The organism is Nocardia sp. CDC153 (assembly GCF_035818515.1).
Taxonomy (GTDB): domain Bacteria; phylum Actinomycetota; class Actinomycetes; order Mycobacteriales; family Mycobacteriaceae; genus Nocardia.
Genome location: NZ_JAYKYU010000003.1, coordinates 285,620 through 400,962, shown reverse-complemented (window position 1 = coordinate 400,962; position 115,343 = coordinate 285,620). Strand labels below are relative to the sequence as shown.

At 67.3% G+C, this 115,343-nt stretch carries 90 protein-coding genes and 1 pseudogene (2 of these 91 running past the window's edge); 62 read left to right on the top strand and 29 right to left on the bottom strand.

Annotated features, from left to right (window positions below):
* From VMT65_RS18575 to VMT65_RS18510, 14 genes are all read left to right on the top strand, one after another.
* A protein-coding gene (locus tag VMT65_RS18575; RefSeq protein WP_326309543.1) for a WXG100-like domain-containing protein crosses the window boundary here: on the top strand, window positions 1-3,298 show its 3' end. The gene continues 15,311 nt to the left of window position 1, outside the view; the window shows 3,298 of its 18,609 coding nt (coding positions 15,312-18,609); its start codon lies off the left edge, out of view; the stop codon is at window positions 3,296-3,298.
* A 38-nt stretch (window positions 3,299-3,336) separates the two neighbouring features.
* Window positions 3,337-3,642 carry a hypothetical protein gene (locus VMT65_RS18570; RefSeq protein ID WP_326309542.1) on the top strand — a complete coding sequence of 102 codons (306 nt, stop codon included), beginning with the start codon at window positions 3,337-3,339 and terminating at the stop codon, window positions 3,640-3,642.
* Window positions 3,643-3,754: 112 nt separating this feature from the next.
* A complete protein-coding gene (locus VMT65_RS18565; RefSeq protein WP_326309541.1) occupies window positions 3,755-4,105 on the top strand; it encodes a toxin-antitoxin system YwqK family antitoxin in 351 nt (116 codons plus the stop codon).
* Window positions 4,106-4,202: 97 nt separating this feature from the next.
* Window positions 4,203-4,526, top strand: a complete 324-nt coding sequence (locus VMT65_RS18560) for a hypothetical protein (RefSeq protein ID WP_326309540.1) — start codon at window positions 4,203-4,205, stop codon at window positions 4,524-4,526.
* Window positions 4,526-5,026, top strand: coding sequence for a YbaB/EbfC family nucleoid-associated protein (locus VMT65_RS18555; RefSeq protein WP_326309539.1), 501 nt, complete (start codon window positions 4,526-4,528; stop codon window positions 5,024-5,026). Before VMT65_RS18560 ends, VMT65_RS18555 begins: the two co-directional genes overlap by 1 nt.
* A gap of 35 nt (window positions 5,027-5,061) precedes the next feature.
* On the top strand, window positions 5,062-23,136 hold the full coding sequence (locus VMT65_RS18550) for a WXG100-like domain-containing protein (RefSeq protein WP_326309537.1): 18,075 nt from the start codon (window positions 5,062-5,064) through the stop codon (window positions 23,134-23,136).
* A gap of 118 nt (window positions 23,137-23,254) precedes the next feature.
* Window positions 23,255-23,533 carry a hypothetical protein gene (locus VMT65_RS18545; RefSeq protein WP_326309536.1) on the top strand — a complete coding sequence of 93 codons (279 nt, stop codon included), beginning with the start codon at window positions 23,255-23,257 and terminating at the stop codon, window positions 23,531-23,533.
* 31 nt (window positions 23,534-23,564) lie between these two features.
* The gene (locus VMT65_RS18540; RefSeq protein ID WP_326309535.1) at window positions 23,565-25,091 is read left to right on the top strand and encodes a hypothetical protein; all 1,527 of its coding nucleotides are present in this window, start codon (window positions 23,565-23,567) and stop codon (window positions 25,089-25,091) included.
* A 45-nt stretch (window positions 25,092-25,136) separates the two neighbouring features.
* Window positions 25,137-26,993, top strand: coding sequence for a hypothetical protein (locus tag VMT65_RS18535; protein ID WP_326309534.1), 1,857 nt, complete (start codon window positions 25,137-25,139; stop codon window positions 26,991-26,993).
* A 4-nt stretch (window positions 26,994-26,997) separates the two neighbouring features.
* Window positions 26,998-27,795, top strand: a complete 798-nt coding sequence (locus tag VMT65_RS18530) for an ESX secretion-associated protein EspG (protein WP_326309532.1) — start codon at window positions 26,998-27,000, stop codon at window positions 27,793-27,795.
* A complete protein-coding gene (locus VMT65_RS18525) occupies window positions 27,788-28,150 on the top strand; it encodes a hypothetical protein (RefSeq protein WP_326309531.1) in 363 nt (120 codons plus the stop codon). The genes VMT65_RS18530 and VMT65_RS18525 overlap by 8 nt, the downstream gene beginning before the upstream one ends.
* A gap of 191 nt (window positions 28,151-28,341) precedes the next feature.
* A complete protein-coding gene (locus VMT65_RS18520; protein WP_326309530.1) occupies window positions 28,342-28,659 on the top strand; it encodes a type VII secretion target in 318 nt (105 codons plus the stop codon).
* Window positions 28,656-29,906 carry a hypothetical protein gene (locus VMT65_RS18515; RefSeq protein ID WP_326309529.1) on the top strand — a complete coding sequence of 417 codons (1,251 nt, stop codon included), beginning with the start codon at window positions 28,656-28,658 and terminating at the stop codon, window positions 29,904-29,906. The genes VMT65_RS18520 and VMT65_RS18515 overlap by 4 nt, the downstream gene beginning before the upstream one ends.
* Window positions 29,907-29,966: 60 nt before the next feature.
* Window positions 29,967-30,284, top strand: coding sequence for a PE family protein (locus tag VMT65_RS18510; protein WP_326309528.1), 318 nt, complete (start codon window positions 29,967-29,969; stop codon window positions 30,282-30,284).
* Window positions 30,285-30,357: 73 nt separating this feature from the next.
* On the opposite strand, the gene VMT65_RS18505 is transcribed toward VMT65_RS18510, so the two are convergent.
* Entirely contained in the window at window positions 30,358-31,734 is a 1,377-nt protein-coding gene (locus VMT65_RS18505; protein ID WP_326309527.1) for a hypothetical protein, read from the bottom strand.
* Between the two features lie 214 nt (window positions 31,735-31,948).
* On the opposite strand from VMT65_RS18505, the gene VMT65_RS18500 reads away from it, so the two are divergent.
* Entirely contained in the window at window positions 31,949-32,308 is a 360-nt protein-coding gene (locus VMT65_RS18500; RefSeq protein ID WP_326309525.1) for a hypothetical protein, read from the top strand.
* Window positions 32,309-32,371: 63 nt separating this feature from the next.
* Here VMT65_RS18500 and VMT65_RS18495 read toward each other — a convergent pair whose 3' ends face one another.
* The 6 genes from VMT65_RS18495 to VMT65_RS18470 form a co-directional block, all read right to left on the bottom strand.
* Window positions 32,372-32,800 (bottom strand): hypothetical protein, encoded by a 429-nt coding sequence (locus VMT65_RS18495; protein WP_326309523.1) that lies wholly within the window; start codon window positions 32,798-32,800, stop codon window positions 32,372-32,374.
* A 361-nt stretch (window positions 32,801-33,161) separates the two neighbouring features.
* Window positions 33,162-33,695 (bottom strand): hypothetical protein, encoded by a 534-nt coding sequence (locus VMT65_RS18490; protein WP_326309522.1) that lies wholly within the window; start codon window positions 33,693-33,695, stop codon window positions 33,162-33,164.
* A gap of 39 nt (window positions 33,696-33,734) precedes the next feature.
* A complete protein-coding gene (locus VMT65_RS18485) occupies window positions 33,735-34,238 on the bottom strand; it encodes a YbaB/EbfC family nucleoid-associated protein (protein WP_326309521.1) in 504 nt (167 codons plus the stop codon).
* Between the two features lie 4 nt (window positions 34,239-34,242).
* Entirely contained in the window at window positions 34,243-34,566 is a 324-nt protein-coding gene (locus tag VMT65_RS18480; RefSeq protein ID WP_326309520.1) for a WXG100 family type VII secretion target, read from the bottom strand.
* 74 nt (window positions 34,567-34,640) lie between these two features.
* Complete coding sequence (locus VMT65_RS18475; protein WP_326309518.1) at window positions 34,641-36,179, bottom strand: hypothetical protein; 1,539 nt, start codon at window positions 36,177-36,179, stop codon at window positions 34,641-34,643.
* Between the two features lie 111 nt (window positions 36,180-36,290).
* A complete protein-coding gene (locus tag VMT65_RS18470; RefSeq protein WP_326309517.1) occupies window positions 36,291-37,148 on the bottom strand; it encodes a hypothetical protein in 858 nt (285 codons plus the stop codon).
* Between the two features lie 235 nt (window positions 37,149-37,383).
* On the opposite strand from VMT65_RS18470, the gene VMT65_RS18465 reads away from it, so the two are divergent.
* The 7 genes from VMT65_RS18465 to VMT65_RS18435 all read left to right on the top strand — a co-directional run bounded on the left by VMT65_RS18465 (window position 37,384) and on the right by VMT65_RS18435 (window position 48,560).
* Window positions 37,384-45,612, top strand: coding sequence for an alpha/beta hydrolase (locus VMT65_RS18465; RefSeq protein ID WP_326309516.1), 8,229 nt, complete (start codon window positions 37,384-37,386; stop codon window positions 45,610-45,612).
* On the top strand, window positions 45,581-46,039 hold the full coding sequence (locus VMT65_RS18460) for a hypothetical protein (protein ID WP_326309515.1): 459 nt from the start codon (window positions 45,581-45,583) through the stop codon (window positions 46,037-46,039). The genes VMT65_RS18465 and VMT65_RS18460 overlap by 32 nt, the downstream gene beginning before the upstream one ends.
* A gap of 40 nt (window positions 46,040-46,079) precedes the next feature.
* The gene (locus VMT65_RS18455) at window positions 46,080-46,529 is read left to right on the top strand and encodes a hypothetical protein (RefSeq protein WP_326309514.1); all 450 of its coding nucleotides are present in this window, start codon (window positions 46,080-46,082) and stop codon (window positions 46,527-46,529) included.
* Between the two features lie 49 nt (window positions 46,530-46,578).
* A complete protein-coding gene (locus VMT65_RS18450; RefSeq protein ID WP_326309513.1) occupies window positions 46,579-47,367 on the top strand; it encodes a hypothetical protein in 789 nt (262 codons plus the stop codon).
* Window positions 47,368-47,394: 27 nt separating this feature from the next.
* A complete protein-coding gene (locus VMT65_RS18445) occupies window positions 47,395-47,778 on the top strand; it encodes a hypothetical protein (RefSeq protein WP_326309512.1) in 384 nt (127 codons plus the stop codon).
* Window positions 47,779-47,789: 11 nt separating this feature from the next.
* Window positions 47,790-48,074 (top strand): hypothetical protein, encoded by a 285-nt coding sequence (locus VMT65_RS18440; protein WP_326309511.1) that lies wholly within the window; start codon window positions 47,790-47,792, stop codon window positions 48,072-48,074.
* A 108-nt stretch (window positions 48,075-48,182) separates the two neighbouring features.
* Complete coding sequence (locus VMT65_RS18435; protein ID WP_326309510.1) at window positions 48,183-48,560, top strand: hypothetical protein; 378 nt, start codon at window positions 48,183-48,185, stop codon at window positions 48,558-48,560.
* Between the two features lie 70 nt (window positions 48,561-48,630).
* On the opposite strand, the gene VMT65_RS18430 is transcribed toward VMT65_RS18435, so the two are convergent.
* Window positions 48,631-48,801 (bottom strand): hypothetical protein, encoded by a 171-nt coding sequence (locus tag VMT65_RS18430; protein WP_326309509.1) that lies wholly within the window; start codon window positions 48,799-48,801, stop codon window positions 48,631-48,633.
* Window positions 48,791-49,045: a hypothetical protein gene (locus VMT65_RS18425; protein WP_326309508.1), complete on the bottom strand. Its 255-nt coding sequence runs from the start codon at window positions 49,043-49,045 to the stop codon at window positions 48,791-48,793. The genes VMT65_RS18430 and VMT65_RS18425 overlap by 11 nt, the downstream gene beginning before the upstream one ends.
* A gap of 172 nt (window positions 49,046-49,217) precedes the next feature.
* On the opposite strand from VMT65_RS18425, the gene VMT65_RS18420 reads away from it, so the two are divergent.
* The 3 genes and pseudogenes from VMT65_RS18420 (at window position 49,218) to VMT65_RS18410 (ending at window position 50,432) form a co-directional block, all read left to right on the top strand.
* Window positions 49,218-50,066 (top strand): helix-turn-helix domain-containing protein, encoded by an 849-nt coding sequence (locus tag VMT65_RS18420; protein ID WP_326309507.1) that lies wholly within the window; start codon window positions 49,218-49,220, stop codon window positions 50,064-50,066.
* A 12-nt stretch (window positions 50,067-50,078) separates the two neighbouring features.
* Window positions 50,079-50,249, top strand: a pseudogene (locus tag VMT65_RS18415) (DUF397 domain-containing protein); the annotation flags it as partial.
* The gene (locus tag VMT65_RS18410) at window positions 50,250-50,432 is read left to right on the top strand and encodes a DUF397 domain-containing protein (RefSeq protein ID WP_326310342.1); all 183 of its coding nucleotides are present in this window, start codon (window positions 50,250-50,252) and stop codon (window positions 50,430-50,432) included.
* Between the two features lie 129 nt (window positions 50,433-50,561).
* Here VMT65_RS18410 and VMT65_RS18405 read toward each other — a convergent pair whose 3' ends face one another.
* Window positions 50,562-51,419, bottom strand: coding sequence for a DUF6585 family protein (locus VMT65_RS18405; RefSeq protein ID WP_326309506.1), 858 nt, complete (start codon window positions 51,417-51,419; stop codon window positions 50,562-50,564).
* Between the two features lie 253 nt (window positions 51,420-51,672).
* Between VMT65_RS18405 and VMT65_RS18400 the strand changes: the two genes are divergently transcribed.
* The 12 genes from VMT65_RS18400 (at window position 51,673) to eccB (VMT65_RS18345) (ending at window position 61,461) form a co-directional block, all read left to right on the top strand.
* Window positions 51,673-53,586, top strand: a complete 1,914-nt coding sequence (locus tag VMT65_RS18400) for a hypothetical protein (protein ID WP_326309505.1) — start codon at window positions 51,673-51,675, stop codon at window positions 53,584-53,586.
* On the top strand, window positions 53,583-54,356 hold the full coding sequence (locus tag VMT65_RS18395) for an ESX secretion-associated protein EspG (protein WP_326309504.1): 774 nt from the start codon (window positions 53,583-53,585) through the stop codon (window positions 54,354-54,356). The genes VMT65_RS18400 and VMT65_RS18395 overlap by 4 nt, the downstream gene beginning before the upstream one ends.
* Before the next feature lie 84 nt (window positions 54,357-54,440).
* Complete coding sequence (locus VMT65_RS18390; protein WP_326309503.1) at window positions 54,441-54,806, top strand: hypothetical protein; 366 nt, start codon at window positions 54,441-54,443, stop codon at window positions 54,804-54,806.
* A gap of 24 nt (window positions 54,807-54,830) precedes the next feature.
* Window positions 54,831-55,118 (top strand): YbaB/EbfC family nucleoid-associated protein, encoded by a 288-nt coding sequence (locus tag VMT65_RS18385; protein ID WP_326309502.1) that lies wholly within the window; start codon window positions 54,831-54,833, stop codon window positions 55,116-55,118.
* Between the two features lie 111 nt (window positions 55,119-55,229).
* The gene (locus tag VMT65_RS18380; protein WP_326309501.1) at window positions 55,230-55,544 is read left to right on the top strand and encodes a hypothetical protein; all 315 of its coding nucleotides are present in this window, start codon (window positions 55,230-55,232) and stop codon (window positions 55,542-55,544) included.
* On the top strand, window positions 55,541-56,875 hold the full coding sequence (locus VMT65_RS18375; protein WP_326309500.1) for a hypothetical protein: 1,335 nt from the start codon (window positions 55,541-55,543) through the stop codon (window positions 56,873-56,875). Before VMT65_RS18380 ends, VMT65_RS18375 begins: the two co-directional genes overlap by 4 nt.
* Window positions 56,876-56,909: 34 nt before the next feature.
* Complete coding sequence (locus tag VMT65_RS18370) at window positions 56,910-57,224, top strand: PE family protein (RefSeq protein ID WP_326309499.1); 315 nt, start codon at window positions 56,910-56,912, stop codon at window positions 57,222-57,224.
* A 16-nt stretch (window positions 57,225-57,240) separates the two neighbouring features.
* Entirely contained in the window at window positions 57,241-58,269 is a 1,029-nt protein-coding gene (locus VMT65_RS18365; protein ID WP_326309498.1) for a PPE domain-containing protein, read from the top strand.
* Window positions 58,266-59,054 carry an ESX secretion-associated protein EspG gene (locus VMT65_RS18360; RefSeq protein WP_326309497.1) on the top strand — a complete coding sequence of 263 codons (789 nt, stop codon included), beginning with the start codon at window positions 58,266-58,268 and terminating at the stop codon, window positions 59,052-59,054. The genes VMT65_RS18365 and VMT65_RS18360 overlap by 4 nt, the downstream gene beginning before the upstream one ends.
* A gap of 89 nt (window positions 59,055-59,143) precedes the next feature.
* A complete protein-coding gene (locus VMT65_RS18355; RefSeq protein WP_326309496.1) occupies window positions 59,144-59,446 on the top strand; it encodes a WXG100 family type VII secretion target in 303 nt (100 codons plus the stop codon).
* A gap of 49 nt (window positions 59,447-59,495) precedes the next feature.
* Entirely contained in the window at window positions 59,496-59,831 is a 336-nt protein-coding gene (locus VMT65_RS18350; RefSeq protein ID WP_326309495.1) for a hypothetical protein, read from the top strand.
* 118 nt (window positions 59,832-59,949) lie between these two features.
* Entirely contained in the window at window positions 59,950-61,461 is a 1,512-nt protein-coding gene (gene eccB / locus VMT65_RS18345) for a type VII secretion protein EccB (protein ID WP_326309494.1), read from the top strand.
* A gap of 23 nt (window positions 61,462-61,484) precedes the next feature.
* Here eccB (VMT65_RS18345) and VMT65_RS18340 read toward each other — a convergent pair whose 3' ends face one another.
* From VMT65_RS18340 to VMT65_RS18310, 7 genes are all read right to left on the bottom strand, one after another.
* The gene (locus VMT65_RS18340; RefSeq protein ID WP_326309493.1) at window positions 61,485-62,993 is read right to left on the bottom strand and encodes a serine/threonine-protein kinase; all 1,509 of its coding nucleotides are present in this window, start codon (window positions 62,991-62,993) and stop codon (window positions 61,485-61,487) included.
* 9 nt (window positions 62,994-63,002) lie between these two features.
* Window positions 63,003-64,088, bottom strand: a complete 1,086-nt coding sequence (locus VMT65_RS18335) for a DUF7373 family lipoprotein (protein ID WP_442790264.1) — start codon at window positions 64,086-64,088, stop codon at window positions 63,003-63,005.
* A gap of 233 nt (window positions 64,089-64,321) precedes the next feature.
* Window positions 64,322-65,566, bottom strand: a complete 1,245-nt coding sequence (locus VMT65_RS18330) for a DUF7373 family lipoprotein (protein WP_326309491.1) — start codon at window positions 65,564-65,566, stop codon at window positions 64,322-64,324.
* A gap of 105 nt (window positions 65,567-65,671) precedes the next feature.
* Window positions 65,672-66,976 carry a DUF7373 family lipoprotein gene (locus VMT65_RS18325; RefSeq protein WP_326309490.1) on the bottom strand — a complete coding sequence of 435 codons (1,305 nt, stop codon included), beginning with the start codon at window positions 66,974-66,976 and terminating at the stop codon, window positions 65,672-65,674.
* Window positions 66,977-66,983: 7 nt separating this feature from the next.
* On the bottom strand, window positions 66,984-68,201 hold the full coding sequence (locus VMT65_RS18320) for a DUF7373 family lipoprotein (RefSeq protein WP_326309489.1): 1,218 nt from the start codon (window positions 68,199-68,201) through the stop codon (window positions 66,984-66,986).
* Between the two features lie 93 nt (window positions 68,202-68,294).
* The gene (locus VMT65_RS18315) at window positions 68,295-68,483 is read right to left on the bottom strand and encodes a DUF397 domain-containing protein (RefSeq protein ID WP_326309488.1); all 189 of its coding nucleotides are present in this window, start codon (window positions 68,481-68,483) and stop codon (window positions 68,295-68,297) included.
* Complete coding sequence (locus tag VMT65_RS18310) at window positions 68,480-69,379, bottom strand: helix-turn-helix domain-containing protein (protein ID WP_326309487.1); 900 nt, start codon at window positions 69,377-69,379, stop codon at window positions 68,480-68,482. Before VMT65_RS18310 ends, VMT65_RS18315 begins: the two co-directional genes overlap by 4 nt.
* A 416-nt stretch (window positions 69,380-69,795) precedes the next feature.
* Here VMT65_RS18310 and VMT65_RS18305 point away from each other — a divergent pair, with 416 nt between their 5' ends.
* The gene (locus tag VMT65_RS18305; protein ID WP_326309486.1) at window positions 69,796-70,020 is read left to right on the top strand and encodes a hypothetical protein; all 225 of its coding nucleotides are present in this window, start codon (window positions 69,796-69,798) and stop codon (window positions 70,018-70,020) included.
* Window positions 70,021-70,052: 32 nt separating this feature from the next.
* Here VMT65_RS18305 and VMT65_RS18300 read toward each other — a convergent pair whose 3' ends face one another.
* Window positions 70,053-70,394: a S26 family signal peptidase gene (locus VMT65_RS18300; protein ID WP_326309485.1), complete on the bottom strand. Its 342-nt coding sequence runs from the start codon at window positions 70,392-70,394 to the stop codon at window positions 70,053-70,055.
* Between the two features lie 209 nt (window positions 70,395-70,603).
* Between VMT65_RS18300 and VMT65_RS18295 the strand changes: the two genes are divergently transcribed.
* Complete coding sequence (locus tag VMT65_RS18295; protein WP_326309484.1) at window positions 70,604-70,990, top strand: hypothetical protein; 387 nt, start codon at window positions 70,604-70,606, stop codon at window positions 70,988-70,990.
* A 7-nt stretch (window positions 70,991-70,997) separates the two neighbouring features.
* Here the strand turns inward: VMT65_RS18295 and eccE (VMT65_RS18290) are convergent, their stop codons facing one another.
* Together eccE (VMT65_RS18290) and eccA are read right to left on the bottom strand one after the other, a co-directional pair.
* Window positions 70,998-73,034: a type VII secretion protein EccE gene (eccE, locus tag VMT65_RS18290; RefSeq protein WP_326309483.1), complete on the bottom strand. Its 2,037-nt coding sequence runs from the start codon at window positions 73,032-73,034 to the stop codon at window positions 70,998-71,000.
* Window positions 73,035-73,625: 591 nt separating this feature from the next.
* On the bottom strand, window positions 73,626-75,461 hold the full coding sequence (eccA, locus tag VMT65_RS18285) for a type VII secretion AAA-ATPase EccA (protein ID WP_326309482.1): 1,836 nt from the start codon (window positions 75,459-75,461) through the stop codon (window positions 73,626-73,628).
* Window positions 75,462-75,617: 156 nt separating this feature from the next.
* Between eccA and eccD (VMT65_RS18280) the strand changes: the two genes are divergently transcribed.
* The 3 genes from eccD (VMT65_RS18280) to eccCa (VMT65_RS18270) are packed head-to-tail and all read left to right on the top strand — an operon-like array spanning window position 75,618 to window position 82,603.
* Window positions 75,618-77,093 (top strand): type VII secretion integral membrane protein EccD, encoded by a 1,476-nt coding sequence (gene eccD / locus VMT65_RS18280; protein ID WP_326309481.1) that lies wholly within the window; start codon window positions 75,618-75,620, stop codon window positions 77,091-77,093.
* Window positions 77,090-78,562 (top strand): type VII secretion-associated serine protease mycosin, encoded by a 1,473-nt coding sequence (gene mycP / locus VMT65_RS18275; protein WP_326309480.1) that lies wholly within the window; start codon window positions 77,090-77,092, stop codon window positions 78,560-78,562. The genes eccD (VMT65_RS18280) and mycP (VMT65_RS18275) overlap by 4 nt, the downstream gene beginning before the upstream one ends.
* An 18-nt stretch (window positions 78,563-78,580) precedes the next feature.
* Window positions 78,581-82,603 carry a type VII secretion protein EccCa gene (gene eccCa / locus VMT65_RS18270; protein WP_326309479.1) on the top strand — a complete coding sequence of 1,341 codons (4,023 nt, stop codon included), beginning with the start codon at window positions 78,581-78,583 and terminating at the stop codon, window positions 82,601-82,603.
* 33 nt (window positions 82,604-82,636) lie between these two features.
* On the opposite strand, the gene VMT65_RS18265 is transcribed toward eccCa (VMT65_RS18270), so the two are convergent.
* Together VMT65_RS18265 and VMT65_RS18260 are read right to left on the bottom strand one after the other, a co-directional pair.
* Entirely contained in the window at window positions 82,637-83,308 is a 672-nt protein-coding gene (locus VMT65_RS18265; protein ID WP_326309478.1) for a GNAT family N-acetyltransferase, read from the bottom strand.
* A complete protein-coding gene (locus tag VMT65_RS18260; RefSeq protein ID WP_326309477.1) occupies window positions 83,305-84,144 on the bottom strand; it encodes a GntR family transcriptional regulator in 840 nt (279 codons plus the stop codon). The genes VMT65_RS18265 and VMT65_RS18260 overlap by 4 nt, the downstream gene beginning before the upstream one ends.
* A 331-nt stretch (window positions 84,145-84,475) precedes the next feature.
* On the opposite strand from VMT65_RS18260, the gene VMT65_RS18255 reads away from it, so the two are divergent.
* The gene (locus VMT65_RS18255) at window positions 84,476-84,829 is read left to right on the top strand and encodes a DUF4254 domain-containing protein (protein ID WP_326309476.1); all 354 of its coding nucleotides are present in this window, start codon (window positions 84,476-84,478) and stop codon (window positions 84,827-84,829) included.
* A 97-nt stretch (window positions 84,830-84,926) separates the two neighbouring features.
* Here VMT65_RS18255 and VMT65_RS18250 read toward each other — a convergent pair whose 3' ends face one another.
* From VMT65_RS18250 to VMT65_RS18240, 3 genes are all read right to left on the bottom strand, one after another.
* A complete protein-coding gene (locus VMT65_RS18250; RefSeq protein ID WP_326309475.1) occupies window positions 84,927-86,753 on the bottom strand; it encodes a serine/threonine-protein kinase in 1,827 nt (608 codons plus the stop codon).
* Complete coding sequence (locus tag VMT65_RS18245; protein ID WP_326309474.1) at window positions 86,750-86,971, bottom strand: hypothetical protein; 222 nt, start codon at window positions 86,969-86,971, stop codon at window positions 86,750-86,752. The genes VMT65_RS18250 and VMT65_RS18245 overlap by 4 nt, the downstream gene beginning before the upstream one ends.
* A 159-nt stretch (window positions 86,972-87,130) precedes the next feature.
* Window positions 87,131-90,724: a nucleotide-binding protein gene (locus VMT65_RS18240; protein WP_326309473.1), complete on the bottom strand. Its 3,594-nt coding sequence runs from the start codon at window positions 90,722-90,724 to the stop codon at window positions 87,131-87,133.
* A 385-nt stretch (window positions 90,725-91,109) separates the two neighbouring features.
* Between VMT65_RS18240 and infA the strand changes: the two genes are divergently transcribed.
* The 14 genes from infA to VMT65_RS18170 all read left to right on the top strand — a co-directional run bounded on the left by infA (window position 91,110) and on the right by VMT65_RS18170 (window position 102,445).
* Complete coding sequence (infA, locus tag VMT65_RS18235) at window positions 91,110-91,331, top strand: translation initiation factor IF-1 (protein WP_040804562.1); 222 nt, start codon at window positions 91,110-91,112, stop codon at window positions 91,329-91,331.
* A gap of 119 nt (window positions 91,332-91,450) precedes the next feature.
* Window positions 91,451-91,564: a 50S ribosomal protein L36 gene (gene rpmJ / locus VMT65_RS18230; protein WP_033085975.1), complete on the top strand. Its 114-nt coding sequence runs from the start codon at window positions 91,451-91,453 to the stop codon at window positions 91,562-91,564.
* Between the two features lie 179 nt (window positions 91,565-91,743).
* On the top strand, window positions 91,744-92,115 hold the full coding sequence (rpsM, locus tag VMT65_RS18225) for a 30S ribosomal protein S13 (protein WP_326309472.1): 372 nt from the start codon (window positions 91,744-91,746) through the stop codon (window positions 92,113-92,115).
* Between the two features lie 9 nt (window positions 92,116-92,124).
* Window positions 92,125-92,538: a 30S ribosomal protein S11 gene (rpsK, locus tag VMT65_RS18220; RefSeq protein ID WP_029923717.1), complete on the top strand. Its 414-nt coding sequence runs from the start codon at window positions 92,125-92,127 to the stop codon at window positions 92,536-92,538.
* Window positions 92,539-92,559: 21 nt separating this feature from the next.
* The gene (rpsD, locus tag VMT65_RS18215) at window positions 92,560-93,165 is read left to right on the top strand and encodes a 30S ribosomal protein S4 (protein ID WP_326309471.1); all 606 of its coding nucleotides are present in this window, start codon (window positions 92,560-92,562) and stop codon (window positions 93,163-93,165) included.
* 109 nt (window positions 93,166-93,274) lie between these two features.
* Window positions 93,275-94,333, top strand: coding sequence for a DNA-directed RNA polymerase subunit alpha (locus VMT65_RS18210; RefSeq protein ID WP_029923719.1), 1,059 nt, complete (start codon window positions 93,275-93,277; stop codon window positions 94,331-94,333).
* Between the two features lie 53 nt (window positions 94,334-94,386).
* Window positions 94,387-94,884: a 50S ribosomal protein L17 gene (rplQ, locus tag VMT65_RS18205; RefSeq protein WP_326309470.1), complete on the top strand. Its 498-nt coding sequence runs from the start codon at window positions 94,387-94,389 to the stop codon at window positions 94,882-94,884.
* A gap of 85 nt (window positions 94,885-94,969) precedes the next feature.
* Window positions 94,970-95,884, top strand: a complete 915-nt coding sequence (gene truA, locus VMT65_RS18200) for a tRNA pseudouridine(38-40) synthase TruA (protein ID WP_326309469.1) — start codon at window positions 94,970-94,972, stop codon at window positions 95,882-95,884.
* A 308-nt stretch (window positions 95,885-96,192) separates the two neighbouring features.
* Window positions 96,193-96,930 carry a hypothetical protein gene (locus VMT65_RS18195; protein ID WP_326309468.1) on the top strand — a complete coding sequence of 246 codons (738 nt, stop codon included), beginning with the start codon at window positions 96,193-96,195 and terminating at the stop codon, window positions 96,928-96,930.
* A gap of 262 nt (window positions 96,931-97,192) precedes the next feature.
* Window positions 97,193-98,116 (top strand): helix-turn-helix domain-containing protein, encoded by a 924-nt coding sequence (locus VMT65_RS18190; RefSeq protein ID WP_326309467.1) that lies wholly within the window; start codon window positions 97,193-97,195, stop codon window positions 98,114-98,116.
* Between the two features lie 274 nt (window positions 98,117-98,390).
* Complete coding sequence (locus VMT65_RS18185; protein ID WP_326309466.1) at window positions 98,391-99,371, top strand: AraC family transcriptional regulator; 981 nt, start codon at window positions 98,391-98,393, stop codon at window positions 99,369-99,371.
* Between the two features lie 83 nt (window positions 99,372-99,454).
* Window positions 99,455-100,309: a nitrilase-related carbon-nitrogen hydrolase gene (locus VMT65_RS18180; protein ID WP_326309465.1), complete on the top strand. Its 855-nt coding sequence runs from the start codon at window positions 99,455-99,457 to the stop codon at window positions 100,307-100,309.
* 110 nt (window positions 100,310-100,419) lie between these two features.
* Complete coding sequence (locus tag VMT65_RS18175; protein WP_326309464.1) at window positions 100,420-101,382, top strand: helix-turn-helix domain-containing protein; 963 nt, start codon at window positions 100,420-100,422, stop codon at window positions 101,380-101,382.
* Window positions 101,383-101,461: 79 nt separating this feature from the next.
* Window positions 101,462-102,445, top strand: a complete 984-nt coding sequence (locus VMT65_RS18170) for a nitrilase-related carbon-nitrogen hydrolase (protein WP_326309463.1) — start codon at window positions 101,462-101,464, stop codon at window positions 102,443-102,445.
* Between the two features lie 275 nt (window positions 102,446-102,720).
* On the opposite strand, the gene VMT65_RS18165 is transcribed toward VMT65_RS18170, so the two are convergent.
* Window positions 102,721-103,065 carry a metal-sensitive transcriptional regulator gene (locus VMT65_RS18165; protein ID WP_326309462.1) on the bottom strand — a complete coding sequence of 115 codons (345 nt, stop codon included), beginning with the start codon at window positions 103,063-103,065 and terminating at the stop codon, window positions 102,721-102,723.
* A gap of 96 nt (window positions 103,066-103,161) precedes the next feature.
* Between VMT65_RS18165 and VMT65_RS18160 the strand changes: the two genes are divergently transcribed.
* The 3 genes from VMT65_RS18160 (at window position 103,162) to VMT65_RS18150 (ending at window position 106,103) form a co-directional block, all read left to right on the top strand.
* Window positions 103,162-103,977 (top strand): S-methyl-5'-thioadenosine phosphorylase, encoded by an 816-nt coding sequence (locus VMT65_RS18160; RefSeq protein WP_326309461.1) that lies wholly within the window; start codon window positions 103,162-103,164, stop codon window positions 103,975-103,977.
* Between the two features lie 218 nt (window positions 103,978-104,195).
* Entirely contained in the window at window positions 104,196-105,494 is a 1,299-nt protein-coding gene (locus VMT65_RS18155; RefSeq protein ID WP_326310293.1) for an NAD-dependent epimerase/dehydratase family protein, read from the top strand.
* A gap of 24 nt (window positions 105,495-105,518) precedes the next feature.
* Window positions 105,519-106,103: an NADPH-dependent FMN reductase gene (locus VMT65_RS18150; RefSeq protein WP_326309460.1), complete on the top strand. Its 585-nt coding sequence runs from the start codon at window positions 105,519-105,521 to the stop codon at window positions 106,101-106,103.
* 11 nt (window positions 106,104-106,114) lie between these two features.
* Here the strand turns inward: VMT65_RS18150 and eccE (VMT65_RS18145) are convergent, their stop codons facing one another.
* On the bottom strand, window positions 106,115-107,758 hold the full coding sequence (gene eccE / locus VMT65_RS18145) for a type VII secretion protein EccE (protein WP_326309459.1): 1,644 nt from the start codon (window positions 107,756-107,758) through the stop codon (window positions 106,115-106,117).
* A gap of 107 nt (window positions 107,759-107,865) precedes the next feature.
* Between eccE (VMT65_RS18145) and eccB (VMT65_RS18140) the strand changes: the two genes are divergently transcribed.
* Window positions 107,866-109,353, top strand: a complete 1,488-nt coding sequence (gene eccB, locus VMT65_RS18140) for a type VII secretion protein EccB (RefSeq protein ID WP_326309458.1) — start codon at window positions 107,866-107,868, stop codon at window positions 109,351-109,353.
* A gap of 3 nt (window positions 109,354-109,356) precedes the next feature.
* On the opposite strand, the gene mycP (VMT65_RS18135) is transcribed toward eccB (VMT65_RS18140), so the two are convergent.
* Both mycP (VMT65_RS18135) and eccD (VMT65_RS18130) read right to left on the bottom strand, forming a co-directional pair.
* Window positions 109,357-110,733 (bottom strand): type VII secretion-associated serine protease mycosin, encoded by a 1,377-nt coding sequence (gene mycP, locus VMT65_RS18135; RefSeq protein ID WP_326310292.1) that lies wholly within the window; start codon window positions 110,731-110,733, stop codon window positions 109,357-109,359.
* Between the two features lie 47 nt (window positions 110,734-110,780).
* A complete protein-coding gene (gene eccD, locus VMT65_RS18130; RefSeq protein WP_326309457.1) occupies window positions 110,781-112,253 on the bottom strand; it encodes a type VII secretion integral membrane protein EccD in 1,473 nt (490 codons plus the stop codon).
* An 80-nt stretch (window positions 112,254-112,333) separates the two neighbouring features.
* Between eccD (VMT65_RS18130) and eccCa (VMT65_RS18125) the strand changes: the two genes are divergently transcribed.
* Window positions 112,334-115,343, top strand: the 5' portion of a protein-coding gene (eccCa, locus tag VMT65_RS18125) for a type VII secretion protein EccCa (protein WP_326309456.1). The gene runs 1,019 nt beyond the window's last position; 3,010 of the gene's 4,029 nt are visible here — the first part of the coding sequence; the start codon lies at window positions 112,334-112,336; the stop codon falls past the right edge of the window.

The window sequence follows — 115,343 nt, the reverse complement described above, 5'->3', positions numbered from 1 at the left end:
GACGTACGACAAGAAGGCCGATCGCTGGCACCCGGCCGCCGACAGTGTCGAGCCGAAGGCCGTGCTGCGCGCGGTCAACGACCTGCTGCACCGCTCCGCCGAGCGGCCCGAACTGCTGGCCGCGCTGGCCGAATACGCCGACAGTCTGGCCGCGCTGGACCCGTTCCACACCGATCTGCACTTCGATCCGAGCCGGGATCCCCGCGTCGCCGAGGGCGAACTGCCGATCCACGATCCGCACGGACCCGGGTATCTGCGCGACCATCTGCACGAAGACCTCGGCGAGGCATTGCCTTTGGACGAGGTCACCCACGCCGAATCGGTCTGGGCGCGACTGCAGGGCCTGGAGTTGGACGGCGATCCCGCGCATGTGGCGGAGCTGTACGAGCGCTATCGGGACGGCAAGATCGAGGCACACGAGATCCTCGACAGCGAGAAGACCGCCCAGAAGCTCGACGAACTGCGGGCCGAAGTACGCCAGCGCGCAGCCGATATCGAGGAATTGCGGCGGCTCGCGGACGAATACAACCGGGCCACCGCACCGCACGAAGCCGAGACCGAGCCGCCGCACCCGAAGCAGGCGGCGGCCGAACTCGACAGTGCCCGAAGCGAACTGGACACCGCGCGGGCCATGCGCGAGTACGCGCTGGGCAGGCTGGTGGCGCGGCCCGACGAGCACGCACCGCATCTGGACGCCGCGCCGGGCCGCCCGCTGGTCGACGCGGACCTGACGCCGTCGCGGCTGCCGGGTACCTTGGAGCATCTGAGGCGGCTGCCCGTCGCCGAGGGGCAGCATGCGCTGCAGCAGGCCCGCGTGGCGGAATTCCAGCGGGCCGCGGAGCAGTACAACGCCGCCGAAGCCCGGGTTCGGGCCGCGGAACGAGGTCTCGAGAATGCCGCGCTGGCCGGTGCGCGACCCGGTGAGACCCCGGCGGACACGGTTCGTCGGGCGCTCGACGAGGCGCTCGCGGAACGCAAGTCCGCGATCCGGGGTGTCCGGGTCAACGAATCCGAGCTCACGCCAGAGCGATACCGCGACGCGCTCGACGAGGCGGCCGGCCACGCCCGGACCCCGGCGGAACACGACGCGATCGGCCCACGGATCGAAGCGGTGCGCGCCGCGGCCGTGCGGGTGCATCAACTCGAGGAGCTACTGGCCCGGCACGAGGAACGGGAGCGGGAACAGGCCCGTGCCGCCGAGACCCCGATCGGCACCGCGCGACGCGAATCAGCCGCCGCCCAAACCGAACTCGACGCCGCCCGCAGGGCCCGCGACGAGGTCCTCGCCGCCCCGAAGCCCAGTGGCGCGGAGGAATTCGCTGCCCGCGACGATGCCCTGCGGAGCGCCGTGGACCGCGTCGACGCCGCCCAGGCCGCCGCCGATCGCTGGTCGGCCGAGGTGCGGCGACTCGAGGACGCCGCGATCCGCGCCGGCGTCTCCCCGCACGAGGGCGCGGCCGCGGCCCGCGACGCGGCCCACACCGCACTGCTCCAGGCGATCACCGACTTCCGAGCGGCCACCGGCCTCCGCGTCCACGAATCCGAACTAACCCCCGAGGCCCTCGCCGCAACCCTCGACGAGCTGCGCGGCAAAACCGCCCTGCAGAACGGCCCCGGCAGCCGCACCCCCTTCGAAGACCTCCACGCCGCCGCCGAGGCCTTCCACCACGCCGACGCCCTGGCCCACTGGGTCGACGAAAACATCCCCCACCCAGGCGATCCCGCCTCGTCCGACCCCGAGGAGGAGGGACCCACCGGCGGCGCACCCGCCACCCCCCACGACCCCACCCAGCCCGGCTCCGACGGCAATGCCATCGACCCGACCAACCCCTCCAACAACCGAGCCGAGCCCCTACCCTCCCACGAGCACCCGAACCCCAACACCGACAAGTCCTCCGACCCAGCCGATCCCACCCACCCAGTCCAGCCCGAGCCCAACCGAGAGGACCCATCCCCAAGCGAAAACAACCCCGCCATCCCCGACGCGAACGCTGAGAAGGACTCTGGCGCAGCCGATCCCGGGACGCGGCCGGAGGTGGTGCCGGATGTCGAGGGCGGGCGGAAGTCCGAGTCCGGCGGGTATCGGTGGGATCCGTATTCGCGGTCGCATGTGCCGCATCCGCCGCGGCCGTTCAATCCGGCGTTCCCCCAGTATGTTCCGCAGCCGTCGCAGCAGGCGGCGCCGTGGACCCTGCCGCCGGATGCGCAGCAGCCCCCGCAGCCCCCTTATCCGCCGCAGCCTCCGCAGGCCCCGCAGCCTCCGTATCCGCCCCAGCCCCCGTATGCGCCCCAGCCTCCGTATACGCCGCAGCCTCCGTCGTATCCGCAACCGCCGAGCGGGCCGCCACCGGGTGTGCCCTCGTGGCCGGGCGGTACCGGTACACCCACGCCTCCGCAGGCCCCGGTGCCCTCGATCCCGGCTTACCTGGTGTCGCCGCCTCCCGATGCGGGCTGGCCCGGCGGTCAGCTGCCGCCGAATGGTCAAGTGCCGCCGTGGAATTCGTGGCCGTCGGCGGGGACGCCGCAGCAGCCGGGCGGTCTGCCCGAGATCCCGGGCGGCTCACCCCAGATTCCCGAGCAGCCGGGCACGCCCTCCCTGCCCGGGGTTCCCGGTCATCCGGACGGCGGGCTGCCGCATGGTCCCGGTTCCCCGGCCGGTCCCGGCCGACCCACGCTGCCGCCGGGCGCGATACCGGATTCGAGCGGTGGACAGCCCGCGTGGAATGGCCACCCGGGCAATGGTTTCAACGGTTCCATCGGTTCCAACGGCGCTGGTTCGTCCGGCGCGCCGATGGGTTCCGGATTCCCGGGCCCCGCGGGTGCGCCCGCCGGGCAGCAGCAGGGTGCGAACGGCGGCCGGTCGCGTGGCGGCAATCGTTTCCCGCGTGCGTCGGGTCCGTCCGGTTCCGGCGACGGCGTCTTCCTGCGCTCGCATTCGGGTTTCGGTGAATTCGCGATGCTGAATCCGTTCACCGGTGACCTGCGGTCCGCACCGGCCGGTGCGGGTTCCCTGGCGGGTGTGTACGACGATCTCGATGGGCTGCGGGTGATCTTCTATCGGGACAACCAGGCCGGTCTGGTGTTGCGGGTCGGCGATCAGGCCCTGGAACTGGATCGCCTGGGCGCGGAGGTGCAGTGGGAGCGCACTCAGCACGGCTTCAATCGCCTGTCCGTGATGGTCGCCGGCGCTCCGCAGTGCGAGGTGCGCTATCGCCCGCTGGCGACGGACGCGGATCTGGGCATGCTGATCCGCGACGTGCTCGCCGACCCGGTGCGCCGCTCGGGAATCTTCGGATGACATGCTGAGACTCGGCTCGGCCGAGGGAGGAGAGCGACATGCGCCACGGCTATCCCAGCGACGACGAGTTGCGGCGGAACTTCGATGAAGTGCTTTCGGATGTGATGCAGGGCCGCGGTGTCCACACCGCCACCGGACTCGATCACGACACCCAGACCGCCCTGTGGGCGATCACCGCGGCGCATCCGAACATCACCCCCGAGCTGATCGATGCCGCCCGGCGGGCGTTCGCCGGCCAGCTCGACGGCAGCAATGCCGCGCGCCGTCGCGCGGACATGGACGACTGGTTCGAGGCCCGCGAACAGCGCAAGGCCGCACGCGAACAACAGCGGGGACGCGGATAACAGCGGGGTCGGCGGAGCAGGGCTGACGAAGCGATCGCGCTCGTCGTCCGGTTAGGGTGTTCCGACCAGAGGCCGACAGGCCGTGCCCATGATCCCCGCGACGGAGTAGACGATGCGAATCAGCCGAGATCAGGTGGAGCTCGACGACTACGGGCGCACCTGTTACGAGGATGAGCCCTACACCGGGGAAGTCGAGGAATACGCGGACAACGGGCAACTGGTCCTGCTGTTCACCTACGTCGACGGCGTCGAGGACGGCCCGCAGCGGCAATGGTGGCCGGACGGCTCCAAGCGTTCGGAGGGCGTCACCCGCATGGGCGCGGCGGTGGGGGAATGGCAGCACTGGTACGAGAACGGCCAGCTGAAGGAACGGGTGGTGCTCGACGAGCACAGCCGGGTGCTGGTCCGACAGCGCTGGACCGCCAATGGTGAACTGACCATGGACAAGACGACCACACGTTGAACAGATGCCCCCCGCATGATCTATCCCCTGCCCGAAACAACACTGTCCGTTAATATTCCGGATACTGTGTGGTTGCCGGATCGAAAGGGCCTTGATCATGAGTGGCGGTCGATTGCATTCCTACCAGGACCTGCTGACGAAGGCCTCCCAGAAGACCGGTGAGGTGCGCGACGGCATCAAGGGCGTGGTGGACGGATTCACCTCGCAGGCAGACGCTTTGGGCACGCCGTGGGGCAACGATTCGCTCGGCCGCCAGTTCGCCAACGGTGATCAGGGCTACCTCGCCAGTAAGAAGAACATCATCGAGGGCGCTACCAACATGGCCGGGACCTTCGGGAATTTCTCCACCTCGCAGCAGGAGTCGGCGGACAAGCTGGGGAGTATGGACCAGGCCAACGGCGAGGGATTCCAGGGCCAGTAATGACCAACGAGCAGCGCAAGTCCGACCTGGCCGAGATCCTCGACGGTTTCGCCGAGCAGATGCGCACCATCACCCGACTACAGCAGGAGCGCGCCGCGTTGACGGCCTCGGCCACGGTGCGCGGCAAGCGGGTGACGGTGACGGTGAACGCCGACGGCACCGTGATCGAGACCAAATTCGGTTCCGGGATCGAGGATCTGGACTACTCTGAGATCGCCAAGGCGGTGACCGAGGCCGCGCAGCAGGCCGCCGCCGAGGCGGCCCGCCGCAGCCGGGAGATCATGGCGCCGGTATCGCAGAACCGGGAGCGGCTACCCAAGCTCGCGGACCTGATTCCCGGAATGCCGGACCTGAGCAAGGAATTGACAATTCCGGAGCCGCCGGTGGTGTCCACCGCACCGCCGAAATCGCGGGAGCGCCTGGGCGGTTATCAGGCGACCGAGCCGAATGTCGATGCGGCACAGCCGCGGCGCAGCGGGGCCACCGATTCCGGATGGTGAGACGACCGCGCGAGGCGGCGGCGAGGTAATCGATCATGGCCCTCTACCTGCCCTCTGAACTCGAATGGCTGGGCTGGCTCGTCGGGATGGAATGGCCCGAGGGCAACGAAGACCAGATGTGGGATCTGGCCGGCTACTGGAAGAAGACCGCCGAAGGTCTGCGCAACCAGGTTTCGGGTATCGACGCGGCCAAATCCGCCACGCTGGCCGCGTATATCGACGGGGACGGCCGCGACGCCATGGCCAAGACCTTCGACCTGCTGGCCGGTGTCGGCGGGAAGCAGGACGGCAACACCTCGATCCTGGATCTGGCGGAGTATTTCGATCAGATCGGTGATTCGGTGCACGACACCGGAACCGAGATCGAGTCGACCAAGCTCATGTTCTATTCGTCGCTGGCGATTCTGGCGATCGAGATAGCGGCCGCCTGGATCTTCCCGCCCACCGCCCCGGCGGAGGAGGCGGCCGCGGTCGCCACCACGCGCTTCGCGGTGCGCATGATCGTCAAGCGGGCGCTCACCGCCATCGAGGAGTATGTCGGCAAGCTGATCGGCTCGACGCTGGCGAAATTCGTGGTGCGGCACTTCGTGCTGGACGCCGGGCTGGGCATGCTGCAGGAAGCGGGCATCGAGGCGTACCAGGTGGCGGCCGGGCATCGCAGCGGCATGGACTGGGGCAGGATCGGCGTCACCGGAATCAGCGCCGGTGTCGGCGGCCTGGTGGGCGGCAAGGCCGGCGAAATGATCGGCGGCGCACTGGGCAAGACCGAGCTGAACCACTTCCTGCAGGCCGGTATCACCGGTGCCGGCGCCGGATTGGCCGGTGCGGGAGCGGGGTTCCTCGCCGGGACGGGCGCGCAGTTCGGGCTGGACGTGGTCAACCACGGGTGGGGCGACGCCTGGAAGAACATGGGCAACGCGTTCACCAACTTCGACCCCCGCATGCTCACCGCGGGTGTGTCCAATGGCGGCCTGTCCGGCCTGAATCACGGTGCCGCGCAAGGCTTCCACGAACGTGTCGCGGCCTGGAAGGCGGGCGTTCCCACCGACTTCGCGAATATCGGCGCGCGCCCGGAAGGGAACGGCTTCTCCGGCGACACCGGTCACACCGGCGATACCGGTGGTCCCCAGACCCACGCGGCCGGATTCTCCGGCGACTCGAGCGATCCCACCGCGAACGCGCGTACCAGCGGTGACGGTAGCACCGCACGTCCCGAGGGTGGCGACACCGGCGGCGTCACCACCGACGGCCGGGGCAAGGAGTCCGCCACCCCGACCGACGGGCAGACCGCCGCGGGCGAGCAGAGCCAGACCACCGGCGGCGACCACGGCCAGACCCAGCAGGCCGGGACGCCCACGACCGCGGGCGACACCCACGCGAATCAGCCGCAGGCCAGCACCGGCGAAACCAGCGGCGGGGCAGTCGAATCCGGTGTTCAGGCGGGCAAGCACGAGGCACCCGCACCCGCGTCCGAGCCGACGAACACCTCCGGTTCCGCCCCGCGGGCCACCGGCCCGGCCCCGCAGGCGTCCGGTCCCTCGACGCAGGGCTCCGCCCCGACCCAGTCCGCTCCCGCCGGAGCCGACTCGCGCGGCGCTGCCCCCGCCCCCGCGGAGTCGAAAGCGGCATCGCCTTCCCAGTCCGGCTCGTCTACCGATTCCGGCGCTCGCCAGTCGTCCAGCACAACCTCGGGCCGGTCGGACACGCCCTCTGGCACAACGGATTCCAGCCAGAACGGCGGTGGCGCTGAGCCTTCCGCGAATACCGGTGCGTCGACCGAGTCCGCGCCGTCGGGTGCGAGCGTCCCCGGCGAGCTGCATTCGGCCGCGTCTACCACCACAGATTCCGCTCCCGCCGCCACCGATTCGGCCAACGGCACCTCGAGCCGGGCCGGTGCCGCGGGCCACGATTCCCCCGCGGGCGTATCCAACGGCTCCGCGGCTCGTCCGGACACCCCGATCGCCGCCTCCTCCACCACCGCGGCCCCGACCACGTCCGGCGGATCCACGGCCACCGGCACACCGCAACACGCCGCAGCCGCACCGGAGGCCCGCGGCACCGCGACGGAACAACCCCGAACCGCGGCTCCGGAACAGCCCCGCTCGACACCCGAGGCCCGCCCGGCCACCCCGAGCGCCCGCGCGGCAGACCCGACCGGCGCACGCCCCGACGCCACCGGCACACGTCCCGACGCTCCGCGAGCGGAAAGCACGCGCCCCCAGGCGGGTACGGACCCCCGAGCCACCGCGGCAACCGAGCGCCCCGGCCAGGAACCGACCGCCGCCCGCCCGGACGCCAACGAAACAACCCCCGTCAACGACCGCGAAGCCGCCCCGCCCGAACCCCGCGATCCGGCAACCGGCTCCGAAGAAGCCCCGACCCCGGTCGAATCCGACCAGCCTGCGGGCCAGCGCGATTCGTCTCCCACCGACCGCTCCGAGCAGTCCGCGCCCGAGTCCGCCCAACCCGAGACCCCGGTGGAATCCGAGCCCCGCGCGGGCACGGCCCCCGAACCCACCCCGCACGACGAATCGCAATCGCGCCCGGAATCGGGCGACACCCGAGAACCCGCCAAGGTCGACGATCCGACTGCCGCACAGGACGATCCGTCCGCCGGACACGAAGACCCTGCTGTCAAGCACGACAACCCGGTTGAGCCCAAGGATGCCGAACCTGGTGCGGAGCAACGGAATTCCGGCCGCGACGCCGAGGACCCCGCAGGCGAGCCGCCCCGGTCCACCGACTCCGAGAGTCCGATCGCCACCGATCACGAGCCGTCGCAGCCGCGTCCGGGGCAAGACGAGGTCCCACGCGAATCCACCGAACATCCTGCCGGGCAGGAGGATTCGACCCTCACCGGCGAGGACCGCGCCCGACCAGACGAGTCGGACACCTCGAACGACCGCCCAGACACCACGGCCAATCGCCCCGACTCCACTATCGACCGCGGCGAGTCCGCCTCCGACGTCGCCGAGCCCGCCGCCGATCGGAGCGAATCCGGGGCGGATCGCGGTGGGTCCACCGATATTCGGCCGGAACAGGCTGAGCCAGTTCACGATTCGTTCGAGGCGAAGAAGCCCGCAGAGCATCCCGGTGATACCGCCGAGCCCCCGCGCCCGGCGGATGCGCGCCCCGAATCCGAGTCGTCGGCGGGGGAGCAGCCGCACGACCGTGAGCGGGATGAGCAGTCGCGGCGCGATGAGCCCACCGATGGCCTGCTGGTCGCGCCGATTCCGTTGGGCGATCGCGCGGTTCCCCGCGCCGCCGAGCACGAACCCCGGCGTGGTCCGGAGGGTGAGCGCACGCAGGAGCCCATTACGGGCGAGCGCACCGCCGATCCCCGTGAGCCCGCCGAAGCGCCGAGGGAGGACCGCACCGGTCTGCCCGAGCGCGGCGACGGCGCGGTGGAGCACCCCGGCGCTCTGGACGAGCCCGCCGATACCGCCGGCGCGCACCATGATTCGAATGAGCCGGTGCTGGAGGAGTCCGCGCCGGAGGAGCCGCAGCGCGGCAACTGCGGTGTCATGTCGCTGGAGCTGCTGAAGGAGCTGACCGGCAACGACTCGATCCGCGTGCCCGAGCACGAGATCGGGCCGGAGGGTATTTCCGCCAAGCAGCTGGTGGCCGCGGCGGGCGGCAAGCTGGTCACCTTCGACGGCCACGACGCCATCGCCGACCGCCTACGCGAACTGGGCCCCGGCTCCTCGGCCCTGGTGGTCGACCACTACGCCGGTCCCGTCGACGAACACGGCGTCGGCGCACACGCCTACCTGCTGGTCAACGAGGGCGGCAATATCGTCGTCAAGGACCCGGCGGCCGGTCGCGAACACGGCCACCCGCCGATCGTCCCGGTCGAGACCAAGGGCACCCACGCGATCCTCTTCAAGGCCGACGGCACCGCCCACGATCCTCTCAGCCTGCGCACCCGCCACAACCTCGACGCCAAGTTCGCAGCTCATCCCAAGCCTGAAACCGCCGCCACCACAACGGATTCCGAGGGCGCGAAAGCCAAGCCGTCCGGTGACGAGGAACATGGCGGGATCAACCACGAGCCCGACCACACCGCCGCGGGCGAGCACGAGCACGAGCCGCGCAAGGCGCCATCGGCCGGTGAGAAGCTCGAGCATCCGGTCACGCTGACCGATGAGGTCTCCGATCCCGGTCGCCCGCAGCACATCGACGATCCCGATTACCACGATGACAAGACGCGCGGCGCGATCGTGGAGGAGATCGACCCGAACGGCCCGCGAGTCCACAAGGACGAGAACGGTCTGATCCGCTCTATCGACGGCAGACCGGTCCACGACTACGTGGGCGACCTGTCCCGCGCCCGCGCGATCGAGCACGCGGCGACCAAGCAGGCGGGCGAAGGCCCGTGCAGTGCGGTGGCGATCGATCTGCGTACCGGCCTGATCACCGAGGGCATCAACGGCTTCGCGTCCGACGTGATCGATGACGCCCATCTGCATCCGCTGTTGCGCGAGAACTTCCGTGCGCTGGGCGATTACGAGCACCCGGTCATGAAGGCCGAGGGCGAGGTCCTCACCGAGAAGGCCAGGGAGAAGGGCCGCGTCCTCATCGGTGACGATGGCCAGCCGGTCATGCGGGAGGTGAAGTACGAGGGTCGCGCTCACTTCGACGCGCCGCTGCGGCACGCGGAAGTCAAGGCCGTCAACGAACTGTTGTGGGCGCGTCAGCGTGAGCACGAGCAGCAGTGGCGCAATGCTGGCCATGAGGGCGACCCGCCGCCGTTGGGTCGAGAAGTGCTGGGGGAGATGCGTTTCGATCCGCGCTGGCTCCAGGACACCAAGCGTCAGAAGATCGGCGAGCCGGCCGCGGCGTGCGCGAACTGCAGTTCGATGCTGCACGACGTTCCCAGCTACTGCGGTCGAAACGAGTTCGTCCCGCAGGACTATCGCCTCAACGAGCCGGGCGGCACGGTCGCGCCGCATCGCGACCCCGTCGAGATCCCGGGCATCGCCGGTGTGCGCGAGCCCGAGGGCCACGAGTCGTCCGATCATCATCCGCCGCAGGACGACCCGGACCCGGAACATGCCCCGTCCACCGATCACGGTGCGTCCCATGGCGATTCCTGGTCGGGTCTGAGCCGTGACGAGGTCAAGCAGCGACTCGAGGGCGAATTCGGCCTGCATACCCAGGGTTTCGACAACCCGGACCTGCCGCACGAGTACGCCCGCGAGTACGGGCGTGCGGTCGAGGACATGCGGCAGCGGTATCCGGACGCGGAGCTGCGGTCGGTCCAGATCGGCCCGATCCCCGAATCCCCGGATGCCTTCGCGGCCACCTGGCGCGCCAAGGACGCGACCGGGCGGATGAGCGCGGACCGGATCGTGTTCAACGAGCGCTTCGCCACCAATCCGAAGGAGTTCATCGAACGCCTGCAGGCGAAGGTCGACGAGGGCCGGTACGCGCCGGGCATCGCAGAGCGCCCGGTATACGGCGCGATCGTGCACGAATACGGGCACGTGGTGGAGATGAACGGCCAGCGCCTGGCCCGTCATGAGGCGCTGGACGTCCTGATCGGGCACTTCGAGGCCGTCTACGGCACCCGGGACCCGGAGCTGTTCGATCACTGGCTGAGGCAGTTGCCCGGCTACGCCTTCGACGAGCACGGGCACCTCAACCCGCCCGAGGCGCTGGCCGAGGCGTTCCGCGATGTGGAGATGAACGGCCACAACGCGAGCGAACCGGCTCAGGTCCTGCATCAGCTGCTGACCATCAGCAGCGGCGACATCGCGAGCGAGGCCGCCCGCAACCACGGTGTCCCGCTGCGCGAAACCCCCTCGCCCCGAACGGAACCCACGCACGACCAGATGTCGCCGGGCGGCGAGCACCCCGGCGGCGCGGGCGATCCGCACGAATCCCGCACCGCCCCGGGAGCTTCCGACCCCAACGACCACTGGCTCGAGCGCCAGGAGGCCATCCAGGCCGACTGGAGCGCCCGCCAAGAGGTCGAGCACGCCGCCTGGCTGCGTGAACAGGCCGAGCACTATCCCCCCGGCAGCCTCGATCGCCGCCTCGCGGACCTGCGCGCCGAGCACGCCGAGGCGCTGGCCCGCATCGCCCGCGATCGCGCGGACTACCTCTGGGAGGCCGCGGGCGGCCGCGACGAGAACGCCTCGCGCGCCTGGACCGCCGACCTCGACCACGACCCGACCGCCGAGCCCGGCCACGAGTCCACCGCCGAGTCCCCCACCGTCGAACCGCAGGCGAGCACCGCCGAGGTCGCCGTGTCGGAGGCGCCCACCGAGACGACTCCGGTCCGCGAGGCCGACCCCGCCACCCCGGCGGCACCCGTCGATCCGGTCCAGGCCGCACCGTCGCTGCGGGCGGCGGCCGACCACCTCGGCCGCTCCGAGGCGATCCCCGGTCCACGCGAACGCGGTGCCACGGAACAGGCTTACGCCCGCCGCCTGTCGGAGGCACTCGGCCTGGAGGAGGCCATCGGTCCGCAGGACCGCCAGGCCGCCTTCCGCGATGTCGCCGAGAACGCCCGCGCCCGTGGCCGTTTCGGCGATCCGGAGGGCAATGTCGCGCCGCGCCCGATGCGCCCGGAGGACTACGGACGCCTGACCGACGACGAGCGCAACACGACCGTGCGCACCGAGCCGGACCCCGGCGAAACAACGCACGCCCCCGGCGAGACCCCGCGTCGCCTGCCCCTGGAACCCTGGTCGGACACGAATCGTGGTGCGGCACACGACGAGCCGCGTGCCATGACCCTGGACGAGCTGCGCCAGCGGCTGGCCGAGGAACTGGGCCTGCGGCCGGAGGACATCCGCCCGGAAAACCTGCCCGAGGTGGCGGGCGAACTGCAGTACCGGAACCTGTTGCGGGCCGGTGCGATCGAAGCTCTCCACGATGCCGTCGACCGGCACGCGCGAGCCGCCACCCCGGAGGATCGCGCCCGCGCCGCCCGGGTCCGCGACGAGTGGGCCCGCCTGCTGGGGGTCGATCCGGAGCGGGTGCGGCCCGCGCACGCCGAGCACACCCTGGCCGAGCTGCGGGCCGAAACCCTGCGTCGCGCTTCGGATGTCGCGGACCTGGTGGCCGCCACGCACGCCACGCCCGACCCCGCCGAGGGACGTCACCTGGTCCTGCAGGCCGACGGTGACCGGGTGCACGTGAAGGTCACCGAGAATCCGGACGGCTCGCCCCGCGTCGAGGTGACCTCGCGCCCCGACCTGCCCGCACCGCCGCCGGAGCCCGAACCCGAGCCCAAGCGTCCGGGTCTGCTGCGCCGGCTGCGAGATCGCCTCTTCGCCGGATTCCAGTCGCACTACCCTGGTTATCCGGCGGGTTCGGGTCTCGACGACGGCCAGGGCAAGCTGGTCAGTTTCGTCGGCCATGCGCTCGAGCACCTCGGCATCGGGGACGGACTGCACTGGGACGCCATCGGGGACCCGAGCCCGTTCGGTATCACCCGCCAGGTCATCTTGCTGCTCAAGGAACGCGAGCGCTTCTGGCTCAAGTTCGGCACCAACAAGATCGCCGACATCTCCTCGGACGTGGTGCCCATGCCCACCCGCCGCGGCGAGTACGAGCCATGGTTCTCCGAGGCCGATCCCGTGCTGCGCGCCGAGGTCGAGGAGAGCCTGCGGATGGCGGGACTGCCGACCGAGGAAGACTACCTGCGCGAGCGCGCGCAGCATCCGCCCGAGCCGCAGCCGGAACGCCCGACCCTGGACGGTCCGCCCGAACGGACCTGGGGCACTACGGTTCCCGAGCCGGTGGTGCACGCCCTCGAGGCCCGCGATGCCGCGCTGACCGAGCTGGTGCACCAGGCCGTGCGGCACGATATCGAGGTCTCGAGCACCGACCCGGCCGCCCTGCGCGGCGCGGTGGACAACGCCGCCTACCGGCTCATGCGCCGCGCCGGTGCCATCGAGGCGCTGCGCGACGTCGCCGAGCGCTTCAACCTGCAATCCGAGCTGGTGCCGCCGCGGCCGGTGGCCATCAATGACAAGGATCCGCTCGGCCGCTATCTGCGCGATTTCCGCGAGGCCGAAGAACTCCGCATTCAGCAGGAACGGGCCGATGCCCGTCGGCAGCGCGCGGGCGCGGACCCCGACGACCCCGCGCTGGAATTCCGCCCGCGCGAGCCGCGGCCGACCGCCCTGGACTATGTCGGTGTCAACAATGGCGGCGAGGGCCCGCGTCACTTCGAAGACCCGGATCCCACCCGGCCGGAGCGCGAACAGGGCCCGGTGTTCAACGATGCCCTGCGGCGGGATCAGGTCGCCGAGGAGCGCTCGAATTGGGCGCAGCTGCTCGGGGTCGGCCTGGACGAACTGACTCCCGAGCGACTCGCGCACACCATCGCCGACCTGCGCATGCAGGTCCGCGACGAGGCCGACCACCTGGCCGAATTCTCCGGCGCGGTCGACGATTTCCTGCACGCCGACACCGTGGCCCGTGATCACGGCCGCCAACTCGCCGATCGCACCGCGCACGTCTGGATGGACAGCGAGGGCGGCGCGATGCTGGCACCCGGCATCGGGATCCGGCCGGGCGACCACGTGGGCGACCCGCCCCGGCTCGTGGTGATCGGCGTGGAGGGCGAGCACATCGGCCGCCTGGCCGACTACCTCGCGGACCACCCCGAGGTGGGTGGAATGCTCAATCGCGGTGAGCTGCAACTGGATCCGCGCACGGTCGAGCTGAACTCCGACGGCGATGTGCACGTCGTGGCGTCGAAGACGGTGCCGGAGGTTCGTTTCCACGACCTCGACGTGAACGGCGAGCATGCCCCGGTCCTCATGGTGCGCGAGGGCGATGCGGAATGGCAGGTGGTGCAACCGGAGTCGGCGCACGCGCCCGCTCCGGAATCCGCCCCGCACGAACCCGAGGCGAGCGCGCCGCGCGACCCCGAGGTGGTGCGCGCCGAACGCAAACAGCTGGCGGATCAGCTGTCGGTCGAGACGACGGATCTGAGCCCGGATCGCATCGACGCCACCATCAAGGCGCTGCGCCAGGACAACGCGCTGCGGGCCGCGCAGATCGAGGGCATGGCGGACTACATCCGCACCAGCGACGCCATCGAGAATTTCCACGAACTGAACCGGGTGCTCGGCAACCTCGCGCACCGCCTCGGCGTGGAGCCCCACGAGCTGACGCCGGAGGGCTTGGCCCGGGCCATGACCGACCCCTCGGTGAAGCGGGCCCTGCGCAAACAGATCGCCGATGACCTGCTCGACTACGCGAAACTGGTGCGCGACAACGTCGATCCCAAGGGCGCACCGGACGGTGGCCGGTCCAAGGCCGTGCTGGAGGCCCGGGACCGGCTGGCGCGGCGGATGGGTGTCGAGCCGGAGGCGCTCTACGCCTCCAAGCATGTCGTGGACGACGACAAGCGTGAGGTCGTCGGATACGGGCCGGATCCGGAGAGCCTGAAGCGGAACAAGCTGTTGCGCGCGGTCAACGACATCCTGTCCAGGTCGCAACAGGATCCGCACCTGCTGGCGGCGCTCGCCGAATACACGCGCACCGTGGGCGAACTCGACCCCCACCACGACGGTCTGCGCTTCGACCCCCGCAATGATCCGCGGGTCGCCGACGGCGAGCTGCCGATCCACGATCCCGACGCGCCCGCGCTGCTGCACCGCCTGCTGAACGACGCCATCGGTGAGCCACCGCTTTCCGATATTCCGCAGGGGGCGGAAGGAGTGTGGTCGCGCCTGCTGGGCGTGGATGTCCACGATATCGGCCGCACCGTGGAGCTGTATCGCGAGCACCTGACCGAACTGCACGATCGGCTTTCGCCGGAAGAGCTGGAGCGGGTGCTGCACACCCGGCAGGACCGCAATGCGGCGGCCGCTTACCAGGAATACGTCGACAACCTGGGACCCGATCGGACACCGCTCACCTCGGACGAACTGTCGAAGGTGGTCGAACGGGTGCGCTGGGCCCGGTCCGCCCAGGTCTACGAGGTGTACCGAGACGGCAAGATCGAGCAGCACGAGCGGCCGAAGCCGGAGGAGCTGGCCGACCTGGTGAGCGGCATGCGGGACGAGATCGCCGCCCGCGAGGCCGATATCGACGCGCTGGCCCGCTTGGCGGCCGAGTACAACGCGCTGACCACGCCGGTGGAACCCGCACCGCCGCAACGGAGTCCGCGCGAGGTGGCCGCCGATCTCGCGGAGGCCCGCCATCAGCTGGACCTGGCCCGCGACGGCAGGGACTACGCGACCGGCCGGATGTATCTCGAGCACAACCGCCCGCTCCGCGAGAGCGACCTGACCCCCGAGCGGCTTGCGGGCACGGCCGACTACCTGGCCACCCGTTCCCGCGAGGAGGGGGGCACGCTGCCGAACTCCGAGCAGCGCATCGAGGATCTGCGGACGGCGGCCGAGCAGTACAACCGGGCCGAGGCGCGGGTGCGCGACCTCGAGGCCGAACTGCACGCGGCGACCGAGGCCGCGGCGGGCCCGCTGGACACCCCGGTCGATGTGTGGCGGCGCGAAGTCGACAGCGCGCGAGCCGATCTGGAGGCGGCGGTGGCGGCCTCCCCGGCGAACTGGCCCGCGGATCTGGACCGCGTGGTCGAGCAGGTCGACCGGCTCTCGCGCATGCCGCTGGAGTCCGGCGATATCTGGACCGACGAACTGGTGCCGGTCCGCGATGCCGCGCAGCGCTATCAGTCCGCGCTCGAATCCCTGGATCACGCCGAATCGAACCTGGTGGACGCCTATCACGCCGAGGAGTCCCCGCGGGAGCGGGCCGAGCGCGAACTGCGCTACGCCCGCCAGGAAGAGTCGCTGGCCGAGATACGCCGCAATATCGCCAAGATCGGATTGCCGGTCTCCGACGCCGATCTCACCCGCTCGTGGGCGGCCGACACCCGCGCCGAATTCGCCGACACCCCGCGCGAGAACCTGACGCCGCAGCAGCGCGGTCTGCTCGAACTGGCCGATGCCATCGACCAGCACCTCGACGCGCAGAACCGCGTGACGCGCTGGGAAACCGAACTCGACCACCTCGACACCGACGCCCGCATTGCCGCCGACACCCCGGCCGCGGCGGCGGCGCGCGCCGTCGACAACGCCCACGACGCGCTGCGCGAGGCCATTACCGACTTCAACCGCCAAACCGGCATGCACGCGGACGAATCCGATCTCACCGGCGAGAACTACCGTGCCGCCCTGGCGGATCTGGGCGGCACCACCATCCGCGAGTACAGCGGGGATCCCGCCGCGGCCTTCGAGCGGCTGGCCGATGCCACCGAAAACCTGCATCGCGCACGCGAACTCGCCGACTGGGTGAATGAGCACGGCCCGGAAGAACATCCATCGGCCGCCGTCGAGTCGGACCCGATCGTTAGCGAGACGGATCCGGTGGCTACCGAGACGCCCGGTGAGGAAGGCCCCGAGGAAGGTCGCAACGGCCCCGATCCGGACGACCCCTCCGGCACCGACCCGGCCAAGCCCGGTGGACCGGCCAAGCCCGGCGGCGACCCCCACCCGGCGGCGGCCGCGGATCCGGCGACAGCGGATCCGGCAACCGTGGACCCGGCTGCCGCACAGCCGGTTTCGAATCACACCGCCGAGTGGGAGCCGCTCGGTCCACCCGAGGAGCACATTCCCGGCGACGCGCAGCACGCCTCGGCCATCCGGGCCTTCGCGGATGCCGGGCAACGGGCGCACGAGCGCGCGGAGGCAGCCCGCGCCCGAATGGACGACGTGGCACGGGAACTGGGCCTGGACCCCACCGGCCGCTCGGCCAAGGACCTGGAGCGCGCGGTCGAGGACGCGCTGGCCGCGGAGGCCGCGCGCCTGGACGAGGTGATGAACCGGGAGAACATCCCCAAGCACCAGATGTCGGATTACTTCTACGAACGCGACGCGGCCATCGCGCGTTCGGACGAACTCTCGCAGCTGCGCAAGGCCGCCACCACCGCCTTCCGCGAACACCATCAGCAGACCGAGCGCTATCTCAAGGCGCGCGAGCTGGTCCACGAGAACGCGGTGAACTCGGTGCTCGCCGATCTCACCGACCGCCCGGTGCGCCCCGGGGTCGGCATCGGCGGCGATCCGGCGACGGTGCACGTGGTCAGCGCGCTGCCGGATCACGGCCGCATCCTCGGCGAGAAGGTGCGCGCGCAGCTCGAAAGCCAGGGCACCCCGGTCGAGTACCGCCGCGTCGAAGTGTCGATGGCGGACGGCACCGTCACCGTCCAACGCCTGCGCCCGCCCACCGATCCCGGCGCGACCCACCCGCCGGTCGCTCACGATCCGAATCTGGATGTCCACTCGGCCGCGCACAACAGTGCGACGCCCGATCCCGCCGCGCACGGCGGCGGCGCACAGGATCACGTTCCCGCACCGGATCATCCGTGGTCGCCCGCCCCGGCCGACGAGTGGTCGCGGATGAATCCCGAGCAGATCGCGGACACGCTGCGCCAGCGCTGGGGTCTCGAGGTCGTCGGATTCGACCGCACCGACGTCCACCCGGAGGTGTTGCGCGAGTTCGCGCGCGCCATCGACGATATGAAGTCGCGCTTCCCCGACGCCCCGCTGCGCGAGATCTCGATCGGCAAGATTCCCAACGATCCGGACGACATCGTGTACGCGATGACCCGGGGCAAGCTGGAGAACGGCCGCTACCGTGCCGACCAGCTCATCCTGAACGAGGTCTTCGCCACCGATCCCGAGGAGATGCACCAGTCGGTGCTCGAGGACGAACTCGATGGCGGGCACACGCCGAGATCCGGTATGCGCCCGTTCTATTCGCAGCTCGTCCACGAATTCGGCCACGTGCTCGACTTCGCCGGGCAGGGCCGCGCGCGCCGGGAATTCGACGATGTCCTGTTCGATCACTACTTCGACACCCGCGGCACCGCCGACGGCTATCTGGACTTCGTCCACGAGCTCAGCAAGTACAGCCTGCACGACCCCAACAACAAGGGCTTGCTGGTCTCCAACCCCACCGAGGCGCTGGCCGAGGCGTTCACCGATGTGATCATGAACGGCGACCGCGCCAGCGAACCCGCGCAGGTCGCCTACAAGCTGCTGCTCGAGGCCTACAACGACCAGTACCCGGGCAGCGTGGATCCCACCGAGCTGCCGCCCGCGATGAGTCGGCGGACCACGGGGCTCTCCGGTGACATTCCCGAACCCCCACGGCTGGAACCGATTTCGCCCGACCACGCCGCCGCCCGGGATGTGCTCTACGGAGCCGATCAGCAGCACTATCGCTGGCTCGACCACACCCCGGATCCGGCCGTGAGCCGGGTCGCCGAGGTGCTGTCCACCACCGAGTCCGGCAACGCCGCGCTGGCGAGCCTGCGGGACAAGGGCATTACGCTGCGGGTGGAGGACAGCGGCGGCGGGGCGGTCGCCGGGGACTTCTACGACCCGGTGTCGCGTCAGCTCAATATCGACGCGCATGGCCGGGGTGAACTCGATCAGGCCGCGGCCGTCGTCGCGGCCACCGCGCACCTGGACGCGGAACACGCCGCGACGGTGTCGCCCGAACACGCCGAGCCGGTGTCGCCGGATCGCACGGCCGCCGAATCCTTCGGCCGGGAAGCGGAATTCCTGCGTGAGCTCGAGCGCGCGGGCTACGACCCGTCCGGCGGCACGCTGCGCAACGAGGCCGATGTCGCGTATGGCAACGAGGTGCGCGACACCTACCTGCGCGCCGGCGACGAAGCGGTGCGCGAGGCCCGCGCCGCCGATCCGAACCTGACCCCGGAGGCCGCGCGCGACCTGGCCCGCGAGGCCGGGGTGCGCGCGCTGCTGGCCGACGAACGTTTCGTCGGCCGCACCCGCGAGGACGCGCCCGACGCCCTCGCCGACCACTACGGCCACCTCGAATCCGTCGGTGCGGCAACCGATCCGGTGCATCCCACCGCATCCGCCGAACCGCTCGATCCGGCTCGCGTCGAGACACTGTTGAACGCCGAGGACCACGTCAGCGCGCTGCTCAACGAGACCCACTCGGTGAGTCGCCGGTCATCCCTCGGCGCGTGGGCACTGGAGCTGGTCGACCACCACGGGCTGCGCGTCCGCTACACCGACGATCCGGCCGCCGCCATCACCCGCGGCAGCGACGGCCGCCTGGAATACGGTCCGGCGGCGGGCTACGACCCGGCCACGAATACGCTGGTGCTGCCGCATGATTCGGCTCCGGCGGCCCACGTGGGCGAGCTGATTCGCGCCGCCGCGCAGCTGCACGAGCAGCTCACCACCGCCGAACCGCTGGATCGGCACATCCTCACCCGCGACGACTACGTCCGCGCCCGATTGGCCCGCGAGGCCGAGCACCGCGCGCTGGGCTACGAGGCCGCCCGTCTGCACGACGAAATCCGCACGCAGAGCCGGCCGAAGCGCGCCGCCCGCCCGGTGACCGACCCGCTGGAACGCGCCTACCGACGGGCCCGCGACCACGGCCTGGACACCGCCCGCCGCGCCTTCCGCGGCGACCGCGATGTCACCGACCGCATGCGGAGCGACGCCGCCTACCGCGCGGGCGTCCGCGAGGTCGCCGCGCGCCTGCTCTCCGACGGCCCGCGCGTGGGCGGCCGGGACCTGGCCGCGCACTTCGCCGCGGAATGGGATCGCGCGCACGGCATTCCGGCGGGGGAGGGCCCGCGCGTACCGGGCGAGCACGGCGACAGCCCGGCCGCGGTCGTGCGGCGCGCGCTCGACTACGCCACCGAGATCGAAGAGCTGCGGTCGCTGCGCCAGGAGACCGGCCGTCCGATCCTGGTCGGCCCGGCCGAGCACGCGTACACCGAAGCGCACGACCGCGCCCTGCGTCGCGCGAGCGGCAGCGAGGCGGACCGGATCCGGGCGGCGCGCGACGCCGGGTTCGAGGCCCTGCGCCGCTACTTGCGCAAGACCGGCCTCGACGATGCCGAGACGGCATTCGATGTGGTTCGCGCCCAGGGGCAGCGGGACGACACGCACTGGGGTCACGCACCGCAGCCCGAGTTGCGGACCCCGGCGGAACCGCGCGGCAATTCGGCGGAACCGCACGGCAATCTCACGGAGTCGCACGGTAATTCGGCGGAGCCGCACGGTGATTCTGCGGAGCTGCACAGTGATTCTGCGGAGCCGCACGGCACCGAACCGCATGTGACCGCGTCCGGGCATCCGGACAGCGAGGCGGCGGGCCTCGAATTGTCCAGGCGCGCGGCCGATGCCGAAATGGATCGCTGGGACGATCCGACCCGACTCAGCGACCAGGTGGTGCGCGGCTACAACTTCGGCTCCGGTTCGCCGAAGTTCGTGGTGTTCGCCCCCGAGGGCGGCCACATGGACGCCATGCGCCGCCTGGGCGAGGAGAACCCGAGGCAGCGCGGCCTGGTCGGCAATGCCTGGGCCCACATCGAATACCGCCTGGTGGAACCCGACGGCGAGGGCGGCATCCGCGAGCGCGTGATCCCGGCCCAGGTGGCCGAGGGCAGCATGCGCGAGGCCACCTTCCCCGAGGCGGTCAATCAGATGCTGGCCCACTACCTGCGCTACCGCGCGGAGGGCAAGGTCACCGTCGGCTTCGAGGACTGGCTGCGGCAACTCGACGACCGTTCCTTCCTCACGGTGCGCCGCAATGGTGTTCCGGTGCGCGAGGGCTGGTCGCGCACACCGGTCACGAGACTGGGCGAGCACTTCGTCCACGCCGGGGCGTGGCAGGCCCGCCGGGACTACCGCATCGACTACCCGCACCCGGCCGCGGTCGCCCGCGACATCGGCGCCCGCGCGACGACCCTGCCGCACTACTTCGAGGGCGAGCGGCCCGACGCCCACCGCTACGCTGATCCGGTTCGCTTCGCGCGCACCGCGATTCGCGTCGGCCCGACGGAGCTGCACGTCTGGGTCGAGCACACCACCGAGGGCTATCGCCTCGCCGCCCCCAGCGGCCTCGGCGACGTCGCCGACACCTTGTCGGCACAGTTCGGCCACCTGCGCGCCGACGCGCCCGGGCCCCTGCTCGAGCACATCGCCCGCACCCTCCAGGACGGCACCGTACCGCTCGGCCCCGAGAATCAGTTGCCCCGCAACGGCGTTCGCGGCCTCATCGACCGTGTCGCCGGGCGCACCCCGGAGCCCACTCGAGCGGATCCGGCCATCTTCGAGCGGATGGATCTGGATCTGGATTCGCGCCGCACCGCCCCGCGCGGCCCGGACCCGGTCCCCGAGGGCGAGCACGAGCCCGTACTCGAGTCGACCCCGGAGCCCGAGCAGACGCCGGAGCCCGAGTCGATCCCGGAGTCTGAGTCGACCGCAGAGTCCGAACCCCGCTCCGACGCCGCCGATTTCGACCCGGAGACGTGGTCCGAACGCATGCGCGTCGAGCAGGCCGAATGGGAAGCCCACATGGACGCCGAGCGCGCCCGGTGGCTGCGCGAACAACTCGACGAATCGGAGGGCTCCGACGCTCCCTTCGACCCCGACCGCTGGGCGCAACGCCAGCACGTGGAACAGGCCGAGTGGGACGCCCGAGTGTCGGCCAAGCGCGCCGAATGGCTGCGGCGCATGTTCGACGAATCCCAGGCGTCCGACAATTCCGCGGAGCCGACCGCGAATCCGGACACCGCTGTGCCGAAGCCACACCCGTCCGCGGAACCCGCCGGGTCGGCGACGAACGAGGAATCCGTCGCACCCTCCGACGATCCGGCGGAGCAGCCTGCGAACCTGGTGAAGCAGGCCGACCGCACTGTGCCACAGCCCCATCCGGACCCCGAGGTGGTCGATCCGGCGGTGGACGGTGAACCCGTCGAGCCCGCGGCGGATTCCGAATCCGGGGATTCCTCGGGTCACCCCGAGTCCGAGGATTCCGCGGAACATCCGGATGGTGGGAAGCCCGTGCCGCCCGCGCATTCGGGGGATGGTGCCGACGGCGATGGTCCCGGGGATCCGGCGACATCCGAGGATCGCTGGAAGTGGGATCCGAATTGGCGGTCGCATGTGCCGCATCCGCCGCGGCCGTTCAATCCGACGTTCCCGCAGTACACGCCGCAGCCTTCGCTGCAGCCGTACCCATGGACGCTGCCGCCGGATCAGCAGCCGGGCGATCCGACGGGCCCGAACGGTCCGGGCGGGCCGAATGGTCCGGCGGGACCGGGGAATTACGGGCCGGGTGGGCCCGCCGCGCCGGGTGGCCCCGGCGCGCCCGCGCAGCCGCAGATGCGCGTGCCGCAGCTGCCCGCGCAACCTCAGCTGCCCGCATATCCGCCGGTGGGACAGCAGCCGCCGTGGCAGAACGTGCCGCCGAATGGGCAAGTGCCGCCGTGGGGTTCGTGGCCGCAGCCACAGCAGCCGACGTGGCCGAACGGGCAGTATCCGGGTGGACAGTCCGGCTACCCCAATGGTCAGTCCGGCTACCCCGGCGGTGAGCCGGGTTATCCGAACGGTCAACAGCCCGGGTACCCGAACGGTCAGCAGCCGGGATATCCGAATGGCCAGCAGCCGGGATATCCGAATGGCCAGCAGCCCGGCTACCCGAACGGCCAGCCCGGGTATCCGCAAGGCCAGCAGCCCTATCCGGGTGGTCCCGGAGCGCACGGGTTCGCTCCGCCGTCGACGCCCGAGTCACCCGGCTGGAACGGCGCGCCGGGCAACGGCACCGCCGGCAATGGCGCGGGCGGTTTCCCGGGTGGCCCGATGGGTTCGCCGGGCGCGCCGGGCAGCCCGGCCGGCAATGGCAATTCGCGTTCGGCCAACCGCTTCCCGCGCGCCTCCGCGCCGAGCGACCCGACCCGCGGCATCGTCCTGCGCTCGCATTCGGGTTACGGCGAATTCGCGCTGCTTGACCCACTGAGCGGGGAGCTGCGGTCGGTCGCGTCGGTTCCGGGCGCGCCGACGGGCGTCTACGACACCGTGGACGGCCTGCGGGTCCTGTTCTTCCGCGATCCCGCCCGTGGCCTGGTCGTGCAGGTCGGCGACCAGCGCTTCGACGTGGATCGCCTGGGCGCGGAGGTGTATTGGGAACGCTCCCAGCAGGGCTTCCACCGCCTGCTGGTGGCGGTGTCGGGCACACCGCAGTGCGAGCTGCGCTACAGCGCCCGCCCGGCCGACGCCGACCTCGGCCTGCTCATTCGCGATGTTCTGACCGATCCGGCCCGTCGCGCGGGCATCTTCTGCTGACCAGGGGACTCCGGTGCGCCGATCATGTGAGTTCGCCGATTCTTTCGGCATCGGCCACCGCGCGGTCACGGGAAATGTGTGATGCTGGCTGATGGTCCAAGAGCCGAGGAGGATGCACGTGCGTGGTGGCCGCCCAACCGAGGAGCAATTGCGGCGGACGTTCGAGGCGTCATTGCAGGACGCGGTCTCGGGGCAGGGGATTCGCACCGAGACGGGTTTCGACATGCCAACCGAGAACGCGCTGTGGGAGATCGCGAGTGCGTATCCCGACGTCACCGACGAGCTGATCGAGGCCGCCCGCCGCGCGTTCGCGGGCCAGTTGGACGGCAGCAATGCGCAGCGGTGGCAGGCGGAGTTGGCGCGCAAGATCGCCGAGCGGCAGACCCGGGAACGCTAGCGGCCACGGTCGGCCGAGGAGACGATGACGCGTGACGAATACGCAGGAACCCAGCGCCGAGGCGACCGCCCCGGATTTCGACGGCATGGCCCCGGTCATCGGCGTGGAGGATCCCGAAACGGCCACCACCGCAGCCGATTCCGATCCGGACATCGGCTTCAGCATGGTGGCCCCCGAGCTCGACATCCCGGCCCGCGCCCGCCAGCTGGCCCACCGCATCGCCCAGCAGGTGCGCGATCTGGGTCCGGAGGGCTGGGTGCGGGTACGCGCCGCGTTCGCGCTGACCGTGACCGGTCAGCGCGTCCGTCTGGCCTTCGCCGACGCGGATGAGCGCCAGGCGCTGGTGTCCCCGACCCCGGAAATGCTGACGCTGGTGCGCGAGCACCGGCAACTGTCCGCGGAGCTCGGCGACCCGTGGTGGCGGCTGGAATTGGCGCTCACCGTCGAGGGCGAGCTCGCCGTCGACCACGATTACGGCGACGAGCCCTTCCCCGCCGACCAGCTCTTCCCGCCCGCGGATTACCTGGCCGATCTGGCCGCGCACCCCCGCGAGGAACTGCCCACCTGGCTGGCCGCCTACCTCCGCCACGACGACCGCCAGTCCCGCACTCCGCTGCGGGCCGCCGCCGAGGCCCGAGCCGATCGCGAATCCGGTTATCTCCCGGTGGTTTCCGAGCACGACTTCCCGGATTTCCCGCGACTGTGGTCGCGTTGGGCCGCGATCGCCGCCGCCTTCGTCGCCGTCGGCTCGGACTGGGGTCCGCGCGTGCTGCCGTCCTTCGCCTGGTTCGAGGGCTCGCGCCGTTCGGGTTCCTCGCTCTACATGCTGCCGGGCGGTCGGGCCGTGCTCTCCGGCGGAGTCTGGGGCGCAAAGGAATTGGCGGACGCCTACAACGGTGTCGCGGCCTTCCCGCGCCTGTACGCCGGGGCCCCCGAATGGGTCGCCAGTCCGGTCCTGAACACCCGTGCCAGCGGCGGCATGCTGACCTTCTGCTACTGGTGGGAGCGCGGCCGCTGGTACCGCGGCGAATCCCCGGCCGCCACCGAGCTGGCCGCCGCCGTGCCCGGCATCTGGACCGCGGCCACCACCGCCGGGGTGATCACCGATCTCATCAGCGCCGACCCGTCGGACGAACAGCGTTCCGCGGTGGCCGAATTCGTGGCCGCCGCCGAGCGCCGCGATGTCACGCAGGCCGTGCTGGAGGCGGCCTTCGGGTCGGGTGATCTGGATTCGGCCCACTATCAGCTGGCCATGGCCGGGGTCGCGCGCCTGGGCCCGGAACCGCTGCCGGAGCTCGAGGCGCTCGACGCGGTGCGTCATCACGTGCGCACAGAGGGCATCGACACCGCCGCGTATCCGCTCGATCGGCTTCGGGCCGAACGACTTCCGGTCGGCTGGATGGTCTACGTCCCCGCCGACGCCGAGGAGCCGACGATCGAACGGGCGCTCTACTACGTCGCCGACGACGGGGTGGTGGAGGCGACCACCTCCAGCATGCCCGCGTCGGTCTACCTGCCCGGTCTGGAACGGCGTTTCCGCCAACGGCATTCGCAATGAGCGGGCGTAGTCTTTCGATGCGATGGGTGACTCGAGGAGCGGGGCATGACTGACCAAGTCGACAACCCCTGGGATGATCTTTCCCGGCAGGCACACGGCGGCGGGCTGCAGATCGACGACGGAATCGCCAAGGAGGCAGCGGGTTACGCGGCCGACGTGGTGTACGCACTGCAGCAGGCCAAGAAGAACACCAAGCCGCTGACCGAGTACACCGGCTTCAGCGACAACAACATGCTGCAGTCGGCGCTGAACCTCATGGACCGGTACAAGACGCAGGGCAAGGCCGTCGACGGCATCATCGACCACTACATCACCCTGCTGTCCTCCATGGCCGACACACTGCTCGCGGCGGGCAATACCTACAACCGCACGGATGACCACTCCAAGACCGCGTTCAACGCATTGCTGGCCGCGGCCAAGGACCACGTCACCGTCGTGCCGCTGCCGACCGGGGACACCTCGTTCCCGCAGTGGACCGACACCCCGACCGCGCCGGACGACACCAACTTCGCGCACATGAAGGCCGTCGCGCAGGCCAAGAACGGCCGCTATCCGGACGCGATCGGCAGCGAGGACCCGGGCAGTCACCGGGGCAAGTGGTTCTTCGATGTCCGCGATGGCATCCACGCGGTCGCCGTGACCAATTCCAGCGGTGCGTGGAAGAGCTTGGCGGACACCGTCGATGGCAGTTTCGAAACCCTCACCGAACGCATGAAGCGGATCCAGGAGAGCGGCAGTTGGAGCGGCCACGGCATGGATGCCGCGATGTCCGCCACCGGCCGCTTCGTGGCCGAGGCCTCCGCTTTCACCACGGATCTGCAGGCCATGGCCGAGAGCATCGCGTACTTCGGGAACACCTTGCTGCACACGGTGATCGCGATGGATCTGCCGGCCACCTGGGACCCGTCCTGGGCCAATACCGACACCGAGACCCAATACGCCAATCAGGGCAAGGCCGCCTTCACCTCCTGGTACATCCCGGGCCTGGCCTATGCCAGCACCTCGGTTCCCCAGCTGCACGACCCGACCACGCCGCCCACACAGGACCCCTCGTGGCACCCGCGCAACGACTACCGCGGCAGCGGTCCGGGCGACCGGAGCGGCGGCGGCCCGCACGGATCGATCTCACCCAGCGGTCCCGGTTCCCACGGCGGCTCGGACGGGAAGAAGCCGGGCGGCAAGAACGACCCCAAGGGCGGCCACCCGGGCAAGGACGATCCGCGCGACAAGGGTCACCACGACCCCAAGGACAAGGACGGCAAGGACCACGGCGGCAAGGATCCGAACGGCAAGGATCACGGCGGCAAGGATCCGAACGGTAAGAACCCGGACGGTAAGAACCCCGAGGGCAAGAACCCGAACGGCTCGAATCCCGATGACACGGGCTCGAATTCGTCGAATCAGAATTCCTCGTCGAGCTCCGGTCAGAGTTCCGCGATGTCGGGTCTGCAGAGCGCACTGCAGTCGCTGACCTCCGCGGGGTCGCAAAACACCGACCAGAAGAAGTCGCAGGACCTGAAGGACGCGCTCAAGGATTCCCCGCTGACCAACCTGCTCGACGACCTGAAGAAGCCGCTGGGCGGTTCACCCGGCGGTGGCGGTCCGGGCGGTTCTCCGACCAAGCCGCTCACGGAGGTGGCCAACGCCCGGCTGTTCCCGCGCGCGGCCGTCGCGGAGGTCGCCGAGGGCAGTATCGCGGGCGTCGCGCGGGCCGGAATCGCTTCCGGCAGCGGCACGTCAGGAATGGGCGGCGGTATGGGCGGCATGGGCCACGGCGGCGGCGGTGCGCACGGTGCGCAGGGCAAGGAGCACAAGCGCCCCGACTTCCTGGACTCCAACGAACACCTCGACGAGGCCATGGGCACCGCGCCCATCGTCGCGAAACCCGTGGTGGAGGGCTGAATCGGTGCTTCGAACCTGGAAGTTCACCGACCTCGAGTTCCTGGCGCTGTGGGAGGGTCTGGGCGAGGAGTTCCTCCCGCGCCCGCTGACCTTCACCAGCCGCACCCAGTGGTGGGACGACCATCTGGCGAACATGGCGCGGGCCCGCGAGAGCCTGCGCGCCCGCGAGGACGACGACTACGCCGAGGTGCTGCGCGCCCTGCTCATGCCGGACGTGCGGGTCGAGGTGCACGGCTGGGACGGGCGTGATCGGCTCTCGGCCTCGGCCAGCATCCGCCTGCTCGGGGTCCGCTCGGGTGAGGCCGGTTATCTGCTGGTGCAGCATCCGGGCGAAACCTACGCGCACAGCAGCGGTTTCACGCTCTCGGAGTTCTATGCCGAGGCGCTGGCCGAGCGGATGGTGGCGGAACTGCCGGACACCCCGGTGGGTCGTGACTTCCCGGGCGGGCCGGGCGGCGATCTGGTGCTCGCCGAGACCGAGGACGTCGAGGACACCGACTACGAGTTCGGTCTCTCGCCCGCGCACGAGACCCTGGAGGGGACGGTCGTCACCCGGGCCGCCGACTTCCTGGCCGCCCCGGCCGAGAGCATGGGCACCATCGATGTGGTGCAGGGCCGTTCGCGTTTCGGCCCGCGCGGCATCGCCCGGTACCGGCTGGGGTGGCGCGACCTCGAGAACGACGGCCGCTACGTGGTCACCGGCGAGCATCCCCCGGTGGCCGCCGCCGCCGACCGCCGTCGCATGGTCGCCGTCCTCGAGACCCATATCGCCGAGGTGGTGCAGGTGATGGCCGATGAGTGAAGGGAACGCGCCCATGGATTCCGCTCCGGACTTCCCGACCGAGTTCACGCTGTCCTCGCGCACCGGCGCGATCGTGGTGACCACGACCGAAGCCGGTCTGCCCCGGGCGATTTCGGTCGATCGCGCCCGCCTGCGCGAGGACCCCGAACTGTTGGCGGCCGAGATTCTGCGCCTGTGCCACCAATCCGCGGCCCGCGCCGGGATCGAGCGGCGCGCGCAGTTGCAGGCGGCCGGGTTGTCGTCGGAGCTGCTGGCGCTGACCGGACTGCCGACCGCCGAGGACGTGACCCGCCAGGAATACCTCGAGGAACAGGAATACGAGACCGAACCGGAGAGCTGGCTGCGGCCGATCTGAGCCGTTATCACATCCACGACCCGCCGGTGAGATCAAATATCCTGTGCGCCAACATCATCCGGGCGGCCGGGTAACCTGCGCAATACCTGACGTTCACCTGGCTTTTCGTCAGTTTGTGCGCTCTTCGCTGTACCTGGTGAATATCCGATCTGTATAGTTCGATTCGATATGATCTTCCTGATGGGGGTGTCATGACCAACCTCGTTGCCACACCGGACGCGATTCGCGCTTACGGAGACGCTTCGGCCGCCATGGCCAGTGCGGTGGCCAGCGCCGCCGCTGTCGATCAGGTCGCCACGGTCGCCGGTCTCGTGCCGGTCTTCGGTCTGATCGGTCAGGACTTCCTGTTGAGTTACGCGGGCGCGCAGGGCAATCACCTGTCCTCGGTGGCCGAGCTGGCCGCCGTGCACGCGGGCACCGCGGTCACCGCCCACGAGGCGGCGGCGGGATACCAGGCCACCGACGAGGCCTCGGGCGTCGACTTCCTCTCCTTGTCGCGAGACCTGTGAGTACTCCGCTCGACGGCTCGACCGGGGCGGTCCAGGCCACGCCCCTCGCGGCCACCGGCCAGTCGGTGGCGGATGTCTTGCGCGACACCGACTTCGCCCCGCTGCTGAACAGTCCGGTGGGCGATGTGCTGCAGACGCTGGGCCTGCCCGCGCTGCCGCAGCTGCCGTCCGTGCCGCCGCTGCCCGACATGCCGCCGCTGCCCACCCTGGATCTGACCGCGCTCACCAAGCCGCTCACCGATCTGGCCTCCGCGTTCGGTACCGGGCAGCTGGGCCAAGGGCTGGACGCGTCGAAGGTGCTCTCGGGTGTGTCGAGCGCGCTGCAGCAGGTGATGTCGATCGCGCAGTCGGTCATGTCGCTGGCGGGTTCGAACTCCTGGCAGGGCTCGGGTGCGACGGGTGCGGCCGAGAAGGGCGCGGCGGCGCAGACCAATGCCATGGAGCTGGAAGGCCAGAACCTGCACCAGAAGACGGTGATGGCGGGTGCCGCCACCTCGGTGGCCACCGGTGCGGCCATGATGTCGGCCATCATCACCAAGTTCGTCACCGGCGTCACGATCGCCGCACCGTTCATCGGCACCCCGCCCGGGCAGGCCTTCCTGCTGTCGCTGGCCACCGAGACCGCGGCCGAGGCGACCGCGACGGTCGCCAAGACGCGCACCGAGATGACGGTGCACAGCGCCAATATGACCACCGCCGGACAGAAGGTGAAGATCACCGACGCCCCGAAGGGCGTGGACTCGCTGTCCCAGGTGACGCAGCTGCTGAGCGCGATCTCGCCGCTGAGCAGCGTCGCCAGCCAGGGTGTGCAGCAGCTGCAGCAGTTGCAGTCGATCAGCCAGACCTCGGTGGACGACCCGGCCCCCGAGGCGGAACCGGTTGCCGCCAAGACGGATTCCTCCGGGCTCGGCGGCGGTCTCGCCCCGATGGGTGGGCTGGGCGGCGTGAGCGCGCCCTCGACGCCGCTCGGCCAGGCCAGCCCCCGCACCATGAGCTCGACCACCACAACGCCCGCGCCCGCCCCCGTGCCGATGTCGGCCACCGGCGGCGTCGGCATGGGCGGCGGCATGGTGCCGCCGATGGGAGCGGCAGCGGGCGCGTCCGCCGCGGCCGGTGACGCCGACGAGGAAGTGCGCACCAACATGGTCACCGCCGAGCACGGCGACGAAGTCGTCGGCGAACTGGGCTACACCGGCGTGCCGGTGGTCGGCGCGGTCGGCACCACCGGCCCGCGCCCGGCACAGTGAGCGAAACCCGTTCGATGCCAAGCCGGCTGACGCGATAAGATGCGCTGAAAGGGAGGGATGATGACCGAATTCAACCTGCGCGGTGTACGTTTCGACGCCGATACGGTACTGGCCGCCGCCGCCGACCTCGAGGCCATGGCCGATCGCCTGGAGTCCGCCCTCGGCGCGGACGGCGAAGCCCTGGCCGTCCCCGCCGCCGGATCCGACAAGGTATCCCTGGCCGCCGCCGACACCCTCACCGCGGTAGGCGCGTCCTTCGTCTCCCAAACCACCTCGGGCGTGGACGAACTCCGCAAGCTCGCCGCCGTCGTCCGCAGCCAGGCCCACACCTTCGGCCAGGTCGAATCCGCCAACGCGGTGGACTTCACCAACCTCTGATCCGCAGATCCCTTGGGCGGGAGCCGAATTCCACTCCCGCCCTCTCACGGGCCTCACCCTGCGGTAATCAGGCTCATCCCGCGGTGATCACCCGAACAGCCGCCTGCCGTGCAGCCTCACCAACCTCGCCGACCTGGAATCCCCGAGCGGTGATGTGCCGCACCAACTCCTCCTCCGGCGGCAACCCATGCTTGTGCAGGTAGTGCGCCACCGCCCCCGCCCACACCCAGGTCCCATCGGTCCGAAACGTAAGCGGCACATCCCGTTCCCCAGGCACAAACTCATCCTGCTCAAAACTTCTGGCCGCCAACACAACCGGCGCAGACTCGAGATAAGCCAACACCGCAGTCCGCAAATTCCCCTCCAACACCGCCCGCTCCACCACCGGCCGCCCCTCAGCATCCTTCCCGTCATAAACCTTCGCCATCCGGGGCGGCTGTGGCGGAAGCTTCACGGTCGCTTCAACATTGGGCACGGGCGCAAACGGATTCGGTGCGGGCTGAGGCATGAGTCCGAACGCGTAACCCTGAGGTCGAGGGTTTTGCAACCGCGGCTTGGCCAGTACGGCCACAAGGCCGCCGATCGCAGCGGGTAGCGAAATTAGTGCGGCCAGCACCATGCCGGCGAAGCTGAAGGTTCTCTGGTCCAAGTTGGTCGGGAGTCCCCACGCGTATTGCATGAATAGCGCATGCGCCAACGCCGATCCGAAAACCAACCCGATCGCGATACCTGCCACGAGTCTGAGGGAGGGATGGCGCCTTCCCAAAACGGCGACCAGCACCCCCGCGACAGTTGCCGCCACACTGCTCACCAGGGGCTCGATGTTGGCAAGCGGCAGTGCGACACCTGATTTCAGTTCCGAGCCACGCGTGAGCGTCACGACCTCCGCCGCCGCCATGATCGCGGCCGCGAGTATCACGAATACCGCACCGACTCGGTCCGCCGCTCCACCGGCATCACTCGGTGGTGCGATCGGCTTCGCACCGACCAACGGCACGAGGGCCGCGATAGCACCGATCAGGGCCAGCAACAGGAGCCAGAACCCGACCCCGTAGCTGATCCCATCGGACGCCGCCACACTGAGCATCATTATCACCGTGACCGCGATGGCTGATCCGCTCGCGAACGCTCCAAACCACGGTCCACCACGTAACCGCCTTCCGGCGAGCAACAACACCCCGCTCACCACAGCAAGTAGTGCTACCACTTCGAACGCGATACCTACGAGTCGAATGTCGGTGTAGGCGTAGCCGCTGCCAACCGAGTGATCAACGGTCTTCCACGCAAACATCTCGAAAACGACATGGCCGACATAGCCGTTCTCCGCACCGAGGTTCACCCGCCCCAAGGGAACAATCGACGCAACGAGCACCAGAACCCCAACGCCGATCAGCAGTCCCCCCGACACCCGTGTCGAGTTGCCCGACGCGCCGTCCGGCGCACTCTCCACAAGGTCACTCCGTATGTAGGCCACAGGTTCTCGCCCCTCCCACTACTCATCCACTCCCGACCACCTCGTCCCGGCGATCCGGCCCCACGCTATCGGCAAACCCGGCCAACCGTCGCCTCCAAGGTCCCGTTAAGGAACCGGCAAGTTCGTGGAGATCAACTGTGTCTATCCGGAGTTCCGTTCCGGCACAAACCTATTGATGAAAGCGAACATCGTGAGCACAGCGTCTGCACTCAAGATCGCACTCATGTGCGCCACCACCGCCGCCGCGACCACCGCCCTGGCCGCTCCCGCCCACGCCGACCTATATCCGAACGCCTGCCTGTACATCGACAACACCACATCCCACACCGCCACCATCACCGTCCACAGCAGCATCATCGGCGACCAGAACTGGGACATCCGCCCCTACACCCTGACCTACCTGGAGTATGACAACGCCCCCATCTCGACCGTCACCGGCGGCTGGAACATCGGCTACCTCCCCGCCTACGCCCACACCTCATGGCGCTACGAATCCGACTGGGCCCCAGTCTCCAACTGCAACGGCTCCTGGGTCTTCACCCTGAGCTAGCACTCCGTGCCGACAATTTCGGCCGCGAGCTCCCTCGTTCGAGGCTTGTTACAGGGTCCCCGGCTATTTGACGGGCATCGTTGTTGTCCACTGGCCCTTGTCGTCAGCGATCGTCACCTTGGTGAACATGCCAGGCTGAGCCGGGGCGGAGAGCACTACCCAAGCATGAAGCGTCTCGAAATTACCTGCAGCGCAAGCCGGGTCACACTTGTTCACATGGTAGGTGCCTTCGCCGACCGCAACATCGGATCCCCAGACATGCCAGTCGAGGCCGGTCAAATACTGGTGCGACGACGAGCAGCCAGGCTCGAGTTCGGTCGGCTTGACCGATGGTGTGCGCCCGGTGCAATCGAGCACCTGTGTGTCGGAGATCTGCTTGGTAATCGGCGCAGCGATCGCCTGTGGGCCACTCACCCCCGCCGCGCCGGTCAGCACCACCACGCCGAGCCCCGTCATCAAAACCGCGCCCCGCACCCACATCCGACCAGTCATCACTCGATCCCTTCCACGATCCGATCCGACTCCTCCGCCGGAACGCTGTCGACGGTATGAATCGAGACTTGGTGATAACTAACGAACTTCCAACGGCGGACTACTAGATGCTCTGGACCATGGCTGGCTGATGATGCTCACGCGCAGGGTCGTGCACCGTGTGACACTGAAATCCGCTCGACAGAAGGGGATCAGAGTGCGACGTGGCCATCCCACCAAGGAACAGCTGCAGGAGAGTTTCGAGCGAGTGCTGTCGATGGCGGCCGGAGCGGGGCCGCAGGCTCACCCAGCTAAAGGAACGTTCATAGTGCATCGCCGGCGACAGTGACTTCAACATCGACCCCCTACCAAACTGAGCTGGTCAGGGCCTTCGCCGAGCAGCCCTCTCCCGCACCTTCCGCTCGTGCTCCGCCCGCCGCCTGGCCGCGTTGCTGCCATCCAACTGCCCGGCGAAGGCCCGCCGCGCATCCTCGACGAGCTCGTCGCTGACATTCGGATGCGCCTGGGCAACCACCCTCAGTGCGTCCCTGGTTTCCTGATCGAGCCCGGAATGCGTCCGTACCCCATGCCCTTCCAGTGCCCGCCCCAGCATGTTCTCGAAATTCCGCATCAACTGCTGCCTCCCGGGACGGCCACGCCGCCCGGACCTGTGCTCGTCACGATATTCCTCCCAGGAGGGAAGGCGGAGCGGAGCTTCGTTGATTCCCACCGGACTGGTCTCGAATTCACCGGCCATCGATATCGACTCGATCCAGTCGAACGCCTCGAGCACAACGCTCCTGAACTCCTGGTATGTCGCATACTTCCGGCCGTCGATGACGAACACCGCCCGTCGGTCATCACCGATAAAGCGCCACGCGATGCAGAGCTGAGGATTCGTTTTCCAGTCGTACATATCCGAACCTCTCGTCTGACCATGTGCAGTGTCGCGGACTCACCAGTCGTCGGCGCGAATCCGCCCGGGCGTGATGTCGTCGAGGTCTTCGACGTCGGTGAAGGTCATGACCGGATCGTTGTGTTGCTGCCGCTCAGGCGAATTCGGGGGAGCGGTGGAGGCGGGGATGCGATCGGGGATCTGTTCCGTCAGGTCCGGCAACCCGTCGATCAGGTCCGACATCTTCGGCATGCGCCCGCGACGCTCCTGGATAGGAGCGGTTAGTTCGGCGCTCTTCCGGGCTAATTCGGTCGCCGCGGCCTGTGCCGCCTCGGTAACCGCCTTCGAAAGGTCCTGGAGCGGTAGACCTTCCAAGTCGTCGTCGAATCGAGTCTCGATGACGATTCCGTCGGCGTTGAGCACTACCGTGACACGCTTCTGCAGCGCGTATCCGGTTGCCAAGAGCTGCGCGCGTTTTTGCTGGATGTCGGTGAGTACTCGCATCTGCGCTTGGAACTCATCGATCATCGAGGCCAGTTCGCCTTTGATGAATTCGTTGGCCATCGGCTTACTGCTTGAAGGCGTCGGCGTTGCTCTTGTCGGTGTTGTCGTGCAGCTTGGCCGCGTCCTGCTGCGTGGTCGAGTGACTGTCGGACTTGCCCGCGAGCTTGTCGACGAGGGTCGTGAGGTTGTCTCGCGACGAGAGATATCCGTTGGCGCCGTCGCCCTTTGCGAACTTCTCGCCGTACTCGTCGTCTCCCCACGGTTGGCCCTTGCCGTCCGACGAGTTCTCCAACGCGGTCAGAACCGCGCGGATACGATCTGTGACCTGCGCGGCCTTGGCTGCGGCCACTCGCTGCAGCTCCGGATCGACTTCGACTTTTTCGGTCATGGCGGTTCGTTCCTCCCCTTGTCGTGAATGTCGTGACGCTATCGTCGAGCGCCCATGGCGGCAATAGGAAATCCTCAACTACCGCTTCGGTCGCGATAGCGCTGCGTGAACCCGGCGATGTAGACATTCGGTGGCACCGAGGACGAGGAGGCTTCGATCACTCCGTCGTCGGCGATGTAATAGATGGCACGGCCGAGCATGATCTCCCCAGGTCGGGTCGGCACGTAGACCATCCAACCGGCGTCGATCCGATCCGCGGTCAGTTGGTCCAGGGGATACCCGGTGGTATCGGCACCGCTGTTCCGAATGTGCCTGCGCACCTGCTCGATTGCGTCGATACGAGACAGGGGCGGTAGTACCACGAAGGTCCGCAGCCCGGCGAGCGAGAACTGATTCAGCGCGGCATCCACATCGAACCGGGTGGGATCGAAAGCGGCGGAAATGGTTTCGAAGGTGACGACTCCGGCCTCGGCGGCCGCCACCAGGGTCGCGACGGCGGTCCGCGTGAGGTCATCCACTGGCTGCTCGATGGCTCCCGCAAGCACGTCCACGATGATGTCGACCGTAGCCTCGGCGGTCCAGACCCCCGGCACAGCTTCGGCCAGACCTTGACCGTCCGGGGATTCTCCGCGGTGCCAGTTGCCATTTTCCCACCAGTAACAGAATGACAGCAGGCCCGAGACCGCTCTGGGGTTGAGAATGGCGTCGGTGATCCAATCCGGTGCGCCCGCATAGAGTTCGGGTAGCGGCTTGCCCTGGTTGTAGGCCGCGTCCAGTGCCGGTGCGTTCCACACGCCGCCGGAAATGACCGCCCGGTCGCCTGGCAGTACATACAGGGTGCTTCCGCTGCGCCGGGAGCCCTCGAACCAGGCGAGTGCTGGCAGAATGCGCGGACCCTGCGGTGAACCGACGGCCGCGAACGCAGCCGCCATCGCGGTCCACCGAGCCCAAACCAGCGGCAGCGGAGGGAAATCCGTCGTGCTCACCTCTCCGCGGATTCCCTTGCCGCGGTCGATGCGAGCTTGTTCGGCCGCGACCCGCGGCGAACGCTGCTGCCGACCCTCGTTGCCGACGTAGGCGGCCAGCCACACCGGTAGTCGGTCGCGCGGGTACTGCTGAAGGTCCGCGCGATACGCCTCGGCGGGAAAGAGTTGATCGTCGGGAAAGGGCTCGTCACCGTAGTCGTAGTCGGTCTGGATCTGACCCGGGTTGGTGATGATCAGCCGCATGCGCCACCACGGCCCGGCCGGTAGTTGTGCGGCGATTTCTCGCTGCTCCTGCACGGCGAAAAGGGTCGCCTGCGAAGGCTCGGCGCGCACGCCGCGTCCGTTCGCCGAGTAGGTCACATTCCACGCCTGTGCGGCAACCGTCCAGGCGAAGACGGCATCGACGCGCTCCCAGCCTTCGGGGCCGTCCGCCGCGAGCTCGCGGGCGACCCGATGCGTCAGCTCGCGCGCCTGCTCGGTGATCTGCTTCTCATCGACGACCGATTCTGGCCCCGGATGAGCGACGACTTCGAACCCGGGAGCACCATCACCGCTGGCCTGTACGAACGACGACATGAATTCCTTGAAGAATTCCTCGTCCCTATCCCCGTCCTGCGGCTTGCTCACGATGTCGCTCCCCTCGTCGACCGGGCGGTGCGGCTGCCCGTTCGGATACGCCTGCGACCCTACACATTCGCGAGGTGTGTTTCAGATCCGGCCGTGGCGGTTGCCGCGAATTCACTCGTCGAGCGGGTTGATGCGTCCGGCATCGGTGATCCGCAGTACACCCAGGGCGTCGAGCGCGGGATCGCCGGAGATCGCCACGTCCCAGCCGCTGTCGGTCCGCCGAGCACGAAACGTCGCAGCAGCGGTGTCGACGCCGGCTCCCATGAGATAGAGGCGCACGCGATCGGTGGCCTCCGATTCCGAGATGCCGTCGGGCAGTTCCGCGTGGACGGGCCAGTCGCGGCTGGAGAATCCGAGACGAGCGATCTCACGTGCTCGGCGATCCTCGTGGCCCTCCTCGGTTTGGTTCCGGAGGAGGATCTTCCAGACCGGTTCCCGCTTGTCCCAGCGATAGAAGTACCGCTTACTCGTGGCGAGCAGATTGACGGTGATCCGGGGCGGGTCTTCCCGCTTCGTAATCTTGACGGTTCCGGCGTGACCGTGCTGCCGAGGTAGGAACAACGTGTACGTCTTGTCGGGGGTGTCCGCCCTGACGCGCTCGATGACACTCGGGGGCAGGTCTGCGAAGCGGCGCGCCAACAGAGCTATATCAGAGGTCGAGCCAGGCAGGGTCAGATCGGCCGCAACCTTGTGAACCCGGCCGTTGTATCCCTTGTCGAATCGATTGAAACCTTCACCGACCAACTCGGTTTCGCTCCAGTACTCGGAGCCGGCCTCGGTTGCGATGAAGCCCGCGCCTTCGAGCAGAGAGAGCATTTCACGGGCGCGGCGACGCCCATGCGCGGCAACGGCCGCGGCCTGCTTGGTGCTGATCGGGTGGAGAGTGGACGACCAGCCACCTCGATAGCCGGTCGATTCTTCGGGCTCGGTCACGGTGTTGCCATGGGGAATGAACCACAGCGATCGCATGGTGCCACCCCTTTCCGAGGCTGCTGATTGGTAGCCGGTCCGGATCTCCAGGTTGCCGTTCGGCGACTTCTATGGCAGCGTAGCGCAAGATCATCGACTGTTCGTTCGTGAAAACACCTGGTGGACAGTTGAATAGCTGACAAGTCGGTTCTGGTCCGGGGGCGGGAGTGACAGCACGGGGGTATCGGTTCGAAACCGCAGTTGAGCGCGTGTTTTTCGGATCGGGAGGCACGCGATGATCTGGCGGCCTCCCCTTGTAGGCACTCTCGGCTACCTCGTCGGCATGAAATGGCCGGAGGGCAACGAGGACCTCATGTGGGGTCTCGCCGACGATTGGCGGTCCGCCGCATCGCAACTCCAAGCCATCAAGGGCGATATCGACGACGCGATCGCCGCCGTGAAGGTCGCCTACCCCGAGGGCGACGGCGGCAAGGAGATGATCAAGCAGCTCGAGACCCTGAAGTCCTCCGGGGACTCTCAGGCATTGTCGATCGACAACCTCGTCAAATGGTTCGACAGCGTCGCGTCGATGGCGGATGGCACGGGCACCGAGCTCGAATACACGAAGCTCATGTTCCACGCGACGCTGCTCATCATGGCGACGGAGATGGCCATCGCCGCAGCGTCGCTGTTCGCCGCGCCTGTGGAGGAAGCCGGCGTCATCGCTGCCAACCGCATCACCGTGCGGATACTGATGAAGCGCTTGATCAACTACCTCGTCGGGCACGAGGTGAAGTGGGCCGAGCTCACCGGGATCAAAGCGGTTCTCGCGAAGTTCACGCTCGCCGCCGTCAACCTGGGTGTGGGCGCGGCCGTCGGTGCCGGGCTGGGTGCGGCCCCGGATGCCGCTATTCAGGCGTGGCAGCGGTACGAGGGTCGTCGCACGAAGTTCGACTGGGGCGAGGTCGGCACCATGGCCCTGGCGGGCGGTGTCGGTGGTCTGGTGGCCGCGCCGGCCGGTGCCGTTCTGGGCAAAGGGCTCAAACCGGTCTCCACCAAGATCTTCGGTGAGAACTCGCGCCTCGGAACGATGACTGTCGCCGGCTTGCAAACCATGGGTACAGGCGCGATCGCCGGGTTGGCAGGCTGGGGCGCAACCGCTTTGGCGACCGGAAACACCGAGCTCGATCCCCGCATGATCACTGCGGGCGCGGTGGGCGGCCTCGGGTCTCATTTGATGAAGACCTACGGCGAGACGAAAGCCCCGGCATTCACCAATCCGTCCGAAACGCAGGTCGCGAACCAGACACCCAGCGCCGAGACCCATCCGGCGTCCGTGTCAGATATAAAGTCCGACACCGCTGTTCACGACACAACCGGCGATCACACCGGTCAGAATCAGCCTGGCGCGAATTCTCCTGGGACCGCCACACTCGGCGCACGGCCGGTCGAGCAGACTCCGCATGCGGACAACGGGAACGGGCTCACGAACCTGCAGTCTGCCGGTGGCGGACCCGTGAGCCAAGTCGCTCCCAATGCCCACAATGGCGGAGCACCACGGGTTTCCGATGCCGTTCAACCCTCGACTCCGGCACATACGACCGGCGGCGGCCAGGCCGCGCCCGAAGGGCGGTCCACGCCGACCGCCACCGCCACGCCACGATCCGAGTCGCCGACGAATCTTGCACCGGCAGCCGAAGGCCCCAAGGCTGGTGCGGCCCCGACCCGCGATGCCGGGATCGGTACGGGTACACAGGCGAAAGCGACTGGCCTCGAGGCGGCTACGCAACGACCCGCCGCTGACCGAGCACAGATTGCGGCGCAGGAGCACGCCGCCGGTCTTCCTCCGGAACGGTCAGAGACGGCTCGTCCGACAGATGAGCATGCCACGCGCACACCGGAAGGCGACCGTCCCGATACCACTCGGCCCACCGACGGCGGTCGGTCCGATGCGTCGCACGCCAAAGACTCCGATGCGTCGCACGCCAAAGACTCCGATGCGTCGCACACCAAAGACAGCGACAAGCCCGAGAGCCGGATCGGCGGCAAAGGGCACGATAACTCGGACCAGCCATCGGACCGAACCCACGACGGAAATCGTGACGGCCACGACGAGCCGTCCCACGATACGAATCAGCCGAACGACCACGAGTCGCACACACCCGCAGAACATCCGGATCGTCCTGTGCTGCCCGAAGATCGGCCGATCACCGACGCGGAGCGACTCCACGCTCAGGACGCTCTCGAGAGACTCGGGCATGAGGCCGACCCATCGACGCTGCTGCACCACGAGGACACCGACCAGGCCGGGGCCCACAGCCGGGCCCGGGAGAATCACGAGTGGTGGCATTCGCTGACCGAGGACCAGCAGGCCGCGATGACGCGGGTACATCCACGCGAAATCGGCAATGCCGATGGCATTCCGGCGCCCGTGCGGGACCAGGCCAACCGCCTGTCCATCGCCCGGGACATGGCGGAGTTGCGTGCGAACAACCCACGTGTCGACAAATTCACCAACAGGTTCTTCGATCCCGACGGCTACCGGGAGTACAAGAACCTCTCCAAGACCGTCGACAATCTGCGACTGGCCGACAAACTCGCCGACGAATACGCGAAGGAGAACGGTGGTCACCGGCCACCGGTCCAGGTGCTCTCCTACGACGCGAGAGCGTTCAACGGTGAGGGCCGGGCCGTCGTCGCGTTCGGTGACGTGGACAAAGCCTCGACCGTTTCGTTCCACATCCCGGGCATCACCACCACGGTTCGCAGCTTGAAGGTGAACCTGAACAATTCGTTCAACCACTATTGGGAGACTTCACGAAACACCGAGGATCCCGGCGCGGTGGCGTCGATCGCGTGGATCGGCTACGACGCGCCGAGTGGCGTTCCGAAGATCTTCAAGGAGATGACCAACGCCGACCTGGCCAAGCGCGGTGGTCAGCTCCTGGCCCGAGATCTGGCTGCCTTCAACGAAACTCGGAAACAGGACGCTGCCCTACCTGACGGTTCGGCTCCGCCGGATGTACACATATTCGGCCACAGCTACGGTTCCACCACAACGAGTTTCGCCGGTGCGGGTGGGCGCCTGGCCGGTGAGGTCTCGACGATCACCCTGCTGGGTTCGCCGGGCGCGGGCATCGTGCCGCACGCCTCTCGATTCGGCATCGGCGACAACGTATTCGTCGCCAGCTCGCCTCGGGATCCGGTGACCTGGATCGGCTCCAGTCATCCCGATGACATATCCCGGGCCGCACCGGCTCTCGGCCTCGGGCTGGGTCTCGACCCGTCGGTCGACTCGTTCGGAGCGCGCCGCATCACCGCTCAATTCCCGGGCGGCATAAGAACTCTCAGTGATATCGGAACCCACACCGGCTACTACAAGTTCCACGACGGTGATGGCCGAAGTGTTCCGAGCGAATCCCTGTACAACTTCGGCAAGATCGCCGCGGGCCGCCCTGACGAGGTCATCCCCGAGTTCGCTCGCCCGGAGCGCCCCGATCTCAATGACTGGCAACGGAGCTTCGGCTCCACGCCACGCGACCCGGCTCACCTGCGCCCGCCGGTGCACGATCCGGTCGAAGGCGCGCCGCACGGCTACGACAGCCTTGTCGACGAATACCGCAACCCCGACCCGGTCGCCGAGCACACCCCGCAGCTCCCGACGGAGCATTCGCCGTCGAACGACTGTGGCCCGCAGGCTCTTCAGCACGCCCAAGAGCTGACCGGCAACCCGAACATCCACATCCCCGACGATCCGCAGATCGCCCACCGGGGCATGTCCGCCGACGAGCTCGAAAACGCCGCCGGGGCCCACATGCAGCCGATCGATACCCCCGGTGTCCTGGCCGATCAGCTATACCGCATGGGCGACGGCGCGACCGCGATCGTCGTCGACGAGTTCCACGGCCCCGCCGATCAGAACGGCGTCGGCGCCCACGCCTACACCGTCACCAACGACGGCGGCCTGCTCGTCATCCACGACCCCGCCCTCGGCGAAGGCCCGCACCCGTTCCCGGGAGACCGCACCAACGTCGCCAACACCCACGCCATCATCTACGACGCCCACGGAAACCCACTACACCCCCTCGAATCCGGCGCACCCGCACACCCGGCCGCCACCCGCCCGGAAGCCCGTATCGGCCAACCGGATTCACACCGCGGCTTCCCCGACCACAACGGGCCGCACCTACCCGAGGGCGCTGAACCGCAGCGCCCGAAGCTACCGGTCAAAGAGAAGCCGTACTACGCGAACCCGCACTACGAAGACCCCGCGGCTTCACACGAATACGCTGCCAAGAACCGCATCAGCGACGGCGAGGTCCAGGACATCCGCGCCGAGCAGACCGCGAAGCACCCCGAGATCTCCCGTCTGACGGATGCCGAGATCGACGCGATCCGTCGGAACCAGTTCTTCCACCTCAACGAGCCGGTCAACGACGCGACCCGCAACGGCAACACCCACGCCTTGCACGACCGCGACGTCGAAATCCGCACTCTGATCTCCGGTTACAACAAGCTTCCCGACTATCACGGGGTTGTCTACCGATCCCTGTACATCGATGACCCAGTCAAACTTTCGCGATTCGTCGATGACTATCAGCAGGGGAAGACCCCGTTCGACCCGGGATTCGCTTCCTCGGACAAAGAGGGCTCGATGCCCGGTGGCAACATCGAGCTGATCATCGACTCCGCTTTCGGGAAAGACATCTCCTGGGCTTCGGGCCAGCAGGACGAAGTCGTCTTCCCCCCGGGCAACAAGTTCCTCGTCAAGGACCAATACCGAGTCGAAGATCGCTACGGCAACGAGAAAATCGTCATCGAACTACAGGACCTAGGAAGGACAGACCATGAACAAGGAGGAATTCGACCGAATCGCTCGGAAAGTGATGGAGCGCCGCAAGCCCCTGTCACCGGAGGACCAGAAGTGGGCGGACAACATCCGCCAGCACACGGCCGACCTGGAGAAGAAGGGACGCCGCCCAGCCACCGAGGACCAGATCAAGATCTGGCAAGCGTGGGGCGAATCGGAGATCAACCGGATCAACCGCGAGCAGGGCGAGACGGACTAGCTCCCGAAGAGCCAACTCTCACGCACCCGAACGAGGTTCCGCATCCCGAGGAACCGCATCGGGAACTACCGAGCCATATCAATGGGCCGGACGAATACTACGTCCCGTTCCTCGGGGATTCCGGGCAGCCGCACCCGGACTCGGTGCAGCCGCATCCCACTGAACAGAGCCACCCGGAGCAGGCCACACCACATCCGGAGCCCGAAAAGCCACACCAGGATTCGCGAGAGCAATCTCCCCACAGCGAGCCCACGAACGACACCGCGCACCCAAATGCCGAGCACGAACCCACCGCACAGGAACCGATTCAGCCGGCAGAGCCGGAGACTGTGGCACCCGCGCACGATCCAATTCAGCGCTTCGACACACCCGAAGCCGCGCGCCACTACGGCGACGAAATGCTCGCTCCGATCCGAGACACCATGTCCGAACCGGAACTCCGTGAGCTGCAGCGCTATACGAAGAAGTCGTGGATCAACGAATTCCTCCGCGCGGAGAACCCGGTGCGGCTGCTCGCCAAGCTTGCCGAGGACGAAGGCCACTATCAGCAACTCAGGCGAGTCACCAACGGCAGCCCGATCATGCCGAGAGTGGAAGTGCTCGACCGGATTCTGGCCGAGCATCCAGACCCCCGCGATCCGCGCCTCGATCCACGTCTGCGCGCCACGATCGAGCATGTAGTCAACGATCCCAACCCGCACGGTCGGCTCCAGGAACTGTCGCGCAACGCCGACAAGCTGCCCATGATGCGCGAATACTTCGGCGGCGAACCGACCATGGACGTCCTCCGATCCCACGTCGAACGCCTCGACCAAGCGATGAACCGCCCGATTCCCGAGGGCGTGGAGGTTTCCCGCGGAATCAGCATGCGAAGCCTGGACCGCTTCATCGGTCCGGACGGCCAACCGCTGAACGGCCGCAACCCAATGTTGTTGAAAGGCACTGTCCAGACTGAGCACGGCTACATGTCGACCAGCCTGGGACCGACGCCGCCTCAGGAGTTCAGGCTCAAAGTCCGTGTGGAACTGGAGATTCCGGCGGACTCGAAGGGCGCATGGGTCGGCGACAAGGGCTTGGCCGGACCCGAGAACGAACTCATCCTCCAGCGTGAATCGAAATTCCTGATCACCGACGTCATCGAGGACCCCAAGGGGGCTCGCTACGACGACGGGTACGTCGACTACTTGGTCAAGGGCAAGCTCGTGCCGGCCGATTACGTCCACGAACCCAGTGTCGAGGTCCCACAAGCCCACGATCCGAACGCGACACCGGATCGGCCGGGAACAGATCCGAGCCGTCCGATCGGTGGGCCCGACAAGGACGTTCCGCTCCGGCTCGACAATGAGCCGCAACGCCCCGTCGAATCACCCGACCGCCCTTCGACACTCACCCCGCATCTGATCGACCGCTTCAAGGAGCTGCACGAGCGCCTATACGACCTCGCCTCGGCCTACCACGATCCGGCCCGCGCCCCCGAGCTACCCGGCCTCCGCCTCGGACTGAACGACCTTATGGACAAGCTCGGCATGCTCGACCCCACGACATCGCCGACCGCCATGCGGCTATTCGAGGAGTACCGCCCCGATCTGGCCAAGTACTTGGCGGAGAACCACGACACGTTCCGGCCCCACCCCTCGGACACCGCGACACGGCCTCACGAACCCGATCAGCACCCAACCGACCGCACACCAGAGCCGAGCGAGCATCGCCCGACCGATCCTGAAAGTCGTCCGAACGATCCGGAACATCACCCGAACGCGGATGACCCTCAACCGAATGCATCTCACCCGATCGATGAGCACAACCCACCGGCCGACCCGCTGAGCCACTACGCCGACCGCACCCCCGCCGGCCTCTCCCTCCACAACGACCCGGAATTACACGCCCTCGCACACCAGGTCCCCGAAGACCCCCGCTTCTTCACCATCGACGCCCACCTGACCGACCGCGGCACCATCCTCCTCGACGGCCGCGAGTACACAATGGAAGAACTGGCCGCCCGCCTCCCCGAACTAGGCTACGACGGCCGCCCCATCCGCCTGATCGGCTGCGACGCCGCCTCCACCGACGCCGCCGCCCGCCTGGCCAAGGCCACCCGCACCGGCGTCCTAGCCCCCACCAAACCAGCCTGGACAGACGACGCGGGCCACGTCTACTCCTCCACCGCCGAGACAACCCCCGAAGGCACCCGCCGCCCCCGCATACCCCCAGACGGAGACTGGGAATTCATCCATCCGGACGGCACCAAAGTCAAAGTCTCGGAAGACGGTTTCGTTCCGGGTACCCGCGAGGAAGACAAGCAGGACATCGACACCGCTAGCGCTCGAGATCGAGGCGACGACGGCGCGTCTGAACCGCAATACGACCTTCCTGGAAAGGACAGGGTGATCCATGAGGATGACTCTGATTTCGATGATCTCTTTGTCGAATGGAATCGTCCAACCCACAAACCCCCGGATCCGCTGAATCCCCACTTGCCCCGGCAGCCGATCGATGTTCACGAGGAGATCAGGGCTCCGCATCGTGACCGCGAAACCGTACCTGATGGAAACACGGAGCCTGGCAAGCTGAAACCCGTTGAGCACCCCGAGGTCGTGCCCGAGCCATTGCGGGCGCATTTTGGAGACGAGCCGCTGAAGCCTTGGTCTGCGTACCCTGTAATCAATGAGAACGGTACAAGGACAACGTTCTTCACTAACGGAGATGGCACAGTCAAATGGGTTGAGGCTACCCCGGGTTCGCGGGAATTGGCACTCGATAAGAAGGGGCCATGGTCCGGATTCAACCCTGACCTGAGCTTTCCTCTGCTACCCGATGTCCAATATCAGGTCCCAAACGTTCATAACAACGAAAAGTTGCTGTCGTTCCACACCGACGCGCACGGACAGACCGATGCATTGACGGGTGATATCGAAGCCGGTGGCCAGAATAAGTCGTACCGAGACGACGATAGCGGGAAGGGCGCGCAGCAGCGCGCATACCAAGAAGGCGAGGCGGCCTACCCGAGCAATCCGGGTTATGAGCTGACCGGTGCCGAGCTTGAAAGATCCCGAATCAAATGGGCCGGAGGTCATCTCCTGGCGAACGAGCTGGGCGGGCTTGGCGAGTACCTGAACATGCATCCGCAGATGGCGGCATCGAACTCGGGGAACCGAAAGGATGGTTGGGTGCATGAGGCTTCGTGGCGCGCCAAGGAAAACCAGTTGGTCGCGTTCGCGAAAGAGGAACACCAAGAGATCCGAAACTACCAGGTAAAGATGACCCGTGAAGCGGACGGGGTGCCCAGCGACGTCATCATGCGATGGCAAGAGGTCACCTATGTCCGTAACGGGGACGGTAGTGTCCATCTCGATGTCGACGGCAAGCCGGTTGTGCAATCAGTCGTTACGAAAGAACGAGTATTCCCCAACAGGGAGGCAAACTTTGGACCGCAGGACCGATACAAGAATCGGTGAGATCTGTGAAGCGTTGAGGGCGGGGGCTCCGGTCGGCTGGGAGTCGATCACTCTGGAGGTATGGGCGAACGTGATGGCCTACGAAGTTGCCGTTTCCGCACAAGGAGCCGGTGGCTGCTTCGTCGGCGAGATGCGCCAGCTCGCACTCACTGAGCAGTTTCAAATCTTGCGTGATGAAATGTATGAGCCGGACAAGGGTGCGTGGCTGTCAGCTCGTTTCATTCTGCGCCGAACCGGAGATTCCGAGATTTCGTTCAATTTTGACGAGGATCCGAACTGGACACCAGAGCTGCATCCGATGATGTTCGTGCGCGATCTCGAGGCGTATCCCCGTGCCGACGGCCATATTCCGCCATGGCTTCGCAGGTTGGTCGATCAGGGGCACGAGCTGGAACGCCAGCATGAAGCCGCCCAGGATGACCAGTAGGATTAGCCGGTAGCCAGCTTGACCGAGGAGGCCTTACGTAATGTCGAACCCATCGCCGCTGAGCCCGATGGAGCAGCAGGAGCGGCTCGCAGAGATCGCGAATGATATTTTGCCGACGCTGCCGATGGGATGGACCCGCCTCGTGATTCGGGCGAGATCTATCGGGCGACACGCGGAACGCGAAACAGGCGTGAAGCTGCCGGACGGCTCGGTGCAGGGCTGGACCTTCGTTCCAGAGGTGTGGCGAAAGTTCATGGAGCTGCGGGAGGCGATGTACGTGCCGAACCTCGGTACCTGGGTGGAGTTCAAGTTTCTCCTCGATCCGCCCGGTCGCTTCAACATCCAGTACAACCGCGATCAGGTGCCGCGATTCGAGGAATGGCCCACCAGCTCGGATTTCGCGGTAGAGAACGAACGCTTCCCTCGCTCCGACGAGAACATGCCTGAGTGGTATCGACTCGGCATTGCTGGGCAGCCGCCGCAGGGCTGAGAGCAGCAACTGTTCGGGTTAGAAGAGCGCGATCGTTGGAGAGGTAATCGTGACCCATGATGCGATGACACCGAACTATGATGCCTGGACGCGTCTTCCGGTGTTCTATCTTCCGGTCACGCTCGGCGATGTGCTTGTGGGCTACCTGTGGGGGTCGCAGGAGGGCAATTCTGCGGGGTTTTTCACGAACATGGCCTTTGGGGCCGATCGGGTGAAATCTGCTGTCTACTGGAATGATCGGCTCGAGGAGAGCTATCGGATGGGTCTTACGCCGGTGGAGGCGATCAGGCATTGGGTTGGGAAACCTGAGGATCCGCGGTTCGGTGGGATCGCCGGCGATGCCGAGATGGAGGAGGCGCGGACCATTCAGGAGCTGGCGCTGCGTTTGAATCCTGACCATCCGATCGGTGAAGGTCCGTGGGTGCAGGACGGCACGTTCCCCAGCGGCAGTCCCGAGGATCGATCCGAAGGTTTCAGCGCGATCGCACCTGTGCCGACATCGACTTACCCTGACGAAACTGGCTCAGCTGTCATCTATTTGAGCGTCATCCTGAAGGACACGATCGTCGGGTACGTGTGGGCATCGGTCAACGATGACGCCGCCGGGTACCTCCCTCGCGCCGCGGTCGGCAATGTCGGTGTGGTCGCAGGAGGACTGTGGCGTGCTCGTCTCATCGACGCACACAGGGGTGGTCTATCGGCGCTCGACGCGGTTCGCCGTTGCCGCTCGCTTCCGGCCAACGCCGCTGGAACGTTCGGTGTGATTCAACCCATTCCGGAGCAGCAAGCTGTCTCACTTTCTGAGCTTCAACGGCTCGCAGACCTGGCTGACAATTAGGAAGCCGCAGGTGGAAGGATTCCGACGGTGACTGCTGAGTTCGCTGAACTACCAAAGCTCGCACGCGTTTACGACCACCGTGATGCCGATGGCCGCCCGGTCGCAGTCCGGGCATCGCTGCCCACCCACATGCGCGACCGCCTCCTCACCTACCTCGACTCCGCCCCGATTGTCTTGGCCGCCCGCAGTTTCGAGGTCGACGAATTCATCCCCTCGGTCCGAGACGTGCCGCTGACCTTCCGCACCGACGGCGAGTGGATCTGGTCAGGCGCGGTATCGCATTACCTGCGTAAACATGCCTTTCCGCCGGACCCGGAGTTGGTGCGTCACATCGTCTCCCGCGACTTCCTTCTGGGCGAGGTCAGCTCAGACGCGAAAAGGCGTGCAGTACAGGTGATCACGACCGCATAGTCGCGATTTTGGTGACACTTTCGCCCTGGATCACGCCGCCGGACGACGATCAGCGTGCGATCGACGAAAAGCTGGCGGCCAGAATGGGTATCACGGTTGAGCGGTTGCACGAGATTGATCGGCAGACGGTCGAGGACACCCGTGCCCGGGATGCGATCCCGGCCAACGAACGGATCGTGGACAGCAGCCCCAAGTTCAACAAGGGCTTCGGCCCGGTGACCGATGACAACACGATCGAGCCGGGCGAGATTCGCGCCCACGAAAAGCTACCCCTCCCGCCACCCCGTAGAGACTGAAGCCTCGCCGTCGAGTGGCACATGGCGGAGGCCGATTCGGGCAAATCTCCTCCCTGGTGTGCCACTCGGTGATCAGCTCGATGAATGGTCACCTGGTATCCAAGAGCCGTGGAGATTCCTGAACAGCTACGCGCGCACATGGATCGGCCGCTGCCGCCCGTGATCGATCAGGTTCGCCAGTTCCTGCTCGGGTTTGTCGCCGACTGCGAAGGGCTGGATGAACTGCGCAAAGATCTGACACGGATTGCGCGGCAGAGCCAGCGGGGCGTGCGCCGCGAGGTGGAGGCCATTGAAGCGCTCCTCGCCGCTCCCCAGCCACCCGGCACGCTCTCGAACCTGGTTGCCTGGTACGGCAACTGGGTGCTCGACGACCAGACATCCGATGCTGAGGCGGAAGCATGGCTACGCGACTTAGCCGTGCTAATCCGTGGTGTCCTTGCCGAAGCTGATAACGCTTGCAACGTCGGTGGCACCGAAACATCGTGATGCAACTGAATAGGGGGAGAAGGTGACCCACGATGCGACCGAATTACGATCCGTGGACACGACTTCCGGGTCAGGTGGCGAGGAAGTGGCCGGTGGCGGTTTCGCGGTCCAGGCGGGCGCGGATTTCGGCGACGGTTGTTCCTGGGGCGGGGCGGTGACGAGCACGGGCGGGTGGGGCGATCCAGCCGAGGATGACTCCCAGGCCGGTGCCGAGGAAGAGGTAGGCCAGTTCAGTGATCATGGCTTCTCCCTTCGGGATCCGCTTTGTCGAGCAGGAGGGCTTTTGGATGCATCGCGAGCTGTTCGAGCGCCGTGCCGCTCACTTGAATGAGTGTCTGTAGCGCTGCGGCGCTGACGAACAGTTCGAAGCCTTCGGGTTCGCCGAAGACGAGGGTGATCGCGTTGTCCTCGGTGTGGAGGACGGGGCGGATGGGGCACTGGTCGTCGACGCAGGCCCAGGTGCCGACCTTCAACTGCTCGAACATGGCCGTCCCTTCGACGGTTTGGGCTGTAGCGCAAGCAATCTGGGATAGAAGGAGAAGACTGTGGTGTGAGCCACAGTTAGAGCATAGGCTGATATATCAGCGGATTCAATGGCTAGCTGTTGATGATGCTGGTCGGCAAAGGGATTCGGCGGACGAGGTGTTGGAGGACTCAGTGAGTGAGCGTTCGGATCCATCGGCGCTGCGGTTCCTGATCGGACATGAGCTCCGGGTTGCCCGGGAGCGTGCGCGGGTCAAGCAGAGCGAGGCGGCGAAGGCGATCGGGTGCAGCCAGCCGAAGATCGTTGCGATGGAAGCTGGGAAGTATCTCCAACAGCCCGACGATGTGACCGCGCTGTTGAAGCTCTATCGGACGGACGTGGCTCAAATCGACCGGCTGGCTTCGTTGGCTGGACGCGCGGACCAGAAGACTTGGTGGGCGTCGTTTTCCGAAGTGCTGCCAAACTGGTTCAAGACCTTCGTTGGTCTAGAGGGCCTGGCCAGGGGGCAGTTTATCTATCAGGCAGTGACTTTCACCGGCCAGCTACAGACCGAGCGCTATGCGACTGCACTCCACACGGGTAGCCCATTGGTCGCTTCGGTCGATGTCCCGCAAATCGTCAGGGCCCGTATGGCTAGGCAGCGAATTACCGACGAGGTCAGGCCCATGGGACTGGACACGGTGATCGAGGAGGCAATCCTGCACCGTGAGGTCGGCAACCCAGATGTCATGCGGGAGCAACTGGACCATCTGCTCACCCTGATCGACCACGACCACATCGATATTCGCATTCTCCCGACTAGGACCTACGCGCACGCCGGTAACGTCGGTGAATTCACGCTGCTGCACTTCGACGAAGCGCAGACAGTCGGCTACATCGAATACCCGACGGGCGCTCTCTACCTGCAGGATTACGATGGGGTGGCAGTGTACGAGACGCTGGCCGACCAGCTCCGCACGGCGGCTCTATCGAAAAGTGAATCCGCCGAACTGATTCGGGGCCGGGCGGCCGATTGGAAGTGAGGGAATCGACCTATGGCCCCGGTCGCACATCATGGTTGGCGGAAATCGAGCTACAGCGGAAGCAATGGGGGCCAGTGTGTCGAGGTCTGTCCCACCGCGGGCCAGGTTCTTATCCGCGACAGTAAGTACCGAGGCTCTGCGGAGAGTCGACCCATCATCGCAGTTCCGAACGATGCATGGTCAATGCTGCTCGAGCTCGCCTTGTCGGGAGGCGTTGGTGAACTGGGCGAAGCGTTGATGCTCGAGCGCCGCCGGGACGGCGACATCGCAGTCGTGGATCGGCGAGGTATTGAACTGCTGTTCACGGCCCCGGAGTGGGATGCCTTCGCGAAGGGTGTCGCGGACGGTCAGTTCGACCTGGAATAGCGCTCCCAGCAGGCAAATCCAACCAAGATCAGGGTGCTCTTGCTGCGGAAATTCGCCTGAACTTCCACGCTGCTAACTCCCTGATCTTGCTGTGCCGGTGGGGCCTTCCAGCTGGGAGCTGACGCTCGGTCAGTTCCGGATTCCACGCCCGTGTCTGATCAGCGCGCAGACAAGATTGAAGTTCCGCAGGGAGCTGATGTTGGTGGTGATCGCGGGACGACCGGCTCCGGTCTTGATACGGAGCTGGCCCTCCGCGATCTCGACGTCGGTGATCTCCGCCCATGGCACCAAAGTGCCGAAGGCGGAAATGCCAGCCGGTTGCAGTGTGATCGTTCCGAACTCCATGGGACGCCCGGCCCCGAGCGTCGCGAGCGCGGCAGGCATTTGGTGAATACCGACCTGTTGCTGGATCTGCGGCCCCCACTCCTCGGGGTTGCTGATCCCCTCACGAAGCCGCAGTGGTCGTCCGTCGATATCGGTCAGCTCGTAAGCCTGAGTGACACGAATCGTGACCCCGTTCCGCCTGTGTTCGATCAAGTCCTGAATGAGGGTCGTCGAGTCGTATCGCACTACCTGCTGGCGCGACTTGAGCGTGAACACCAGTCCGTGCTCGAAAAGGTCCAGCCGCCCACCCGCATTCCGTTGCCCATAGAACACGGCCGAAAGGATCGAGAAGACGAGGCCCAGGCCGACGATCAACGCCAAATACATCGCGAACTGGAGAACCGCGACATGGACGCCGAAGCCGAGCACCGTCACCCCGACCAAACCGACGAAAATCTGCGCCAGGCGCCCGATCCCATGCCAGTCCGCCGGAACCGGCCCAAAGGTCTTGCTGTGTCCGCCCAGCCCCGCTCGTATCGCCACATCCGAGATGCTCTGTGCGCGTTCACGCCGGTGCTGCTCACGTTCCTTGCTATTGCCGGACCATCCCAGCGACACCAAGACCACGACGATGATCACCCCGATGACAATGCCGACTGCCATGGCTCCCCTCCGTCTCGACCTGCCGAAGCCTAGCCATCGCACGGATGCGTCGCTAATCGACGCTATGGCCGCGGTATCGATCGCCGCGTTGATCGGGGTCTCGTCTCTGCTGATAGCGACCACCGGCTCGGTGCAATACGTCGTGGTACGGTCGGGCCGAGTCGTCACCGGGGGCCGGGCAGCGCAACGCGGTGAAGTGAAGTCGTAATGATGTTGGATTGCAACGCTGTTAGACGTGGGAGGGAGCGCGTTCATGGCGGACGACGCGATGTCCGGACTCAAGGATGATGGTCGTCAGGGTGTGCATTTCGATCCCGAAGTGGCGACCACTATGGCTCAGCAATGCGCTAGCATGCTATCGGTCGTGGATGCGGCAATCAGAGCAGTCCAGCCGACGACGAGCCTGAAGCCCTTGAGTCAAAAGGCACCGAACGACTCGGGACATCAACTGGCGGACAAATTCAATGCGGCCGCGAAGAACCTGGTCGACACGGTGCTGAAAGACCATCAGAGCGTTCTAACGAGTATGGGCGAGGCCTTCGTCGCTGCCGGAAAACTGTACATCGGCACTGATGAGGCGTCAAAAGACGCGATCCAGAACGGAAAGTTCACAGATCAGCAGCTTTCCGGGGCATTTCAAGATTATCGTGGGGGCGGCGGACAGCCAGGACTGGCTGATCCGAACATACCTGTTGAATCCCTGGATATGCCGGGGTGGAAGCAATCCGAGTATGGCCAATGGTGGCAATACTCGAATTCCACGGACGGGTACAGCTACTCGGGTACGGCAAAGCAGGACTACGACAACAAGCTTGCGGATACGAGTCAGATAAAGCACCTTATGGATGATCTGGTGAAGCAAGCTGGGGTCACGATCGATCCGTATCCGATTGCGCCCGAGACTTCTGCCGTGTACGAATGGAACGACTTCCACAATCATTGGAAGTACATCAAGGACAACGACTTACCTGGACAACTCGAGACCTATGCGCAAGCTTGGCACAAGGCTCAGACGTATCTGAAGGTCCAAGCGCAGACGTTCGAATCGGCAACCAACAAGTATCTGCAGCCGTTTCAGGGAAACACTGCTGATATTGACAAGATCTGGGCATCGCCCGCAGCGAAGCAAGCTAAAGATGCTATCACCAAGTATCTTGCGAGTGTGAAGACGCTCGTCACATCCATGGACGTCATGGCAGTCAACCTTGCTGACACTCAAGGGTGGGTCAAGAGACTTCAGAACTTCTTGCCGTACAAGAGTTTTCAGGAAGAGTATCCGCCAGGCACCTGGGTTTACCAGTCGAATGTCGATGCATTCGTCAAGGATATGAAGCGAGCCTGGGATGCCTGGTACGTCGTAGGTGTCCAGGACTCCAGCGGAGCCATTCCCATCATGCCCAGCCCGAAATCGGCGCTCGATATCAAGCCGCCCGAGGTGAAGCTTCCCACGGATCAGCCGGATCCGAATTCGAAGCAGCCGACCTACTCTCCCACAACGCAGACTCCGAGCACTCAGACACCCAATCTCGACAACCTGAAGCCGGTCGACGACAAGCCGACAAACACGGACCCCAAGGACACGGACCCCAAGAACACCAACACGCCGACGACAACGACCGACACGACGCTACAAACGCTGATCACGCAGGCCAGCACCGTGCTTCAGGCGGGTATCACTGCTGCGGAACAGGGTGTGGAGAAGCTGGCGTCGGCGGTCGAGACGGCGCTGACACAAACGCAGACGAATACCAAGACCACTGAACCGACAGATCAGCTCACCCAGCAATTGCAGAATCTGGGCCTGATTCCAAACAGCAACAATCCGTCTGGATCTCCGACCGGGGGCAGTCCCTCGGGCTCGCCAACCAGCCCGGGCTCGCCTCAGACGCCGAAGACCCAGCTGTCGCCCCGCGCCGCGACTCCCACGTCGACGACCGAAACGGACAGCGAAACGGCTACGACATCGCGTGCGGGACTGGCGTCTTCGTCTTCTTCTTCGTCCTCATCCACCGGGTCTACCGGTGGGATGGGCGGTTCACCGATGGCTGCGGGCTCGCAGTCGCAGAGTAAGGAACACAAGCGTCCGCAGTTCCTGACGAACCTCGAGAACATGGAGCAAGTACTCGGTGAGGCACCGGCCGCGGTCACTCCGGTGGCAGAGAAATGACGCAGAGTTGGCGGTTCACCGAGGCCGAGTTCTATGCACTGTGGACGGATCGGACAGGGGAGGAGCTCCCCGAGCCATTCATGTTCACCTCGACGGCCAAAACGGCCGACGAGTTCGAGAACGAACTACGGGAAGCGCGAAAGGGACTGTCCAGCAAGCTTGGTGGAGACTTCCAGGCTGTCTTCGACACGATCGCGAACCCGGATCTGTTTCTGACCGCATATGGGTGGGATGAACAGGATCGCTGGGCGACAAGTTCGATGAAGCGGCTGCGCGCGACCCGCAAAGGCCCGAAAGGGTGTTTGGTCACCCAATTGCCGGGAGAGACCTATTGGGTTAGGGGCGGGTACCTGGTGGAGGAGTGCGATCCATTGCGGCTGTCCGATGCGATCGTTGCTGCGCTTCCGTCTGCTGAGCATGGCGGCCGCGGTGATGTCCCGCTGGCCTCCCCGGAACAGGATCTGGACCATGACTACGGGTACTCGGCGATCGCTGCGCGCTCCGAGACCGCTGTGTCTGTCGGACAAGCATTCTTGAAGGCCCCAATGACGACTGTCGGCGAGATCTCCATCGTGCAGGGCAGTTCGGTATTCGGCCCTCGCGGGATTGCTCGTCACAAGGTGCTGTTCCGGGACCTCGAGGACGATGGCCGATACGCCATTGTCGAGAACCCAGCGCAAGCGCTCGCGGTGGATCAGACACGATTCGTGTCGGTTCTCAACAGATATGTCGCGGCGGTGATTCAAACCATCAAGGATGAGCGAGCGTGACCAGGACCGGTCGTCGAAATATCGCTCGCGCCCTTGGCTGTCGTATGGTACTGATACGCAAAGCTAACTGGGAGGGAGTTCGCGGTGACTGAGTCGGGGGCGGTCGGGGCTGACACGAGCGCGGGGGAGTGGGCCTCGCTGGTGGTTGCCAACACGTCTGGGTCGATTCGGGTTCGGGCTACCAATCAAGGGCTGCCGCTGGCGGTGAAGGTTGAATCGGGGGAGCTGCATCGGGATCCGAACCAGCTTGCCAGCGAGGTGTTGCGGCTGTGTCAGAAGGCGGCGAACCGGGCTGGGCTTGCGCTGCGGAAGCAGCTCGAGGAGGCCGGGCTGGATGCGGCCAGCATCGCTAGGGCGAACCTTCCCACCGAGGCTGAGGTTGCTCGGCAGGAAATCGTGGAGGAGCAGGACTACGATACTGAGCCGCAGAGTTGGCTCAGGACGGTGTGAGAGGGGGTGCTCGTGGTTTCGTCGATGGATGAGTTGCAGGAGCAGGTGCGGCGGCAGCTGTATCGGTTTCAGGATCTCGCGGATCAGATGAAGGCTGTCAGGGGGCGGGAGACTTCGGAGGATGGGGCCGTGATGGCCGAGGTCGACGGGAATGGGGCGCTGACGGATCTGCAGTTCAGTAGTGCTGTTTCGCGGATGACGCCGGCGGAGTTCGAGCAGGTCGTGGTGACGACGGCGGCGCAGGCGGCGCGGCGGGCGTTCGAGCGGCGGGCCGAGATCGTGAACGCGTTCAATGAGGAGATGGCCGGGTAGCGACCGGACTGTTTACAAAACTTTGCGCCAGAGTTTGCACCTTGCGGTCTGGCACAACGAAATTCGCACTTGTAGTCTGAGCAAGATCATAGGTAGTGGGAGGGACACACCATGGCCGATCATGTAGCGGCGGAATTCGCGCCGATTCTCGCGTACGGCACCGAGAAGGCGGGCATTGCCGCGCAGGTCGCGGGGACGGCGGCGGCCGATGTGGGTACCGCGCTCGCGCAGGCGGTGCCGGTGTTCGGGCTGATCGGGCAGGAGTTCCTCGCGGCTTTCGCTGTCGCGCAGGGGAATTTCCTCATGTCCTCGGCCGAGATCGCCGCGGTGCACGCGAACACGGCGACCACCGCGTACGCGGCCGTCGGCGCGTACGGCACCAATGAGGTCACCTCCGCCGCCAGCTTCCTCTCGACGGTGCTGTGACCAACCCCGGTCCGACCGTTCTGGACGAGCTGCGTAGCAGTCCCATCGGTCCCTACCTCGACACGCCGGTCACGGATGTCTTGAGCAACCTGGGACTGCCGCAGCTGCCACAACTTCCGTCGATCAGCCTGCCGGACCTGTCGGGTCTGCAGCTGCCCACGCTGCCGACCATCGACCTGACCTCGCTGATCTCACCGGTCACCAGCCTGCTGCAATCGTTCGGGACGGGGAGCCTGAGCAATAGCAGCTTCAATCCGGCGACGATTCTGACCTCGCTGGTCAGCGCGCTGACTTCGGCTGCGTCGCAAAGCAAGTCGGCGACCAGCACGGTCATGAACACCTGGACCGGCGATGCCGCCAAGGCGGCCGAGGCCAAGAGCAACGCGGTCGAGGCGCAGAGCGGCGAGGTGGCCGCGCAGGGCGTGCAGCAGCACGGCATCCTCCTCGAGGCCGAGGCCATCGTCGCCGAGGGCTACAGCGAGATGACCGCTCTCATCGCGTCTTTCGTCGCCCAGGTGACCGGGGCCGTCGCATTGCTGGCCACCCCCGCCGGAATCCCGTGGCTGATCGAGACCGCCACCACGACCATCAACGCGGGCATGGCCATCGCCGCCAAGACCAGCGCGCAGCTGGCGGGCAGCACCGCCCAGATCGTCGAGGCCGGAACGAAGATCATGATCGCGGGCGCGCCGATCGCCTCGAATATCGAGACCCTGGTGAACATGGTCGGCACCGCGCTGCAGCCGATCGCCAGCGTCGCGCCGACGGTCGCGGAGAAGGTGGTCGAGAAGGGCGCGTCGGTGGTCTCCACCGGTGTCAGCGATATCAGTTCGGCGCTGAGCAACAGCAACAACAGCAATACGAACACCAATACCAACACGAATACGAACACCAAGACGAATCAGCCGACGGTCACCGACGTCAAGACCGACCAGAAGACCGACAGCCCGGACACCAGCAAGACCGACGGTGGCGGCGGCAGCCCGCTCAGCACCATCTTCGGCGGCACGCCCACCACCACGACACCGGCGAGTCCGACCGGCACCAGCCGGATTCCGACCGGCGAGGTCAGCAATACCGGCGCGGGCATCCCGAAGACCACGACCGAGGCCAACGGCCGCACCACCGCCACCACCTCGCCGAGCATGGGCGCGGCCGGTGCCGCGGGTCGGGCCGGGGCCGCGGACGAGGAGTCGACCTCGGACCGCTCGGGTCTGGTTACCGGTGCGCACGGCGACGAGGTGGTCGGCGTCATCGAGGGCGTGGTGCTCCCCGTGGTCGGCGCGATCGAAGCAATCGAAGAACCGCCGGACAAGGCGCTCACGCTGTAGTACTGAATAGCCAGGGGACACAGGAGGAATGGCCATGACCACCAACGCATTCGACGGTCTGCGTTTCGACGCCGCGACCGCCCGCGACGCCGCGGCCCAGCTGGACGCGCTGGCCGACCGCATCGCGAACGGCCTGGGCGTCGAGCAGGTCAAGCTCGACTTCGCGCCCGCCGGTGCCGACGCGGTGTCCCAGCGCGCCGCGCAGACCCTCGGCGCGGTGGCCGCGTCCTTCGTGGCCTCCGGCACCGACGGCGTCAGCGAACTGCGCAACCTCGCCACGACGCTGCGCAGCCAGTTCGACGCCTTCGGACAGGTCGAGGAACAGTCCGTCCTCGGGTTCGCTGGCTGAGCGGAGACGCATCTCGATGCTGGAACCGACGAAACCCGGCTTCACCGAGACGGTTTGGGAGTCCAAGCCGGCGGAGGAGCTCGCGCGTGAGCTGGTGACGGGCGCCGGTGCGGTGCCCGCCGCCGAGGCCGGTCTCGCGTGGACGCGATTGAGCGCGGGTTTCGCGGCGGCCGCCGTGGAGTACGAGCGGATTCTTGTAATCCTGGACAGCGCTTGGGAATCCAAGAACAGCGGGCCGTTCATCGAACGCATCAAGGCGCTGCGGGACTGGCTGGGCGCGTCCGCCTCGGCCGCCGCCGGAAATGCCGCGCAGGCCGAATCACACGCGGCCGCATACGAACTCGCGAAGCTGACCATGCCCGATGTGGACGAGGTCGAGAAGCTGCGCGATATGCAGCAGCTGCTCTCGCAGGTCGGGTTGGCCTTCGGCGCGCCGCTGCTGGCCAGTCTGACCAAGACCGACATGGACGCCGACGCGGCGAAAGCCGCTGCGGCACGGGTGATGCGGACTTACGAGGCGGCCACCGAATCGCTGGCCAAGCCGTGGGAGCACGAGGCCCCGCCGCAGGTCACCGCGGGGCTGACGCCTACCGAGCAACCGGTCACGCCCGTGGAACCGGAAGCGACGACCCCGGCTCCGGCCTCGCTGCCGAGCCTGTCGCTGGACTCGCTCAATCTGCCGGTCATGCCGATGACCCAGCTGCGCGCGAACACCGTCGAAGCGCAGGAGACCACGACGCAACGCGTTGTGCAGCAACCGGTTACGGTGCAGCAGACCGCGTCCATGGCCCCCACGGCCATGGGCGGCGGTGCGGTGCAGTCCGACGACGAGGAGCACATGCCGCGCGCCGGAGTGGTGGGTGCGCCCGGGGACGCCGAACTGGGTCTCACCACCGGTATGCAGGTCGCACCCGCGGTCCTCGGCGGCGTCGACCCGGCCGCGCAGCGACCGCCGGTCGATATCGCGTTCAACGCGGGCAGCTCCGGTTCCGAAAGTGCCTCCGGCACCGGCGATTCCGGTACGAAGCAGGGGTCGGCCTCATGACGACTCTGACCAATGACGGCGTCATCGCGCTGGCCGGACACCTGGGCGTGCAGACCCTGCCGCTGGTCCTATCCATCGGCCCGCGCCAGGAGACCTACCCCGAATGGGAGCAGGCCCAGGAGCAGGCCCGCGCCGACCTGCGCGCCCGCCGCATCGTAGACCCGCACGGCGACGTCGAGACCGACACCGCCACAGCGCTTCTCGCGCTGGCCCAGCCCGATCGTGAACTCGCGATGCGCATGCACACCGCCACCGGTCGCGTCCGCGTCTGCGTCGTCCGCCGCGGCGAGGACCACGCCGTCGCCATCCGCCGCGGCGACCTCCTCGACATCCACCCCCTCTGGTCCGACGGCTCCGGCGCGTCCCTGGCCCGCCCGATGCTCGAGGCGCTCGGCCCCTGCGCGCCCGCCGATCTGGCCCCCTTCAGCGCCGAATCCGACGAGCTGGCCGAACGACTCGACGCCGCAATGACTTCCGAGGACTACGCGAGCACCGTCTACAACCTCGGCGTCCCCGACGCCGACGCCACCGCCTACGGTCTCGCCCTCGCCGACACCCACGCCTACGCCGAAATCGTGGCCTACGCCTACGCCGACGGCCTCACCGACCGATCGCCCGGAGCCGTCGCGGTCTACGACACCGCACGGGGCCGCATCGTGGCCGCTCCGGGGGTCGCCCCGGACCAGCAACTCTGGTCCACGCTGACACCGGGCAGTGATCACCGTATCGCGCAGTCGATCTCGGCTCTGATCGACTCGCTGCCCGGGGGGAGGTGGCTGCCGTGAGTCACCCGTGACCCGCAGCTGTGTTCCCCAAAACCGGTGGTGCGCAATGCATCGCCTATCCATTCCCAAGAAAAGGCAAGGTACAGACGATGGTTGCAAATGAAGCGGAAGTTGCGAAGGCTGCGCAGAGCCACATGGCGGACGTGGTCGCGTCCATCAAGGGCATTCTGAAGCAGATCACCGACACCGTTGACTCGTCCAAGAGCAGCTTCCAGGGTGAGGCCGCCGGCGCGTTCAACGCTGCTGCGGTGGCCTGGGACAACGAAGCTCAGCAGCTGAACCACGCCATGGATGAATTCCAGGAGAAGGTCGGCGCGGGCACCGATGTGTTCTCGAACGTGGATGCCTCGAACAAGGACGAGTTCTCGCACGCCCTCACGAACCTCGGGTAACACGGGTTAGTACCCACTCCACCTCCCCAATATTTGCAAAGGATTTGAAATGCTTTACGACAAGGCTGGAATGACCCACCTGGCGGACCAGCTCCGTCAGTACCACAAGGACCTGGTCGCGGTTGCCGGTGACGGCACCGCTGCGGTCGACACGTCCAGCGACCTCGGCCAGGCCGTCGAGAAGCTGAAGCAGGCGTGGTCGGACCCGAACAGCGGCGCCGAGAACGGTGCGCTGGAGGCTGTTATCGCTGCGAAGAGCGACTGGGACAAGGCATATGCGGACAAGTGCCTGTCGACGCTCGACGCTGTGACGAAGGCCGTCGAGAACGCCCTGGCGAACGCCCTCGCGGCGGACGCGAAGGTCGGCAACTCCTTCGGCGGCTAGCGAGACGTCGATGGCGCAGATGACAGCGCACTCCTCCAGATGGGAGGGGTGCGCTGTTGTCGGCTCGCCCCCAGTAACCTACTGTCCGTAGTTCCCGGTTCGACGGAGGATTTGGTTAGTGCCAGCCCAATTGACCACCCGTGCCCAGGTCAATGGGTACCGCTTCTTGTTGCGCCGACTCGATCACGCGTTGGTGCGTCGGGATGTGCGTATGTTGCACGATCCGATGCGGTCTCAGTTCCGATCGCTCATGGTCGGGGCGGTCCTCGCACTGCTCGTGGTCGCTGGTGCCGCGATCATGGCCTTCATTCGTCCGCAGGGCTCTATCGGTAACGCAAACATTGTCATGGGCAAGGACAGTGGTGCGCTGTATGTCGTCATTCGAGACAAAGACGACAAGAACAAAATGACGCTGTACCCGACGCTGAACCTCGCGTCGGCGCGGTTGATCGCGGGCACGAGCGAGACCCCGACCTCAGTCAAGGACGCCAAGCTCAATTCGGTTCCACGCGGCCCGATTCTCGGAATTCCCGGCGTACCCGCGGCACTGCCGGGTACAGGACAGGGTGATCGGTCGCAGTGGACCTTGTGCGACCGAGTGCCGCTTTCGGCGTCCGGTGGATCGGCTTCCTCCTCAGGCGCGGAGACCACGGTGATCTCCGGGAGTCTGGAACTCAGTGATCGTGCCAAAGTTGCCGACAAAGACTCGGCCATCTGGGCCAGCAAGGGCGGCAAGGATTATCTGATCTACGACGGCAAGGTCGCAGAGTTCGACAAGACGAAGGACTCCATAGCCCAAGCGTTGGGCCTGAGTGGGAAACGGCCGCGTCCCGCCACCACCGATCTCATCGGTGCAGGCGTCAAGGTTCCGCCCCTGGTTCCACCCAGCATTCCGCGTGTTGGCGAGAACGGAATGGGCAAACTGAGCTCCGTGCCGGTCGGCGGCATTATCAAGGTTTCGGCACTGGACGGGTCGGATCGATCCGATCTTTACGTCGTGCTAGCGGACGGCGTGCAGCGCATCTCCGCGTTCACCGCGCAGGTTATCGGCTCCGATAACTCTCAAGGCATGAACGGGTTCAAGTCCATGACGCCGGATGTGCTCAACGGAATGCCCGTGGTGCATACGCTTCCAGTTGACGATTTCCCCAACGTGACGCCGAAAATCATTACGGCGGACGACAACCCCGTCGCTTGCATTACTTGGGCGAAGAAGAGCGGCCTGGGCAAAGAACAGCCGGACGCCACCGAGGGGCCCTCCGACCGGGCTACGGTCCAGTTGCTGCTCGGGACACGGCTGCCACTTCCTGACTCCCGGAAACCGGTTGATCTCGCTACCAAGGACGGAGCTTCCGGCGACCGCGTCGATGCTGTCTATGTGCCGCCGACGACCGGTGAGTTCGTTCGCACTACCGGAATCGAGCCGGGCAGCCAGCGGCGTGAAAATCTCTTCTACATCGCGGATAACGGGATCCGGTATGGCATTCCGGATCTCGCCACTGCCCAGATCCTTGGCTTGGGTGCCACGCCGCACCTGGCTCCGTGGGAGATCGTCGGCCAGTTGGTTCCTGGTCCGACCCTGTCAAAGCAGGATGCGCTGAAGTACTGGGATACGCTGCCGACCCAGTAGTCCAGGGCCGAAGACCGATGGTCCTATTTGATGCTCTTGCGCAGTATCGGCAGTAGCTTGTCGAGCAGGATTTGTTCGGAGTTGTCCGACCACTGCCGGATCGCGGTGACCGCGGCTGGGTCGTCAAGGACGATTACGGAAGCATGGCTCGCCGACACCGCCGACGGGAGATTCACCAATCCGCCGCCGCCCGCGTCACTGTCGCTGCGTACCGCGAGCAGGTAGCCCGTAGTAATGGGCGACAGTGCGTCGTACTGGGCATTGAAGCCCGATCCGATCGGGCGAGGGTTTGGTTCGTCCCCTTTGCGTAGAAAGTTCGGGTTGTAGGTCAGGCCCAGGTCCTCGAGAAAGTTCGATTGAGAGCCTGGCTTCAGCTGGATATCCATCTCTGCGGAGATGCCACTCTTGCCCGAGACATCCAGCACAACAATGGATTTTCCTTTGAAGGCAGGATTCTGGGCACGCGCATCCGCGATGGGGTCTCGTGTCGCCGACGTTGCGGAGCCGTGCTGTGTGGCCCAGATCCCCACTCCCGCGGCCACTGCGATGACCGTTGCGGCGGCGGCGCCGATGAGCCAGATACGTTTACGCCCGTTGGTTTTCGAAGGTTCGGGGGAAGTCGCTGACGATGGTGTCGAGATCAGCGCGGGGCGATCGTGCGGGACGGTCTGCATCGACAGCCCGGAAACCCCGTATTCGAGAGCGGCTTTCAGTGCTGTGGTGAACTCGTGGCAGGTATCGAAGCGATCTGCGGGGTTCTTCGCCATTGCGACGGCGATGACTTCATCCAATGCGGGGGGCAGCGTGGGATCGATCGCCGTGACTCTGGGGGCCGGTTCGTTGAGGTGGCCCATCATCACCATGGCCGGTTGCGTACCCGGGTAAGGATTCTGTCCCGTCAGCAACCTGACGAACGAACAGGCGAGGCTGTAGATATCAGCGCGATGATCCAGACGATGCCCGCTCAACTGCTCGGGTGAAGCGTAGGCGATAGTTGCCACGAAGCCACCGGCCTGAGTCAGTTCGTTGGTGTCCTCGGTGGACTTTGCGACGCCGAAATCGGTAAGCAGAACTCGCTCTTCGCCGTTGTCATCCATGGACAGCAGGAAATTCGCAGGCTTCACGTCCCGGTGCAGCAAACCCCTGCGGTGGGCGTGATCTAGGCCTCGGCCGACCTCTGTGACGATATGTAGTGCACGCCACGGCGTCATCGACTGTGGATCCCGCTCGGCGGCGGCTGCTGCGTCTATGCCGTTTACGTACTGCATCGCGATCCACAGCTGATGGTTGTCTTCACCGCGGTTGTAGATCGAGACGATATTCGGATGATCAAGTGCCGCAGCAAGATTCGCTTCACGCTCGAATCGAGCGCGGTACTCGGCATCCCGACTGAACTGCGGGCTGAGAATCTTGAGCGCGTCCCAGCGTGGCAGCTCTGGATGCTTGGCCAAATACACCGTGCCCATGCCCCCCGCACCGAGGACGCGCTCGATGCGGTAGCCACGGATGATGGTGCCCGGTCCGATATTCATCCTGATTCCTTACAGGTACTGGCTTTTGGCCAGCAGGGCGTACTGCGCTGCGGCCATCTGCTGTACGGCGGTCAGATCGAGGCTGGCCACTCGGGCGACATAGCGGTCATAGCGCAGGGTGCAGATGTAGGTGGTTAGTTTCCCGCTGCGGTACCCCCACCATGCATTGCCGATATCGTCCTGGCTTGCGGTGCAGGATACGTCGGGAACCTTGGCGGGCGCGTCAACGGATCCCTTTGTGGTTGCGACAATTCCGGACCACAGCTTGGCCGCGGACTCGGCATCTCGAGCCCGGAACAGCAGCCCACCGCTGTGAGTCGCGGATATGCGGTCGACGCCGCCCGTATCCAGAATCTGCTTCCATGTTGCTTGGTCGTTCAAATAGTGGAGATGACCTCGAGGTGTGTGGGTCGCCTCGTCCAAGGGATCGAGGGAAATAGATCCCTCGGGGTGCAAAGTTCTGCGCAACATGGCATCTGGGTCGTAGTCCAGCCGAAAGATGTCGTGCGCGGACAACCCGGGAGCTTGGTCGAGGAGCGGCAACTGCGCTGCGAATACCTGTTCGGCGAGAGCGCTCAGCCCATCGAGATCCGGCTTAGGCTGTGCCACATAGACATTCACGACGTACTGCCCGTACGCCATAGTTGCCGCCATGGACGGAACTCCGGGGCGCCAATGTGCCTTCGCATTTGGCTGCTTGCTGAGCGTGAGGTGGACGTTCTGGTCCGCTGCGACCGCAAAATCGGCGGCTTCCATCTGATCGGCGGCCGCCTGTGCGCGTTGCTGATCGGGGAATTGCAGCACTGTGACGTTGAACGCCGTGGCATCGGGATCGCCGAGGGCGCCGCCGAACGGGTTGAAATTGTCCGACTGATCGCGGGCGTGTGACTTGGGTAGTTCGCGGGTGCTCGATGCAGCGGAGAAGCCGAACAGCATGCCGTTGTCTTCCAATACGGGCTTCACGGCACCGGCAAAGACCCGGGACAACGGGCCAAGAGCCGTACTCGGCGGGTAGAGCGACTGGGCCATGACACTGTGGCTGAACTTCGGATCGACATCGGTTCCGACGACAACGTTGTCGGCGAGTCGTGCCATCGCGATGGCTTTGCCGTCTTTGGCGTTGTGCTGGTAGGTGGTACGGACGTCAAGTGGATCGGTCGGGTAGTTGCCGAAAGGGAGTTGTCGAACATCCGTCTCGCCTGCGGCGGCAGTTCCATCTATCTGGCTTCCACACCCAGAAAGCGAGGCCGTAACAACAAGAAGGGTGAGCGCGCTGAAAATCGTTCTACCGGCGGAACGGTGGGCGTTGAGCTTCTTCATGAACCCCCCTATTTGTTATTGGCCAGAATGGCGTACTGCGCGGAGATGCGTTGATACACATCCTGTTGTTGCTGGGACCACACCGTCGCCGCGTACCGCCCGTAGGACACGTAGCAATGAAAGGGGGCGGCGTGAGCGTCGGGACCGTGATACTTCACGCAGCGGGCGATTGGCAGCCCTGCCGGTGGGTCGATCCGGTGCTGAAACCGTGAGGCAGACACGGAGTCCAGAAAGCCTCGAGCCGCCGCCTCATCCTTGGCTCGTACCAGAAACCCTGCACCGTCGCTGACGCTATCCACTCCCGCCTTGTCGAAGAGGGCCTTGTATTGAGCTGGGTCCCCCACGATGTGCAGCATGCCGTGCTGGTTGAAGGTTCCGGAGAATGCCTCGACGGTCGCATCGCCCGTTGGGCGCGACAAGGTCAGACGGAGCATGCCGTCGGGGTCAAGTGGAAGGGTGGCGAGCTTGTCCGGTGGCGTTGGCTGGAAGCCCGTCAATGCGGCGGCGGTCACATCAATGGCCTTGTCGGCCAGTGCGAGTGGTGCGGGTTCGGGCGGCATGCTGAACGCCTCGGCTACCGATTTGTTCTCGACCTGATCGATCAGAGTGAAGACGACGAACTTGCCGGTCGGATACCACGAGGCGAGACGCTGTTCCGTCGGCACCCAGACGATCTGTGCTGCTGAGTGTTGGCTCGACTGCAACGAGGTGACTTCTGTGCCGGGCTTGAGCACGAGGCCGCTGCGGGCCAGAGCACTCGCTGCGGAAGCGGCGTTGCTTTCACTGTCGAAGACCATGACGGCGTTCGTGAGGGTCAGGCCGAGGCCCGGATCCTCTGACGGCCGCCCGCTGGTCGCGAATCCGACAAGGAAGCCGCGTGCGTCGTCAGCGAAGTGGTCGACATTTACGAGGCTGTCGAACGAGTTCGGTTGGGTGAAGACGTTGGTGATAGCAGCGTTATGCGAAAGGGTGGGATCGATTTCTGAGGCGAGTGGCAGGATGTTGCCGAGTCGCAGCCCTTCGAGAGTTCGCCCTCGCGTCGCGGGGTCCGAGGTGGTCGGATCTTGCGGTTTGGTCTTGTAGCTGCCGGTGTCCAGCTTGCTCAGGTCGACCGACTGTTCCTCGGCCGCATGCGATTCCGACCCGCATCCCGCGCTCACCAGCACCGAGACCGCCAACACCGCGGCTGCTGCCGCGCGCACTCCGATTCGGGCCGACCGTAGTCGGCCATAGCCGTGACGCATGTCGAGCATCCCCCCGCCGATACCAAGTTTCCTGTGCGATCTTGCTTCTGGTGTGCAGAGTGTACTGGGCGGTTGGGGTGTGGGGCTCATCGTGTCAGGGAGGGTGGTGAGTTGTCACAGGTATTGGCTGTTGGCGAGCAGGGCGTATTGGGCGGCGGCTTTTTGTTGGGCGTCGGCCAGTTGGGAGCTGGCGACTCGGGCCACGTAGCGGTCGTAGTGGAGGGTGCAGAGGTATTTGTCGGAGGCGTTCCAGGCGTCGTAGGCGTCGAAGGAGTTGCCGGTCTTGGGTTTCGGGTTTTCGACGCAGGCGACATTCGGGACACCGGCGGGGGGTTCGGCGGAGCTGGGGATGATGCGGTTTATGCCGGACCAGAGGGCGGTGGCGGATTGGGGGTCGCGGGCGCGGAGGAGTAAGCCGCCCTTGCGGGCCGTGGAGACGCGGTCGACGCCGTTGTCGGTGAGGAGCGATTGCCACGTGGGCTGGTCGGCCACGGAGTGGAGGTAGCCGCGGGGCGCGTGGGTCACCTCCACGATCGGGTCGGGTTGCGGGTATTCGTAGGGGTGCAGGGTGCGCCGGAGCATGGCGTCCGGGTCGTATTTCATGCGGAAGATCTCGCGCGGGGACAGTGCGGGGGCCTGGTCCAGGAGGGGGAGTTGCGCCGCGAAGATCTGGGTGGCGAGGGCGCGCAGGCCGTCGAGATCCGGCTTGGGTTGGGCCACATAGACATTCACGACGTATTGGCCGTGCGCGGCCGTGGCGGCCAGGGAGGGGACACCGGGTCGCCAGTGGGCCTTGGCGTCGGGCTGCTGGTCGAGGGTGACGCGGACGTTCTGGTCGGCCGCCACCGCGAAATCGGCGGCCTCCATCTGGTCGGCGGCGGCTTGCGCCCGTTGCTGATCGGGGAATTGCAGGACCGTCACATTGAACGAGGTGGCGTCGGGATTGCCGCTGGCACCCGCGAACGGGTTGAAGTTGCCGGACAGCTCCCAGTCGCCGGATTTGCCGAGCTCGTGGGTGCTGGCCGCCGCCGAGAAGCCGAACATCATGCCGTTGCTCACCAGCGCGGGCTGAACGGCTCCGGCCAGGACCATCGAATACTTCGTCGTCACGGTGTCGAGCAAGGCCAACGACAGCGCATTGTGGCCGAACTTCGCGTCCACATCGGTCCCGACCACGACATTGTCGGCCAGTCGCGCCAGGGCGAACGCCTTCCCGTCATTGGCGCCATAGAAGGGCGTGGCACGGACATCGAGCGGTTCGGTCGGGTAATTGCCCACGGCGAACGTGCGGACGTCGGCCTCACCGGCCACCGCGGTTCCCGACACCTGGGTGCCGCAGCCGACCGCGAAAGCCGCGGCCAGCCCGAGGGTGAACGCGCCGAAAACCGTTCTGCCCGTGGCGCGGTGAGCGAGCTTCACGATCCCCCTACTTGTCATTGGCCAGAATGGCGTACTGGGCGGAAATTCGCTGATACACGTCCTGCTGTTGTTGCGACCACACCGAGGCGACGTACCGTCCGAACGTGACATAGCACGTGAAGGGGAACGCGGACTGGCGCGGACCGTGGTACTTGACGCATCGCGCGTTCGGCAGGCCGGGTGGCGAATCGATCCGATGCTGGAACTTGTCGATGAACGCGGTGTCGAAGTACGTGCGCGCCGCGGCGCTGTCCCGCGTCCGAACCAGTTCTCCCGCACCGTAACCCACGAGATCGACCCCGGTCCTCTCGAACAGCGCCCGGGCCACCTCGGGCTCATCGGCCTTGTGCAGAGCCCCGTGTTTGTCGAGTGCTCCGGGGAAGGCATTGGCGGTCCGGTCACCTTCCGGCCGGGGCAGTGTCAGCCGCAGGATGCCGTCCGGATCGAGTGGCAGCCCGGTGATTTTGTCCGGCGGCGTCGGCTGGAACGACTTCAACCGATCCGCGGTGACGTCGATCGCCTTGTCGGCCAAGGCCATTGGCGCGGGCGCGGGTGCCGCATTCCAGTAGGACTGGAGATAGAACTCTTCGGCCTGATTGATCACGGTGACAAGGACGAATCGCCCCATCGGATACCAGGAGGCCAGATTCTGCTTCTTCGGATGCCAGATGATGTGCGCGGCGGGATGCCGATCCGATTGCAGCGACACCAGGTCGGCCCGTTCGTCGTCCTTCAGATCGAAACCGGTGCGCGCCAGGGCCTCCGCCGCTTTCGCCGCGGCGGCATCGCTGTCGAAGATCATGACCGCGTTGTCGAGCGAATACCGCCCCGCCTCCGCCGGAGCCTGCGCCTCGGTTGCGAAGCCGGTCACGAATCCCGGTGTATCCGAGTCGAAGTGCTCGACATTCAGGTACCCGGAGAACGAGTTCTTCCCCACGAACACGTGCGCCACATCGGTGTTGTGCGTCAATGCCGGATCCACCTCGGACCCCACGGGCATGACGTTCCCCAGCCGCAGCGCCTCGATCACCCGCGCCCGCACCGTCGCGTCGGCGGCCTTCGGATCCTGCGGCGTGGTCGCATAGCTCCCGGTATCGAGCTTCCCCAGATCGACACGCTCCGACCGGGAATCCGTGCCACACCCGGCACTCACCATGATCGAGAGCCCCACGACCACCGCCGCGTGCAGCCGGGCACGAGTCGACCACCCCGCGCAGAACACCATGCCGCGATCCCCCTCGTCGATCTACGCCGCAACGGCGTCCATCATGCAGGAGATCATCAACCGGCTGCCACCGGACCTAGTGGTCGGTCGGCGTCAGCGCTCCCAGACGCGACTGCGAAGGAACGTATCCCACTGCGCCCCTTCGAAGAACAGCTCGGGACCGCCGGGGCTCTTCGAGTCACGCACGCCGACCCGATCATGATCCTGGTAGACCTCTACACACTGGTTCGAGGTTTCGCTCCGGCTGGACTTGTACCACTTCTGAACAGGTGGGTTGCTCACGCCGCGTACTCCTTCGCCACTCGCAGCACCATGGTTCTGGTGTCGGCCTCACTCAACGCTACCGCCTGCAAGGCGTTGATCGCCTCGCGATAACGCTCGATTACATCGGCTCGTTCGTGATACAGCGCCCCGACAGCGCCTTCGAGGTAGACGACCGGGGGCTCGGCTGGGCGGCTCTCCGGGTTGGTGAACTCCAACAGCGTGAACGACTGAATCACCAGTCCGCGATGCGGACCGACGTCGAATGGAACGATGCGGATACTGATGTTGTCGCGCTCGCTCACCTCGGCAAGCCAGTGCAGTTGCCCTGCCATGACGTCCGGATCGGCTGGTTGATTCCGCAAGACCGCCTCGGAGAGAAGGACTTCCAGGCGGAAGTCCGGCTCGTCCAACCGGGCTTGCCTGCGTTCGGTCAGTTCGATGCGGCGTTCGATGTCGACCCTCGAAATTGACGGCGTATCCAATTTTGCGATGGCGCGTCGATAGTCGGAGGTCTGCAGCAATCCGTGTACCAGTACCAACTGGTGTGTAGTCATTCGAGCGGCAGCGGCTTCCAAACGCAGGTAGTGCGGGAAATGCGACGGCAATTGATCGGCGTACGGCTGCCAGAAGCCCTTCGAATTACCCTGGAGCTTATCGGCTTTCGCCTGTTCCCTGACCTCCTGCCACAGGTCGAGCGCCGTGGATCGACTGCTCTCGTCGGCCTCATAGAAGTCGAGCAGACTCTTCAGCTGCATCGTGGTGATTTTCGTAAGTAGGCCATCCTCTAGCCGCACGATGGTCATGCGCGAGGTCTCGGCGTGTAGCCCAGCGGCCAGCGCTGTCTTGTTCGCTCGTGTTCGCATGTCGCGCAGGAAGTTTCCGAATGCCCTGCGAGAAACCGTCGATCCGGCCATTACCTAGCCTCGCTATCTACGGATTGCTCATGGTGTGCACGCTCACGATGTGCATGCACTCTGTGTGCATCCATCGTATTTCGTTTGCAGCACACTGTGAACGGCTCTCTTCGGCCAATCTGGGTGTCTACTAGGAGTTGGCGACAGCGCGCAGCCGCCGGAATTCAATCCAAGATCAGTGATACGCATTCGAAGGGATGCTGTAATGCATTGGGACACATGGGCGCTGCTGTCGATTCTCGCCCTCTGCGCGGCCGTCATCTGCTGGTCGGCGTGGGGCTTCTACGCCGACAGCCACTCGGGACACACCAGTACCTTTCGACTTCGACTCGCCGGAGGCGGATACCTCGACGTCCCCCAACCACCCGGCCACACCCCCGGAAGACACCGCACCCAAGGCCGGAGGTAACCGCATCATGACCCCCGCCGAGGTGGCCGTCCTGGCCGCCCTCCACCCCGACCACACCCTCACCGCAACCCAAATCCGCCACGCATCGACCCTCACTGGCTGGCGCACCCGAAATGCCCTGGCCCAACTCGAATCCCGCGGCCTGATCATCCCCAGTAACCCCCGAGGCCGCTGGCGCATCACGCCCCGCGGCAGGTCCACCCTACTGACAAAGGGAAAGCGCTTCGCCTGATTCGGTCGCCACCGCGCCCGCTCCTCGATCGATCACGATGCCCTGGTCTTGCCGTCGATCTTGGCTCGCGGGACGTCGTCGACCGCCACGCACAAACCGAAGACACGGTCGTGGCTTGTCCACCCGTTGATTCGGCCGCGGTTGTTGCCGATTTGGACTCGCCTCCCGTCGATGGCGGTCACCAGGTGCAGGTAGACGGTGCCTGACACCCTGGCAAGCACGATGTCGCCGACTTCGACGCGGGTGGGATCGACGGGAGCGACGGTCACCAGCTGGCGGCTGCGGATCAGTGGCACCATCGAGGAGCCGGTCGGCCGGAACTGCACCGTCTCACCCCGCGCAACTCGTGCCGCGACGCTGTCCAACGCACCCATGTCAACAGCGTCGCGCGCAATAGCCGTGCATCACAACCGATTTACATTCGCGGGCGGTCGGCTCGAGTTGATCATGGGCCAAAACCTGCATTATTGCCGTCGATTGGGCAGGAACCTGCCCGCTGAGAGCGGTTTGTGCACGAATCGGCCCAGTGGTCATTCCCTGGAGGGAATCGCGAGGAGGAGTCGGTGCCAGCAGGATCGTTCGTATGAGTGAACTGGAGACATTGCACTACACCGGGATCGAGATGTCGGCGGATGGCGGATCGAGGTTCGTCGATGACCGGATCGAGCTCGGGGTGCGGCCGGTCGCGGTCGGGGTCGATCCGATGGCGGTCGGCGAATTGGGTAGCGGGGCAGTGGCATTCGTGCGGAGCGGCGGCTTCGACGCCGTTCCGCATCCGGCCCCGGCGCGGCAATGGGTGGTGATGGTGCGCGGCACCATCGAGGTGACAACCACCGACGGTGAGACCCGGAGATTCGCTCCGGGCGACATGCTGCTGGCGGCCGATGTGGAGGGCCTCGGGCACAGCACCGTCGCGGTCGGCGAACCGCCGTTCGAGGCGCTGTTCATTCCGGCACCGGAGAATCGGTGAGGACGACTCAGCGGCGGGCGGTGGCTCCGGCGAGATAGTGCTGTTCGGCCGGGGTGGTGACCATTTGAGCCGTCGTCGTGGTGGCGGGGGTGTGGACGGTGATGGTGTGGGGGGCGTCGGGGTGCTGAACGATGGTGACGTCGGCGTCGGGTTCGTAGTCGGCGGGCAGGGATTCGAGGACGGTGACCACGGTGGCGGAGCCCGGGGGCGCGCTGGCGGGGACGCCGTCGAAGACGATGACGGTCGCGGCGGGGCTGGCCAGGCGGCCGGTCACCACCGTGCCGCGGGAGCTATGGGTGATGGAGGAGGCCAGCGAAAGGGCCTGGGGGGCGGCGACATTGGCCACCATGCCCTGCCAGGCCCAGGGCCGGGCGGTGTGGACCACCGCGCCCGCCCCGAGGGCGATGGCCCGCAGGATGACCTGTTGGGCCAGAGCCAGACTGGCGATGATGTCGATGCGGCGGGAGCCGTCACCGATCAAGGGGACCGCGATGCCGCTGCCGGAGCGGTCCGCGCCGATGAGCTGGCCGCAGCCCGCGGTGGGCATGGCGATGTCGGTGAGGACGTCCACGGGGCCGCGGTAGCCGCTGGGGCGAATCTCCTGGGTGCCGTAGGACAGGATGTCCATGAGGGCCCACATCTGGCGGCGCGGCAGCTCCTTCAGGCCCGCGACGGGCGGTTCGCCGTGCTCGTAAGGCGTGTCGTAGCGGACGCGGGCGTCCACCTCGATGATGCTGGCGGGCTGGCCGGGCTTCGCGCCGGGCTCGGGGACCGGCTGCAGGCGCACGGTCACCGTGGTGGCGAGGCTGCGGACGGCCCAGATCTTGGCCAGGCCATCGGAATTGAACAGTTGGGGATCGATCTGGTAGCTGGTCAGGTGAATCCCGTTGTGCTCCAGGTTGTCCGGGTTCTCGGTGAACTCGTTGACCGGGATGCCGCGGGTCAGCTCGCGCAGCGCGGTCGTCATCTCCGAGGTGGTCAGGACCGAGGCCGTAATGCCGTGTCCGGCCAGGCGATTGGCCACGCGGCGGGTGGCGACCAGGGCCGAGCGCAGCGCGCCCTCGGGTCCGCCGCCGCGATTGTCGACGGCCTTCGCATTGTCGAGCGGGTTGAGCCGCAACACCAGCCACATGGTGCGATGCGCGATGGCGGGCAGCGGGCCGAGGATCTCGTCGTACAGGCGACCCAGCGGCGCGATGCTGGCCGCGTAGCCGGAGATCACCGCCTCGGTGCTGGCGGTGCGGGTGCCGGTGGAGATGACATCCACCGAATGCAACTCGACATCGTATTGCCGCAGGCAGGCCGCGATCTCGTGGAGCGGCAACAGCTGATCGGTGCTGAGCGAACCGCGGCGCAGCAGGGTGAGCGTGTCCGGCGGCGGGTCGATGCGCAGCATGGTCGTCAACAGCGTGCCGTCCCAGCGCAATCCGCAACTGCCGCCATCCGGCAGCGGCACATCGACCAGCGCGTTCTCAGAGAAACTCTTGCGCCGCGCCTGCTTCCACCGATAGGCGACCCACCGCCCGATCCGCAGCCCGACCGGCACCCCACCCACCGGGGCCAACCCGATCAACGCGGGCACCACCCCGGCGATCACCGCCGCCCACCACGGCGCCTTCAACGCCACGGCCACCAGCGAGGCCACCACCCCGATCAACCCCACCGGAATCACCAGCCGCAACGGCAAATTCCGCAACAACCACAGATCATCCGCCCGCAATTCGGCCGCCACGGCATCCGCCGCAGCCGATCGCGACGCCCGCGCCCCTGCCTCCGGGCTCTTCCGCCGCCGATGCGCCTGCCCCGAGTTCACCTCCGACTCGCCCGCCGGAGCCGCCGGAGCCGACGGAGCGGCCGGACGCGGCGGTGCCGCAACACTTGACCCGCCCCGCTCCGAGGGCTCGCCCTGGCCATAGCCATCGGCACCGCCTTGGCCGTAGCGCGGGCTGCCCTGGCCGTAGCCATCGGGACGGCCATGATCAGGGCCGCCTGCTCCGCGTTGCGCAGGGTCGTCGAATCCGCCGCGCGCGAAATCGCCTCTCACATCGCGAGAGTCACCACTCGGCCGTGTGGGCGGGAGGTTGCCGGGTCCGCCCTGGCCATGGCTATCCGGACCGCCCTGGCCGTAGCCGGTTGCCCCGCGTTGCGAGGGAGCGTCAAATCCGCCGTGCCCGAAATCTGCTGTTCGGCCCTGGGGTTGGCCACCCGGGGCGAAGTTGCCCTGTGTTTCGGGTGGGCGAGGTGCGAAATCGCCAGGACGGCCGTAGCCATCCGGACCGCCGGAGCCCACGGGACCACCGGGGCCCATGCCGTGTGGCGAATTACCGCTCTGCGGCTGGCCGCCGGGGGTGCCCGGCGCGAAGTTGTCGCGACTGCCCGGGGCGGGGTTGAGGGGCTGGTTCGGGGGGAAGCCGCCCATTTCACCGTGGCCGTAGTTGCCGGGACCACGTTGAGGATGGCTGCCCGGGCCGCCCGGGTTCGACGTGCGTTGCAGGAATTCGTCGAAATCGTGCCCGAAACCGCCGGTTCCGCGCGGTGGTTGGCCGCCGTCCCCGCCATGGGTGTTCCCACCGTTTCCGCCCGGCTGGTAGCCGCCCGCTCCCCGCGGAAAGTCGTTCACAGTTCAGTTCGCCCCTCAGTCGGCGGCCGCGGCTAGACCGAGTGAACCGAGCAGGGTGCTCAGCGCGGCCTTCATGTCGGGACCCTCGATGCGCATGAGCACGGCTTCGTCGACGGTGCTCAAATCGATGGATTCGTCATTGGCCAGCCGGAATTCGCGTTCCTCCTCGGCGGCCTCGATCAGGTTGCGGATGAAGCGGCCGTTACCGGCCAGGTCCACGCCGCGGCGGGGCTGCCCGCTCTGGTCGGTGCTCTCCATGTCGTAGAGCCGCCGACACGTCGCGACGAGCGCCTCGAGCGCGTCCTCGGACAGCTCCGAATCCCGCTTGGACGCGACGACCTGACCGATCGCCCCGAGCTCTTCGGCGGTGTAGGACGGGAACTGCAGCCGCTTGGCGAAGCGCGAGGCCAGACCGTCATTGGCGGCCAGGAAGCGGTCGATCTCGCCGTCGTATCCGGCGATGATCACCACCAGCCGGTCGCGGTCGTTCTCCATGCGGGCCAGCAGTGTGTCCACGGCCTCGCGGCCGAAGGCGTCACCGCCCGAAAGTCCGGTCTGGATCAGGGTGTACGCCTCGTCGATGAACAGCACGCCGTCCATGGCGGTGTCGATGAGCGCGTCGGTCTTGATGGCCGTGGAACCCAGGTGCTGGCCGACGAAGTCGGAGCGCTTGGTCTCGACCACCTTGTCGGTCTTGAGAATGCCCAGGCCACAATAGATTTTGGCGACCACGCGCGCGATGGTGGTCTTACCGGTTCCGGGCGGACCCGTGAACGCCAGGTGCTGACCGCGCGCCGAGCTCGAAAGCCCCTTCTCCGCACGGATCTTGGCCAGCTGCGCACTCGACTGCAGCTTGGCGACCTGCGTCTTCACCGCCGCCAAACCGATCTGCTTGTCCAGTTCGGCGCGCGCCTGCGCCAGAATCTCCTTGGCGCGGTCCTCGTGCTCGGCGGCCTGCTTCTCCTCCAGCGAGGGCGCGGAGGCCGGATCCCATTTGTCGGTGCGCGCCTCGATCACCTCGCGGGTGGTGAGGGTGATCCGGTAGGTGCGATCGCGCATGGCCGCGGCGTTCGCCTCGAAATCCGGTGCCTGCGAATACACCTTCTCGAACAGCGACTGCGCCTCATCGGCCTGACCCTGTTCGCGCAGGCACAGGCCGCGGCAGAACATGGCCGCGGTGCGCGCCGCCGGAATCGGCCCGGCCTCGGCGGCCTCCATGCGGCGGATCGCCTCGGTGAACAGACCCAGCTGCGCGCACGATGTGCCGACCATCACATGCGCACCCGCCGCCAGGTACGGGTCCTCCCACGCCTCGGACCCATTGAGCACGGCCATCACGTCCGGCCAGCGCTGGGTGTTGTAGTGCAGGATGCCGCGCACGTATTTGGCGATGCGGCCGTCGATTTCGAAATCCGGTTCCGAGGCCCGCGCGCGGCGGTGCTTGTCGAGTTCGTCGAGGACGTTCAGCGCCTCGTCGTACTGCTTCTCGGCGATCAGGTGCGCGGCCCAGGCCAGATGAATCTCGGTGAAACTGGACAGCGGGTAATCGATGTAGAGCCCCGGCAGAAAACGTCCGGCAAGCGTGCGCGGCGGCAGCCCCAACCGGCGCTGTTCCCGTCCCAGGGACACCGTGCTGCACTTGTAGAGATTGCTCAGAACATCCGTGGTGACCTCACCGGCGGCGGCCCGACCCAGCCACGCGTCGGCCATGGTGGGGTCCCATTCGGTGGCGCGCTGAAAGGCGAGTTTGGCGTAGTCGAGGTCCCGGTTCGACTCCTGGCCCTCGATGCTCAACCCCAGTGACAGCACTCCCGCATCGAAGGCGCGTTGGGCCTGGCGAGTGTCGATCATCCTAGTCGAACCCCGAATTCGTCGAACCTGGTTGGTCTTTCGTGCACAATCCCCACCCACGCCATGCGAATCGCACGGCTGCGGACAGTCGGATACATTATGGTTAACCGCCCTGGGCGGGCAACTGTTGAGAGCGACAGGGGAGCAGTTCAGCTAGTGACAGCACAGTCGATCGGCGGACCGCGAGCCGCCGAACCCGAATTGTGCCGCGTGTCCGTCATCGGGGGGAACACCCAGCTCGACGTCGGCCTACCGGCAAACGTCCCGATCGCCGCGTTCATCGGTGATCTGGTGCGGCTCATCGAATCCCGCAACCCCGAGCCGATCGGCGGCGAAGAGGGTGGCACGCCGCTGCAATCGCAGCATTGGACACTGGCCAAATTGGGACGCGACATGATCGCGCCCAGCCAGACCCTCAATGACGCCGAGATCTACGACGGCGAATTGCTGGTGCTGCGCGCGGTTTCCGCCAAGGAAGCGCCCGCGCTGTTCGACGACGTCATCGACGCCGTGTCCCGGCTCACCGCCGAGGAATTCCGCAACTGGTCGGCGAGCTCGGCGCGCTGGACCGGACTGGTGGCGGGCGTCGCCGCGGTGGCGTTCGCCGTGGTGCTGGCATTCCTGTCGCGTTCGGCCGGAGACACCTTCGTCGCGCCGCCGCTGCTGCTCGGCGGTGCGATCGCCGCGCTGGTGGCCGGTGCCATCGCCCAGCGCAAATACGCCGACGAGCTGACCGCGACCGTGCTCACGCTGTGCATGCTGCTGCTCGCCTTCGGCGGCGCGGCGCTGGCCGTGCCCGGCTCGGTGGGCAGCCCGCACCTGATGCTCGGCGCGGCAGCCACTTTGCTGCTCGCCGTGGTGGGCTACCGGATCATCGGGGCCGGAGCCGCGGTGGTGGCCGCGGTGGTGACGGTCGTGCTGCTGGCCGGAGTCGGTGCGGCGGTGCGCATGATCTGGGACACCGGGGTGCCGAAGATCGCCTCCGGCGTTCTCGTCGCCTCGATCATCATGCTCTCGATGGTCCCGCGGCTGGCCGCCATGCTGGCCCGGCTGCCCGTGCCGCCGGTGCCCACCGCGGGCGCCGCCATCGACCCGGCCGATCACGAACCGCGACCCACCATCGAGGGCATCGGCGCGATCGGCGCGACCGTGCTGCCGTCGGCGCACGGGCTCGGGCAGCGTGCCCGCACCGCAAATCAGTTCCAGACCGGCATCGTGGTCGGCAGCGCCCTGGGCGCGGTCGCCGGTGCGCTGGGCACGGCCGATCCGCTGAATTCGGATCGCTGGCAGGGCATTGCGCTGGCCGTGGTGGTCTCGATCATCCTGTGCCTGCGCGGACGTTCGTTCGCCGATCTCACCCAGGCAGCCACGCTGATCGCCAGCGGGTGCGTCACCTTCGTGGGGTTGGCGGTGTTGCTCGCGCTGTCGGACAACGACATGCTGCTGGTCTCGGTCGGACTGCTCATGGCATTCGCGGTGGGCGCCATCGGATTCGGTGTGATCGGCCCGCATGTCGAGGTCACACCCGTCACCCGGCGCTTCAACGAGATCTTCGAGTACGGCCTGATCTGCTCGATCGTCCCGTTGGTGCTGTGGATCATGGACGTCTACTCGACGGCTCGGAACATATGAGTCGGCGTCCCGGAAACTGGACGCGAATTCTGTGTGCGGCAGCGGTTCTCGGTGGTGCGCTGCTGTTGCCGCAGGCCACCGCGAGCGCCAGCGTGAGCCAGCCGACCGCCGACCTGTCGCATCTGGGGGAGGTGCAGGCGCTGGCGGGTAAGCCCGCGCCGCTGGTGCCGACGCAGAAGAACTCGCTGTGCGTCGAGCAGTCCCTCAAGGGCGACACCCCGCGCGATGAACCCGTCGCGCAGAAGGTGCTCGATCTGCAGGCGGTCTGGCAGGCCAATCCCGGCCCGAACCACAAGGGCGCGGGGCAGAAGGTCGCGGTCATCGACACGGGGGTGAATCGGCATCCGCGGCTGCCCTTTCTGCAGCCCGGCGGCGATTACGTCTCCGACGGCGACGGCACCACCGAGGACTGCGACGGCCACGGCACGTTGGTGGCGGGCATCATCGGCGCGCAGCCCAGCGCGGACGACGCGTTCGTGGGTGTCGCGCCGGACGCGGAGATCCTGTCGATCCGCCAGCTCTCGGACGCCTACAAGGCCAAGGACTCCAATGGCGGCGACACGCCCGGCAGCATGAGCAAGTCGGGGTACGGCAATATGCAGACCCTGGCCGCCGCCGTCGTGCGCGCGGTGAATCTCGGTGCGACCGTCATCAATATCTCCGAGGACGCCTGCACCGCCGCGGGCGGCGATACGGCCGATGCCGCGCTCGGGGACGCGGTGCGCTTCGCCTACGAGCAGAACGTGGTCGTGGTCGTGGCCGCCGGAAACGTGGACCAGGCCAATGGCTGTGGCACGCAGAACGATTCGTACAGCAACACCAAGACCGGCTGGGACAAGGTGAAGACCATCTCCAGCCCGGCCTGGTTCAACAAGTACGTGCTCCCGGTCGCCTCGGTGGATCCGACCGGCGGGCCGTCCAGCTTCTCGCTCTACGGTCCGTGGGTGGGCGTCGCGGCGATCGGCACCAATATCGTCTCGCTCGACAACAAGCCCGGCGGCACCGGACTGGTCAACGCCACCAGCGTCGACTCGGGTCAAAAGGCCATCAACGGAACCAGTTTCGCCGCACCGTACGTGGCGGGGCTGGCGGCGCTGGTGAAGGCGAAATACCCGGACTGGTCGGCACGGCAGGTGATGAACCAGATCATGCTGACCGCGCACCAGCCCGGCACCGGACGCGACGACCGCATCGGCGCGGGCCTGATCGACCCCGTCGCCGCGCTCACCACGGTGCTGCCCGCGGCCACGCTGAACGCGGACACGCCCGAAATGCCGATCCACGTCGGGGCCGACAAGCCGCAGGCCTTCCCGGCACCCGTCAAACCCAAGGGCCCACCGCGCATTCCGCGACTCGTCGCCACCATCGGCACCGTCTTCTGTCTGTCCGCGCTGGGAATCGGTCTGGCCGTATCGATTCCATTCCGACGCCGCCGCCCCGACGACGAGCTGCCCGACCTCGATTCCTAACGACCGGAGATAAACCCCATGGCTACCGAAGGTTTCGTGCGTCGCCCCCGGATCGCGCCACCGCGCGCGCCGGGCGGTGAGATGGCCCTGACCGCGCCGCCGGAGATTCCGCGTCCGGTCGCCGCGCCGCTCATGAGCAAGCTCATGCCGGTCGTCATGGTGGTCGCCATGATCGGCATGATCGCCATGATGTCCATGATGGGCCGGTCCATGCTGACCAACCCGTACATGATGATGATGCCGATGATGATGATCATGTCGATGGCCGGCATGCTCATGGGTCAGCGCGGCAGCAGCAAGAGCTCCGCGGAGCTGAACGAGGAACGCAAGGACTACTTCCGCTACCTCGACCAGACCCGTCGCGAGGTCCGGCGCACCGGGCAGAAGCAGCTCGAGACGCTGATCTGGAGTCATCCGGAACCGGCGGATCTGCCGTCCATCGTGGGCACCCGGCGCATGTGGGAGCGGCGGCCCAACGATCCCGACTTCGGGCACGTGCGCGTCGGCATCGGCACGCACCGGCTCGCCGCCAAGCTGGCGCGGCCGGAGACCGGGCCCCTGGAAGACCTGGAGCCGGTGTCGACGGTGGCGTTGCGGCGTTTCGTGCGAACGCATTCCGTGGTGCACCACCTGCCGACCGCGGTGTCGCTGCGCGCCTTCCCGGCCATCAATATCGAGGGGCCGGTCGCCGACACCCGGGCGCTGGTGTGGTCGATGCTCATGGAGCTCACCGCGTTTCACGGACCCGATCACGTCGCGGTCGCCATCGTCACCGCCGAACCCGACTGCGAAGCCTGGGCGTGGGCGAAGTGGCTGCCGCACGTGCAGCACGCGACCGAACGCGACGGCATGGGCGCGGCCCGCATGATCTACGGCTCGCTCGGTGAGCTGGAGACGGCGCTGGCCGACGATCTGCTCGAGCGCGGGCGGTTCATGCGCAACCCGCAGCCGACGGCCGGACGCCTGCACCTGGTCGTGGTCATCGACGACGGATACGTCAGCGGCAGTGAGCGTTTGATCTCCGAGTCCGGTCTGGACGCGGTCACCGTCATCGACGTCAGCGCCGCCGAGAACAGCCTGGCCGCGCGGCGCGGGCTGCAGCTGGTCGCCGCCGGGGGCGAGGTGTTCGCCAAGAGCGCGGCGGGCAGTGAGAAGTTCGCCAATGCCGACAGCGTCACCCTCGCCGAGGTGGAGGCGTTCGCGCGCAGCCTGGCCCGCTTCCGGATTGCCACCGCGGCCCAGATCGTGAGCCTGGGCGACAACACCTCCGCCGCCGACCCGGGTCTGATGAACCTGCTCAAGATCCCGGACGCGGCGCAGATCGACCCGGCCAAGGTGTGGCGGCCGCGCGCCGGACGCGAACGCCTGCGCGTGCCGATCGGCATCACCCCGGACGGGACGCCCGTCGAGATCGACATCAAGGAATCCGCCGAGAACGGTATGGGCCCGCACGGCCTGTGCATCGGCGCGACCGGCTCGGGCAAGTCGGAATTCCTTCGCACGCTGATCCTTTCGATGGTCACCACGCACTCGCCGGATCAGCTCAACCTGATCCTGGTCGACTTCAAGGGTGGCGCGACCTTCCTCGGCATGGATCCGCTGCCGCACGTGGCGGCGGTCATCACCAACCTGGAAGAGGAGCTCGAGCTCGTCGACCGTATGCGCGACGCGCTGGCCGGTGAGATGAACCGGCGACAGGAACTGCTGCGCTCGGCGGGCAACTTCGCCAACGTCACCGAATACGAGAAGGCGCGTGCGGCCGGTGTGCCGCTCGATCCGCTGCCCGCGCTGTTCGTGGTCATCGACGAGTTCTCCGAATTGCTCTCGCAGAAGCCGGATTTCGCGGATCTGTTCGTGATGATCGGTCGACTGGGCCGGTCACTGCACGTCCACCTGCTGCTCGCCTCGCAGCGGTTGGAGGAGAACAAGATGCGCGGGCTCGATTCGCACCTGTCGTATCGAATCGGTCTGCGGACCTTCTCCGCCAACGAGTCCCGCGCGGTGCTCGGTATCACCGACGCCTACCACCTGCCCGGCATCCCCGGCTCCGGCTACCTCAAGAGCGACGCCTCGGATCCATTGCGGTTCAACGCGACCTACGTCTCCGGGCCCTACGTCGCACCCCGCGCGGCCCGGCAGGCCGCCGACGGCACCACCGTCGTGGAGGCCCCGCCGCGCGAATTCACCGCCGCGATGGTCGAGATCCTCGAGCAGCCCGAGCCCGAGAATCCGCTCGACCCACTGGATCTGCTGCCGCCCCCGCCGCCCAGCGGGGACGAGGGCCTGCCCGACAGCCTGCTCCAGACCGTCGTCAAGCGCCTGACCGGACACGGTCGCCCGGCCCACGAGGTATGGCTGCCGCCGCTGGACGAGTCGCCGACCGTGGACATGCTGCTGCCCGATCCCGACTGGCGTTCGCCGGTCAACCGGCACGGGCAGCTGTGGATGCCGATCGGCATCATCGACAAGCCCTACGAGCAGCGGCGCGACGTGCTCACCATCAATCTCGCTGGCGCGCAGGGCAATGTGGCGGTCGTCGGCGGTCCGCAGTCGGGTAAGTCGACCACGCTGCGCACCATCATCATGGCCGCGGCGGCCACCCACACGCCCGAGCAGGTGCAGTTCTACTGCCTCGACTTCGGTGGCGGTTCCATGGCCGGTCTGGTCGGGCTGCCGCACGTCGGTTCCGTCGCGGGCAAGCTCGACTCCGACCGGGTGCGCCGCACCGTCGCCGAACTCACCACGCTGCTGCGTCAGCGCGAGGAGCGCTTCGCGGCGCTGGGCATCGAATCCATGGCCGAGTTCCGGCGCCGCAAGCACGCCGCGCAGAGCGGCGGGCAGGCCGACGACCCGGTGCTGGCCGACCGGTTCGGCGACGTGTTCCTGGTCATCGACAACTGGCAGGTCGTGCGCGAGGAGTTCGACTCGCTCGAGCCGATGGTCGGACAGCTTGCCGCACAGGGGCTTTCGTACGGCATCCACGTGATCCTGGGCGCGAACCGGTGGGGTGAGATCCGGGCCTCGGTCAAGGACATGATCGGCACCCGCATCGAGCTGCGCCTGGGTGACCCGTCCGACTCCGAGATGGGTCGCCGCGTCGCGGTGAACGTTCCGCTCAACCGTCCGGGCCGCGGTCTGTCGCCCGACCAGCTGCACATGCTCATCGCCATGCCGCGCCTGGACTCCGACACCAATCCCGAGAGCCTCGCCGAGGGCGTCGCCGCCGCGCGCACCGAGATGCAGGCCCTCTTCGGCGACCGCCGCGCACCCGAGGTGCGCACGCTGCCCGCCAGCCTGCCCCGCGAACAGGTGCTGGAACTGGCGCGCCGCAACGGTATTCAGCAGAGCGCCACCAAGGTGGTCATCGGCATCGGCGAGTCCGAACTCCAGCCCATCGTGCTGGACTTCAACTCCGACCCGCACTTCATGGTGTTCTCCGAGGTCGAGTCCGGCAAGACGACGGTGCTGCGCAACATCATTCGCGGCATCGCCGAGAGCTCCAATGCCGACGAGGCGCGCGTCATCCTCATCGACTACCGCCGCACCCTGCTGGGCGTCATGGAGGGCGACCAGCTCGCCGGGTACTCCACCTCCTCGCAGACCTGCGGCCCGATGGTCAAGGAAGTCGTCAACTACCTGGCCAAGCGCATCCCGGGCTCCGACATCACCCCGCAGCAGCTGCGCGACCGCGACTGGTGGTCCGGGCCCGAGATCTACGTGGTGATCGACGACTACGACATGGTCGTCCAGGGCGGAAACCCCTTGGGGGCCTTGGTCGAACTGCTCCCGCAGGCCCGCGATATCGGCCTGCACGTCGTCATCTCCCGCAATATGGGTGGCATCTCCCGGGCGCTCTACGACCAGGTGCTGGGTTCGATGAAGAATCTCTCGGTCCCGGCGCTGCTCATGAGCGGCTCCCGCGACGAGGGCAAGCTCATCGGCGACATCCGCCCCATGCGCCTGCCGCCCGGCCGCGGCATCCTCTGGTCGCGCTCCGCGGGCGACGAGATGATCCAAATCGCCGACCTGCCCGCGCTGTAAGGTCCCGGCGACTCAGGGCTGGGTCGCCGGACTTCACGGCTGGGTCGCCGGGCCGGGCTCGGCGACCACGCCCGGGTGCGTGCGCAGCAACGGGTGCTGGGGTAGGTGCCAGACCGTCGTGGGGGCCGGATCCAGTGCCAGATGGGTGGTTTCGCCCAGGGTCAGGGTCAGGGCCGGATGGGGCCAGGTGGCGGTGCGGCGTTCGAACAGGGCTCGGGAGGGGCCGGTGGCCTCGGGGCCCGCTATGCGGGAGAGGCGGAAGCCGGAGCGGCGGTAGTAGGCGTGGAGGTCCTCGTTGGTGGTCCAGGCGTCCAGGCGGACCCAGGAGCGGTGCTCGAGGCGGGCCAGGTGCGCGGCGTGGGCCAGCAGGGATTCGCCTATGCGGTTTCCGGCGAAGCGCAGGTCGACGATCATGTAGTGGATGATCACGGCGTCGGCGAGTTCGCCGGGGGACCAGAGATTCTCGTCGGCGCGGTCGTTGACGGTGATGGTGCCCGCCGCCTCGCCGTCGATCTCGGCGATCCAGGTCTCGCCATTGCGGACCGCGTGGGCCACGGACCGGACGAAGGTCTCGATGGGGAGACCCCGTCCGGCCCGGGTCCACTGGTCACTGCCGCGAGCGGCCAGCCAGCTCGTACGTTGCAGCCGGAACCGGGTGATGGTCCCTAGATCGGCGAGACAGGCCGGACGCAGGTGCGGAGTCATGGCGAGCCGGGTAGCAAGGAATTGCCGAAGGAATGGGAATTTCCGGGCGGGCAGGGCGAACCCAGGGTTTTACGAATAATGTCCGTTCCCTCGGCGTCGCCCAATTCGTATGCCAGCCGGTTGCGGGCAGCGGTGGAACGATGCCGTGTCACTCGGGTGACGCGTTCGTGGTTGGCCCCGATACGCAAATGATCGAGCAGAATCGTGCCGGGTCCGACACCCAGGAGCGCGGCCTCCTCGGCGGTGGCGGGCCGGGCGACGACCGTGTCGCGATGCGCGGTCTCGGCGAAACCGCGCTCCGCCAGCCGTCGCGTCGTGCCCTCCGGGATGTCGTGCGGAGCGTCGATTCCGGTGGCCTCGGCCAGATCTCGCGGATAGAAGCTGACCTCCCACGACCAGGGCTCGTTGTCCAGGTACTGCATGATCGTGCGGGACACCACCCACTCGTCGCGCTCCACCCCCAGCCAGTGTGCGACCTCCGCACTGGCAGGTTCCATTCTGGCACTGAACATTTTCGAAGGCTCGCGGCCGGCGGCGCGCGCGATCTCGGAGAAGATGTCCTGCGTCGCCTTCGGCCGATCCGGTCGAATATGGTTCGTCACAACCGATTCCAGGACTTCCTGGCTGCGCACGATGGTGCCCCGGGAAGTCGCTGTGTAGACCAGATTTTCGGCCACCAGAAGTTGAATTGCGTTGCGAGCCGTCGTTATCGAGACCTGCATCTGCTCGGCCAACTCATTGTGACTCGGTAGTCGATCGCCCGGTTCCCACTTGCCCGCGCGGATCTCCTCGCGGAGGAGGTCTGCGATCCGTTGATATCTCGGACCGTCCGCCATCTCGCTCCTCGGTTGTTGCTTCAAGGCTGTGAAGTCTACTCCGTGAGTACTACTGCCGTGTAAGGCTTGACAGCAGCATTCTGAGGTTTATTGTAATGAACGTCCTGAATGCGGTGTTGTTATACGTCGAAGAACGCGAGGCAACGTGGCAGGTTCGGAGACATCAAACACGGTCGTTGTGGCAATGCCCGACGTGTCTCCTTCGTATGCGGACATGGAGGCCCAGTCGCTGGCTTCCGGCCTATTACCGACCTCCGACCTACTCCTGCGCGCTTGTCGCGGTCACCGGGTCATTGGCGGACCCCTACTGTGGTTCGCCCACGATCTCGCGGTGCTGCACGAGCGGCGAGTGGTCGGACGAGGCGGGGTGGGGCCGGAGACGGACCCGACCTCGATCATCGAAAACAAGCGCCGCCGAATCGAATTGGTCATGGCCATTGACGATTGGATCGTGCGCTCGGTCCCCCAGCACCGCCTGGGCGCGACCCTGCACACCGAAACGGTCGGATCGGTCATCGACCGTCTCGCCGAGGCGTCGGTCCGCGCTCATCATGCGTTGATGACCCTTGACGCGAATGATGAAATGCTGCACGGCGCTTGGCACCATTTAGCTGAATTGTCCGACGCCTATGACGATCTCGTGCGGGATGTGCTCGCGGGTCGGCGTCGGCTGCCCGCCTGGTAAAGGCGAAACTCTGTCGGTCCGGGCCGTTCGGTGGCCCGGACCGTCATCTGTTTTGCCCGAGAATGTCGCGTTTATATCGCGCGCGATACCCACTAGATTATTTCGGCAAACGTGGAATCGCGTCGGCCAGAAGTTTTTCCGCTTTGCCGCAAGCGTCCGGTGAATTCGACAGATCGGACACGGTCAGTTTGATCTGTTCCGCATTGTCTTTTTCGGTGGGGCGTACCACAAAACCTAGATCGCAATCGTTCGCGGTACTCGCGCCCAGGACATATGCGGTGAACTCGCCGACCGGCCGGGTCTCGTAGACCCAGTCGCCGCGGTCGGGTCGCGACTCGTCGACCAGATCGACGCGCACCGAGCCGCCGTGGCCGATGGTGGCGCACGCGTGCGGACTGCGCTGATTGTCCACGGGATCACCGGTGATCTCGCGAATCATGCTGTCCGACAGGACCGCACACGGGTCCAGGCGCAGCACCGAATTCGGCGGCACCTGGCGCTGCGGCACGGCCTCGGTGAGCTGCTGCACGACCGCGGTCAGCGCCTGCTCGGCCGCCGTGCACGCCGCGCCCGGCTGTGCGGCGGGATCGAGCTGCTCGGCCGACATGCGCAGCGGCACCGCGCCGCCGGACTGCGTCACCACCGTCGTGTCGCACCTGTTGTCCGCGGGACCGGCGCTCAGGATCGGGGCCCGGCCCACCGTCTTGCCCGTCGGGGTCAGCTGATCCACGCCGATGGCGTGGTCGGGAATGTCGAAGGTGTAATGGACCTTTCGCTGGGTGGCGTCGAGCACCGTGGTGGCGCAGCCGCCCTCGGGCGCGGTCTGCGGGTCCTCGACGCGGGTGCCCAGCTTCCCGGCCACCGCCTTGTCCAGGACCGCGCAGAAGTCCAGCAGGCGCAACTCCGAGGCCTTCAGCTCCAATGACGGGTTGGTGCGCGGCTGGGCATGTCCTTCGGAGTGTGCGGACTGGCTCAATATGGCCACCGCGCCGCCCGCCACCAGCAGGCCCACCGCACCGGCGGCCGCCCAGACGATGGTGCGCCGCCGTCGACTGTCGATGCGCGCCAGCTGATCCCGGTACCGGGTCTCCTGCTCGCCGCTGGAGGCCCACCACTCGGCATCCACCCGGTGCGCCTCGATGAAATCCAGAACCTCTTGCGGCCAAGCCGATTCCACGGGAATCCGCTCGGCCTGCTCCAGCAGCTGGCGGGCCGAGGGGCGATGCGCGGGGTCGGGCGCCAGACATGATTCCACGAGTTTGCGGAGTGAATGCGGGACCGCCTGCAAATCCGGCGCAGCGGACGCGGATCCGGTGGCGGCCAGCACCAGCAGCATGCCGAGGGAGTAGATGTCGGCGGCGGAGGTCACCGGCTGGCCCTCGGCCTGCTCGGGAGCCCGGAACGGCGCGACGGCCGGATCTGCCGGGGTGCCCTCCGGATCGCGCGGATGGACGATGCCGAAATCGATGACGCGCGGGCCCGCGGCGGTGAGCAAGACATTGCCCGGCACCAGGTTTCGATGCACCAGCACCGCGCGATGCACATCGAGCAGGGTGGTGGCCAGGCCCGTCGCCAGCAGGCGCAGCCCGGAGGGCGGCAGCGGACCGCAGGCCGTGACCACCGTCGAGAGATCCGGGGCCGGAAGGTATTCGGTGGCCAGCCACGGCTGCGCGGCATCCAGATCGCTGTCCACCACGGCCGCGGTCGACGCATCGGTCAGCTGCCCGGCGGTCTCCAACTCCCGCTGGAAGCGCGCCCGGAATTCCAGATCCTCGATGTGGGATCGGGGAATTCGCTTGACCGCCACCAGCTTTCCGGTCGGCGTTCGCCCCAGCAGCACCCGGCCCATACCGCCGCGGCCGACCACGGCGATCATGTGATGCGGGCCGACCCACCGCGGATCATCGGGGAGCAGCGCCTTCATCGCGCACCCGCCGAGATCGCGTGCCGCGCGGCGGCCGGCTGCCGGATATCGGGGTCGTGGGCTTTACGCATCCAGGTGTACTCCGAGTCCTCGGGGTCGTCGGCCAGGGCGGTCACGCCACTGCCGGAAAAAGTGGTGCCGGGCAGCCGACTCGGCGGCCGATCGAAGTCGTGGCCACCTATTCCGGCCACGGACCATAGCCGGAACCTCAGACGCATGCGTTAACCCTCATCACCGCTGAACAGCGGGTTGCCAGCCATTCGTACCCGGCTCGCGCCGAACCGCGCAGCGCGAACCAGGCACAAATTAGCACCGGTTCGGTGCCGTGTCATGTGCGGGTGCGGGGGCTGAACTTCCTGCCGCCGAACGGGTTCGGTTCAGCCGCGGTAGCGGCGGGGATCGGCGGTGAAATCGTCGGCCACCGTGGCCGCCAATTCGACGTAGGCGCGTTTGGTCGGTTTGCTCAGGCGGTGCAGGTCGATCTCCGCGCCCTCGCCCAGGTGCGGGTCGTAGGGGATGATGTGGACGGCTCGGCAGCGCGAGAGGAAATAGTCGCGCAGCTGGTTGATTCCGACGTTCGGTGCGCCCGGGCGCGGGAGGTTGATGACCACCACGGCATTGCGGACCAGGTGGTCGTGGCCGTGCAGGGACAGCCAGTCCAGGGTGGCGGCGGCGCTGCGCGCGCCGTCGATGGCCGAGGACGAGATCAGCACCAGCGAATGCGCCAGATCCAGGACGCCCGCCATGGCCGAATGCATCAGGCCGGTACCGCAGTCGGTGAGGATGATGTTGTAGAAGCGCTGCAGAATACGGGCGACCGCGCGGTATTCCTCCTCGCTGAACGCCTCCGACGCCGCCGGATCGCGCTCACTGGCCAGCACTTCCAAACGGGAACTGCCCTGCGAGGTGTGGCGTCGCACATCCGAATACCGCTGAATGTGCTCGTCCAACAACAGATCACGCACCGTCGACCGGGTCTGCAAGGGCACGCGCTGCGACAGCGTGCCGAAGTCCGGATTCGCATCCACCGCGATCACGCGGTCACCGCGAATCGAGGCGAAGATCGAACCCAGCCCCATGGTGGTGGTCGTCTTGCCGACACCGCCCTTCAACGACAGCACCGCGATTCGGTAATCACCGCGCACGGGCTGGCGAATCCGCGCCACCAACTCCTGCAGTCGCCGCTCCTCGGCCGACATCCCCGGATTGATCGACCCACCGGAAAGGTGATGCACGGCCTTCCGCCACCCGGAGCCGGGAGCCTTCTTGGCCCGCCGCACCTGCACGTCATCCAGCGAAGGCCCGGACACCCCAGGCCCATTCGCCCCCCACTGCTGCCCGGGACCGCCGTAACCGGCCTGCCCGTACTGCCCGGCCGGCGCACCGTATTGCCCAGTCGGCGCACCATACTGCCCGGTGGGCGCACCATACTGCCCAGGCGCAGCTCCATAGGGACCGGCTTCACCCGGCTGCCCCTGAAGACCGAAGGCCTGCCCCGGACTCAACGGTCCATTCGAACCCTGTACCGGCCCACCGGGATAACCGCCGGGCTGCTCCGAACCCGGTGCCGCCCACGGGGACTGATTCGCGCCGCCGGATCCATACCCGGGCATACCCGAACCGGGCTGGCCCGCATCGCCGACCACCTGGGGGCTCTGACCATCCGGATACGCCGGAGCCTGCTCCTGTCCCGAGCCCGCCCCGGGGGCCTGCTGCCCCGCGCCGGGCCCGTCTTGGCCCGGCATGCCGACCAGCGGCTGCCCACCGGTATTCCACGGCGTCGGGCCACCGATTCCGGGCTGACCCGGCGCGGGCGTCGCGGGACCGCCCGGATAGGCGGCCTGCTCCTGCCCCGGCGCTGCCCACTGACCTTGACCGGCCGGGGGCACTTGCTGATTCGATGGGCCCCAAGGCATCTGGCCGGGCGCGCCGGTGGCGGGCGCTTGCCCGCCGAACTCGGGCGACCTCGGACCCCAGTGCGGTTGGGCGTTCGGCGTCTGGGGCTGGCCCGGAATGCCGTTCTGGCCCTGGGGCGGAGCGCTCGCGTGACGGGCGGTCAGCCCGGCGGCCGCCGCCTCCGACATGGGGGCGTTCGCCCAAGGATTCGCGTCCGCGTCGGTGGTGTCTGCGCTAGCGGCTGGCTGAGCCCACGGGTTCAGTTGTGGGGGAACGGCTCCCGCAGGTTGGCGCGGATCGGAACCAACCGGAGGCACCTGCGCATCGGGTGCGGTCGACCAACCGGGCACACCGGGGACGGGCGGGGCGGGCGGCACCCACGGACCCGGGGCCTGCGGACCCGACCCCTGCGGTCCGGGGACCTGCGGGATGGGGCCGGACCCCACCGGCGTGGTCGGTGCCGGGCCGCCGGGGTGGATATCCGAGGGCAGCGGTAGCGGGACGTCCGCGGCGCGGTGGCGACCCGGAGTCATCGGCTGGTCGAAATCGCCGTCCTCGTCAGGGTGCTCGCCTCGCGGGGCGTCCGCGGAGTCGGCTTCGGCATTGAGGGACTGGGGGTTCGGGCCGGTAAGTGCGCCGCCCAGACCGGCGAGCTCCGCGTCCAATAGTTCATGGGCAGCGGCCGTGGTGTTCGGGACCGGGGTGGCCTCGGACGGCGGCGTGGGCGAGGAGGGAATCGGTTCGCGCCGTGCCGGATCGACGGGGGAGATGATGCCGGAGCCGGTGGCGTCGAGTTCGCCCGGTGCCGGGGGCAGGAGCGGGTTCGAAATCTTGGTGGTGGCCGCGGCGGAGTCGCCGGCGGCGGTGGAGGTTTGGGCCGCGGCGTCGAGTTCGGCCGGCGACGGCGGCAGCGGGGGGCGCGCGGCGCGGAGGGCCGGATCGGCTGTCGCCGAATCGGATTCGCTCGGCGACGGGGGAAGCGGCATGTGCGTGGTCGGATCGGCCGGAGCCACCGGGGTGGGAGCGCCCGCCAAAGACGCGCCCGCCGACCGAATCTCGGCCTCGGCCGACCCGTGTCGTGGCGCGTCGGGCGAGGGCGGAATCGTCGGCTGCGCAAACCCCGGCCTGCTGTGCTGCGGCCGCACATGACCAGACTGGTCAGCCGCTTGACCAGGCACCGCAGGCGTGGGCGGCACAGTGAACGGGCTGGCCGCCGCGCCTTCGCCCCCTGAATGCTGGCTCTGCCGAGCAGCTTCCGGCTCGACCGGAGCCTGCGAGAACTGCCCACCGGTGGTTGGAGGCTGATCGAATCGTGGTCCAACCCCCTGCGGCGGTACCGGCGACTGCCCCGAAAACGGCTGTCCGCCATGCCCCTCGGGCTGCGCGGAGCCCTCCGGAGGCGCAGCGGTGAAGCCCGGCCCACTGGCCTGCGCGGGCGCCGGGCCCTGAACGCCAGGCTGCGCGGGACCGTCCGGGTGCGCTGGGGTAAAGCCCTGCCCATTGGGCTGCCCGGGCGAGAAGGTCTGTCCACCAGGATGTCCGGGGGCGGAGTTTTGGTGGTCGGGCTGGAAGGGCTGGCCGCCGGACTGCGAGGACGCGGGTCCTTGATTGGGCGGGGTGGATGCCGGGCCCTGATCGCCGGGTGCCAGGGCTTGGTCGTTCGGGTGGCCCGGGGTGAAACCTTGGTTGTTGGGCTGCGCGGGGTAGTTGGCCTGACCGGAGGCGGAGCTTTGGCCGTTGGTGGGTTGGGCAGGCCGTCCGTTGGTGGGGAGGGTGAAGTGGGTGCCGGGGTCGCGCTGGGGGATTGGGGTGCCCTGGCGGGGTGGGGTCCATTGGGGGGACTCGGGGGAGGGGGATGGATCCGGGTCCGGTGCGGCGGGTGGGGTGATGGGGTCGGGGACCGGGCCCTTGCGGGGGTTGCGGGTGCCGAAGAGGCGGCGGCCGCCCTTCTTCTTTTCGGGGATCACCTCGTCCTGGGGGAGGTTCTGGACGGGTGCCTCGTAACCGGTGTCGGTGACGTCACTCTCGGACAGCCAGGGCGGGAGCATGGGGAGGCCGTCGTTCTCGCGACTCACATCTACCCCCGGGGTGCTCGACCGATCTTGCTGGACAGGGCGTAGTTTAGCGAGCTTCGACAAGGCTGTGCCCATCGAGCTTCGACAAGGCTGTACATATGGGGCTACGGCAAGGCTGTGTCCGGCGGGTGGGTACGCGGATCGGAGTTCGCAGGTGATAGGGGCACGTCACAGCCCCCGTATTTGGCCGCATCTGGGGAAACGGGTAAGCTAGGCGGCTGGTGACTTACATAGTGGCTGTGGCATGCAGTTAATCGGATACTGCTTGATGCCGCTCCTGTGAGTATGTCACCGGGTTGGCCAGCATGCATCACGAACTTCTGCGCCGACCTGCCGTAATGAGCTTGAACCAACCAGGTTCAGCCTAACCGGGATCGCGGAGGATATGGCGAAGAAGGAAGGGGCCATCGAGGTCGAGGGCCGGGTTATCGAGCCGTTGCCCAATGCGATGTTCCGGATCGAGCTGGAGAACGGTCACAAGGTTCTGGCCCACATCAGCGGCAAGATGCGGCAGCACTACATTCGCATCCTGCCTGAAGATCGCGTCGTCGTTGAGTTGTCGCCTTACGACTTGACTCGCGGCCGCATCGTCTACCGCTACAAGTGAGTCACCCCGCGCGGGTGCGAGAGACTTCCGGGGCGCGAGTCCCGGGTTTTCCCCGGTCAAACCGGCCGGGGAAAAACTGTGTTCACGGCCAGTGAACACCAACCCAGATTGGATCTGACGTGAAGGTTCAGCCGTCCGTCAAGCCGATCTGCGAGAAGTGCAAGGTGATTCGCCGTCACGGGCGAGTCATGGTGATCTGCGAGAACCTGCGCCACAAGCAGCGTCAGGGCTGATCTCCGCCAAGCACCGAACGCAGTTCGGATTGGCAATTAGAAGCACTCCCAGCGCCAACCGCCGTCGCCGAGTCCCGTAGGGGACGGACGGCGGCCCACCCCCGGTACGGAGGCCGGGGCCCCACTCACGAGGGGACGGACAGGGAGCAGACCTCCGCAAAAGTAAGGAAACGCCAACCATGGCACGTCTGATGGGCGTCGACCTCCCGCGCGAAAAGCGCATGGAGATCGCACTGACCTACATCTTCGGCATCGGCCGGACCCGCGCCAAGGAGATCCTCGCGGAGACGGGCGTCAGCCCGGACCTGCGGTCCAAGGACCTCAGCGACGACGATCTGACCAAGCTCCGCGACTTCATCGAAGCGCAGGACTTCAAGGTCGAGGGTGACCTGCGCCGCGAGGTGCAGGCCGACATCCGTCGCAAGATCGAGATCGGCTGCTACCAGGGCATCCGCCACCGCCGTGGCCTGCCCGTGCGTGGCCAGCGGACCAAGACCAACGCCCGCACGCGCAAGGGTCCGAAGAAGACCGTCGCCGGCAAGAAGAAGTAGGGATAGCGCATGCCTCCGAAGAGCCGGGCCGCTGGCCCGAAGAAGACTCAGAAGTCGCGTCGCCGGGACAAGAAGAACGTCCCCCACGGCAACGCGCACATCAAGAGCACGTTCAACAACACGATCGTGTCCATCACCGACCCGCAGGGCAACGTCATCTCCTGGGCGTCCTCGGGCCACGTCGGTTTCAAGGGCTCGCGTAAGTCCACTCCGTTCGCCGCGCAGCTCGCTGCCGAGAACGCTGCCCGCAAGGCGCAGGAGCACGGCGTCAAGAAGGTCGACGTGTTCGTGAAGGGCCCGGGTTCGGGCCGTGAGACCGCGATCCGTTCGCTCCAGGCCGCGGGCCTGGAGGTCGGCACGATCTCCGATGTCACCCCGCAGCCGCACAACGGCTGCCGTCCGCCCAAGCGGCGTCGCGTCTAGCGGGAAAGGAAGAGTAGAAAAATGGCTCGTTACACCGGCCCTATCACCCGCAAGTCGCGTCGTCTGCGTGTCGACCTCGTTGGAGGCGACCAGGCGTTCGAGCGTCGTCCCTACCCGCCGGGCCAGCACGGCCGCGCGCGGATCAAGGAGTCCGAGTACCTGCTCCAGCTGCAGGAGAAGCAGAAGGCTCGCTTCTCCTACGGCGTGATGGAGAAGCAGTTCCGCCGCTACTACGAAGAGGCGAACCGCCAGAAGGGCAAGACCGGCGACAACCTGCTGCGTCTGCTCGAGACCCGGCTCGACAACGTCGTGTACCGCGCCGGTCTGGCCCGGACCCGTCGTCAGGCTCGTCAGCTCGTGTCGCACGGCCACTTCACCGTGAACGGTGTGAAGGTCGACGTTCCGTCGTTCCAGGTGTCGCAGTACGACATCATCGACATCAAGGAAAAGTCGGCCGGCACCCTGCCGTTCCAGGTCGCCCGCGAGACCCTCGGTGACCGTCCGGTCCCCGGCTGGCTGCAGGTCGTCCCGGGTCGCCTTCGCATCCTGGTGCACCAGCTCCCCGAGCGTGCGCAGATCGATGTTCCGCTCCAGGAACAGCTGATCGTCGAGTACTACTCGAAGTAATCAGGTAGCGCGTCAAGCGCACCGCTGGTTGTGGCCCTGTCGAATTCTTCAGGGCCGCAGCAGCTCCCAACACTGAGCGTCAAATAGTGGGCGCTCGAAGGAGGAAGAAATGCTGATTTCACAGCGACCGACGCTGACCGAAGAGGTCGTGTCCGAGAACCGGTCGCGGTTCACCATCGAACCGCTGGAGCCGGGCTTCGGCTACACCCTCGGCAACTCGCTGCGCCGCACCCTGCTCTCGAGCATCCCGGGTGCCGCGGTCACCAGCATCCGCATCGACGGCGTGCTGCACGAGTTCACCACCGTCCCGGGCGTGAAGGAAGATGTCACCGACATCATCCTGAACCTCAAGGGCCTGGTCGTGTCGTCCGAAGAGGACGAGCCGGTCACCATGTACGTGCGCAAGCAGGGCCCGGGCACCGTCACCGCCGGTGACATCGTCCCCCCGGCGGGCGTGACCGTGCACAACCCGGACATGCACATCGCCACCCTGAACGACAAGGGCAAGCTGGAGATCGAGCTCGTGGTCGAGCGCGGTCGCGGTTATGTCCCGGCCGTGCAGAACAAGGCGTCGGGTGCGGAAATCGGCCGGATTCCGGTTGACTCGATCTACTCGCCGGTTCTCAAGGTGACGTACAAGGTCGAGGCCACCCGTGTCGAGCAGCGCACCGACTTCGACCGGCTCATCCTGGATGTCGAGACCAAGAACTCGATCTCCGCGCGGGATGCGCTGGCGTCGGCGGGCAAGACCCTGGTCGAGCTGTTCGGTCTCGCGCGCGAGCTGAACGTCGAGGCCGAGGGCATCGAGATCGGCCCCTCGCCGGCCGAAGCGGACCACATCGCTTCGTTCGGTCTGCCGATCGAGGACCTGGATCTCACCGTGCGGTCGTACAACTGCCTCAAGCGTGAGGGCGTGCACACCGTCGGCGAGCTGGTCGCCCGCACCGAGTCGGACCTGCTGGACATCCGCAACTTCGGTCAGAAGTCCATCGACGAGGTCAAGGTCAAGCTGCACTCGCTCGGCCTGTCCCTCAAGGATTCTCCGGCTTCCTTCGATCCGTCCTCCGTCGTCGGCTACGACGCGGCCAGCGGCACCTGGAGCGACAGCGGTTCGTTCAGCGACACCGACAGCGGCGAGCAGGACTACGCCGAGACCGAACAGCTTTAGGTCATTCGGGGTGTAGCGCCCCGAATCGGCCTTCAACACAGGAGATTCAAACAATGCCCAAGCCCAAGAAGGGTGCCCGCTTCGGCGGGACGGCGTCGCACCAGAAGGCGATCTTCGCCAACCTGGCGACGGCGCTCTTCGAGCACGGTCGCATCACGACCACCGAGGCCAAGGCCAAGGCGCTGCGCCCCTACGCCGAGAAGCTTGTCACCAAGGCGAAGGGCGGCACCCTGGCCGACCGTCGCGAGGTCATGAAGGTGATCCGCTCCAAGGACGTCGTGCACGCCCTGTTCGCGGAGATCGGTCCCTCGTTCGAGGGCCGTGAGGGTGGCTACACCCGCATCATCAAGACCGTCCCCCGCAAGGGTGACAACGCGCCGATGGCGATCATCGAGCTGGTTCGCGAGAAGACCGTGACCAACGAGGCCGATCGTGCTCGCCGCGTCGCCGCTTCGCAGAAGGCCGCCGAGGCCCCGGCCGAAGCTGCCGAGGCTCCGGCTGCCGAGGTCGTCGAGGATGCCCCGGCCGCCGAGGACAAGGCTGCAGAATAATTTCTATGCCTGTGCTCCCCACTGCGTGGGGAGCACAGGCGAGGAAATTTACTCTCAGGTCGCTTGCGACCGAGGTGGAGATTCCATGAGTGAGCCCGCCGTCCCCTCCGGGTCGGCGGGCTTTCTCCATGTTAACCAGGAGATCGCTGTGACCGTAGAGGTTCCGACGCCCGAACCGGTTTCGATTCGGGTACGGCTGGACATCAGCTACGACGGCACCGATTTCACCGGCTGGGCGCGGCAGCCCGGCCTGCGCACCGTGCAGGGGGTGCTGGAGGAGGCGCTGAGCAAGGTGCAGCGCGAGCCCATCCAGCTGACCGTGGCCGGGCGCACCGATGCCGGGGTGCACGCGGAAGGGCAAGTGGCGCACTTCGATACGCACACCGAGGTGGACGGGCCCAAGCTGGTGCACCGCCTCGCGCGGTTTCTCCCGAAGGACGTGCGGGTCAAGCGAGCCCGGCTCGCCCCGCCCGAATTCGACGCGCGTTTCTCCGCGATTCGCCGCCACTACGCCTACCGCCTGACCACCGCCCCCTACGGCGCGGAACCGCTCCAGGCCCGCAGCGTCGTCCCGGTCCGTCCCGGCCTGGATGTGGACGCCATGCGCCAGGCCTCCCGAAACCTGTTGGGCCTGCACGATTTCGCCGCCTTCTGCCGCCGCCGCGAGGGCGCGACCACCATCCGCGAACTCCAGCGCTTCGACTGGGTCCAGGACGGTGACCTCCTCACCGCGTACGTCAGCGCCGACGCCTTCTGCTGGTCCATGGTCCGCAGTCTCGTCGGCGGCGTGCTCGCGGTCGGCGAGGGTCGCCGCACCCCCGCCTGGATCGCCGATTTGCTGAACGAACGCGAACGCTCCAGCTCCGTCACCGTGGCCCCCGCCCACGGCCTCTCCCTCACCGCCGTCGACTACCCCGCCGACGCCGACCTCGCCGCCCGCAACGCCCAAACCCGCGAAGTCCGCACCGTCCCCGAGTCCGACGGTTGCTGCGGCGACTGACCGCATACAACTGCTGAGCCGCATGGGGTTTCGTCCGGTCGTGGCCGAATACGTCTCAGGCGTGCGAAGTTTCGGTCGCCGCCGAATTGTCCTACCTTGCATCGCACCGGCTCGAACCTGAAACCGCGCTGGTCAGGGCGGGTGCACCGCGAAATCCATGCCGGTTGCCGAACATGGTTCAGGGGTGCGAAGTTTCGTTTACCGATGTTCTCGGGTGGGAGGCGGCGGAACCTCGGTGCATGAGCACATCGGGTCGCGGCCGCGGCGGTCGCAAACGTAAAGGCGGACGGGGTCTCGGGTGGCGGCCGATGCCCGACACCGGGGTCGAGGAGTTCGACTTGCGGCGATCGCTCGAGATCGCGCTGCGGGTGGCGGCGGATTTCGAAGGCGAGACCGATCCTTTTCGGGGCGAGTTTCTGGCCGCCGAGATGCTGACACCCGGATACTCCGAGGACAACGACATCGGTGAGCTGTTCGGCGCGTGGCACGTACTGATGCTCGAGATGCGGGCGACGCCGTCGGCATTGGGTTTGCTGCGCGGCATTTCGTGGCTCACCGGCGGCGAGTTGTCCCGCGCGGCACGGGTGGCGGCGGATCGGGTGCAGGCGAGCGGAGTGGCCGTGCCACCGTGGGCGGCGCGGTTGGACGAGCCGCTGCGACCGATCGAGTTCACCTGTTCCCGAGCCGCGGATCACGAGGTTCTCATGGGGAGTTTCGAGCGGGCGGGGGATATTCACGGATTCCTGGTTTGTGTCGGTCATCGGGACAAGGGGGTGGCGGATCAGATCGTGCTGTGCGGCGGGGACGAGTCGGCGGTGGAGCCGCAGCGGGGCGGGGCGGGACTGCCCGGGATTACGGAGCGGTTGGCGCCGCATCGGTTTCGGCGTCGACTCGAGTCCGCGCTCGATCGCCGGGCGCGCTTGGATCGCGCGGAGGCGGAGTTGGGGCTGGTCGTCGAGGCAGACCCGGATGCGGATCTGCCGCCGCACGCGGTGACGGCGACCGTGCTGCGGGCGCATCTGCGGGCGATTGCATCGAAGGGTTGAGGTCTCGCGGATCTCGGCGAGCGGATGCCGACGAGGCGATGGTGGGAATGGGTGTGCGGGGGTAATTGCGGGTGGGGTGGGCAATTGAAAGGGCATGTCCTTGATGGGGATTCAATGCGCAAGTTGCGGGCAATCGGTTAATTCGGGCGGGTGGGTGAAAGTTGGATGTTGTTAAGGGAATTGGGGGTTCGGGGTGGGGGTGGGGTGCGAGAATCGGGCGATGAGGGGCGGCGCCACGCCTGCGGTGGTGGAGGTTCGATCCATGCCGGAGGTTTCGCAGCAGGAGACATTCGAGGAGTGGGAAGCCGTGGTCGCCGCGGCCTATGTGCCACTGGTGGTGACTCCGGTACGGGCGGGGGAGTTTCGGGCGCGCATCGTGCAGTCGCGGTTCGAGGGGATCAATGTCTCGACGGTGACGGCCAGCGGTCAGCATTTGAGCCGAATCCCGCGGCTGATTCACGAACCCGAGGAACCGATCCTGTTCGCGAGCGTGACCACGCACGGGCACGGCTGGCTCGAACAGGACGGCCGGGTGGGCGAACTGGCCGACGGCGGGCTCACCCTGCACGTGAGTTCGCGTCCGTTCAGCGCGCATTTCGAGCAGTCCTGGGGCGTGGTGGCGGTGCAGGTGCCCCTCGCCGAGGTGGTGGTGGCCTCCGGGGTACCGGCGGAGCGGGTGCCGACGGCCGTACGGTTTCCACCCGAGGGCGCGGCCGGAATCGTGGGCCGGTTCTTCTGCGGCCTGGCGCAATTGCAGTACACCGCACCGGATCAGGCGGCGGAGCTGGCCCGGCACGGCACCGGACTGCTGGCCTCGGTGGTGCAGCTGGCGGCCGGTGATCTGCCGCGCGACGAACCCGCGCACGCCCTCGCCAAGCAGCAGGCCCTCGGATACATCCAGAGTCATTACGCCGACCCGGATCTCACCATCGATCAGGTGGCCACCGCGTGCTCGGTCTCCCGCCGCACCCTGTACCGCATGTTCGAGCACGGCGGGGACGGCGTGGCGGCCATGCTGCGGCGCATGCGGGTCGAGCGGGCGCTCGCGCTCATCCGCACCGATCCCACCCGCCCGCTGCTGTCGGTGGCGCGCGCCTCGGGCTTCGTGTCCGAGCGGCAGTTCTATCGGGCCTTCAAACGCGAAACCGGTATGACCCCTGGCGAATTCCGATCGCGTCATGCCTGATCAGAGGGTGAAAAGCCGGTGACCCGAATTGGCAGTCATCTGGCACGGGCGGGCAGTCACAGCGCGCGCGGAGATCGCAATACTGGGACACGCGCCGCCCGGTCGCCGCCTCGAGCCGCCGACGACCGGGCGTGCGGCCTCTTCCTTCGCCGTGTGATCGGCACCCTCGTTCCTGAGCATCCGGCGCGAAAAATCCGGGCAATTGGTCTGTTTCGTCGCATCCGTCGGCTTCATTCGCAGTTTGCCAGCGGCCAGGTAATGGAATGATGGCGGTGTGGGTATCGCGTCCACTGCCAGCGCCGAAGTATCGACCACCTCCGAGGTCTCCGCGCGGCAGGCATTCGAACAGTGGGAGGCGATCGTCGCCGACGCCGTGCTGCCGTCGATCATCGAACCGCTCGGCAAGGGCCACTGGCACGGCAAGGTCCGCAGCACCCAGGTCGATCGCACCAGCCTGACCCTGATGACGGCCAGCGCCCAGCGCCTGGTCCGCACCAAGCGCCAGCTCGAGCAGGCCGGAGCGGACTTCCTGCTGGTGAATATCGTTGTGGAGGGGGCGAACTGGACCGAGCAGAACGGCCGGCTCGCCGAGGGCGGGGCCGGAACCATCGCCTTCTACGACAGCGCCCGCCCGATCGAGAGCCGCACCACCGAGAACTCGGTGTCCACCATCGTGCGCGCGCCCATGTCGGCGGTGCTCGAACACGCCGGGCTCCTACGCGACGAACTACCGATTGCCAAGGCGATGCCGACCACCGGCGCCATGGGTGTGGTGGCGGACTTCTTCCGGGGCATGGCGGTCCTGCCGGTCAACGAAACCGACCGTGCGGCAAACGTACTGGAATCTCAGGTCACCTCCATGCTCTCCTCGGCGGTGCTGCTGGCCAACGGGCAGAGCTCGCCCGCCCCGGCCGATTCGCTGTACACCCGTCAGCAGGTGCTGGCGGTGCTGCGCAAGCGCTACACCGACCCGGACCTCACCGTCGACGAGGTGGCGCACGCCTGCCTGGTCTCGCGGCGCACGCTCTACCGGGTCTGCGAGGACATCGGCGGACCCGCGGCCCTGGTGCGCCGCATGCGCGTCGAGCACGCCCGCAGGCTGCTGCGCGCCGACCCGAATCGGCCGCTTTCGGCGATTGCCGCGGCCTCCGGGTTCGCGACCGATAGGCATTTCTACCGGGCATTTCGGCAGGAAACCGGCGTGACGCCCGGCCAATTCCGGTCCCAACTGGACGCAGGCACACGCGGTCGGTAGCTCGGCACGGTATGTCGCTGTTAGCGGCACGCGTTCGGCGAAGGGTGATTGCACAGATCATCCGATCCGTCGAAGGAGCCGAGGTGCCTACCAAGGTGCGAGTCGCAGCCGTCCAAGCCGAGCCGCGGTGGTTGGATCTGCGCGCCGGTGTCGCGCAGGCCATCGACCTGATCGAGGACGCGGCCGTCGGCGGTGCGCAGCTGGTGGCATTCCCGGAGACCTTCCTGCCCGGCTACCCGTGGTGGCTGTGGCTGGATTCGGTGAGCTGGGGCCAGGGCTTCTTCGCGCGCTATCGCACCAATTCGATGACGGTGGGCCGCACCGAGTTCCGTCGCATCGCCGATGCCGCACGCCGCCATCGGATTCATGTGCTGCTGGGGTTCAGCGAACGCTGTGGCAGCGCCCTGTACATGTCGCAGTGCCTCATCGACGACCGAGGGGTGCTGCTCGGAGTCCGTCGCAAGCCCGAGCTGACACCGCTGGAACACAAGATCTTCCGATGCGGTGAGCCCGGCGAGTCGCAGGTGTTCCGTACCGGCATCGGCCGCATCGCGGTGCAGGGCGGCTCCGAGCAGTTGCATCTCCCGGCGCGCCGCGAACTGGAGCTCACCGGGGCGCAGATCCACGTGGTGTCCTGGCCGGGCTTCATCGTGGCGCGCGACGTGGATTGGGGTGTGCGCGTCAACAATGCGGCCACGCTCTGGTACGCGGTGGTCGGGCAGCTGAACGTGATCGCGGCGTGCTCGGTGATGGACGTGGCGGGCAGCGAGAGCCGCCACGGCAGCGAGCCCGCCAAGCAGCTGGTGCGCGGTCCGGGCGGGCACGCGCGCATCTTCGCCCCGGGCGGTGAGGAATTGGCGTCGCCGCTGGGCGGTCACGAACAGGGTTTGCTGTACGCGGATCTGGAGCTGGACCTCAGCTTCGAGTCGGCCGCGTAGTGGTACCAGGCGTACCGATTCGTGCATTGGCTCACTATGGCTCGATCTGACACACTCTCCCCACGTATTCGGCTGTCCATGAGGCCGAGCATTGTCATCGAGGACGGGGAGTGGACGCGTCAGGAGCGGTCGATCGCATCGAGGTGCGATCGGGACCGGAGCAGTCGTCGGCGGAGGCATTCGAGCGTTGGGAAGCCCAGGTGAACGCCGCGTATGTGCCGCTGGCTGTCTCGCCAAAACCGACTGGTCGCTTTCATGGGTATATCGAACACGCGCGATATGACGAACTAGATCTGTCCGTGATCGGTTCCGTGCCGCAGGTCATCGCGCGCACCGCGCCGCTGATCAGCCGCACCAACGATGAGTATCTGCTGGCCAGCATTCCGACCATGGGCGTGGCGCGACTGCATCAGGACGGCCGGATCGCCGATGTCGGGCCGGGCGGAATTACGTTCTACGACAGCACCCGTCCCTATCACTGGGATGCGCGGGGGGAGTTCGAACAGGTCGTCGTGCAGGTGCCGCTGAGTCGATTGCGTGATCGCTACGGCTTGGAGAATCGGGAGATTCCCACCGCGACAATATTTTCCAGCGATACCGCGCCGGGAATCGTGGCCCAATTCTTTCGCGGCGTGGCGGGATTGCAGCGCACCGATCCCACCGGGGCGGCATTGCTGGCCGAGCCGGGAATGGATCTGCTGGCCGCCGCCGTGGTCGCCGCGTCCGGGCGTACCCCGCGTGACCAGTCCGCGGACGCGCTGAATCGGCAACGCGTGCTGGCGTTCATGCGCAACAATTGCGCCGATCCCGATCTCGGGGTGGATCGAATCGCCGAAGGCTGTCGGATGTCGCGGCGTACGCTCTACCGCGTGTTCGGCGAGTTCGAGGGCGGGCCCGGAACGGTGTTGCGGCGCATGCGAATCGAACGTGCTTGCGATCTGTTGCGGAATGCGCCACAGTTGCCGCTATCGGCGGTCGCGAAAGCGTCGGGATTCCTCACGGAGCGGAGTTTCTACCGAAGCTTCCGATTGGAAATGGGGACAACTCCGGGGGCATTTCGCGCATTGGCATGATCAGTCGGTGATTCGGCACTCGTCGCCATTGTTCGGCCGGAAACTCTTGGCAAGCATCACGTTCCATGAGGGATAAGCGATGAGGATTACGGTGCGAGTCGCCGCCGTCCAGGCCGAACCCAGCTGGCTGCGGCTGTCCGACGGCGTCGAGCAGGTCGTCGAACTGATCGAAACGGCAGCCACGCGCGGTGCCCGGTTGATCGCATTCCCGGAGGCGTTTCTCCCGGGATATCCGTGGTGGCGGTGGATCGATACCAATCAGTGGAATGTCGAGTATTCGACTCGATGCCGCGAGAATTCGATGACGCGGGATGGCGCGGAAATGCGGGCGATCACCGAAACCGCTGCCGCGCACGGCATTCACGTCGTGCTCGGATTCGGAGAGCGGCAGGATCGGCGAATCTATCTGTCACAGGCCGTGATCGACGATTCCGGAGAGTTGCTGTCGGTACGCCGCAAGGCCGGTTTGAACAGCGTGGAACGCAAGATATTCGCCTCGGGAACGCCGAATCTGCCCGCGGTGCATCACACGCCGATCGGCAAGTACGGCGCGTTGTCGGGGCAGGAGAATCAGCGTCCGCTGCTCACCCGCGCGCTGCGGGCCGACGAGGAGCAGATCCACGTGGCCGCCTGGCCCGCCAGCCCGGAGGGCGATGTGCCCGGCCCGGATTCGAGCGCCACGGTCTGCCGCATGTACGCCCTGGAGGTCGGCGCGTACGTCCTCGCGCCCACCGCCGTCGTCGGCGAGGCCGCCTGGGGCGGCATGCCCCGCCCGCGCACCACCGGACCGACCGGTCGCGCCCGCATCTACGGTGCAGACGGCTCGGAAGTGGTGACCTCCCTCGACGAGGGCGCGCAGGGAATCCTCTACGCCGACTTGGACATCGGCGCGGCCACCGCCGACCCGCCGTGCGAATCCCCCCGCGCCACCCGCAAGGACCGCACCCCCGCCACCGCCCGCCGCAACGCCCGCCGCGCCGCCACCGGCTGGCAATCGGGCCCCGACCGCTGGGCCCTCCCCATGACGATCAGGGCCTACCCAGGCGGCACCGCCGCCTGCTGAGCCCCGCGGGCCGCGCCCGCAGATAGTTTCACGCCCCGGCAAGGTGCTGCGGCTCGGCAGCGTCTCCACTCGGCGGAGGGGCCCAACGTCATCCCGGCGTGCTTTTGGCCGGGATTGCCACCGGCCAGCGTGGATTCCGGCCAAGAGCGCGCCGAAATGACGGGGCGAGTCGCCGGGCGTGCGGGGGCTGGGGCCAGTTGCTTGGCGTGCCGGGTGGTTCGGGCTGGGGGCTTGAAAGGGGTTTCAGGGGAAGTCCCTGGGAGTTTCGAGAGTTGTCAGCTTCGCACGAGGCGGGCGATGGCGTCGGTGGCCTCTTTGATCTTGGCTTCGGCTTCGGGGCCGCCTGCCACCGCCGCGTCGACGACGCAGTGGCTGATGTGGTCCTCGAGCAGGCCCATGGCGACGGCCTGGAGGGCCTTGGTCATGGCGGAGACCTGGGTGAGGATGTCGATGCAGTACTTCTCTTCCTCGACCATGCGCTGCAGGCCGCGGGCCTGGCCCTCGATGCGGCGCAGGCGCTTGAGGTAGTCGTCCTTGGCGGTGATGTAGCCGTGGGTGGCGTGGTCGTGGCAGGACTGGTCGGCGGTGGTCTCTGCGGCGGCGGTCTTGTCGGTGGTCACCTGCGCTGTCCTCACTCCCGGGGTGCAATACCCCCCTAGGGTACATGGTTTGCCCTGGTAGTACCACTCATGCGCGCATGCGCAAGAATCGTGGCCATGAGTTCGGATCCACGGGCATCGCTCGCCATTATCGGAGGCAGCGGGTTCTACGACTTCTTCGGCGATGACGCCGTCACCGTCGAGGTCGAGACCCCCTTCGGCGCGCCCAGCGCGCCCATCACCATCGGCCAGGTGGAGGGGCGTGCGGTCGCGTTCCTGCCGCGGCACGGTCGCAAGCACGAGTTCTCCCCGCACACCGTGCCGTATCGCGCGAACATGTGGGCGCTGCGGTCGCTGGGCGTGCGTCGCATCTTCGGCCCGTGTGCGGTGGGCAGCCTGCGTGCCGACTGGGGTCCGGGCACCGTGGCCGTGCCGGACCAGCTGGTGGACCGCACCTCCGGTCGCGCCCAGACCTTCTACGACACCGGCGGCGTGCACGTCTCCTTCGCCGACCCGTACTGCGACGAGCTGCGTTCGGCCGCAATCGCTTCCGTGGGCGACGAGCTGCCCTCGCACGACTACGGCACCATGGTCGTGGTGGAGGGCCCGCGCTTCTCCACCCGCGCCGAGAGCCGCTGGTTCGCCGGACAGGGTTGGGAGCTGGTCAATATGACCGGGCACCCGGAGGCCGTGCTCGCCCGCGAGCTCGAAATGTGCTACTCCGCAATCGCTCTGGTGACCGACCTGGATGCCGGGCTGGAGTCCGGTGAGGGCGTCAGCGCCGCCGCCGTCTTCGCCGAATTCGAGCGCAACCTGGTGCCCTTCAAGGCCCTGGTCCGCCGCGCCGTCGCCGCCGTCGAGGGCGACGACACCTGCGACAAGTGCCGAGTCCTCACCGGCACCGGCGTGCAACTGCCCTTCGAGCTCCCCTGATTCTGGGATCCGACCGGACCGCCGCCCGAGCGACCGGGGCACATCGTTGTGCCCCGCGGTGCGTCGTTGCACCTGCTCGCGGCGGCATTCCCGGGATTGTGTGGATCGCCCGGAATGTCCATCACCCAATAGGTATTCGGGTTACGGACCGCGCTGGACGTGAGCGGTCGGCGGCGGTCGAATAGGCTGGGGGCATGAGTGCGGGCGGTTCCGAGCCCCTGCGCGTGCTGTTGACCGGCGCGGCGGGGTATCTGGGCTCGCATGTGCATCGGGCCCTGCTGGCCGCCGGGCACGAGGTGATCGCCATCGATGCGCTGCTCGCCACCGTTCACGGTCCGGATCCGGTGCTGCCCGAGGATGTTTCCCGCGTCGATCTGCGTGACCCCGACGCGTTGGAGCCCCTGCTCGGGGACGTCGACGTGGTCTGCCACCTGGCCGCCGCGGTACCCATGCCGCACCTGCGCGATCCGGGTCGGCCACCGCCGTCGAGCGGTCTGAATCCGGCTCTGCAGCAGCATCTTCCCGCGGCCCGGCGGCCTCGCGACGAAGCCTCGACTCCAGCGCGCGGCGTGGCCGAGACCGCCGCGGGCGACGGGCACGGGGCGGGCCCCTGTGTGCGCGGGTCCGGTCGGCCGGACCCGGAGGCGGGGCGGCGGGCGGCCGAACGGCAGCGCCGGGCGGGGGAGGCCCTGCGGTTCGGGGCCGAGGGGATGCGGTCGGCGGCGCTGTACGCCTCGCACAATGACGCGGGGACGGCGACGCTGCTGGCCGCGATGGAGCGGGCGGCGGTGCCGCGGCTGGTGCTGGGATCGTCGGTGGCCGTGTACGGCGAGGGCCGCTATCGCGGCCAGCACAGCGGGCCGTTCTATCCGGGCCTGCGGCGGCGGAGCGATCTGGATCGGGGCATGTACGACCATCGCGCGCCCCGGTCGGGCGAGGTGCTCACCTGGGAGCCGGTGCTCGAGGACGCGCCCCTGCGGCCCCGAAGCGCCTACGCGGCAAGCAAAGTCGCCCAGGAGCACTACGCGCTGGCATGGGTGGCCAATACCGGCGGGGATGCCGCGGTGTTGAGATACCACCACCTGTACGGCGATCCGGTGGCCGACGGGCGGCACGTGCGATCGGCGGAATCCGGTGTGGTGGCGCGTTTCCGGGCCGAATTGCGGGCGGGTCGGCAGCTGCGCGTCTTCGAAGACGGCGGGCAGGTAAGGGATTTCGTGCATGTCCGGGACGCGGCGGTGGCGACGGTGGCGGCGGTGGAGCGCCCGCTGGCCGGATTCGTGCCCTTGAACATCGCCTCGGGGCGTCCGCTCACCCTGTGGGAGGTGGCCGCCACCATGGCCAAGGCCGTGGACGGCCCGAGTCCGCTGGTCACCGGTCAGTGCCGGATCACCGACATCCGGCATATGGTGGCGAACCCGGAACGGGCGCGCCATGCCCTGGATTTCACCGCGCGCACCCCGCCCGCCCAGGGGCTGACCGACTACGCGGCGGCGCGCGGGATCGGACGACGCTGAAGCGCAGCCGATAGGCTCGCGGACATGGACACTGCGCTCCGGCCCGAGGCCACACCGCTCCGGCTCGAGGTGATAGTCGCCAGTGTGCGGCCCAAGCGGTTCGCACCCGTGGTCGCCGACTGGTTTCTGCGGCAGGCGCGCGCCGACGGGGAGTTCGAGGTGGGGGTCATCGACCTCATCGACACGCCGCTGCCGCTGGATCTCACCGAGAACGACGAGGTGCGCGCCTTTCAGCAGCGCATCGACGCCGCCGACGCCTTCGTGGCGGTGACCTCGGAGTACAACCACGGCTATCCGGCCTCGCTGAAGACCGCCTTCGACAGCGTCAAACGTGAATGGCGCGGCAAGCCCATCGGATTCGTCAGCTACGGGGGACTCTCCGGCGGGCTGCGGGCTGTCGAACAGCTGCGGCAGGTGGTGGCCGAGATCCACATGGTCTCGATTCGCGAGACCGTCAGCTTCCACGAGGCCAAACGCAAGTTCGACGCCGACGGTGAAACCCACGACGGCGCGGCCATCGACGCCTCGGCCCGCATGCTGCGCCAATTGGCCTGGTGGGCAACGGCGCTGCGCGCGGCCCGCACGGCGGAGCCGTATCCGGGAAGCTGACGCGGATTCGATCAGCGCGCGAAAGTGGCTGCCGCGCGGGGATTTCCGATGTAGGTGGACTCGCGGGGGATGGAGACCAGGGTCAGGGGGACCTCGGTGGTGCCGGTGCGCAGGATGATTCGGTTGCCGGCCGCGCCGGGTTGATGGATGGAGAGGTCGGGTTTGGCGCCGGGCCAGCCGAGTGGGTCGCCGGTGAGGTAGATCGTGGTGACGCCCGCGTGCGGGGCGGGTGCGAGCACGCCGTCGACGACGGTGGCGGTGAAATCGGCGTCGGACTGGTGGGTTTCGACCGCGACGGTGAGCCGTTCCGGATTGCCGATGGTGGTGACCAGCTGATGCCAGGCGTGCGGGCGGTCGGTGCGGATGAGGACGCGTTCGCCGACGGCCAGCGCCCGGAAGATCAACTGTTGCGCGAGATAGAGTTCGCCAGCCACGTAGACACTCGAAATGCCCTGACCGACAAGTCGAATGGCCACGCCATTGCCGTCCTCGTCGGACCCGAGCAACTGGCCGCAGCCCGCCGACGGCAGATGCAGGGCCGCGATGTCGGCGATATCGCGAACCTCGGTGGGGACGGTGTCGTCCAGCCCCGGCACCGCGAACGGCAGATGCGCCAGCAGTCCCTCGCGGTGGCGGCCGTTCATGGAGATCATGCGCTGCTGCACCGGCTCCTCGGGCAGCTCCCGGGTGGTGAGCCGCCAGGCCGCGCCGATGCGCACGGTGTCGGCGCTGCGACCCGGTCGCAGTCGCACGGCCACGGTGGTGCCGCGCGAGGCCGGAACCCACAGCTGGGCAAGCAGTTCCGAGGCCAGCTCCTCGGGATCCACCGCCGCGCCGATGTTCACGCTGTTGCCGAGTTCGGCATAGCGCCAATGCTGGGTCAGCTCACCGGGATCCACACCCGCGGTGACCTGTAGCGCCGCCTGCCGGATCTCGGGCGCGGTGAGCAGCCGGGCCGCGCAGTCGGCGTCCTCCAGGGTGCGCACGATGCGCTGGGTGGCGATGGTGACCGCCCGACACGCGCCCGCGAGCCCGCCCCCGCGCCGGGCCGCGGCGTCCGGGCAGGTGATCGGGTCGAAGGCGATGGCCAGCCACACCGTCCGGTGCGCGGTGGCGGGCAGCGGGCCGAGCAGCGATTCGTAGATCGCGCCCGCGGGCGTGCCGGAGCGACTGCGGAAGCCGTGCGAGACGATATCGATGCCCGACAGCAGAATGTCGTGCTGGCTCAGGCTTTTCGCGAGTTCGGGCAGCGGCAGCAGGTGGGTCGAGCGCACGGTGGCGCGGTCGAGCCGGGTCAATCCGCCCTTGGGCGCGAGCAGTTCCACGACGGCTACCACGCGGCTGCCGTCCCGGTAGAGGCCGAGTGAGCGGCCGTCGGGCGCACGGAAGTCGATGATGTCGGCGGGCGGGTGCGCGCGGCGGGCGCGGAAGCGGCCGCGGGTGGCGATCCAATCGGAAACTGTGCGTTTGCCGAGCGGCAGCAAAAGAACCAGACCGACCACTATGCCGAGGGCGAGCGCGCCCCACCAGACCAGGCCGCACACCATGGCGAACACCAGAACGACCAGTCCGGCGAGCTGGGCCCACACCAGGTTGGCGAACGAGATCCGACCGAGCAACGGCCGTACCGCCGTCGCCTCGGAATCGATCGTCATCGGCGTCCCCGTCCTCCCGATTTCGGCCGCGCGGGGCGGTCGAATGCGAATGAAGGTCCTGGTCACTGTACTGTGTTCGGCGAACGCAACGACCTCCCGGGACTTGGATGCCTTCGAAACCCACGACCCGATGGCAGGTGAGCGGCTACCGCTTCCTGGTCCGTCGCATGGAGCACGCCCTGGTCCGCAGGGACGTGCGAATGCTGCACGATCCCATGCGCTCACAGTCCCGCGCCATGACCGCCGGACTGATTCTCGCGTGTGTCGCGCTGGCGGGTTGCGGGATATTGGCTCTGCTGCGGCCGCAGGACAAGATCGGGTCCAACAAGATCCTCATCGGCAAGGACACCGGCGCGGTCTACGTGGTGCTCGACAATGTGGTGCACCCGGCGCTGAACATCGCCTCGGCGCGGCTGGCCGCGGGCGATGCCGCCAAGCCCGCGACGGTCAAGGAGTCCGAGCTGGCCAAGAAGCCGCGCGGGCAGCTGATCGGCATTCCGGGCGCGCCCGCCTCGCTGAACTTCACCGGCGGCGACGGCCGGACCTGGACGGTGTGCGACGCGCTGTCCAATGACGGCAGCCGCACCCTCACCACCTCGGTGCTGGTCGGGGATCTGACGTTGGCGGACAAGGCATCCGCGCTGCCCTCGGGCAAGGCGCTGCTGGTGCAGGGCAAGAACAACACCTATCTGGTCTACGACAATGAGCGCGCCCAAATCGATCTGAACGATCGCGCCGTGGTCGACGCCCTCGACCTGCGCGGGCAGACCCCGCGACCGATCAGCGAGGGCCTGCTCAATGCCATACCCGAGGTGCTGCCGCTGGTGGCACCGCGCATCGAGAATGCCGGGGCCGCACCGGGTTACCCGATCGGCGACCACAAGATCGGCGACGTGGTGCAGGTGCGCACCGACAGCAAGTACTACGTGGTGCTCGGCGACGGCCTGCAGCCGGTGTCGCCGCTGACCGCCGACATCATTCGCAATGCCTACCGGTCCGCGGCCGCCGACGACCACATCGCGCAGGCCGACCGCACCGGCGCGCCGGTGTCCGCGGCGCTACAGGTGTCGAAGTATCCGGACGCGGCCCCGACGCTGGTGGACGGCAAGGACCAGCCCATCGACTGCCTGTCCTGGCAGCCGCTGAGTTCGGCCGACACCTCCGACGGCAGCAAGCACGCCGAACTGACCGTGCTCACCGGGCACGCCGTCCCGATTCCCGACCGCGCCAAGCTGGTTCCGCTCGCCCAGGCCGACGGCAACGGGCCGAATGTGGACAGCTTCTATATGAAGCCGGGGGCGGGCGCGTACGTGCAGTCGACCGGCATCGAGCCCGACAGCCAGCGCCACGACAGCCTGTTCTTCGTCTCCGACTACGGCGTCCGCTTCGGCATCAAGAACCTCGACGCCGCCAAGGCGCTGGGCATGGACCCGGAGAAGGTGCGCCCGGAGCCCGCGCCCTGGCCGATCCTCGGATTGCTCGCGCCCGGACCGACTTTGAGCCGGGAGGCGGCCATGGTCGCCCACGACGGCGTGGCACCGGATCCCAGCCCGGCCAAGGAACCGGTGAAAACCCAAGCGCCCAGCGCCAACTGATACTCAGTCGTCGGTCTCGTGCGCACCGAACTTGCGGCGCAGAGGGAATGAGGCGAGGAAGCCGAGCAGCAGGAGTAGGGAGACGATGCCGGTGCCGATCAAGGCCACGTTGCGTGGCGTGTTGTTCGGCGCGGCAGGCGGCTTGGGGAGCGGCAGCTGTTGGTCGCGGGCAGCGGCGGGGAGCTTGGGCGGGAGTTCTGCCGGTACCTGGGCGGTGAGCGCGGCGACGGGATCGACTGTGCCGTAACCGATGTAGGGGTTCCAGCCCTCGCCCGGGGCGTGCGCGGTGGCCTCGATGCGTTTGATGACGTCGGCGGCGCGCAGGTCCGGGAAGCGGGAGCGCACCAGTGCGGCCACGCCGGAGACCTGGGGTGCGGCGAAACTCGTTCCGCTGTAAGGAACCACCTGACCCTGGTTGGTGACCTTGGCGGTGGTGAGCCCGGTATTGCGAGGGTCCAGGGAGATGATGTTCTCGCCCGGCGCGGCCACCCCCACCCACGGCCCGGGCACGGTGAACTTGGAGGGCTGGCCGAAGGCGTCCACCGAGCCCACCGACAGCACGTAGGCATCCCACCAGGCCGGCACCACATACGACGAGACCCGATTCCACGGATCCTCGTACGGGTGCAGCGGATCCAGGCCCGGGTTGCTGGCCTTGCAGGTGTCGGTATTGCCCGCCGACGCCACGATGACCACGTCCTTCACGTCGGCCGCGTACTGCACGGCCGCCCCCAGCGCACCCATGTCCGAGCTGGTGGGTTCGCTGGTGGGACAGGCGACCAGCGAGATATTGATGACCCGCGCGCCCGCGTCGGCGGCCCGCCGCACGGCCGAGGCCAGCGCGGAGATCTTGCCGTAGCCGTCGGGCATGTCGTCGGGGCCCTTCTCCCGGCCCGCGCCCTTGGTCTGATACAGCGCACTGGTCTGACGAATGGTCATGATGCGCGCCTCGGGTGCCACCCCGGCGAACCCCTGACCATCCACCTGCGTGGCCCCGATGAGGCCCGCCACGATGGTGCCGTGGGCATCGCAGTCCTCGGTGCCGTCCCCGCCCGCCGCGACGTAATCACCACCGGGAATCAGGCCCGGCAGTCGGGGATGCGGTGACACCCCGGTGTCGATGACGGCCACCAATTGTCCTGCGCCGCGGGCGAATTGCCAGGCGTCGGGCAGATCCAGGGTGCGCTGCGTCGGCGGGATGGTCGGCCCGTCACCACCGGCCTGGGTGCTGAAGCACGGCGAATTGGCCGGATGCTCGGTCTCGGTGGGCGGGACCGCGGGACCGCCCGGCGGCAGCAGGCCCGCGTCGATGGGCGGCGGTCGGTCGGCGGCGGACGTACCCGGCGCGGCACCGACTCCGAACGAAACACTCAGTGCCAGCACGGATATGGCGGTCGCCGTGCGGAGTCTGCGGGGTCCGCGGGCTCTCACAGTCCGCGGACCAGCGTGTAGAGATCGGTCACCCAGAACGCCAGCGGCACCACGGCGGCCACGAACGCGTACTCCAACAGCTCCACCGCGCGACGCATGGGCGGCGTCGCCTGCTGGCGCGGAACCAGGATGCCCAGCACCAGCGCCGCCGCGAAAAGCAGCAGTGCCACAGCAAAAATCGTGAGCGGCTGACGTTGGGTGAGGGCCGCGCCGATGAGCACCGACAGCACGATCGCGGTGCCGCCCGCGATGAGCACCACCGCCTGTTCCGCGCCCGCGTAGGTGCGGCTGCGGAACATGAGCACGACCGCGCACACCAGCGCGAACGCCAGACCCGGCCAGTACGGGCTGTCGGCGGTCGGGTCCACCGCGGCGACCGCGCCCGCCACGACCACCACGGTCGTGGCCGCGACCAGCCCCGCCAGATATTGGCGCGCGCGTTCGGATTTCAGGCGCAGCGCCTCCATGGTTGGCAGCGCGCGGTGATCGTCCGGATCGTCCTCGGTCGGATCGATCGGCGTGCCCGGGGCGGGGACCGGCGGCAGCGGCAACTTGGCCAGCAGCATGGAAAGCCTTGGGGCCAGCGACAATCCGGCCAGGCCCAGGGTGGCGACACCGCCGCCGATGGCGTGGGCGGACACCTCGGTCAGCAGACCCACCAGCGCGGCGGGAATCGCGTACACCGCCACCGTGGTCGCGCCGATGAACAGGCCCGGCCCGACGCCGCTCACCCGCCACACCAGAATCGCTGTCGCACCGGTCAACACCGCGCCGAGCAGGGCATTGGCCCAGCCGTAATGGCTCGGCACGTACAGCATGCCCGCGCTGAAGGCGGTCGGCAGCGCGCATCCGCCCAGCACCAGCGCGCTGGCGTGATCGTCGTACATGCGGGCGATCACCATGCTCGCGGTGACCAGCAGCAGCGTCACGAAGGTGGCCACGATGCCGCTCACCCAGCCGGGAATCGCGGTGGGCGCGGCCAGCAGGCCGAAGCAGCCGGTTGCCATGATGGCCACGGCCAGCACCGATCCGGTGAGCCGGGCCGTGCGCGGCGTCCAGCCCTGGAAATGGTCGGCGTCGGCAATGGCGACGTTGTACATGATGTCGTCGAACAGCGGGGTCGGCGCGATGTGCTCGGCGCTCTCCAGCATGAGCAGCTCCCCGTCCCGCACGTCCTGCTCGGCCAGGCTCAGGGAATTGGAGAAGGGCGGCTGCCCGATGCGGGCCAGCACCCACTCGTGCGGCTCGAACTGTTCGCCGTCGGTGTCGAAGTCATTGGCGCGATTGTGTTGATCGACCATGTCGACCACGCTCGGAATGACCAGCGCCACCGGCACATCCACGGGAATGGCCATATCGACCTGGGTGTGCTTGGCCAGAATGGTGACGCGCGCCAGATCGGGCGCGCGGACGGTGCCCGCCGAGTTGGGGCGGAGCGCGTCGAGATGGTCCGTACGCGAGTGCGTCACGCCCGCACTGTACGGCATGATGGTTGCCGTCCGTACACTCGGACCACATGTCCGACGGGATTCGGTGGTGATTGTCAGCAATGAGCACCGTACGGTTCCAGCGCAAGCCACGCCGGGAGATGCCCCGCTCGCCCGGCGGTGAGGTGACCCTGCAACCGCCGCCGGAGATCCCCCGGGCGGTGCCCGCCAATCTCTTCTCGAAGCTCATGCCCGTCGTGATGGGCGTCGGCATGCTCGGCATGGTCGCGCTCATGATCACCTCCGGCAGCGGCATCGCCACCAATCCGATGAGCCTCATGTTCCCGATGATGATGGTGTTTTCCATGGTCGGGATGTACGCGGGGCAGGGCGGCAAGGGGCAGAAGGCGGCCGAGGCCAATGAGGACCGCAAGGACTATCTGCGCTATCTCGATCAGGTTCGGCGCGATGTGGAGCAGACGGCGGGGCAGCAGCGGGCGGCCGTCGAATGGAGTCATCCCGAGCCCGGACTGATCTGGATGCTGGCGGGGACCACGCGGATGTGGGAGCGGCGGCCGGGGGACAAGGACTTCTGCCACGCCCGCATCGGGCTCGGTAGCCAGAGGCTTGCTACGAGACTGGTCGCCCCGGAAACTGGGCCCGTCGAGGAGCTCGAACCCATTGCCGCGGTCTCGCTGCGCCGGTTCGTGCGCACCCATTCGACGGTCCCGGATCTGCCCACCGCCATCGCCATCAAGGGCTTCGCCAGCGTCCAGCTGACCGGTGACCGGGCGCAGGCCCGCGAGATGACCCGGGCCATGCTGCTGCAACTGGCCATGTTCCAGGGCCCGGACCAGGTGCTGATCGCCGTGGTCTGCGGACCCGACACCGCGCGCGAATGGGAATGGACAAAATGGCTGCCGCACACCCAGCATCCGGAATCCCAGGACGGGGTGGGCAGCGGGCGCATGGTGTACGGGTCCATTCGTGAGGCGCACAGCGATCTGAATCCCCTGCTGTACAACCGGGTTCGATACTCGCGCAATCAACCGCCCAATCCGAATCTGATCCAGATCGTGCTGGTGGTGGACGGCGGGCTGCTCGAGGCCGAGGAAGATCCCTTGCGGGAGACCGGATTCGAGGGCGTCACCGTCATCGATCTGTGCGGGTACGCGCCCCGGCTGGCCGCCTCGCGGGGCATTCAGATGGTGGTGGAGAACGGGGAGTGCGCCGGGCGCGGGCCATCCGGGGTGATGGAGCGCTTCGCGGTGATCGACCGCATCACCGCCAAGGAGGCCGAGCAGGCGGCGCGGCGGCTCGCGCCCTACCGGGCCGCGGCCCAGCGCACCGCCGAGGCAACCGGCGAAGAGGGCGAGGTCATTTCGAGTTGGTCGCAGCTGTTGGCGCTGGGCGATATCGGGTCGTTCACGCCGGAGACCGCGTGGAAGCCGCGCTACGGCCGGGAACGGCTGCGGGTGCCGTTCGGCGTCGGGGCCGACGGGCTGCCGGTGGTGCTCGATATCAAGGAGGCGGCCGAGGGCGGCATGGGCCCGCATGGGCTGTGCATCGGCGCGACCGGCTCGGGTAAGTCGGAATTCCTTCGGACGCTGGTGCTTTCGCTCATCGCCACGCACTCGCCGGATCAGCTCAACTTCGTGCTGGTGGACTTCAAGGGCGGCGCGACCTTCCTCGGGCTCGAAGGCGTCGCGCATGTCGCGGCCATCATCACCAATCTCGAGGAGGAGGCCGACCTCGTCGACCGCATGCGTGACGCGCTGGCCGGGGAGATGAACCGCCGTCAGGAACTGCTGCGCGCGGCGGGCAATTTCGCCAATGTCTCCGAATACGAGAAGGCGCGGGCCGCGGGCGCGGATCTGGATCCCATGCCCGCGCTGTTCGTGGTGCTCGACGAATTCTCCGAATTGCTGTCGCAGCACCCGGATTTCGCGGAACTGTTCACCATGATCGGCCGCCTCGGACGGTCGCTGCACGTGCATCTGCTGCTGGCCTCGCAGCGGCTCGAGGAGGGGCGGCTCAAGGGGCTGGAGAGCCACCTGTCCTATCGGATCGGATTGAAGACCTTCTCCGCCAATGAATCCCGGCAGGTGCTGGGCGTGCCGGACGCCTACAACCTGCCGAACAATCCCGGCGGCGGGTATCTGAAATCGGATTCGGGGGAGATCCAACGGTTCCAATCCGCCTATGTGTCCGGGCCGTATCTCGGCGGCGGCTCGTATCGGGAGGTCACGGTGACCTCGCAGTCGGTCGAGATCGAGACGGTCGCGCGGCCGTTCACCGCCGGGCACGTGGAATTCCGGGCCTCCGACCGGATTCCGCCGCCGGTGGCGCCGGAACTCATCGAGGAGCCCTCGGATTCGGATCAGATCTCCAATCTGCAGATGCTGGTATCGCGGGTGCGCGGGCACGGCCGCCCCGCGCACGAGATCTGGCTGCCGCCGCTCGGCGAGCCGCCCACGCTGGACGAGCTGCTCCCGCACTCGATTCTCACCGGCGACTGGAATCCCGTTGCGGCCCTGCGGGCCCCGATCGGCATTGTGGACCGGCCCTACGATCAGCGCCGCGACCCCATGGTGGTGGACCTGTCCGGATCGCGCGGCAATGCGGCGGTGGTCGGCGGGCCGCAGTCCGGCAAGTCGACGGCGCTGCGCTCGCTGGTCATGGCGATGTCGTTGACGCACACCGCCGAACAGGTGCAGTTCTATCTGCTGGACTTCGGCGGCGGCACCATGGTCGGGCTGGAGGGGCTGCCGCACGTCGGCGCGGTCGCCAGCCGCATGGAAGAGGACAAGGTGCGGCGCACCGTGGCGGAGATGGTCGGCATCGTGCGACGGCGCGAGGCGAGCTTCCGGCAACTGGGCGTCGAATCCATGGCCGAATTCCGGCGACTGCGGGCCAGCGAGGCGGGCGGCGACACCGCGGCGGGGGTGCGGGAGGATCCGTTCGGCGACGTCTTCCTGGTGATCGACGGCTACGGCGCGTTCCGGCAGGAGTTCGAGCTGCTGGAGCAGACCGTCATGAACCTTGCGGTGCAGGGGCTTTCGTACGGCGTTCACGTGATCATGGCGCTCAACCGGTGGGCCGAGGCGAGGCCCGCGCTCAAGGATCAGATCG

What these genes read in the sequence shown, in the direction of transcription:
- VMT65_RS18195 (WP_326309468.1), top strand. Translation starts at nt 96,193, where the DNA reads ATGCCCGACACCGGGGTCGAGGAGTTCGACTTGCGGCGATCGCTCGAG.
- eccCa (WP_326309479.1), top strand. Translation starts at nt 78,581, where the DNA reads ATGGCTACCGAAGGTTTCGTGCGTCGCCCCCGGATCGCGCCACCGCGC.
- VMT65_RS18395 (WP_326309504.1), top strand. Translation starts at nt 53,583, where the DNA reads ATGACGCAGAGTTGGCGGTTCACCGAGGCCGAGTTCTATGCACTGTGG.
- VMT65_RS18405 (WP_326309506.1), bottom strand. Translation starts at nt 51,419, where the DNA reads ATGGCAGTCGGCATTGTCATCGGGGTGATCATCGTCGTGGTCTTGGTG.
- VMT65_RS18555 (WP_326309539.1), top strand. Translation starts at nt 4,526, where the DNA reads ATGACCAACGAGCAGCGCAAGTCCGACCTGGCCGAGATCCTCGACGGT.
- VMT65_RS18525 (WP_326309531.1), top strand. Translation starts at nt 27,788, where the DNA reads ATGAGTGAAGGGAACGCGCCCATGGATTCCGCTCCGGACTTCCCGACC.
- VMT65_RS18570 (WP_326309542.1), top strand. Translation starts at nt 3,337, where the DNA reads ATGCGCCACGGCTATCCCAGCGACGACGAGTTGCGGCGGAACTTCGAT.
- VMT65_RS18385 (WP_326309502.1), top strand. Translation starts at nt 54,831, where the DNA reads ATGGATGAGTTGCAGGAGCAGGTGCGGCGGCAGCTGTATCGGTTTCAG.
- VMT65_RS18425 (WP_326309508.1), bottom strand. Translation starts at nt 49,045, where the DNA reads ATGTTCGAGCAGTTGAAGGTCGGCACCTGGGCCTGCGTCGACGACCAG.
- VMT65_RS18430 (WP_326309509.1), bottom strand. Translation starts at nt 48,801, where the DNA reads ATGATCACTGAACTGGCCTACCTCTTCCTCGGCACCGGCCTGGGAGTC.
- VMT65_RS18565 (WP_326309541.1), top strand. Translation starts at nt 3,755, where the DNA reads ATGCGAATCAGCCGAGATCAGGTGGAGCTCGACGACTACGGGCGCACC.
- VMT65_RS18305 (WP_326309486.1), top strand. Translation starts at nt 69,796, where the DNA reads ATGACCCCCGCCGAGGTGGCCGTCCTGGCCGCCCTCCACCCCGACCAC.
- VMT65_RS18310 (WP_326309487.1), bottom strand. Translation starts at nt 69,379, where the DNA reads ATGGCCGGATCGACGGTTTCTCGCAGGGCATTCGGAAACTTCCTGCGC.
- infA (WP_040804562.1), top strand. Translation starts at nt 91,110, where the DNA reads ATGGCGAAGAAGGAAGGGGCCATCGAGGTCGAGGGCCGGGTTATCGAG.
- VMT65_RS18160 (WP_326309461.1), top strand. Translation starts at nt 103,162, where the DNA reads ATGAGTTCGGATCCACGGGCATCGCTCGCCATTATCGGAGGCAGCGGG.
- VMT65_RS18485 (WP_326309521.1), bottom strand. Translation starts at nt 34,238, where the DNA reads ATGGCCAACGAATTCATCAAAGGCGAACTGGCCTCGATGATCGATGAG.
- VMT65_RS18510 (WP_326309528.1), top strand. Translation starts at nt 29,967, where the DNA reads ATGACCGAATTCAACCTGCGCGGTGTACGTTTCGACGCCGATACGGTA.
- VMT65_RS18380 (WP_326309501.1), top strand. Translation starts at nt 55,230, where the DNA reads ATGGCCGATCATGTAGCGGCGGAATTCGCGCCGATTCTCGCGTACGGC.
- VMT65_RS18370 (WP_326309499.1), top strand. Translation starts at nt 56,910, where the DNA reads ATGACCACCAACGCATTCGACGGTCTGCGTTTCGACGCCGCGACCGCC.
- VMT65_RS18260 (WP_326309477.1), bottom strand. Translation starts at nt 84,144, where the DNA reads ATGGCGGACGGTCCGAGATATCAACGGATCGCAGACCTCCTCCGCGAG.
- VMT65_RS18400 (WP_326309505.1), top strand. Translation starts at nt 51,673, where the DNA reads ATGGCGGACGACGCGATGTCCGGACTCAAGGATGATGGTCGTCAGGGT.
- VMT65_RS18340 (WP_326309493.1), bottom strand. Translation starts at nt 62,993, where the DNA reads ATGAATATCGGACCGGGCACCATCATCCGTGGCTACCGCATCGAGCGC.
- VMT65_RS18360 (WP_326309497.1), top strand. Translation starts at nt 58,266, where the DNA reads ATGACGACTCTGACCAATGACGGCGTCATCGCGCTGGCCGGACACCTG.
- VMT65_RS18480 (WP_326309520.1), bottom strand. Translation starts at nt 34,566, where the DNA reads ATGACCGAAAAAGTCGAAGTCGATCCGGAGCTGCAGCGAGTGGCCGCA.
- rpsK (WP_029923717.1), top strand. Translation starts at nt 92,125, where the DNA reads ATGCCTCCGAAGAGCCGGGCCGCTGGCCCGAAGAAGACTCAGAAGTCG.
- VMT65_RS18300 (WP_326309485.1), bottom strand. Translation starts at nt 70,394, where the DNA reads ATGGGTGCGTTGGACAGCGTCGCGGCACGAGTTGCGCGGGGTGAGACG.
- VMT65_RS18210 (WP_029923719.1), top strand. Translation starts at nt 93,275, where the DNA reads ATGCTGATTTCACAGCGACCGACGCTGACCGAAGAGGTCGTGTCCGAG.
- VMT65_RS18465 (WP_326309516.1), top strand. Translation starts at nt 37,384, where the DNA reads ATGATCTGGCGGCCTCCCCTTGTAGGCACTCTCGGCTACCTCGTCGGC.
- VMT65_RS18295 (WP_326309484.1), top strand. Translation starts at nt 70,604, where the DNA reads ATGAGTGAACTGGAGACATTGCACTACACCGGGATCGAGATGTCGGCG.
- VMT65_RS18250 (WP_326309475.1), bottom strand. Translation starts at nt 86,753, where the DNA reads ATGAAGGCGCTGCTCCCCGATGATCCGCGGTGGGTCGGCCCGCATCAC.
- VMT65_RS18170 (WP_326309463.1), top strand. Translation starts at nt 101,462, where the DNA reads ATGAGGATTACGGTGCGAGTCGCCGCCGTCCAGGCCGAACCCAGCTGG.
- VMT65_RS18245 (WP_326309474.1), bottom strand. Translation starts at nt 86,971, where the DNA reads ATGCGTCTGAGGTTCCGGCTATGGTCCGTGGCCGGAATAGGTGGCCAC.
- VMT65_RS18320 (WP_326309489.1), bottom strand. Translation starts at nt 68,201, where the DNA reads ATGGTGTTCTGCGCGGGGTGGTCGACTCGTGCCCGGCTGCACGCGGCG.
- rpsD (WP_326309471.1), top strand. Translation starts at nt 92,560, where the DNA reads ATGGCTCGTTACACCGGCCCTATCACCCGCAAGTCGCGTCGTCTGCGT.
- VMT65_RS18495 (WP_326309523.1), bottom strand. Translation starts at nt 32,800, where the DNA reads ATGACTGGTCGGATGTGGGTGCGGGGCGCGGTTTTGATGACGGGGCTC.
- VMT65_RS18265 (WP_326309478.1), bottom strand. Translation starts at nt 83,308, where the DNA reads ATGACTCCGCACCTGCGTCCGGCCTGTCTCGCCGATCTAGGGACCATC.
- VMT65_RS18190 (WP_326309467.1), top strand. Translation starts at nt 97,193, where the DNA reads ATGCCGGAGGTTTCGCAGCAGGAGACATTCGAGGAGTGGGAAGCCGTG.
- VMT65_RS18535 (WP_326309534.1), top strand. Translation starts at nt 25,137, where the DNA reads ATGACTGACCAAGTCGACAACCCCTGGGATGATCTTTCCCGGCAGGCA.
- eccA (WP_326309482.1), bottom strand. Translation starts at nt 75,461, where the DNA reads ATGATCGACACTCGCCAGGCCCAACGCGCCTTCGATGCGGGAGTGCTG.
- VMT65_RS18490 (WP_326309522.1), bottom strand. Translation starts at nt 33,695, where the DNA reads ATGTACGACTGGAAAACGAATCCTCAGCTCTGCATCGCGTGGCGCTTT.
- eccE (WP_326309459.1), bottom strand. Translation starts at nt 107,758, where the DNA reads ATGACGATCGATTCCGAGGCGACGGCGGTACGGCCGTTGCTCGGTCGG.
- VMT65_RS18520 (WP_326309530.1), top strand. Translation starts at nt 28,342, where the DNA reads ATGACCAACCTCGTTGCCACACCGGACGCGATTCGCGCTTACGGAGAC.
- rpsM (WP_326309472.1), top strand. Translation starts at nt 91,744, where the DNA reads ATGGCACGTCTGATGGGCGTCGACCTCCCGCGCGAAAAGCGCATGGAG.
- eccB (WP_326309458.1), top strand. Translation starts at nt 107,866, where the DNA reads ATGCCTTCGAAACCCACGACCCGATGGCAGGTGAGCGGCTACCGCTTC.
- truA (WP_326309469.1), top strand. Translation starts at nt 94,970, where the DNA reads ATGAGTGAGCCCGCCGTCCCCTCCGGGTCGGCGGGCTTTCTCCATGTT.
- VMT65_RS18455 (WP_326309514.1), top strand. Translation starts at nt 46,080, where the DNA reads ATGTCGAACCCATCGCCGCTGAGCCCGATGGAGCAGCAGGAGCGGCTC.
- VMT65_RS18560 (WP_326309540.1), top strand. Translation starts at nt 4,203, where the DNA reads ATGAGTGGCGGTCGATTGCATTCCTACCAGGACCTGCTGACGAAGGCC.
- VMT65_RS18335 (WP_442790264.1), bottom strand. Translation starts at nt 64,088, where the DNA reads ATGGCACGACTCGCCGACAACGTTGTCGTCGGAACCGATGTCGATCCG.
- VMT65_RS18365 (WP_326309498.1), top strand. Translation starts at nt 57,241, where the DNA reads ATGCTGGAACCGACGAAACCCGGCTTCACCGAGACGGTTTGGGAGTCC.
- VMT65_RS18330 (WP_326309491.1), bottom strand. Translation starts at nt 65,566, where the DNA reads ATGCTCGACATGCGTCACGGCTATGGCCGACTACGGTCGGCCCGAATC.
- VMT65_RS18150 (WP_326309460.1), top strand. Translation starts at nt 105,519, where the DNA reads ATGGACACTGCGCTCCGGCCCGAGGCCACACCGCTCCGGCTCGAGGTG.
- VMT65_RS18470 (WP_326309517.1), bottom strand. Translation starts at nt 37,148, where the DNA reads ATGCGATCGCTGTGGTTCATTCCCCATGGCAACACCGTGACCGAGCCC.
- VMT65_RS18350 (WP_326309495.1), top strand. Translation starts at nt 59,496, where the DNA reads ATGCTTTACGACAAGGCTGGAATGACCCACCTGGCGGACCAGCTCCGT.
- VMT65_RS18355 (WP_326309496.1), top strand. Translation starts at nt 59,144, where the DNA reads ATGGTTGCAAATGAAGCGGAAGTTGCGAAGGCTGCGCAGAGCCACATG.
- rplQ (WP_326309470.1), top strand. Translation starts at nt 94,387, where the DNA reads ATGCCCAAGCCCAAGAAGGGTGCCCGCTTCGGCGGGACGGCGTCGCAC.
- mycP (WP_326309480.1), top strand. Translation starts at nt 77,090, where the DNA reads ATGAGTCGGCGTCCCGGAAACTGGACGCGAATTCTGTGTGCGGCAGCG.
- VMT65_RS18410 (WP_326310342.1), top strand. Translation starts at nt 50,250, where the DNA reads ATGCTGCTCGAGCTCGCCTTGTCGGGAGGCGTTGGTGAACTGGGCGAA.
- VMT65_RS18550 (WP_326309537.1), top strand. Translation starts at nt 5,062, where the DNA reads ATGGCCCTCTACCTGCCCTCTGAACTCGAATGGCTGGGCTGGCTCGTC.